Genomic DNA, 113,971 nt, shown 5'->3' with positions numbered 1-113,971 from the left:
GGGCGGCCATCCTGTTCGCGCCGACCGTCGTGGGCGGCATCTACGGCATGAACTTCGACGTCATGCCGGAGTTGCACTGGGCGTACGGCTATCCCATGGCGATCGCGCTGATGTTCATGGTGAGCGCGATCCTCTACCTCGTCTTCAAACGCCGCGGCTGGCTCTGAGGTGCCGCCCGGTCGGCCGCGGCCGACCGGGCGGAAGAGGCGAATGGGCACCGGGCCTTTCATGGTGGCGGCCGGAACGGCAGGGGCCGGCCAGGGGCGTGACGGGCGGGGCCGCCTCCTTCGAGGCCGGAGGAGAACGGGGCATCCCTCGCGGGAGGCGCGGAGGAAAGCGGGTCAGCCCTGTTCGGCGAGCCGTACCGACTGCTCGGCCGCCCACGGGCTGATGCTCCACGGCGCCTCGCGGGCCAGGGTCACGAAGGACTCCCAGTCGGCCCAGCGCCACTCCATGACCTCGGCGGGGTCGGGGTCGGGGGTGTCGTCGCTGGTCGCGAGGTAGACGGGACAGAACTCGTTCTCGACCACGCCGCTCGCGTCGGTGGCGCGGTAGGCGTAGTCGGGCAGGGCCGGGCGGAGGTCCCGCACGTCGATGCCCAGCTCCTGGCGGACCCGGCGCCGGATGGCCGTCTCCATCGGCTCACCGGGCGCCGGATGCCCACAGCAGGAGTTCGTCCACACCCCCGGCCAGGCGCGTTTGCCCAGAGCGCGTCGGGTGATGAGCAGCCGGCCGGCGGGGGAGAACACGTAGCAGGAGAACGCCAGGTGCAGGGGGGTGTGCTCGTGGTGCACGGTGGCCTTGGCCGCGCTGCCGATGGGCCTGTGGTCCGTGTCGAGCAGCACGACGAGTTCCTGACCGGTCTCCTCCGCTCCGGACGCTGGTTGCGCGGGGTGGACGCTGTGCACGTGGTCTCCGTTCTCCGTCGACGTTCCGGTGTCGGCTCGTTGGGTAGCCCAGCCTTTCAGGCGGCGTGTTTCGTCGACGGTCGTCTTCCCATGATCGGCGCCGAGGAGCGATGGTGTGTCCAAACGCCCGGCGTGGCGTCCGCGGCAAAGCGTGACACAAGAAGAAGTATCAGTAAGATGTTTAAAAAATAAGAAATATGAAATATGAATTAATGGGGCGGGCCGGCGGACGCCGGGCCCGCCTCGCCCCGCCGGTCCACACGGGACCGGAACACCCCGGGAGGGTCCATGCCAGAGGTTCGGCCAGCAGCGGTCACGCCGCGACCACGCCTCGCCCCTGACCAATCGGAGCCGGAGCGGTCCCTGGACGAGTCCGTCCCCGACGAAATCCACGCCGTTCTCACCGCCTTCCTCGACGGCCGCCGAGATCTCGCCTTCGACGCCGACGAGGGGTTCGCCCGGACCGTGGTCGACAGGTTGCGTTCCTTCATCCTCGACGGCGGGAAACGGATCCGCCCCCTCTTCGCCTGGTGGGGATGGCGGGCCGCGGGCGGAGCCAGGGGAGGTCCCCAGGCCGAGACCATGCTGCGCGCGGCCGGCGCGCTGGAACTCGTCCAGGCCTGCGCGCTCGTCCACGACGACGTGATGGACCGTTCGCCGCTGCGCCGCGGCGCCCCCGCCCTGCACGCGGCCCACGCCCGATCGCACCGGGACAACGCCTGGGAGGGTGACTCCGAGCGCTACGGTGACGCGCTGGCGATCCTCACCGGTGACCTCGCCCTGGTCTGGGCCGACGACATGCTCGACGACGCCGGGCTGAGCCCCGCCCAGCGCGCCGCCGCCCGCCCCGCCTGGCAGGCCATGCGCACCGAGATGATGGCCGGCCAGTTCCTCGACGTGCACGGACAGGCGCGCCGTGACCCCAGCGAATTCGCCGCGCTGCGCATCGCCCGGCTCAAGACCGCCGCCTACAGCGTCGAACGCCCCCTGCACTTCGGCGCCGCGATCGCCGGGGCCGCCCCCGAGGTCGTCGCGGCCCTACGCGGCTACGGCGGCGACGTCGGGACCGCCTTCCAGCTCCGCGACGACCTGCTCGGCGTCTTCGGAGACCCCGCCACCACCGGCAAACCGGCCGGTGAGGACCTGAGCGAGGGCAAACGCACCCTCCTGCTCGCGATCGGCCTGCGCCGCGCCCAAGAGCGCGGTGACACCGACGCGCTGGAGGCGCTCACCTCGGTGACCGGCACCCGGGAACCCGAGCGGATCGAGAGGGCGCGGGCCGCCCTGGACCGCCTCGGTGCGCGCGAGGCCGTCGAGGAGCGCATCGACCACCTCACCGCGCGTGGGATCTCGCGGTTGGCCGAGGCCGTGGTCGAAGACAGTGCCCGCGCCGCGCTGGGCGAGATCGCCGGCCGCATCGCGCGGCGCGGCAACTGACCGGCGGCACCGCCTGATCGACACCACCGTTCACTCCAGGGAGGGCGATTGCGCACCGTCACCGGACCAACCGACCACGTGGTCGTGATCGGGGCCGGCCTGTCCGGCCTCGCCGCGACCCTGCACCTGCTCGGGGCCGGCCGCAGGGTCACCGTCGTCGAACGCGACGACCATCCGGGCGGTCGTGCCGGGCGATTGGACCTCGACGGTTTCCGGATCGACACGGGACCGACCGTCCTGACCATGCCCGACCTGCTCGACGAAGTCCTCGGCGCGGTCGGCGAGACCGTCACCGACCGCCTCGACCTGGTCCCGCTCACCCCCGCCTACCACGCCCGGTTCGCCGACGGCTCGGCCATCGACGTGCACACCGACGCCGACGCCATGGAGGCCGAGGTGCGTCGTGTGGCGGGCCCGCGCGAGGCGGCCGGTTACCTGCGGCTCCGCTCCTGGTTGGAGGAGCTGTACCGGTTGGAGATGCGCCGCTTCATCGACGCCAACTTCGACTCCCCCTTCTCCCTGCTCTCCCCGGAGCTCGCCCGTCTCGCCGCGCTCGGCGGGTTCGGCCGGCTCGCCCCGGCGATCGGCCGCTTCGTCACCGACGAACGGCTGCGCAGGATCTTCTCCTTCCAGTCGTTGTACGCGGGGGTCGCGCCACGGCAGGCCCTGGCCGCCTACGCCGTCATCGCCTACATGGACACCGTCGCCGGCGTCCACTTCCCGCGGGGCGGCATGCGCGCGCTCGGCGAGGCGCTGGCCGGCGCCGCGGAGAAGGCCGGGGCCCAACTGCGCTACGGCGACGCCGTCACCCGGCTGGAACGCCGCGGCGACCGGGTGACCGCCGTGATCACCGAGGGCGGCGAGCGCATCGCCTGTGACGCCGTCGTCCTCACCCCCGACCTCCCGGTCGCCTACCGGCTGCTGGGGCGCACGCCGCGACGGCTGTTCCCCCTGCGGTTCTCGCCCTCGGCGGTCGTCCTGCACGCGGGCACCGACCGTACCTGGGACGAGCTGGGCCACCACACGATCTCCTTCGGGGCCGCCTGGCAGCGCACCTTCACCGAGATCATCGACCGGGGACGGGTCATGAGCGACCCCTCGTTCCTGATCACCCAACCCACCCACACCGATCCGGGGCTCGCACCGCCGGGGCGCCACCTGTTCTACGTGCTGGCGCCCTGCCCGAACCTGCGCGCCGGCCGCATCGACTGGGACCGGTTCGGGCCGAGGTACCGCGACGAGCTCGTCGCCACGCTGGAGCGGCGCGGCCTGACCGGATTCGGCTCCGCCACCGTCACCGAGCGCCTGGTCACCCCGGCCGACTGGGCCCGCACCGGTCACGCCTTCGGCACCCCCTTCGCCACCGCCCACACCTTCGCCCAGACGGGCCCCTTCCGTCCGCGCAACCTCGTCACCGGAACCGCCAACGCCGTGCTGGCCGGTTGCGGCACGACCCCCGGGGTCGGCCTGCCGACCGTGCTCGTGTCGGGAAAACTCGCAGCGGCGCGCGTCACCGGCACGCCGGTCGCCTCCGTGAGGAGGGGCTGAGGTGAGGAGCGAGCTCGACGCCGCGGGGATCGTCGACGCGCGGCTGCGCGCGGACTACGCCCTGTGCCGTGCCCTGCACGCCGACCACGGCCGCACCTACTTCCTCGCCACCCGGGTACTGCCGCCGGCGCGCAGGCCCGCCATCCACGCCCTGTACGGCTTCGCGCGCTGGGTCGACGACGTCGTCGACGACCTCGGCACCCGGACCCGGGGCGTGGAGACGGCGGCCGCGCTCGACGCCCTGGACGGCGAGCTGCGCGCCGGACTGTCCGGTGACGGCTCCACCGAACCCGTCGTTCGCGCCCTGGCGGACACCACCCGCCGCTACGGCATCCCCGCGGAGCTGTTCGCCGCCTTCATGGAGTCCATGCGCATGGACCTCACCGTCACCGACTACGCCACCTACGACGACCTGCGCCGCTACATGTACGGCTCGGCCGCGGTCATCGGACTACAGGTCCTGCCCGTCCTGGGCACCGTGGTGCCGCGCGAGCGCGCCGCCCCCCACGCCGCCGCGCTCGGAGAGGCGTTCCAGCTCACCAACTTCCTCCGCGACGTCGCAGAGGACCTCGACCGCGGCCGGATCTACCTGCCCGCCGACGTGCTGTCGGCCTACGGGGTCGATCGTGGACTGCTCACCCGCTGCCGGCGCGAGGGACGCGGCGACCCCCGCGTGCGGGCCGCGCTGGCCGAACTCGTGGCGCTCAACCGCGCCGACTACGCGCGGGCCCGTCCCGGCCTGGCCATGCTCGATCCGGTGTCGCGCCCGTGCGTCGCCACGGCCTTCACGCTCTACCAGGGCATCCTGGACGAGATCCAGGCGTCGGACTACGACGTGTGGAGCCGCCGCCACGCCGTCCCCGGCCGGCGCCGCGCGCGTGTGGCGCTGCCCGCGCTCGGCCGCGCGGTCATGGCCCGGCTCACCGCGTCCCGCGCCCCGGTACCCACCGCCTGACCACGGAGGACCGCATATGGACACCACCCCCCGCCGTATCCCGCTGCGCCGGATGCCCGCCACGACGTGGGGCGACCAGGCGCCCACCTGGCGCGGCGCCTCGCCCGGCCTGATCTCGGCCGCGCTCAAACGCGCCCAGGCCCGCCCGTCGGGCAACTGGTACGTCCTCGCCGCAAGCCACGAGGTGCGCGCCGACCGCCCCTTCGGACGGGTCGTCGCCGGCACCGAGGTGGTGGCCTGGCGGACCCCCGACGGCGCGCTGCACGCGGCCCCCGGGGCCTGCCCGCACCTGGGCGCCCCGCTGTGCCGCGGCGCCGTCGGCGAGGGGCGGCTGGTGTGCCGTTGGCACGGGCTCTCCCTGGGGCCGGAGGGATTCCCCGGCTGGGAGCCCTACCCCGTCCACGACGACGGTGTGCTGGCCTGGGTCCGTCTGGACGAGGTCGGCGGAGAGGAACCCCTGTCCGAACCCGTCCTGGCGACCCGACCCGACCCGGCCACCACCATCGCGGCCGTGGCGACCATGGCGGGACGCTGCGAACCCGAGGACGTCGTCGCCAACCGGCTCGACCCCTGGCACGGCTCCTGGTTCCACCCCTACTCCTTCGTGGGCCTGCGCGTCATCGAGGCGCCCAGCGAGCCCGACCCCGTTGAGGACCGCTTCGTCGTGGAGGTGGCCTTCAAGGTCGCCGGCCGCTGGGGCGTTCCGGTGCGCGCCGCGTTCACCTGCCCCGAACCGCGCACCGTCGTCATGCACATCGTCGAGGGGGAGGGGAAGGGCAGCGTCGTCGAGACGCACGCGACGCCGCTGGGCACCGACGGGAACGGAGTGCCCCGGACGGCGGTCATCGAGGCGACGATCGCCTCATCGGGCCGGCCGGGTTTTCGCGCGGCCCGCCGTGTCGCGCCGGCCGTGCGCCCGTTCATGCGCCTGGCCGCGCGCCGGCTGTGGCGTGACGACCTCGACTACGCCGAGCGCCGCTACACCCTGCGCACCTCGGGCCGCTGGCCGGGCTAGGTCCCGTTACCGGAAGGCGGAGCGGGCCGTCCGGCGACGCCTCCGACCGGAGCCGGTCTCCGTGCCTCGGCGGGACCCGGGCCCGGCTTCTTCCCCGGTCCCGGCACGGGCCCGTACCGAGCAACGAGGCCGTGGTCGTGAAGCCGTGACCGGCCTCGAACAGGTTCGCGGCGGCAGCACGCTGCTCGCTGGTGCGCGGACTACGCGGATTCGTGCGCATACTCCCCGGAAGCGGAACCGATTTCTCAGCCCGACTTCCGGGGAGCGGCGCAGCAGGGGGCGGGCCCTTTATGGGATCAGATCCCCGGGCCGAGCGGAACGGCCGGCTCCGTCAACGGGGCGATCTCCTCGGCCTCCAGTTCCGGAGCCGTGTCCAGCTCCGCCGGGGGCGGTCCCTGGCAGGTGAGATCGCCGGGGACCACGCCGTCGACCAGGTAGGCCTCCACCGCCTCCCGCACGCAGTCCAGGCCCCCGGGCAGGTAGAAGCCGTGCCCGCCGTCGCCGGCGACCGTGATCAGGGGGCCGTCCAGCAGCTTGGCCATGGCCACGCCCCCCTCGTAGGCGGTGTTGGCGTCGAACTCGCCGGCGATGAGCAGCGGCTCGGAGTAGCCGTCGCGCTCCAGCTCCACCAGGGGCTCGGGCCGCTCAAGGGTGTTGAAGGTGCACGGGTGGGGGAGGGACCAGTAGGCGCCGACCCCGTAGGGGTGCTCCTCGCGGTAGGCGCGCGCGTCCGCGTGGTACCGGCTGATCCGCCCGGGCCACTCGGCCTCGCACAGGACCGCCGTCTGCAGGTCCTGGGTCGTGACGCCGTAGTCCTCCTCCTCGGTCAGGGCCTGCAACTCGGACACGAACTCCGGCGGCAGGGGCTCGTCGCGGACGAAGTAGCCGAGGTACTCCGAGGCGATGTCCCAGTGCTGCTGGTCACGGGAGAGCTGGCCGACCTCGAAGTCGAAGAGGTGGTTGTCGTAGAGGATGCCGGGGAAGTCGGTGCGCGGCTCCTCTCGCAGCCGGGCCGAGGTGGCGTCGAAGGTCGCGTAGACCTCTTCCCGGGTCGAACCGAAGCCGAGGACGTCGTCGTGTTCGGCCGCCCAGGCGGTGTAACGGTCCATGTTCGCGCTGTAGGCGGGGGCCTGTCGCAGGAACACGTTGCGCCAGATGCCGTCGGGGTGCACCGGCGAGTCCAAGACGCTGCGGCCCAGCCGTTCGGGGAACAGGCTGCCGTAGACCGCGCCCAGGTAGGTGCCGTAGGAGTAACCGAGGTAGTCGATCTTCTCCTCGCCCAGCGCGGCCCGGATGACGTCCATGTCGCGGGCGGTGTTGGCGGTGGTCATGTGCGGACGGAGGTCGCCCTGGGCGTCCTCGCAGTCGCGCTGGTAGCGGATCGCGGCCCGGGTGGCATCGGAGATCTCGGCGTCGGTCGGGCGCGGATACAGGGGCGACGGCTCGGACCCGCAGTCCATGCGGGGGGAGGAAGCGCCGCTGCCGCGGGGGTCCATGCCGATGACGTCGTACACCTGGCTCACCCGGGTCCCCTCGTACATCCCGGCGAGGGAACGCCCATGGCCCCCGGGTCCTCCGGGGTTGGTGAGCAGGATGCCGCGCCGCTGGGCGGGGTCGTCGGCGCCGGAGCGGCTGATGGCCACGGTGGCGCGTTCGCCGTCGGGCTCGGAGTAGTCCAACGGGACCTGAACGTCGGCGCACTCCAGGCCCTGGAGCGTCTTCTCGGTACAGGGCGACCAGGTGATCTCCTGGTCGTGGAAGTCCGCGAGGGCGGGGTCGTCGGTGGTGGGACGGGGGTCGGCGGCGGCCGGAAGGGCCGTCGCGAGGGATGCGGCCAGGGCCGTCACGAGGACGCCCGCGGTCATGGTGCTGGCGCGTGGTCTGCGCACGGGGGGTTGCCTCCGCGTTCTGGCCCGTTCGGGGGAACGGGGTCGCTTGCGTCGGAGAAGCAACTGTATGAACCGGACGCGGGCTGACAACAATTACAAAAGTCATATTCGGACACGTGTGACCAAATGTGGTCAAGTGTCAGCGGGGGCGGTCCCGGCCCGCGGCCACCCCCGGTCCGCCACCCGGGGCCGGGCCCGCGAACTCCGCGGGCCCGGCCGAAGGCGCCATCCCGCTAGCGCAGCATCCGGGCCACAGCGCGCAGGAGACGGTTGCGCCCCTGGTTGGGCACGCTCCACACCACGTGTCCCGGCCGACCCCAGCCGCGCAGCAGCGTGTTGGCGGCCAGTACGCCGCTGGTCGCCGCCCGCTCCATCAACGCCATCGGCAGGTCCACCCGCACGTGGTCACCGGCCAGCACCAGGTGCGGGTCGGGGGTGGTGATCCGCGGCCGGTCGGGAAAGTCCCCCGGCGGGAAGAGGGGACAGTCGGCCCGCAACTCGTGCCGCTCGTCCACGACCTCCGCGTCGGCCGTCTCCGGGTAGACCTCGTGGAGCTGGGCGAGCAGCCGCGCGCGCTCCTCGCGTTCGTCACAGCCCTCCGCCAGCGCGTAGGCGTGCAGCTCCACCACTGAGCCGCCGGTGCGCGCCGCCCACGAACGCGCCTCGTCCTCGTAGCGTTCCAGGACGCTGACATTGTCCAACGTCGGATAACCGCCGGTCCCCAGGAAAGCCGGCCGCTCCGCGCGCACCGGCCGGTCCAGCCACAGCCGCGACACCAGGAACGGCGGCGCGGACGGCCGGTCGGCGATCCGCTTGCGCCACTCCACGTCCCCCAGCTGCGGGGAGGCCGCCACGATCTCCCGCAACCCGCCCACATCGGTCGCCAGGACCACGGCGTCGGCCTCCTCGACGCCATCGGACGTCCTCACCGCGAAACGGCGCCGTCGCCCGGGGCCGATCCCCGACACCGTGGCGCCGGTCCGCACCTGCGCTCCCAGCCCGCGCAGGTACGCGCCGACCGGGTTCCACAGCGCCTGCGGGAACGGGACTCTCGGAACGTCGAAGAGCAGCCCCTCCGACGAACCGAGGAAGTACAGGTGGAACATCGAGGCGAGCTCCGCCGCCGACAGCAGCCGCGGATCGGCGAAGAAGCTGCGCGAGAACACCTCGAACGCCAGGTGCCGCGCCGTGGCGGGGAAGCGGATCCGCTCCAGCAGCTCCACCGCGTCGACGTGGTCCAGCCGCTCGTAGACGCCGGGCACGTCCACGTCCAACAGGTGCAGCGCCGCCACCACGTTGACCCGGCGCAGTTCGGCCACCGGGAAGCTGGGACTGCGCGCCGCGAGCACCGCGGCGTTCCACGGCGGGGTGAGGGGCAGGCCCCGGAAGCCGTCGGCCCGACCGTCGCGGTGGAGCAGGGGGTAGTCCGGCAGCGGCACCAGCATCCCCAGCCCCGGGTCGGCCCGGCGCAACAGCGCCCGCAGGTTGTAGTACTGGCGGAAGAACGCGTGGAACCCGCGGCTCATCGTCACCGGCGTGCCATCACGCAGCGTGGTCGGCCAGCCGCCCACCCGTCCACCGAGATAGCACTCCCGCTCCAGCAGCACCGTCTCCACGCCGCGTTCGGCCAGCGCCACCCCCGCCGCGAGCCCGGCGATCCCGCCGCCCACGACCACCGCCCGCGGTGGCTCGCCCGGGGGGCGTGGACCGGGCGGGGCCGGGGGCAGGGCACGAGCCCGCCGGTCACGGCCCGGCCGCCTCATCGCCCCTCCTCCGCCGTGGTGGGGCGGCGGCCCAGGAAGGTGTGGACGATGCCGCGCTGCCACCCCGTCATCGGGGCGGTGCGCACGTCCCGGTAGCCGGCCACGGACATCCGCCGCCGCAACCGGGCCGCGCCGTCGAACTCCATGACGCTGCGCCACAGGTAGCGGTACAGGTCGGCGCGGCCGGTGAGCAGCCGGCCGGCCGGGATGATCACGGTCGCGCACACCAGCGTCCACACCGCGCGGGCCAGCGCGGAGTCGGCGACGGAGTACTCGTGCAGCGCCAGCCGGCCGGCCGGGCGCAGCAGGCCCGCGATCGTCGCCAGCACCGTGTCGGGGTCGGGGCAGTTGCGCAGCAGGTAGGCGGCCAGCGCCGCGTCGAACGGGCCGCCGAGCTCCTCGACGGTCAACTCCTCGGCGCGGGCGTGCACGAACCGCACCCCCGGTGGCCAGGGCTTGGCCCGGGCCACCGCGAGCATCCCCTCCGAGGCGTCCACCGCGGTGATCGCGGCCTCGGGGTAGACCGCCAGCAGCGCCGCGGTCGAGGCCCCGGTCCCGCAGCCCAGGTCGAGCAGGCGCAGCCCCGCCCCGTGGTCGGGAAGCCGTAGCCGCCGGGCCGACCTGCGCAGGTGGGCGTGGTAACCGGGGTTGACGGTGACGAGGCGGTCGTAGGAGAGGGCGGCGCGGTCGAACTCCTCGGTCACCCGCCGGGGTTTCATGTCCTGCACGGACTCGGGCACGTGGGCTCCTGCCTGGAGACGGAGAGAACGTGGTCGTCGGGACCGAGCGGTCCCTCAGCAGCCCGTGATGCCCACAGTGGTGAGACTCATGCCTGTGACCGGCGTGAGGCAAGGCCCGGGGCGACCTCGGGCCGGCCCGGCCACTAGAGTCCGAGCATGGTCGACGATGCCCACCGCACCGAGTCCGCGGAATCCCTCAGAGCCCAGCAGCGCCACGCCGACGCCGAGCACGCCGAGCTGGTCGCCAGGATCACCCGGGCGCTACGCCGCCGTGAGGAGATCCGGATCCCCGCCTCCGACCAGGACGACCTCGAACGCATCCGCAGGGCCGCCCGGGCGGCGGGAACCCGGGTCGGACGGCGTGTCGCGGCCCGCCGGACCGCCGAGGGCGACATCGTCCTGGGCTGAGGGACCGGCGTCCCGGCCCCGCGGGGAAGCCGGGGACATCCGGGCCGCACCGTGGCCGCGGCGTCCCGTCCCAGGGCGAACCCCGCGCTTCGCCGGTCGGGGCCGTGTGAGGCGGATCCGGACCTCGGGGAGGCGACGCGCGGCTCCCGGGGCGAAGGCCCGCGCCGGCCGCGTGCCTACCGGGCGCGCTCGCCGCGGCGGCGACCTGCCCGGACGGCGAGCGCGACGGTCACCGCCAGCGCCGCCACCAGCGACCACGTTCCCGACAGGAGGAGGGCCTCCTGCGGGGGACCGGCCGAGGCCGCCGCGCCGAACGCGCCGGCCAGCGTGACCGCCGTCTTGGTGAGGCCCGGAGCGCTGCCCGCCGCACCGGCGGGGGCGGCCTGTTGGGCGGCGACCAGGGTGAGCGCCCCGGCCAGGCCCAGCGCCGCGCCACAGCACACCAGCATCCCGGCGAGGACCACCGGACCGGGCGCGGCCGGCAGCGTCGCCACGGCCAGCCCGCCCGCCCCCGTGGCGAACAACAGAGGGGACAGGACGGGCCGGTCGCCCGCCAGCCGGCCCGCGACGGGGCCGGCCAGCGCCATCGCCACGGCCGGCACGGCGAACAGCGTCCCCGCCCAACCGGGCCCCAGCCCCCAGACGCCCTGGAGCAGGGGCGGGACCGCGAACAGCCAGCCCACCGTCGTGGCGTTGGCCGCCGCGCCGGCCAGCAACCCGAGCAGGTAGCCGCGGTCCCGCAGCAGCGCCGCCGGCACCAGCGCGACCGCCGACCGTCGCTCGGCCCGCCACAGCACCGCCGCCGAGAGCAGGGCCACCGCCGCGACCAGGGCCGTCCTCGGCGACGTCCACCCCCACGCCGCGCCGCGCTCGGCGAGCAGCATCACGGCGCCGGCCGCCCCCGCCAGCGCCGCCACCCCGACCGCTCCCGGCCGCGCCCCACCGTCGCCGCGTCCGCCCACCCGCGCGCGCAGCGCGCACAGCAGCGCCAGCGCGAGCGGCGGGGCGTTGACCAGGAACACCCAGCGCCACCCGGCCGCGTCGGCGAGCAGCCCGCCGAGCGGCGGGCCCAGCGCGGTGGCGAGCCCGGCCACGCCCAGGGCCCGCCCCGTGGCCCGGGAACGCTCCCCCTCGGGGTGGGCGAGCGCGACGAGGGCCAGCCCGCACGGCATCACCAGCGCCGCGCCCACCCCCTGGAGCGCCCGCGCGGCGACGAGCGCCCAGCCGGCCGTGCTCGCCCCGCACAGCAGCGACGCGCCGCCGAACAGGGCCAGCCCGGCCGCGAGCGCCCGCCGGTGTCCCACGGTGTCGCCGAGGCGTCCGCCCGCGACCATGAGCGAGCCGCAGGCCAGCAGGTAGACCGCGACGGTCCAGGAGAGGAGCGGGGCGGACAGGTTCAGGTCCGCGCCGATCGTGGGCAGGGCCGGATTGAGCGCGAAGGAGTCGAACTGGACGCAGAAGGCGCCCAGGGCGAACGCGAGTGAGGCGCGTCGGCCGTCACGCGGGGCGCGGCCATTCGCGGGGGTACGGGCGGTGGAGTCGGTGGGCAAAGGGGTCCCCTTCCGAAGGCGCGACGGGCGCGCGGTACCGAACGGATCGGAAGAGGGGAAGGCGTGCGCGTGGACGAGGACGCGCGAGGACTCCGGAGACGGAGGAGGGCGACGGCGATCGGGAGGCGGGACCGCGCGGTCCGCCGGGCGGGAAGGCCGCGACGCGGCGGCGCCGTCGGAGACGATTGTAGGACACGCGCGAGCGAGCGCGGCGGTCCGCGGTTGCCGCTCGGGGAGCGGGAGACCGGCCAGGTCACCGGGTCGGGGTTTCCGGGTGGGGCTTGTCCGGTCGTCCGCTGGCGTGTGGCGGCGCGCCGATGGTGGGTTCGGGGCCTTTGCCTCATCGGTGGATCCGGGGCCGCACCTGTGGGCCGGGGCGGGAGCCGCCGTGCGACGTGTTCGAGAGCCGCTGGGCCGGCCGACCGCGCCGGTCGGATGACGGGAGCCCCGACGAGGCACCCGGGCGGCCCCTCGGCCCCATCGCCGTGATCGGGACGGCGGAGCGCGGGGGAAGCGGCCGACCGGTGAGGGGAGGCCGGCCAGGAGTCCCGGACCGGAGCCTGGGCGTTCCCCCCGGGACGGGAACCGGCCGCACACCGGAGGCCGGCCGGACGCCATGTGCGCCGGGTGGCGCACGGGGCGTCGGAGCACGAGCGCGGCGGGACAGGCCCGGGCGGCTCGAGGGACGTCCGGCCGGTGCGCCACCGGCACTCCTCGCCGCCCGTCGCGTCCCCTCGTGGGACGGCCGTGTCATGCTGGGCGGCATGGTCGATGTCGACGTCGCGATCGTGGGGGCCGGCGCCGCGGGGCTGTCGCTGGCCCATCGGCTGTCCCGGGGAGGAGGACCGGGGGGACGCCCGTTGGAGACCGTGCTGTTGGAGCCCCCCGAGGGGCCGGCCAGGTCCCCGGTGCGTACCTGGTGTTTCTGGGAACGCGAGGCCGGGGAGTGGGACGCCGTCGTCTCGGCCCGCTGGGAACGGCTGTCGGTGATCGGACCCGAGGGCGAGGTGTATGAGGCCCCGGCGGCGCCGCTCGTGTACAAGATGATCCGCTCGCCCGACTACGAGCGGTTCGTGCGCACGGGCCTGGCGGAGACGGTCCGCGAGGTCACCGCGACCGTCACCGAGATCCTCGACGGTCCCCGACGGGCCGTGGTGCGGGGGGTGGACGGCGCGGGACGGGACCTGCAGGTACGCGCCACATGGGTCTTCGACTCCCGTCCACCGCGCCCGCTGCCCCGGGGCACCACCACCCTGCTCCAGCACTTTCGTGGCTGGTTCGTGCGCACCCGCTCCGACGCCTTCGTTCCCGAGGCGGCGAGCCTGATGGACCTGCGCACGCCGCAGCCGCGCAACGGGGTCTCCTTCGGTTACGTGCTGCCGGTGTCAAAGCGCGAGGCGCTGGTGGAGTACACCGAGTTCACCCGCGAGGTCCTCGACGACGCCGGGTACCGGCGCGCGCTGGAGCACTACATCGGAGAGGTCCTGGGCCTGGGGGAGGTCGAGGTGACGGCGGTCGAGCAGGGCGCGATCCCCATGACCGACGCGCGGTTTCCGCGCCGGTCGGGCCGCCGCGTCTTCCGTATCGGCACCGCCGGCGGCGCGACCCGCCCCTCGACGGGCTACACCTTCAGCGGCGTCCAACGCCAGACCGCCGCGGTCGCCCGCGCGCTGGCGAGGGGCCGCACACCGGTGCCTCCCTGTCCGCACCGGCGCCGCCACCTGGAGATGGACGCGGTCATGCTGCGCGCGCTCGACACCGGGCGCGTCGACGGGGCGGACTTCTTCGCCCGGCTGTTCCGCCGTAACCGGCTGGCCGATGTGCTGGGGTTCCTCGACGGAGGGTCGTCCCTGGGGCGGGAGCTGCGTCTGGGGGCGACGACCCCGGTCGCGCCGATGGCGGCGACCGCGGTCGAACGCCTGTGGTTCGCCCTGCGTCCTTCGCGGAGCTGAGCGCGGGGCGGGGTCAGGCGGTGCGGGGGGAGAAGGCGCCGAAGGCGCGGCGAAAGTAGAGCAAGGGGCGCTTCGACGGGTCGAGCAGGGTCTCGACGACCCGTCCCACGACCAGCCAGTGGTCGCCCACCAGCAGCCGTTCGTGGGGAACACAGAACAGGTGGGCGACCGCGCCGTCGAGCACGGGAACGCCTTCGGGGCCGGAAGACCAGCGGGTCGGTTCGGCGAAGCGGTCGGCACCCCGCGTGGCGAACCGCGTGGCGAGGTCGTGCTGGTCGTCGGCGAGCAGGGCGACGGCGAAGCCGGTGGCCCGACGCAGCCGGGGCCAGGTGGTGGAGGTCGTGGCGACGCAGAACGACACCAGCGGCGGTTCGGCGCTGACGCCGGTGAACGAGGTGGCGGTCAGCCCGATGGGAACGCCGCCCACCCGCGCGGTGATCGCCGTGACGCCGGCGGCGTGCAGGGCGAGGGCGTGGCGGAACCGTTCGACGTCGATGTGGCCGTCGTGGGGAAGGGCGGGCGGGGGAGGGGTGTCCAGGGTGGTCACGTGCGGACCTCCTCGTTACGCGGAGGGAGCGGTCCCAGGGGTGGTGTCGGGCCCTCTGGATTGTCCGGGGACGGGAGAAGGCGCGGGGCGCGGACGCCCGCGCGCACGGCCGGGGCGACCCGCGCGGCCCACGCGGTGACGATCTCCTCCAGCCGTGGCAGGTCGCCCTGTGAGACGGCCAGGCCGGGGGTGGGGACGGTGGCGCCGAGTTCGACCAGCAGGGGGCGTAGGTGGACCTCGACGGCGAGGGTGTGCGCGGGAGAGCCGGTGAGCAGCAGGGGGAGCGCGACCGTGCCGCGCAGCGCGCCGGTGTCGATCCGGTCGAGGAAGACCTTGAGCAGGCCGGTGTAGGTGGCCTTGTAGGTGGGGCTGGCGACGAGGAGGACGTCGGCGGCGAGGACGCGGTCCACGGCGTCGGCGACCACGGCGGGTGGTCGTGGCGCGAGCAGCAGCGGGGCCAGGCCGGCCAGGTCGACGACGTCGGGCTCGCCGGGGGGCAGGGCGGCCCGGATGACGGCCCGCGCCGCGGAGAGCGCCACCGCGGAGGTTCGGGAGCCCGGACGGGGATTGCCGACGAGGACGGTCAGGCTCATGGAATCATCTTCCGGTCGGGCCGGCGAACGGCGGGCGGTGGTCCCGGGGAGCGGGTCGCGACGCCGGGCCGCCCGGGATGGGGACGGTTCCAGGGTGGGACACTAAACATACTTTGTCAACCGAATTAGTGGGTTATTTGGCTCCTTTGAGGAGCGGGTAGGGAGGAGGGCGAGGCCGCGCGCCGGCGCGGACCCGGCCCCTTCGGGAGGACGCCATGCCCCCCGGCGACCGTGTCGCCCTGGTCCGCCGCCCCGGCCCCCGGCTGGAGGACGGCCTGGTCACCCACGTCCGACGCCGCCCCGTCGACGCCGCGCTCGCCGCGCGGCAGCACGCCGCCTACCGGGACGCGCTCGCCCGATCCGGCCGGCGGATCCACGAGGTCGCCCCCGACGACGCCCTACCCGACGCGGTCTTCGTCGAGGACGCGCTCGTCGTGTGCGACCGGCTCGCGATCCTGACCCGCTCGGGAGCCCCGCGCCGCCGCGCCGAGGTCGCCGGGGTGGAGCGCGCGGTCGCCGCCCTGGGGCTGGAGACCGCCCGCATCGAGGCGCCCGCCACCCTGGACGGCGGCGATGTGCTCCAGGTCGGCGCCACGGTCTACGTCGGCCTGGGCGGGCGCACCGACGGCCGTGGCGCCGCGGCGCTGCGCGCCCTGCTCGAACCGCTCGGCCGCACCGTGGTCCCGGTCCGCACCCACGGCGTCCTCCACCTGAAGTCGGCGGTCACCGCCCTGCCCGATGGGACGCTGATCGGTCGCCCCGACGCCGTGGACACCGCGGTCCTGCCCCCGGTGCGCGCCGTCGCCGAGGAAACCGGCGCCCACGTGCTCCCTCTAGGCGGCGACGAGGTGCTGATCGGCGCGTCGGCGCCGCGGACGGCCGCGGACCTGCGTGGCCTGGGCTACCGGACGCGCGTGGTCGACATCGGGGAGTTCGAGAAGCTGGAGGGGTGTGTCACCTGCCTGTCCGTGCTGGTGGGGGCGTGAGCGGGACGGACGGCGGCCCGCCGCGCGACCTCCCGGGAAACGTCACGGTCCGGTGACAGACTGGAGGGCGTCCCAGCCGAGTGAAAGGGCACCTCATGCTCACCACCGACCTCGTTCCCGGGGCGCCATGCTGGATCAGCCTGGTCGCCGAGGACCACGCCACCGCCGCACGCTTCTACGAGGCCGTGCTCGGCTGGAATCCCAGCCCGGCCGAGCCGGGGCAGACCGAGCCGGGGCTCTTCCGGCTCGGCGACGTGATCGTGGCCGAGATGGAACGCCCCCGTGGCGCGGCGGACCGTCCCGCCTGGCGGATCCACTTCGCGGTCGCCGACCTCGACGCCGCGCTGCGCGCCGTCGAGGACTCGGGCGGCTCGGTGCTGGGCGAGGCCCGGCAGACCGGTGGGAGCTTCCACACGGCCTGGGTCGGCGACCCGCAGGGGGCGGGGTTCGGTCTCCGCGAGCCCGAGGGCGCGCCGGTGCTCGGGGCCGTCGGGCTCCCGGGCACGCTGATGTGGACCGAGCTCTACACCTCCGACGCCGCGGGCGCCAAGGACTTCTACGCCGCGCTCTTCGGCTGGACCTTCTCCGATGTCTCGTTGCCGGGTGGCGGCGGTGCCTACGCGATCGTCACCCCGGCCGGCGACGACCCCGAGCGCGCCCAGGGCGGTGTCATGCAGCTCGACCCCCGCCACCTGGAGGAGACCGGTCCCTACTGGCAACCGGTCTTCCACGTCAGCGACTGCGACGCCAGCGTGGCCCGGGTCGCGGGCAACGGCGGAGGGGTGTACATGGGGCCGGAGGACGCGCCGGGAGTGGGGCGGCTCGCCGTGTGTCACGACTCCGCCGGGGCGAGCTTCGTGCTGCTCACCCCGAAGGAGGGGTGAGCGGCACGAAGCCGGCCACGGGGCGGGACCGCGCGCCGTGGCGTCCCCTCCGCGAGGGGGTCAGCGCGGCGGGACGGCCATGCGGTGGGCCTGGTACCCCAGCGCGAGGGCGACCCGGTCGGCGGCCTCGATGACCGTCCGGGCCAGTTCCGGCTCGCGGCCGGCCAGGTCGATCGCGCTGAGCGGACCCGACACCGACAGGGCCGCCACGATCTCGCCCGATCCGTCGCGGATCGGCGCGGCGATGCAGGCCCGCCCCAGGGCGAGCTCCTCGTTCTCGGTGGCGTAGCCGCGCGTGGCGACCCGTTCCAGGTCGGCGTCGAGCGCCTCGTGGTCGGTGACGGTCGAGACGGTGTAGGCGGGCAGGTCCGCGCCGAGCAGATCGCGGCGTTGCCGTGGCGATAGCGCCAGCAACAGGCACTTGCCCAGTCCGGTCGCGTGCAACGGGTTGCGTCCGCCCATCAGGACGTGCGACTTGGGCGCCAGCTCGCCTTCGAAGTTGCACAGGTAGAACAGTGTGGAATCGTCGCGCACGGCGACGTTGGCCCCCAGCCCCAGCGTCCCGGCGAGCCGCTGGGCCACCGGCCGCGCCTCGCGGTGGACCGGGTGGCCGTTGAGGACCGCCGCGGCCAGTGGGACGTGGCCCAGGCCGAGCCGGAAGAACCCGCTGTCCTCGTCCTTGGCGATCAGCCGAGCCGACTCCAGGGTGGCGAGCAGACGCGAGACGGTGGACTGGCCGATCCCGGTCAGGCGCGCGATGTCGGACACGCGTAGTTCCGTCCTTCCTTCCAGGAAGGCGTTGAGTACGCTGATCGCCCGCTCCACCGACTGGTTGCCGCTCTGTTCGACTCCCACACCGTTCCCATCGCATGAGTGATGCGCTGTGCGCATGAATGATCGAATTCTACGGGGCGTGGTGCCACGGGCACAAAACCGTCAGCCCGCATAGGCCGAAACCGGCAACCCCGCGACACCCGACCGCAGCCGGAACAACGCGCCGGCGGCCGGCTCGGTGCCGGGGGCGAGACCCAGCCGCGAAGTCGTCACGTACAGGTCGCGCAGCCCCGGACCGCCGAACGCGCACGCGCTCACCCGCGACACGGGGAGCTCCACCACGGCCTCGACCCGTCCGGAGGGGGACAGGCGGCATACCCGCCCCCCGCCCCACAGCGCCACCCACACCCCGCCCTCGGCGTCCACGGCGATCCCGTCGGGGACACCCCCCTCCTCGGGGAACTCCGCGAACGGGCGGCGCCGCCGCAACCCGTCCCGCCGCGTGTAGTCGAAGGCGTCGACCCGCCGGGTCGCGCTGTCGACGTAGTAGGCCGTCGAGCCGTCAGGGCTCCAGGCCAGGCCGTTGGAGACCGTCACCCCCTCCAGCACCGGCTCGATCCGCCCCTCGGCGTCGAGCCGGTAGAGCCGGCCGGCGCCGCGGAGCGGTCCACCGGCCAGCGTCCCGCAGTAGAAACGCCCGTCGGGGTCGCAGCCGCCGTCGTTCATCCGCATCCCCGGATCGCTCCACAGCTCGCCGAGGTCGCGCCGGCCCCCGTCCGCGTCGACGAGCAGGAAGCCCCGTTCGGTCGCCACGACCGCGCCCCCGCCGACACGGGGGCGGACGGCCGCCACCAGCCCCGCCACGTGCCTGCGGCGCACCCGACCGGAGCCGGGCTCCACCGCGAGCACGTCGCCGGCGAACATGTCCACCCAGACCAGCCCGCCCCAGGCGGGGAACCACACCGGCCCCTCGCCGTGCTCGGCGATCGGATCGGTGACCTGTTCGACGCCGTCCGACACGGCCGCCCCCTTCCTCGCGTCCCCGGCGGGCAGGCCCGCCGGGGACGTCCTCACTCGTAGATCTCCAGCTCGCGCACCCGCGCGACGTCCACCTCGGACCGCGAGGGGTCGGTGATGACCAGCTGGATCCGGTCGACCTCGGTCGCCGGCACCTCGACCACGCGGGCCTGCTCGGTGTTGTCGGCGATCGTGGCCAGGGTGACCCACGAGCCCCCGGGAAGCCGCCCGCGCACCGAGAAGTCCTTCAACACGGTCGAGGCGGGATCGGGGGTGTAGCCGCTGGCCACCCGTACCCGGGACACCTCGGCCACCCGGCCGGGATCGACCGTGATGGTGGGCCGGGTGTCGCCCTCGGCCGAGATCCAGCGGGAGGCGTCGGAGCAGTCGCCGTCCACGGCCAGTTCCCCGCCGGTGGCGGCGTCGCGGGAGGAGGAGACCGACACCCGTCCGCCCAGGGCGATGTTGCCGCCGGTGGCGGGTTCGCCGGTCAGCTCGGCGGCCAGGTCCGCCCAGGAGGCGCCCGGGGAGGCGGCGGGGCGCGGCAGCGCCAGCCGCGACACCGTCCCGGAGGAGGGGCGCGCGTAGGGGGCGCTGACGTAGAGGAGGTCGGCCCCGGTCGACGTGGTGCGCGCGGCCAGCCGCTGCGAGCGCGGCCGCTCGGTCCCCACCGCGTCGAAGCGCCACGGGCCCTCCCCGGTGCGCTCGGCCCGCACCACCCGGCTGCCCGCGCCGGTGCACGAGGCCCACTCGGCGACGAAGTAGACCCGGGTGAGGCCGCGGGCGGTGGTGACGTCGACCGCCGCCGACGTCTGCACCCCCGAAACACCGGCGGCGGCCACGATCTCGCGCTCCCAGCCCGAACCGGTCCACCGGGCGTGCCGGACGTCGAAGCCGGGGGCTCCGGTCGCCGGCTCCGCCACGCGGAACCGGTAGGCGATCCCCGCCAGCCGGCCCTCCTCGTCCAACGCGAGTTTGGCGCTCTGCAACGACGGCGCCGCGGTGGAGATGTCCTCGCCCTCGGTGTAGGGCTGGTAGACCACCGCGCCGCCGGAGGACGGCGAGGCGGGCAGGGAGACCGGGGCGCCCGCGGCGTCCTCGGCCCGGCCCGTCGCGGGGTCGTAGACGAGGTAGGAGCCCACGTGCCGGAAGGGGTCGGCGGGGAAGGGACCCCACTCCCACAGCACGTGGAGCCGCCCCTCGCCGTCGACCGCCAGGTCGTCTGGGTAGAAGGAGTGGCCCGTCGCCGAACCGACCGTCGCCTCCCGGGCCCAGACGGCGGTGTCGTCGTCCCAGTGGTAGAGGCGTCCCATCCGCCGGCCGCCGGCGTCGTCGGCGGCGCGCACCAGCACGTAGACGTCGCCGGTCGTGTCGTCGCGGGCGGTGACGGGATAGGTGTAGGCGCCGTCGGCGTCGGGCAGGTCGGCGGCCGCCTCGGTCATCGAGCCGATGTCACCGGGGGTCCGTGAGCGGTAGTAGCGCCAGGCGTCGTTGTGCATGGACACGAAGGCGTGGATGCGTCCCGTCCCGTCCACGACGATCGAGGGCTGGTTGTGCCCCAGGTCGTCGGGGTAGGTGACGCACGGCCCGCCGGCCTCGGCGCGCAGGCAGTCCGAACTCCACGCGCCCGACGCGGCGCGTTCGGCGATGTGCACCTCGTGCCGGCCGGCCGCGGAGGCGGGGGCGTTGAAGGCGAAGTAGTCCGAGCCCCCGAAGGAGTCCAGGGGGGTCCACCAGGCGGCCTGGTTGGAGTCGTCCACCGCGTAGGGCAGGACCTCCTCGGTGTCGGCGGCGAGCGCCGGGGCGGCCGGCAGCAGGGACAACGGGAGCGCGACGGCCACGGCGGTCGCGGAGGCGATGAGCGTGCGCGGCTTCGATGGCACGGGTCGTCGGATCCTTTCCAAGGGGTCAGGCGGTGGTACGGGCGGCGGGACCGGCGGTCTCGCGGATGCGCAGCACGGTCCCCAGGGAGATCGCGGCGACGAACATGATGTAGAAGGCGGGGCTGAGCGCGAACCCGGTCGTCGAGACGAGCAGGGTCGCGATGTAGGGCGCGGTCCCGCCGAACAGGGCGACGGCGATGTTGTAGGGGATGGCGATGGCGCCGTTGCGCACCCGCGGCGGGAACAGTTCGGCCATGGCGGCGTTGACCGCGCCGTCGAAGGCCGCGATGAGCACGCCCAGCAGCGCCATGGCGGCCACCGCCAGCAGCGTGCTGCCCAGCGACATCATCCAAAACGCCGGATAGGCCAGTACCAGGAAACCGCCCGCCCCGGCGATCAGCACCGGCTTGCGGCCCACCCGGTCCGACAGGTGCCCCATGAACGGCACCAGGACCGCGACGATGGCCAGGCAGACCGTGGTGACCTCGAACGACTCCAGCGCGTCGAACCCGAGGGTCTCCCGCAGATAGCTCGGCATGAAGGTCTGCAACGTCCAGTGCGCGACCGCCTTGATGACCACCATCCCGGCCAGCACCAGCATGGCGGTGCGCCCGGCCCGGAACGTCTCCTTGATGGGGGAGGAGGCGACCTCGCCCAGGCTCTCCAGGCGGCGGAACTCGGGGGTGTCCTCCAGCTTCATCCTCAGGTACAGCCCGACCAGGCCCAGCGGCAGGGCGAGCAGGAACGGCAGACGCCAGGCCCACTCGGTGATCGCGGCCTCGCCCAGCACGGCGGTCAGCAGCAGGGCCAGGCCGGAGCCGGCGACGAAGGCCAGGAAGCCGAAGGTGTCCACCCAACTGGTGAGGAAGCCGCGCCGGTGCTTTGGCGCGTACTCGAACAGCAGCGTGGTGGCGCTGGCCGACTCGCCACCGGCCGCGAACCCCTGGACCAGGCGGGCCAGCACCAGCAGCAGCGGGGCGAGCGCGCCCACCGTGGCGTAGGTCGGCAGCACGCCGATGAGGAAGGTCGCGCCGGAGGTGATGAGCACGATCAGGGCGAGGACCCTCTTGCGGCCGATCCGGTCGCCGAGCGGTCCCCAGAACAGCCCGCCCAGCGGGCGCACCACGAAGGAGACCGCGAACAGGGCGAAGGTGGACAACAGCGCCGCGGTGGGGTCGCCGGGGGCGAAGAAGTTCGCCGCGATGCTGGTGGCCAGGGTGCCGTAGATGCCCATCTCGAACCACTCCACGAAGTGGCCGATGCCGGTGGCGATGAGCACCCGCCTGGATTCGCGCGCCGTGGGCGGGGTGATCCCGGCGTCGCGCACGCCTGAGGTTCCTTCGGTCATGACTACCTCGCGTCGTCGTGTGGTTCGAGGGCAGGGACGGTGTTCACCAGCCGTTTCGGTACGGCTGTGCAGTGAGCGCCGTATCGGCGATCACATTGCATGGGACATGCAGTGTGTGCAACAGTGATTTAACAAACAGGACATGTCAAGGGTCACTTTGGGAGTTCGATGCTCATTCGTGATGTGGAGACGTTTGTGCTCAAGGTCCGCGGCCCCGCCGCCTACCTCGGAGCGCTTCCCGACGGCACCGAGCTCACCGCCGACGCCGGCTACCGGGTCCGCGAACCCTGGCGCAGCCTGTACTCGGCCTCGTTCGAGACCCTGCTGGTCCGGGTCGAGGCCGAGGACGGCACCGCCGGCTGGGGTGAGGCGCTGGCGCCGGTCGGCCCCGAGATTCCCGCCGAGATCGTCGACCGGCTCCTCGGCCCCCAGCTCATCGGCTCCGACGCCGCCGCGCCCCGGCCCGCCTGGGCCCGCCTGCGCGCCCTGATGCGCGAACGCGGCCACCTTGTCGGCCACCAGGCCGACGCACTGGCCGCCCTGGACATCGCCCTGTGGGACCTCGCCGGGAGGATCAGCGGGCTCAGCGTCGCCCGGCTACTCGGCGGCGCCCACCGCGACCGGGTCCCCGCCTACGTCTCCGGCCTGCCCCGGCCCGACGACGCCGGACGCGCCGAACTCGCCCGCGCCTGGCAGGAGAAGGGCGCCCGCACCGTCAAGCTCCACCTGGGCTACGGCGTGGACACCGACCTCGCCACCGTCGACGCCGTGCGCGCCGCGGCCCCCGACCTCGACGTCGCCGTCGACGCCCACTGGCGCTACGGCCCCGCCCAGGCGGCCCGGCTCGGCCGGGAGCTCGCCGACCGCGGCGTCGTCTTCCTGGAGGCGCCGCTCGCCCCCGAGGACGTCGACGCCCACCGCCGCCTCGCCGACCGGATCGAACTGCCGATCGCCATCGGCGAGACCCTGCGCACCCGCTACGAGTTCGCCCAGTGGCTGGCCGCCGGCGCGATCGGGCTGGCCCAGCCCGACGTCGGACGCACCGGTATCACCGAGGCCACGGCCATCGCCGAACTGTGCGCGGCCCACCACGTCCCCCTCGCCCCCCACCACTCCGTGGCCTTGGGGCCGGCGCTGGCCGCCGGGCTGCACGTCAGCGCCGCGACCGAGGACAGCCCCTTCTTCGAGTACCAGCCCACGACGGTGGAGACCGCCGCCGCCCTCGGCTTCGCGTTCGACGTCGGCCCTGACGGCTTCGGCCTGGACGAGCGTCCCGGCCTGGGCCTCGACGTCGACGAGGACCGGATCCGCGCCACCGCCACGCGCCACCACGCCTGCGCCCGGTGACCCCCGCCAGCACACGACCACGACGAAAGGCCGACATGACCCAGCTCAGCGGGCTCCTGCCCATCCTCGCCACCCCCTTCCGACCCGACGGCTCCCTCGACACCGAGGGGCTGCGCCGGCTGGTCCGCTTCCAGCTCGCCTGTGGGGTCGACGGGCTCGCGGTCTTCGGCATGGCCAGCGAAGGGTTCGCGCTGACCACGGCGGAACGCGCCGAGATCCTCGCCGTCGTCACCGAGGAGACCGCCGGCGCCGTTCCCGTCATCGCCGGGGTCAACGGCACCTCGGCCGAGATCGCCATCGAGCAGGCGCGGGCCGCCGAGGCGGGCGGCGCCGACACCCTCATGGTCCTGCCGCCCTACCTGGTCAAGCCCGGGCCGCGCCAGGTGGTCGACTTCTACGCCCGCGTCGCCGCCGCCACCGGCCTGGACGTGATGGTCCAGGACGCGCCGGGCGCCACCGGGGTCGCCATCGCCCCCGACGTCATCGCCGAGCTGGCCACCCTGCCCGGCGTCACCTCGGTCAAGGTCGAGGCCCCGCCCACCGCGGTGAAGACCGCGGCCGTGCGCGCCGCCCTGGAGGCCCACGGCGCCCAGGCGGTGCTCCTGGGCGGCCAGAACGCCTTCTTCCTGCTGGAGGAGTACGCGGCCGGCGCGGTCGGCACCATGCCGGCCTGCGAGTTCAGCGACGTGCTCGCCGGGGTCCTGCGCCTGTGGGAGGAGGGCCGGCACGCGCAGGCCCGCCGCGCCTACGATCCGCTGCTGCCGCTCATCCGTTTCGGCATGCAGCCGGGGCTGGCCTGGGCCGTGCACAAGGAGGTCCTGGTGGCGCGCGGCGTCATCGAGTCGGCGACGGTCCGCTCTCCCGCCGTCCCGCTGGGCGCGGACTCCGCCAGGGTGCTCGCCGACCTCCTCGCCGACCTCGCCCTGCCCGGCTACGACGAGGTTCTGGCCGGTGCCGCCGCCACCGTCGGGGACGGACGGTGACCGGCCGCAGGGTCCTCGTCGTCGGCGGGTCCTCGCCGATCGGGCGGGCCATCGCACGGGCCTTCGCCGAGCAGGGGGACCGTGTCGTCGGCGTCGCGCTGGAGCCCTTCGAGGATTCCGCGTTCGTCGAGACCCTCGCCGCCGACTGCGCCGACCCCGAGGGCGCGACGGAGGCGGTCGGCCGTGCCCACGGGGTGCTGGGCGGACTGGACGTGGTCGTTCCCGCGGCGGCGGTGATGCCGGTCGCGCCCGCCGCCGAGACCAGCGACGGCCAGTGGCGCGCCGCCATCGACACCACGCTCGGATCGATGTTCTACACCTGCCGCGCCGCCCTGCCCCTGCTCGGGGAGGGGGCCGCGATCACCGCGGTCAGCTCGGTCAACGGGTTCCTCGCCGCACCGGGCCTGCCCGGCTACGCCGCGGCCAAGGCGGGCGTGGACGGGCTGGTACGCCAGCTCGCCCTGGAGTACGGGCCGCGCGGGATCCGGGTGAACGCGGTCGCGCCCGGTCTCATCGGCGGCGGTGACCTTCCCGCCGCCAGCGAGGGCTACCCGCTCCGGCGCACCGGCACCCCCGAGGAGGTCGCCGCGGCGGTGGCGTTCCTATCGGGAGCGCGGGCGTCGTTCGTCACCGGCGTGGTGCTGCCGGTGGACGGCGGGCTGTCCATCGCCTCGCCGGCGGCGTTCCTCCGTCCCGATCTGCGGGCGCGTTTCCTTCCCGGGGACTGAGCCGCGAGGTCCCCGCCCCGGCCGGGGCCGGACCTGGCGGGTGTCTTCGCCCGGCGCTTCGCACGCCTCTGCCCGGACCGACGCGGCGTCGTGGGCGTGCGAGGGGTCGCCCCCGATGAGGTTCCCGCGGATGCCGGCGAGGCCGTTGTCGGAGTTGGCGATCAACGCCGTCCGCGCAACGGCGATCCGGACGGGGCCGACAACCCGGACTTCGGCGGCGACAGGCGCGGACTGTCCGGCGGCATCCGCCCCCAGGTGCTCCGATCCGTCCCCCGGTCCGCAGGTGACCCTGTGGACCGGGTGGGAGGGCGTGGGCCATCCCTGGACGATCCCCGCCGCCGAGGACGGTGTTCCGAAGTCCTACGAGCACGGCGGGTTCTGCGCCTTTGGTGCTCCCCGGTTCACGGCGCCTCAAGGGACGGACACGACCCGTCGCCGCCGGCCCGGGGAAACACATCCGTCCAGGCCGTGGCCCGTCACACGTGGGGAGACCTCGCCGGGGGATCCACCGTCTGGTGGCCTCTCGGCTCTTTCCGGCCTCCGCCTCGGGGATCCGGTGCGGACTCCAGTGGCGCGTGGATATCGGGTGCGCCCCGCCTGACCCCGATGCGATCGGAACGCGCTCTGGTGGCTCCGCGTATCCAGCCGTCGCGTGATGGAGCCCCACGTTCGTCGGGGGGAGGCCTAGCCCCGATCCCACGCGCGGCCCGCCACCGCGCCGGAAGGCGTCAGCGGACGAACGTGGTGGACTCCTCGAAGTCGAGGCGGTGGTCGCCGTCCGTGTCGGCGATCTGGACGATGCTGTTCAGGCTGGTCCTCGCTGACCCGGTCGTCCTTCTTCCGGGCCGTCGTCAACTCGTTGACGGTGATGTAGCCGTCGGCCTCGATCCGCTCGAGATCCCGCTTCTTCTCGGCGGTATCCATAGGAGGTCATCTTCCTCTTCTCGGATTATCGGAACCGTTCCGAAAACCCGCGAGTGGTGATTCTGTAACAGCGGACGGACGGGAGGGGAGCGGTAGAAACGCCGCAGGCCTTTTCCTCGCGGGTTTTCGGAGGCCGGGGGTTTCCGCGGTTTGGGCGAGTGTTCCGTTCACTGCCGGTTGTATGTCTGAAGTGGGAGAGGAGGTATTTTATGGGAGGAAAGGAATTTTTCCGTCATGGATGTGTGGGCGGCCGAGATCGGCGAGGAAAAGTGGAAATGTGCACCTCTCGCTTATAACAGGAGATTGTTGCTTTCCGCTTCGCCGTGGCCACCCGGCGTTGGAGACTGCTGCCGTGCCGCTCCCCGAGAGGTGCGCGGCTATCGTCACGATGTCGAGGAGTCATATGAGCGAGACCGCCTACTTCGAGTTCGACTATCCGCCGGCTCCGGACAAGTTCGTCTTCGAGCTCACCGATCCCGAGAAGATCACGCACGCCCGAAGCGTCCTTTCCGGCGAAGAGAAGGAACGGATCCACGTCCACGGCAGGATCAAGAAGAGCCGCAAGCCCTACAACCCGAACTGGGATTTCCATCTCGACCCCGACACCATCCAGTTCTTCGAGGTCGCCATCGAGGTCTGTGACGCGGGCATCCGCTATGTCGATGATCACCTCGACGAGGCCGGAGGAGCGTTCCTGCCCGGCGGCCACTGGTGCCCCTGGGGATCCCGACTGATCCGCGAGGTCACCGTCTGAGCCGGTCGGGTCCCGCTCCCGTCCCGCCCGTTTCCCAGGGCGGGTGGGACGGGAGCCGTCCAGCCGGTGCGCGGGGAGAGGCTCGGGGCCGCTGACGCGCATGGTGCCCTCCGAGGAGCGGGACCTCGATGGCGAGTACGGTTCGGTCCCGGCGCGCGCCTTCGTGGCCGGGTGGGAAACCGCAGGGCTGTGCGCCTTCCGGCAGCTCCTTTCCGGTGGTCACGCGGGTTCTTCGCGATCGAGGGGGTTGGTCGAGGACCGAAGCCACCGCCTTGAGCGGGCTTTTGGCGATGTGCGCGGTCAAGTCGCGGAAGCCGAGCGCGGAGGTGCCCGAGCTGTCCGTTGATCGCCTCGGTCGGCTCATTGGGGCCGGCGGGGCGGTCGAAGTCGGGCCGGCACGTCGGCCGCGCGCTTCATCGCGGGGTGCGGCCGGGCGTGATGGTCCGGGCGAGTGCTTTCGGCGCGCTCCGGCCGACCGCTTCGACGAGCCCGCCCATCTGTTCGCGGCGGCCCCGGTCGGTCTCATGGCGGGCAGCGATCATCCGCTGACAGAAGCCCAGTGCTTCGATCTCGACGTGGACGTCGGTGTCGAACAGGACGGCGGAGTCGTCCCGGCCGCTCGCCGTGGAGGAAGGGACGTTCTTGCGGCCTCGGTGGTCGAACGCCGATTGCGCGCGGTGACGGCGGCGGTCGGGCACGCCGTGTCGGCCAGACGGACCACGGTGAGCGGAGACGGGACCGTGACCGTATCTGGCGGCAACCGCGACGCCGGCACCACCGGTCGAATCCAGCATCGGGCTCGGTGACCCGGTACCACCTGATCGGGCTCGACGCACTGATCGGTGGCGACGAGATCGGGTCTGTCCGGTCGGGCCACCCCGGTCAGGTCAGGGCGATCGAATGTCGCGGCCTCCCGCGCGCAAAGCGCCGTGCCGATGGTGCGCTCAGGGGCGTCGAAACCGGTTGCGGAATCCGCGGATTCCGGCGGCGGGGTCGACCTTGTCGAGGTCCGCCATGGCCTGATCGTCCAACTGGACCGCTGCGGTGGTGACGTTCTGCTCGAGGTGATCGACCGACGTTGTGCCGGACATGATCAGGGTGTCCTCCGCCGGCAGCCAGGCCCGGCGGATGGTCAGTCCCCACCGCCACCTCCGTCGCCCCCATCGCCCCCGTCACCGCTGTATCCCGCGCCGCCGCTGCGGTCGATGCCGTGCTTGCGCCGGTACTCACGCCACTCCCGCTGCTGCCGGTTCCATACCTGCTTGCTCATTCCCTGAGGGCGCCGAGGAGTGTTCGGGTCCTCCCAGCTCATGAGGATCATGAACCCGAGCGACACGACGATCGTCACGACTATGACCACCAGGGTCGGCAGACCCTCGAAAATCGCGCTGAACGTGTCAACTATGTCGCCGACCACGTCGCCGACCACCCCCTGAGCGTCTGGATGAGTGATGGCCCCGACCAGGGCCAGGAACACGGACCCGATGGCAGCCCCCAACGCGGCCGTCAGGACCTCGCGGATGCGACTCCAGTGGCGGGCCTGGTCCAGGTAACCGGCCGCCCAGACACACGCGGCGCAGACGAGCGTCTCCACGGCCAGTAGCGCCAGGAGGACCTTCGCGCCGGTGCTCTCCGGCGGCGCGAGCGCGAGCACGAGCAGGGTCATGCACGCGCCGCCGCTGGCGGCCGGCGCCGCCACGTGCGTGAGTACGTCGTTGCGTTTCTTGAGGCGCTTCTCCTCGGAGGAACTAATCATCTTGTGGTAGAAGTCGACCAGGATCCACAGCAGCCAGGTGCACGCGAGGGCGCATCCGGCCACGATCAGCAGCACCAACGGCATAGCGGCCCTCTGCGGTGTGACGGTGGCTTGCTCTTTACCCGGCCCTGTCTCGGCCGAAGGCCAACAGCAGTGGCCGGGTCGGGACACCGGACCGCGCTCTCGTCCAGAAAAAGAGCTCGAACGCTCGGCGCGGGACTTTGCGCGCCGAGGCGGCCGCTTCGAGGCGGGAAGCCGCCGGCGCACCCCGCCCGCCAGGGCGGTCGGGGCCACGGACGTCACCGTGGGAGCCGGCTCCCAACGGCCCAACGGGACCGCGCACCCCCTCGAAACCGGTCTGGCCGGCTTCCCGGCCGAGACCATCGACCGCGAACCGCGGGGGAGACGCCGGCCGGGACGCTCCGCGGAGCCGCCGTACCCGCGCGGGCGTGCCCTGCCGCTCCCGCCGGGATGTCCCCGGCTCGACCGGTCGCCCGGGGCCGTCCGTCGCTCCGCCGGATCCACCCCCTATCGTGTCCCCATGAACCTGGACGACCCGCAAGAGGTCGGCGCGCGCTTCGCCGCGATGATCCTCGGCGGCACGCTGAGCGAGGAGCCGCCTCCCCCCGACTCGCCCCTCGGCCGGGTCCAGGCGTTCGTCGCCGAGCACGGCGAGGACGCGCTCAGGCCCGAGCACATCCAGGCCGCCCGGGAGGGACGCCCTCTTCTGCCCTGAGTGGGGAGACGCCCCTGTGGCAAGGGGAGGCGGAACCGGGTCCCGCCGTTCTCGCGCGGCTCGGTGCGGACGCGCACCGCCTCCACCGGGCTTCGCGGTCGGACGACCCTACGCGGGGGAAACGGCGGGCGGTCCCGACCAACCCGACCGGCTCCACTCGGGTCTGCGGACCGCACCTCGAGGCGGTGCCCCGGGACGGCGGCGCGGACAGGGACAAGGCGCACAGCGGATAGCAAACACGGACGGCGCAAGCCGGTGATTCCCGGCACAACGGGCGGCCGGAGCCGAGAAAGCGGACGTGAGGGGCGTAAGGTGGCCACTCGTGTTAACCGTGATAGCGCTGCTGGGCGCCGGCCTCCTCGCCGGTCTTGTCGGATCGACCGCGGGCCTGGCGTCGCTGGTCTCCTACCCCGCCCTGCTCGCCGTGGGACTTCCGCCGGTCGCCGCCAACGTCACCAACACCGTCGCCCTCGTCTTCAGCGGAGTCGGCTCGGCCGCCGGATCGCTCCCCGAGCTCACCGGTCAGAGCCATCGCGTGCGCCGCTACGCGCTGCTGGCCGGGCTGGGCGGCGCCCTCGGCGGCGCGCTGGTGCTGGTCAGCTCCCCCGACGCCTTCGCCCGCGTGGTCCCCTTCCTCGTCGGCGGCGCCGCGCTGGCCGTGCTGCTGCGCCCCCGGGTGCCCGAGCGCGGCCGGCTGAACGAGCGGGGGGTGGTCGTGGCGCTGGCGGTGTTCGCCATCGGCATCTACGGCGGCTACTTCGGGGCCGCGGCCGGGGTGCTGCTGCTCGCCCTGTTCCTGGCGCTGTTCAACGACGCGCTGGCCCGCCTCAACGCGCTGAAGAACGTCGTCCTGCTCGCCCCCAACGCGGTCGCCGCGGTCGCCTTCGCCCTGTTCGGTCCGGTCCAATGGGCCGCCGCGGCCCCGCTCGCGGTCGGCTTCCTCATCGGCGGGCGGATCGGTCCCGCGGTGGTCCGCAGGCTGCCCGCAGGACCGCTGCGGATCGCGATCGGTATCGCCGGCCTGGGCCTGGCGGTCAAACTCGGCTGGGACGCCTGGGCCTGACCGGGCCTTTCGCCGCGCCCCGAAGACGCCGCGTCCCCGGCGCGACGGGCGCGCCGGGGACGGGCGTGGGGAAGGAACCGGAAACGGGACGGATCAGTGCGAGGTGGCCTTCTCAGCGCCCGCGCCGGTCAGCGAACGGACCTCCATCTCCGCCTGCTTGGCGTCGTCACGCTCCTTGGACAGCACCGTGCCCAGCCAACCGAGGAAGAACGACAGCGGGATCGAGACCAGGCCCGGGTTCTCCAGCGGGAACCAGTGGAAGTCCACCCCCTTGATCATCGCCTTCTCACTGCCGGAGACGGCGGGGGAGAAGACGATGAGGGTGATCGTCACGATCAGACCGCCGTAGATGCTCCACAGCGCGCCCTGGGTGTTGAACCGCTTCCAAAACAGCGAGTACAGGATGGTCGGCAGGTTCGCCGAGGCCGCCACCGCGAAGGCCAGCGCCACGAGGAACGCGACGTTCTGGTCCTTGGCGAGGATGCCGCCGACGATCGAGACGGCGCCGATCACCAGGGCGGTGATCCGGGCCACCCGAACCTCGCTGTTCTTGTCCTCGATCTTGCCCTTCTTGATGACGTTGACGTAGACGTCGTGGGCGAAGGACGCCGAGGCCGTGATCGTCAGACCGGCCACCACCGCCAGGATCGTCGCGAAGGCGACCGCGGCGATGAACCCGAGCAGCACCGGCCCGCCGAGCGCCTGGGCCAGCAGCGGGGCGGCCGAGTTCGCGCCGCCGGGGGCGGCGTTGATCGCCTCCGGCCCCACCAGGGCGCCCGCGCCGTAGCCCAGCACCAGGGTGAACAGGTAGAACACGCCGATCAGCGCGATCGCCCAGACCACCGAGCGGCGCGCCTCCTTGGCGGTGGGCACGGTGTAGAAACGCATGAGCACGTGCGGCAGGCCCGCGGTGCCCAGCACCAGCGCGATGCCCAGCGACAGGAAGTTCAGCTTGGAGATCTCGTTGACGCCGTACTGGGCGCCCGGGGAGAGCAGGGCCTCGCCCTTGCCGCCCTGCATGGCGACGGCGTCGCCCAGCAGCGCCGACAGGTTGAACCCGTACAGGCCCAGCACCCACACCGTCATCGCGAACGCGCCCGCGATCAGCAGCACGGCCTTGATGATCTGCACCCAGGTGGTGCCCTTCATGCCGCCGATGAGCACGTAGATGATCATGACGGCGCCCACGGCCGCGATCACGGCGGCCTGTCCGGCCGAACTCTGGATGCCCAGCAGCAGGTTGACCAGGCCGCCCGCGCCGGCCATCTGCGCCAGCAGGTAGAAGAACGACACCGCCAGCGTGGAGATGGCCGCCGCCGCGCGCACCGGACGCTGGCGCATCCGGAAGGCCAGCACGTCGCCCATCGTGTACTTGCCGGTGTTGCGCAGCAGCTCGGCGACGAGCAGCAGGGCCACCAGCCAGGCCACCAGGAACCCGATGGAGTAGAGGAAGCCGTCGTAGCCGTTGAGCGCGATCGCGCCGCAGATGCCGAGGAAGGACGCGGCCGACAGGTAGTCGCCGGCGATCGCGACCCCGTTCTGCGGTCCGCTGAACGCCCGGCCCGCCGCGTAGTAGTCGGAGGCCGTCTTGGTGTTGCGGCTGGCGCGGAACACGATGATCAACGTGACCAGGACGAACGCGCCGAAGATCGTGAAGTTCAGGACCGGGTTGATGCCCAGTTCCTGGGACTGGGCGGCCAGAAGGGTCGTCGCGCTCATCGCCCGGCCTCCTCGATCTCGCCGCGGATCTTGTCGGCGATCGGGTCCAGGCGGCGGTTGGCGTAGCGCACGTACAGCCCGGTGATCACGAAGGTCGACACGAACTGCAACAACCCGAAGACCAGGCCGACGTTGATGTTGCCGACCAGCTTGATCGCCATGAACCCGTGCGCGTAGTCGGCCAGCAAGACGTAGAGCAGGTACCAGCCGAGGAAGAACGCGGTCATGGGGAACACGAAGACGCGCAGGCGTCTGCGCAGCTCCACGAACTCAGGACTGGCCTGAACCCTCTCCCATGTGCCGTCGGGTGGCAGCCCGTCGGCGTGGTCGTGCTCGGTATCGGTCACCACAAGCCTCCACGGCGTAGCTCTGTCGGAATGTGTTGCGCGACACATTAAAGAGCAGAGGGTGGTCTACGTCACCTTCGTTGGCTCGAACGACGGCTGCAGCGACGAACGGTGGACGAGCGGGGGCGGGGTCACGCCGAACGGTCCGGCCGGTCCTGTTCCTCGTCCAGGTGCAGCCGCAGCATCGCGGTGACAGCCCACGGTGCGGGCCGGCCGCGCAGCGAGACCACGACCATCACGGCGAACGCCAACGGCACCGACCACGGGGCCGGCTGGGTGACGAGCACCCCCGGCCACCCCTCCAGCGGGGGGCCGAACAGCGCGGCGGCGATCGCTCCCGAGGAGGCCACCAGCCCGGTGAGCACCCCGGCCATCGCGCCCGCCGCGGTCAGCCGCGGCCACCAGATGCCCAATACCAGCAGCGGGCAGAAGGTGGACGCGGCCACGGTGAACCCCCAGGTGACCAGGAGACCCGCGTCCAGATGCGCGGCGGGCAGGGCCAGCAGCACCATCAGGGCGGCCGACGCCCCCACGCCGACCCGCAGCCGACGCAGCCCGCCGCCGGGCAGCAGGTCGTGCGCGATCGCGCCGGCGATCGCCAGCAACAGCCCCAGCGACGTGGCGAGGAACGCGGCGAAGGCGCCCGTGCTCAGCAACGCGGTGACCAGGGTTCCGGACCAGCCCGTGTCGACCTGGGCCGGGAGGGCCACCACCACCGTGTCGGTCGCGCCGGACAGGTACAGCTCGGGCACCAGCACCCGGCCCAGCAGTCCGTAGACGCCCGGGAACAGGTAGAACACCCCCAGCAGTGCCACGGTGATCGCCGCGGTCCGGCGGGCGGCGCGGCCGTCGGGGCTGGTGTGGAACCGCATGAGCACGTGCGGCAGCCCCATCGTGCCCAACGCGATGGCGAACACCACCGACCACGTGGCGAGCAACGGGTGGCCGGAGTCGCCCAGGTCCAGCAGGGGACGCCGCCAGTCGCCGTCGCCCGGAGGGGAGTTCCCGCCGACCCCCGGCACCGGCACCCCTTCGGCGAAGAGCAGGGTGGTGCCGGCCGCGACGGCGTGCTCGCCGGGCCCCAGCACCCGCGTTCCCCCCGCGGGGGAGGACACCGGGGTCGGCTCGGCCACCTCCAGCACCACGTCCACCTGGAACGACACCGGGGTGTCGCGGGCGAAGTGGGTGAACTCCACCGGGTGCACGGCCTCGTGGCGCACGTCGGGGCCGACCTGGACCACCAGCCACACCGCCGGCACGATGAACAGGACCAGCTTCAGGCAGAACTGGAACGCCTGCACGTAGGTCGCGGCGCGCATCCCGCCCAGCGCCAGCGTCGCGCTGACCACCCCGCCGGCGATCACCACCCCCACCCAGTAGGGCGTGGAGCTGACCGCGCCGAGCACCAGTCCGGCGGTGCGGAACTGCGGGACCAGGTAGAGCACGCCGATCACCAGCACCACCATCGCGGTGAGCCGCCGCAACGCGGGGGAGGCCAGCCGCGCCTCGGCGAAGTCGGGCACGGTCAGCGCGCCCGAGCGGCGCATCGGCGCCGCGACGAGGATGAGCATCGCGATGTAGCCGGCGGTGAACCCCACCGGGTACCACAGCGCCCCCACCCCGTCCTTGACCACCAGCCCGGCCACGCCCAGGAACGACGCCGCCGACAGGTACTCGCCCGACACCGCGGCGGAGTTCAGCAGCGGCGACACCCGCCGGGAGGCCACCAGGAAGTCGGAGGTGGTGCGCATCGCCGTGACCCCGAGCAGGCCGACCAGCACCGTGGCCGCGGCCAGCGCGCCCAGCGCCAGCAGCGCCACCATCAGCGCCGCTCCAGGCGCTCGGCCCGGCGCAGCTGCCAGGCGGCCAGCAGCGCCATCGCCGGGTAGGGCGCCGCCGCCAGCAGCAGCCACGACAGCGGGATCCCCAGCAGGCGCACCCGGTCGAGCTCCGGCCACAGGGCGAAGGCCAGCGGCAACCCGAACAGCAGCGCCGAGGTCAGCGCCAGCGCCACCAGCCCTTGGACGCGCTGGGCGCGGTGCAGCGCGGCGGCGCGTTCGGCGTCCTTCGGCTCCAGTCGCGGCATCCGCCAGCGCCCCCGCACCCGGCCCCGCGCGTGGGCGAGTCGGGTCTGTGGGCTGGTCACCGCGATTCTGCGGGCGCGTTGCATCAGCCGGCCCCGGTGGGGCCGAGCTCGCCGCGCCGTGCCGCCTGGAGGAGTCGTTCGCGCAGCTCGCGAGAGTGGCGTCGGCTCACCGGGACGTCACCGAGGTCGGTGTGGGCCAGCAGACCGCCCACCGTGTCGCTGCGCAGTTCGCGGATGGCCGACAGCGCCACCAGGTAGCCGCGGTGGACCCGGGTGAATCCGTGGCCGGCCCAGTACTCCTCCAGCCGGGAGATCGGCATGCGCACCATGTGCGTCCCGGCGGGGGTGTGCAGTCGGACGTAGTCGCCGTTGGCCTCGACGAACTGGACGTCGTCGCGGCGCACGTAGCGGGTGCGCCCCGCGGTCTCCACCGGAAGCGCGGCCAGCGCGTCGGGCAGTGGGGAGGGGGCGGTGGGCGGCCCGCCCGCCGCGGCCATGCGCACCACCTTCGCCAACGCCGTGGACAGCCGGTCGGCGCGCACCGGTTTGAGCAGGTAGTCGATGGCGCCGATGCCGTAGGCGGTGACCGCGTGGCCCTCGTGCGCGGTCACGAACACGATGACCGGCGGCTCGCTCAGCTTGGCGAGCAGGGAGGCCAGCTCGATCCCGTCGAGACCGGGCATGGAGATGTCGAGGAAGACCGCGTCGAACCGGTCGGCCTGGATGGAGCGCAACGCGGAGATGGGATCCCCGGCCGCCACGACCTCAGCGACCTCGGGCGCCTCCTCCAGCAGGCGGCACAGTTCCTCCAGGGCCAGCGGTACGTCGTCCACGGCCAGGACGCGCAGTCCTGCGGGCATCGCGGTCACGACGGCATCACTCCCGGCTGGAATAGGGGGACCCGGACGACCACCCGGGTCCCGGCGTTCACGGCCGTCTCCACCACCAGGCCGTACCAGGGGCCGTAGACGTGGCGTAGCCGGCGATCGACGTTGGACAGGCCGACGCTGTCGGTGCGGCCCCGGCCGGACAACAGGTCGCGCGCCAGTCCCGGATCCATCCCCACCCCGTCGTCCTCGACGGTGATCACGCAGTCGTTGCCCTGGGCCTCGCCGGAGACCTGGACCAGTCCGGCGCCCGAACGCGGCTCGATCCCGTGCCGGATGGCGTTCTCCACCAGCGGCTGCACGACCAGGTAGGGGACTGCCACGCCGAGCACCTCGGGGGCGACCCGCACCTGCACGCGCAGCCGTTCGCCCAGCACCGCGCGTTGCAGGGCCAGGTAGGTCTCGATCGCGTGGAACTCGTCGGAGACGGTCGTGTAGTCGCCGCGCCGGGCCAGGCTGTAACGGGTGTAATCGGCGAAGTCGAGCATCAGCTCGCGGGCCCGGTCGGGCTCGGAGCGCACCAGCGACGCGATCACGGTCAGCGCGTTGTAGACGAAGTGCGGGGAGATCTCCGCCCGTAACGCGCGCAGCTCCGCCTGCGCGGCGCGCTCGGCCGACGCCTCCAGACGTCCGCGTTCCAGCGCGTCGGCGACCCAGGCCGCCGCCTCGTCCAGCGCGCCCCGGCCGGGGGCGTCCACGACCACCAGGACACCGGCCAGTTCGTCGCCGGCGTGCAGGGGAACGGCGCTGGACGCCGACGCCTGCGCGGGGGCCTCGGTCTGTAGAACGCGCTCCACCAGCTCCCCGACGCCCTCCGGCCGTGAGCGGCCCGACCACAGCAACGCTCCGGTCAGGTCGGCCAGCCCCAGGCCGGACGCGCCGAGCAACCGGCGCAGCCGGCGCGCCGCCGAGCGGGCTCCCGGACCGGAGATCCCCTCCTTGAGGTCGCGCACGATGGCGCGGGCGTCACCGAGCGTGTCCATCGGATCCCCGCCCGAACCGTGTCGGCGGTCCCGATCGGGAGACCGGCGGAAGAGACGGCCGGCGGGCGACTGCATGGGCGGTCCAACGTGGATGAGGGGCGGAGGTAAATACTAGAGTGCCGGAGACCGTTCGGGGAGACGCTCATTGGCCGTTCATCCCGTTTGTCCTGCCTTCCGGCGCTTCGAAGGTGCCGGTGGGCGATGCGGACGTGCCCGACACGTCTGTTTGGGCCTACGGTGGGCAGCCAAGGTATCGCGCGTCACACAGGCAGGGAGTTGACATGGGCAACGAGGTGCTGTCGAACCTGATGGGCGGGGGCGAGGTCTTTCCGCCGGACAAGGAGTTCGCGGCGCGTGCGGTGGCCGGCGCGGACCTGTACGACCAGGCCGACGCCGACCGCGAGGCGTTCTGGGCCGAACAGGCCGAGCGGCTGCACTGGGAGACCAAGTGGAGCCAGGTCCTCGACTGGTCGAACGCGCCGTTCGCCAAGTGGTTCGTGGGAGGCCGGCTCAACGTCGCCTACAACTGCGTCGACCGCCACGTCGACGACGGCCACGGCGACCAGGTCGCCATCCACTGGGTCGGCGAGCCGGGCGACAGCCGCGACATCACCTACGCCGAGTTGAAGGCCGAGGTCAGCAAGGCCGCCAACGCGCTGTCCTCCCTCGGCCTGGTGGCCGGCGACCGGGTGGCCATCCAGCTCCCCATGATCCCCGAGGCGATCGTGGCCATGCTCGCCTGCGCGCGGCTGGGCCTGACCCACAGCGTCGTGTTCGGCGGCTTCTCACCCGCCGCGCTGCGCTCCCGGGTCGACGACGCCCAGGCCAAGGTCGTCATCACCTCCGACGGCCAGTACCGCCGCGGTAAGGCCGCGCCGATGAAGGCCAACGTCGACGAGGCCCTGAAGGACGCGGCCAGCGTCGAGAAGGTCGTCGTGGTGCGCCGCACCGGTGCCGAGGTCGACTGGACCGAGGGACGCGACCTGTGGTGGCACGAGCTGGTCGACTCCCAGTCCGACGAGCACGAGCCCGAGGCCTTCGACTCCGAGCACCCGCTCTACATCCTCTACACCTCCGGCACCACCGGCCGGCCCAAGGGCATCCTGCACACCTCGGGCGGCTACCTCACCCAGGCCGCCTACACCCACCGCGTGGTCTTCGACCACCGGCCCGGCGAGGACGTCTACTGGTGCACCGCCGACATCGGCTGGGTCACCGGGCACAGCTACATCGTCTACGGCCCGCTGGCCAACCGCGTCACCCAGGTCGTCTACGAGGGCACGCCCAACACCCCGCACGAGGGCCGGCACTGGGAGATCATCCAGAAGTACAAGGTCTCGATCTACTACACCGCGCCCACCCTCATCCGCACCTTCATGAAGTGGGGCGCCGACATCCCGGCGCGCTACGACCTGTCCTCGCTGCGCGTGCTGGGCAGCGTGGGCGAGCCGATCAACCCCGAGGCGTGGCTGTGGTACCGCGAGAACATCGGCGCGGGCTCCACGCCGATCGTGGACACCTGGTGGCAGACCGAGACCGGCGCGATCATGATCTCGCCGCTGCCCGGCGTCACCGCGGCCAAGCCGGGCTCGGCGCAGCGGGCCCTGCCCGGCATCAGCGCCAAGGTCGTCAACGACTCCGGTGCCGAGGTCCCCCACGGTTCGGGCGGCTACCTGGTGTTGGACAAGCCGTGGCCGTCGATGCTGCGCGGCGTGTGGGGCGACGACGACCGCTTCCGCGACACCTACTGGTCGCGCTTTGCCGACCAGGGCTTCTACTTCGCCGGTGACGGCGCCAAGTACGACGACGACGGCGACATCTGGCTGCTGGGCCGGGTGGACGACGTCATGAACGTCTCCGGCCACCGCATCTCCACCACCGAGGTGGAGTCGGCGCTGGTGTCGCACCCGACGGTGGCCGAGGCCGCGGTCGTGGGCGCCTCCGACCCCACGACCGGCCAGGGCATCGTGGCGTTCGTGATCCTGCGCGGCAGCGCCACCGACGAGGCGTCCGGCGAGGAGGCGATCGCCGAGCTGCGCAACCACGTGGCCAAGGAGATCGGCCCGATCGCCAAGCCGCGCCAGATCATGATCGTGCCCGAGCTGCCCAAGACCCGGTCGGGCAAGATCATGCGCCGCCTGCTGCGCGACGTCGCGGAGAACCGCGAGGTCGGCGACGTCACCACGCTGGCGGACTCCTCGGTGATGGACCTGATCTCCTCGGGGCTGCGCAAGCCGGAGGGCGACTCCGAGTAACGCGACACACGGGTGCCGTGCCGGGGCCGAGGCTCCCGGCGCGGCACCCGTCGTCCTCACGCGAGGGAACCGATCGAGCGAGAGGCGTCTCACAGCACCGAATCGCCGGAAAGGGAATGAAAACCCCGGGGCTCCAGCGTTGGCGTCGGATGTCCCGGAGCGCGGCCCGGGCCCGGCGGACCGGCAGGCCCCGGAGGCGGGGCGCGGCTCCCCCCCCGCCGACCCTTCGGGAGTCCTCGTGCCCATAGCCCTGCTCGCCCTGGCCGTCGGAGCCTTCGGGATCGGGACGACGGAGTTCGTCGCCATGGGCATCCTGCCCGATGTCGCCGCCTACTACGGCGTGTCGATCCCCACCGCCGGCTACATCATCTCCGGCTACGCGCTCGGAGTGGTGCTGGGCGCCCCGCTCCTGGCCGCGGTCGGCGCCCGCGTCGACCGCAAGCACCTGCTCATCGCGCTGATGGGGCTGTTCACCCTGGGCAACCTCGCCTCGGCGCTCGCCCCGGGGTTCGGCTTCCTGCTCGTCTCGCGCTTCCTGTCCGCGCTGCCCCACGGCACCTTCTTCGGGGTCGGCGCGGTCGTCGCCGCCTCCCTGGTCCCGGCGACGAGGCGGGCCCAGGCGGTCTCGCTGATGATCGCCGGGCTGACCGTCGCCAACATCGTCGGCGTTCCCCTGGCGACACTGGCCGCCCAGCACCTCGGCTGGCGCAGTACCTACTGGATCGTCACCGTCATCGGCGTGATCACCCTCGTCGCCCTGGCCGGGCTCGTCCCCCGGCAGCGGCCGTCGGCCGACGCCTCGGTGCGCTCGGAGCTCGCGGCGCTGGGGCGGGGCCAGGTCTGGCTGGCCCTCCTGGTGGGCGCCGTCGGTTTCGGTGGCATGTTCGCCTCCTACAGCTACATCTCGCCGATGATGACCGAGATCGCCGGGTTCGCCCCGACCGCGGTCACGCTCGTCCTCGCCGTCTACGGCGTCGGCATGACCGTGGGCAACCTCGTCGGCGGGTGGGCCGCCGACCGCGCGCTGATGCCCACCATGTACGCGGGGCTGGCGGGGATCGCGGTGGTGCTGGTCCTGCTCCACCTGCTCGCCCCTTACGGGGCCATCGCCGTGGTGATGGTGTTCCTGCTCGGCTTCGCCGGCAGCGTGCTGGTGCCGTCCCTACAGATGCGGCTGATGGACGCGGCCGCCGACGCACCCTCGCTGGCCGCGGCCCTCAACCACTCCGCCCTCAACTTCGCCAACGCCATGGGGGCCTGGCTGGGTGGCCTGGTCATCGCCGCGGGCTACGGCTATACCGCCCCCAACCTGCTCGGCGCCGGACTGGCGATGATCGGCCTGGTGCTGGCGTTGGCCTCAGGGCTGCTGGAGCGGCGGACCCGCGGTGGCGGTGGCGTTCCGGAGGGGGGTTCGGCCGGGACGGCGCCGCGCGACGTGCGGACGGGCGGCCCCGCGCACTAGGGTCACGTCGGACGACCGGACGTCATCTCGACGGTCTTCGCCACGGGCGCGCCGCGCGGGGGCGGCGTCCCTCTGGGCGCTCGGCGCCCGCCGCGGACGATCCGCCGCGGGCGCCCGCCCTCGCCGTCGTCGAGTACCCGCCCCGGGCCCTGGTATCACCCCGCGGGTGTTCGCTGGGCGCGCCGCGCGGGGAGCGAACCCGTTCGGCGCGGCACGGATGTCAGCCGCGGCCGCGACCGGCGGCGACGCCCCTGCCTCGGCGGAGACCGGACCTGGGGCCGAGCCGCCGACAGACGCGACCGGTCCCGCCCGGCCGGCCAGGGCGAGGAGCACGGTGGGACCCGGCAGCGACGACCGACCGGCCACAACCCCCGAAGCCTGCGGTCAGCCGTGGAGGTCCAGGCTGTTGGGGCCGAGCGCTGCCCGGATCCGGCCGAGCCACTCCGTCCTCGGCCGGCGCCCGTCCGGGAGCCGGTCGTCTCGGTCCCAGCGCCACGTCGTGATCATCGCCGGCACGAGGATCCGGCAGGCGCGCAGCAGGTCGTGGTCGACACCCGGATAGCGCCGGCCGACTTCTTCGGGCGCGTGGGCGAGGTCGAATTCGACGGGGCCACGGCAACACGTCTCAAGGTCTATGAACAGCAGCCCGTTCCCCGTGGTGAGCACGTTACCCGGGTGCGGTTCGCCGTGCAGCGGCTGCTCGGCGCCGCCGCGCTCGCCGATCGCCCGTTTCAGGCTTTCCAACGTGCCGCCGAGCAGCTCCCGGTCCGGCTCGGAGAGCGCCGGAGTGCGCTCGTGGTCCGCCACGAGCCGTTGGGCCTGCTCGACCCGGTCCGTGAACCGCGGCGTCGGGACATCGAGCTCGCGCATGCCGGCGTGCAGCCGCTCCAACGCGTCGGCGTAGTCGGCTGGTGAGACCCCTTGGGACGGTACGGGCGGGTAGTAGACCCACAACGTGACCACGAAGCCGGCGCGCTCGTAGACCCGTGGCTCCACTCGGGGATCCAGAGCGGCCACGGGGCACCCGGACTCGGCGAGCCGCTGGGCGAGCTCGACTTCGAACCGCGCGACCTGATGAGCTACGAGCGCCACCCGGGCCAGGACGTCACAGGGCAGCAGACGCAGGGTGAGCCTGTTCGAGTCATGAAGGACGATCGCGTCGTCGACCGCCAGGCCGAGTGACGAGGCGATCGACATGGCCGCGGCCACCGCACGCGAAACCTCTGACGCCTGCATCGTCGGCCGGCCCCTCCACTCGGGCACCGCCGTGGCTCCCCGGGCGGCGCGCTCCACGCACCGTACCAAGCCGTCGGCGCAGGCCGCGGTGGCGTGGCCGAACCGGGGGCCCGCCGCTCCGGCTGCTCGGCCGGTTCCGTCGAACAACGCGGACGGCCCGGTGGTGGGCGAATTCCGGGGGCGTTGCAACACCGCTGCCGGTTGCTGTGTGTCCAGGAGCTTGGCGAGGCGCTCGGCCGAGGTTTCCCGGCCGAGCGCCTCGCGTGGCCGTGAGTTGGGTTCGGCGGCTACGGTCTCCAGGTTCTCGCGTGAGTGCACCGACAGGTCGGTGCCCTTGAGGAAGGACCGGCGCAGCAACCCGTTCGTGTTCTCGTTCGAGCCGCGCTGCCAGGGGCCCGCCGGATCGCGGAAGAACACCGGGATGGCGCTGGCCAGGGTGAACGCCGTGTGGGCGGCCATCTCCGGGTCCTGATCCCAGGGCGGCGAGCGCTTCAGTCGGGTCGGCAGCGTCTTCGCGGTGTCCACCAGGGCATCGCGCACGGCCGCGGCGCTGTGACCGGAAGGTGGACCGGTATCACGTACCGGCGGCGCGCTCGGCCAGGGGCCGATGGCCGGGCGGGAGCCGGTGCCCGCGATCAGGTCGCCCTCCCAGTGGCCGGCACCGCTGCCGCCCGTGGCCACGAAGCCGGTTCGACCGTCGAAGCGGACGAAGCGCTCATTAGCGGGGCCGGTGGCTGGTGCGGCCGGGGACCTGCGCCGCCGCGCCGGGGTGCCCTTCCGGTAGACGACGTGCGGGGCGGCCGCCGAGACGGGGCACGTGTCCGTGACCTTCTGGGCCGGATGGCGCTCTTCCCGTCATCGGCAGGTCGGGCGCCCCGCCCACGCGCCCTCCGCCCGGGCGCGGCCCCGTAGCCGACGATGCCGTCAGAACGGGGCCGAGCGGGCGGCATCCCTCGTTGCCCGTTCTTACGACTCGCCGCGGCGACCGGGGCGATCGCCGGCCGCGGGCCACCCCGCCCCCCACGGCCCCTTCCCGGTCGAGCGCCATCGCGCACCGCGCCCCGTGGGGAGGGGCGCGGTGACGCGGATCAGTGCGCCCGGCCGGTCAGCTTGTCGCGCAGTCGGTCGATCATGCCCGCGCCCGGATCGAGGATCCGGTTCGCCGGGGGCTGGTCGGGGGCCGAGGGGTGTGGCCGGGTGGGCGCGCTCTCCTTGGCTCGCAGCACCTTCTCGCCGAGGTCGCGCAGCTCCTCGGCGGAGCAGGCGCTCTGCAACCGCGGCAGCAGGTCCCTCTCCTCGTCGGCGATGTGGTGCCGGATGTCGGCCATCAGCTCGCCCAGCAGCTCGTCGAAGCGGGCGTCACCGGGGGCCAGCCCGTCCAGCTCCTTCATCACCCGTTCGGCCTCGGCGTGCTCCTGGAGTTCGTGATCGGCGATCTCGTCCCCGTCGGGCAGCGCCTTGCGCGCCGCGGGGTACATGTACTGCTCCTCGGCCACGGAGTGCCGCACCAGCTCGGTGATGACGTGCTCCACCAGCCGCTTTCGGTGCTCGGGCGAGCCCGTCCCGCTCTCCAGTTCGGTGAACACCCGCTCCACCTCGCGGTGGTCGGAGATGATCACGCTCACCAGGTCGTGTTCGCTCTGTGCGGTGGTCATCGGTTCTCCTCCACGTTCTCGTGTCCGTCCGTTGTCACCCCTCCCCTGCCCGATCCGGGCGCAAGACAACGACCGGTGTCGCGGCAACCTGGTCCGCGGCCGCTCCGGTTTGCTGCCCCGCAGCGCCGGGTAGGCGCCCGGACCAGCGCCGAGACGACCGTGGGACGACGAGGAAGGAGAGATCCGATGGCCGAGGTGAACAGGACCGACCTGGTGATCCCGGACTACGAGCACCTGCCGCTCGGCACGTTGCAGCACCGCGTCCGCTCGCTGACCCAGGAGCAGATGCGCGACCTCATCGCCTACGAGGAGGCGCATGGCGCGCGCACCCCGGTGCTGGAGATGCTCAGGCAGCGCCTGTCCTCCCTGGAGGAGGGGGCCGTTCCATCACAGGGGGACCAGCAGAACCTGCCCGAGGCCCCGCCCGCGCCCAGTGGGGGTTCGGCCGTCGGCGAGGCGAGTGACCGTCCACCGGCGGCCGCGCCGCCGCACGGCGTGCCCGCGCAGCCGGCACGTCCCAAGGGGGACCGGCGGGGCTGAGACGCACCGGGCGCACCGACGGGGGCCGGAGCGGCCGAGGCCGCTCCGGCCCCCGTCCGGTCTACGCCAGGGACGAGGCCCGGTACGGGCCCCTCTCACAGCGTGGCGAGCAGCTCCCGGCAGGCGCGCTCGCAACGTCGGCACGCCTGCGCGCACACGCGACAGTGCTCGTGGTGGGAGGCGTGCCGCTCGCACTCCTCGGCGCAGGAGGCGCACGCCTGCGCGCACGCCTCCAGCACGGCGCGGACCAGCCTGGTGTCACCGCCGGTCCGGCGGGTCAGGATGCGGCCGGTGGCCGCGCACTGGTCGGCGCAGTCCAGGTCGGTGCGGACGCACTCCCGAAGCCGGTCCAGTTCCTCCTCGCCCAGGCAGGCGTCGGCGCACGCGGTACACGCCTGCGCGCACGCCAGGCACGCCTCGACGCACTCCAGCACCCTGTCCCGGTTCGCCTCGTCCCGCTCGTCGGGGTGGCTGCGTAGCATCTGTTCCGCGACGCTCATGGCCGCTCCTCTCCTCGTTGCGAGATCCCTCCTTTTCGGCGTCGGCTATCCGGGCCGTCCGGACGCAAACCGGGCGCCCCGTCCGTTCCGGGCCGTGAGACGAGATCGGGAAAAGCCCGCGGAGGGGCGGGCCGGCGTGGCATCATCGACCGGCCGGCCAGCCGACGGAGGGAACATGGCACCACCCGGAGGGCAGAGCAGCGCCCGACGCGGGCGCCACGCGAGCGTCGTCGGCGCCCACCTGCTGCTATTCGACCGCCACGGGCGCGTCCTGCTGGTCCGCCGCCGGGCCACCGGCTACTGCGACGGGATGCTGCACGCCTCGGCGGCCGGCCATCTCGAAGCCGGGGAGACCCTGCCGGAGTGCGCCGTCCGCGAGGCCGCCGAGGAACTCGGCATCGTGGTCGATCCGCGTCACCTGGAGTTCGCCCACCTGTGCCACAGCGGAGAGGACGGCGGCCGTCTCCAGGTCTTCTTCGCCTGCCGGACCTGGCAGGGCGAACCCCGCAACGCCGAGCCCGCCAAGCACGGCGAACCGGTGTGGCTGCCGGCCCACCGCCTCCCCGGCGACGTCGTCCCCTATTGCGCCCAGGCGATCCGGGCCTACCTCGACGGACGCCCCTTCGGTCTGCACGCCTGGCCGGGCAGGGACACGCCCCCGCCGGGCACGTCCGCGGACGCGGGCGTCCTCGGCGACGCGGGCGTCCCGGGTGCTTTGGCAGCCGTTCTGGCCGATGTGGCGGCCGAGCGCCGCGCTCAGCAGCGTCTGTGGGGCGTTCAGCACGGGCTACAGGACGGTACCGGTGCCGCCGCTCCGGTGCTGGCCGCCGTGCGCGCGGTTTTTGACCGGGACCCCACCACCTGGGCGGGTCTGCTCGCCGAGGAGACGGCGGAGGCGCTCGCCGAACGCGATCCGCGCGCGCTGCGCGCCGAGCTCGTCCAGGTCGCCGCCGTCGCGGTGCAGTGGATTCAGGCCCTGGACTCTCGAACGGGCTGCCACCCGGCGCGGTGATCCGCCGGCGAGGCGCGCGGTGCCCGGTGTGCCGGGATTCCCGTGACGGTCCGCACTGCGTATCGTCGGGGCCGCGCCCAGCACGGGCGCGGGTCCGCCGCCCGGACGCGGCGGGCCGTGGGAAGGGGAGGAACCCATGGACGAACGCGCCTACGACGTGGTGGTCGTCGGAGCCGGGCCGACCGGAGAGAACGTCGCCGACCGCGTGAAACGCGGTGGGCTGAGCGTGGCCGTGGTCGAGAAGGAACTCGTCGGCGGCGAATGCTCCTACTGGGCCTGCATCCCCAGCAAGGCGCTGCTGCGCCCGGCCGCGGCCCTCGACGCCGCCCGTGGCGTCGCCGGCGCGCGTCAGGCCGTCACCGGGGTCCTCGACGCCGGGGAGGTGCTGCGCCGCCGCGACGGGTTCGTCTCGGGGCGCGTCGACACCGGGCAGGTGGACTGGCTGCGGGGCGCGGGAATCGACCTGGTGCGCGGACGGGGACGCCTGACCGGGCCGCGCAGGGTCGAGGTCGAGGACCCCACCGGAGCCCGTACCGTCCTGACCGCCCGGCACGCCGTCGCGCTGTGCACCGGATCGGTGCCGGTGCTGCCCGACATCGCCGGCCTCGCCGAGACGCGGCCCTGGACCAGCCGCGAGGCCACCGAGGCGGAGAAGGTCCCCGAGAGCCTGGTCGTCATCGGTGGAGGCGTCGTCGCCTGCGAGCTCGCCTGGGCCTGGCGCTCCCTGGGCGCGCGGGTGCGTCTGCTGGTCCGCGGCGAGCGTCTGCTGGCCCGCAACGAACCGTTCGCCGGCGAGCACGTGCGGCGCGCCATGGAGGAGGCCGGGCTCGACGTCGTCACCCGCGCCGAGGTGCGAGAGGCCGTCCGGGACGACGCCGGACAGGTCACCGTCGGCTACACCACCCCCGAGGGCGAGGCCAGCGTCACCGCGGCGCAGCTGCTCGTCGCCACGGGGCGGCGTCCCGCCACCGGCGGGGTCGGCTTGGAGACGGTCGGCCTGGATCCCTCCGCGCCCATCGAGGTCGGCGACGACTGCCGGGTGGACGGAGTGGAGGGCGGCTGGCTCTACGCCGTCGGCGACGTCAACGGCCGCGCCCTGCTCACCCACATGGGCAAGTACCAGGCGCGGGCCTGCGGTGACGCGATCGCCGCGCGCGCCCGGGGCGAGGCCGCGGACCCCGCGCCGTGGAGCCGCTGGTCGGCCACCGCCGACCATCGGGCGGTGCCCCAGGTCGTGTTCACCGAGCCCGAGGTGGCCGCGGTGGGCCTCACCGAGGAGGCCGCCCGCGCCGCCGGCATGGACGTCCGCGCCGTCGACTACGACCTCGGCTCGGTCGCCGGGGCGACGCTGTACGCCGACGGTTACCGCGGGCACGCCCGCATGGTCGTGGACGAGCGCAGGCGCGTCGTCGTCGGCTGCACGCTGGTGGGCCCGGGCGTGGGGGAGCTCATCCACGCGGCGACCGTCGCCGTCGTCGGCGAGGTTCCCTTGGAACGGCTGTGGCACGCGGTGCCGTCCTTCCCGACCGTCAGCGAGGTGTGGCTGCGCCTGCTGGAGACCTACGGGCTGTGACCCGCGGGCCCGGGTTTGGCGCGTGGAGGGCCCGGGTAGCCGAAAGCGAACGGCGTCCGCCGAAGCGGCCGGTCCAACGGCGCGCGCGGCGGGCCTGCCACAACCCGCGAAGGAGGGCGACCGTAGTGCCGACCGACCTGGCCGACCTGGTGGACTTCCTGCTACGCCGCCTGGCCGAGGACGAACGGGCCGCCCAGCAGCAGATGGTTCCCATCCCCGGTGACCACGACCTCGCCGTGCCGCCCCAGGACTGGCCCCGCGCCCCGGGACGGGGAGCCGACGTCCGCGCGCTGCGCGACGTCGAGGCCAAACGGCGCATCGTGGAGATGTACGCCGAGGCCGTCGCCGAGGAGACGGGTCTGCACGAGGCCCCCGAGGAGGAGGAGACGCTGGAGACCGTGGTGCGGCTGCTCTCCCTGACCTACGAGGACCACCCGGACTACGACCGCTCCTGGCGGCCCTGACCGGCGGGTGTCGCCCGTCCCGGGGTCCGGAGCGCCGGACCCCGGGCCCTCCGTAAACGATGCGCCGCCGCCCGGCGCGCTCGGCGGCCAGGGCGGCTCCGTTCAGCGCGGCCGTCCGCGAACCCGGACCGGTTCGTTCGGCGGTGCACCGGTTGCTCGCCTGTCCATCCGACGTCGCCGCGCGGGATGGTGACCGCGTCCATACATACGGCTCGGTCCCGATCGTCGGCCGAGCGGGGTGCTCGGCCCGCGACCGGCGCCGCGTGTCCCCGCCGTGTGCGGCGGAGCCGCGCGGGCGTGCCGGTGAGACCGTCGACCTGACGGGCCGCGCCGGGACCCGGGCGCGCCTCCTCGCCGGCGCGGCGTGGTCCCGCCCGGCCTGATGTGCCTCGGGAACAAGCGCGGCCGGCCTTTGGCGCCCCGAGCGGCTGGAGGAACCCCTCGACAGGGGGACCCTCGTCGGATCTCCTCGAACGTGCCGGCGGCAGCCCGGATCTCCCTCACGTCCGGGCGCGGCCACGGGCGGCGCACCACTCGAGGGGAGCGGGACAGGGGCCGTGCCTGGGGCCGTCACGGCCGGCCGGGCACGCCCTCGGCCGTTCTGCCGGCCGCCGGTCCCACGGGGCGGCTCCGGCGCGCCCCCTCATCGAAGCCCTGATCGAGACGGCGGCTTCCGCCGAACGCGACGTCGCGGTCTTCACCGATCGAACGGGCGCGTTTCGAGTGGCGAGAACCAGACGCCCTTCCGGCCGGTCACCCCCTCCCGGCCGGCCCCGAGGACTCCTCCCACTCCGATCGCGTCAGGGCGTATTCGACGTCGCCGTGTTCGGCACCGTCGATGGGGTCGGGCCAGTCCTCGAAGACGACGCGGACCTGCCGCAACCCCGTCTTCTCCAGCACCCGGCGGGGCCGGGTGTTGACGACCATCGTCGACGCCGTCACCCCGCGCACCCGCAAGTCGGTGAAACCCGCGCGCACCGGTGACCTGGCCCCTTCGGTGGCCAGGCCGCGTCCCCACGCCGACCTACGTAGCCGGTAGCCCAGTTCCACCACGGTCGGATCGGCGTCGTCGAGCGGATGGAACTCGAACCAGCCGAGGAACGCGCCGGTGCGCCGGTCCTCGGCGGCCCCGTAGCCCGGAAGCCCGGTACGGGGGTGGCGGCGCAACAGCCGTGGCAGAACCTCCTCGCACACCGCCGATCGGGAGGTGGGGCGTCCCCCATTGACGAAACGCATGACCTCGGGGTCGCCGTCGAGGGCGACGAGGGAGTCCACGTCGTTCTCGGTGAAGGCGCGCAGTGTCCTCCGCGGTGTGCGCAGAAGCGTCGCCATGGCGTCGTTCTCCGTCCCGCCGGGGGCGGGACGCGCGGGCGTGCCGGGAGGGAGGCATCCGGGCCGGTGTCCGCCCGGTGGCCCTCACCCGGCGGCCGTCCGCTCCGGCGTGGGAGGCCGGCCGTCGTGGCGGTAGGGGAACGTCGGTGCCCGCCGCTCCAGAAACGCCCGGACCCCCTCCGCGGCCTCACCGCTGGTGGCGGCCAGCCGCTGCCAGTGGCGTGCGCGTCCGTCAAGCCCCTCCCCGCGCCGCGCCATGTCGACGAGTTCCTTCGAGGCGGCGACGCTCAGGGCGGAGCGGCTCGCCATGGTCGCGGCGAGGGAGGCGACCCGCGCGTGGGCGTCCTCGGTGATCTCGTCGACCAGGCGCATGTGGTGGGCGCGCTCGGCGTCGAGGATCTCGCCGGAGAAGAGCAGCAGTTTGGCCGCGGACGGGCCGACGATCTCGACGAGCCGCTGGATGCTGGAAGGCGGGTAGACCAGGCCGAGCTTCGCCGGGGTGATGCCGAACCGGGCCGAGGGCGTGGCGATCCTGATGTCGCAGGCCGCGGCGAGCTGGCAGCCGCCGCCGACGCAGTGGCCCTCGATCAGCGCGATCGTGGGGAGGGGGCAGTCCAGCAGCGCGGTTTCGGCGCGTACCGGCAGATTCTGACCTGGATCGTCGGTGACGGTGGGCCCGATGGCTTGGAGGTCGGAGATGTCGGCTCCCGCGCAGAAGGTTCCGCCGGCTCCGGCGAGGACGACGACGCGGACTCGTTCGTCGGCCTCGATCGCGGTCAGCGCCTCGGGGACCTGTCGCCACATGTGGGCGTCCATGGCGTTGCGCTTGCGCGGGTTGTCGATGGTGATCCAGGCGGTGTCGCCGAGGATGTCCCACTGGATCCGCCCCTGCGCGGGACCGTCGCCCATCATCCGCCTCCGTAGTTCTGCCTCCGGACACCAGGAACGCCGACGATGGGGGGTGTTCCCCCTTCACACGCCGGCGCGGCCCAGGGGAGGGAGGATACCGCCAGGCCCCACGCCCTGGGCGTCCGGGATCGATCGATACGGCCGCCGCCCCGGGCGGGGTTCTGGAGACCACCGCGCGGATCGGGAGCCGGGAACCGCTGACCTGGGCATGGCGGGTCTCCGACGACCCGCCGGCGCGGACCGGTCTCTACGGCGGCCCGCCGATGCCCGTCGTGGTCTTCGTGGGGGACCCTCGGCCGGGATCTGTCCGAACGGCAGCGCTGAATCCGTCCCTGAGGAGGGGCCTTCGGGCCGGTCCTTCCGAGGCCCGCCGTCGGGGAAGCGGAAATCCCCGGCGCGGGGTCCACCCCGCGCCGGGGAGCACTCGTGCGTCCCGAGGTCATGGCCCCCGTCAGTGCCCGGCCGGCATCCCCTCGGTGCTGCCGGACGGCCGCCTGACCAGGAACGACGCCGCCGCGGCCACGAGGGCGAGTCCGGCGCCCCACAGGAACGCGGTGTGGATGCCCGAGGCCTGCGCCGCCACCTGATCGAGGCCGGCGGTGAGGCCGGCGGCGGTACCGGTGGTCATGATGGTGATGAACAGCGCCGTGCCGGCGGCTCCGGCGAGCTGCTGGAGCGTGTTGACGATCGCGCTGCCGTGGGAGTACAGCGACCTTTCGAGCGAGCCGAGCGCCGACGTCATCAACGGGGTCATGACGAACCCCAGACCGATGTTCAGCGACACGTGGATCGTCAGCACCAGGGCGATCGGCGAGGACTCGTCCAGGAGGGTCATCAACCCCAGCGCTCCGGCGACGACGAACGTCCCGGGGATGACGAGCGGGCGGGGACCCACCCGGTCGAACAGGCGCCCGATCACCGGGGCGATCAACCCCATGGTCAGACCGCCGGGCAGGAGCATGAGCCCGGTCTGCAACGTGGTCAGACCCAGGACGTTTTGCAGGTAGATCGGCAGCAGGACCAGGGTGCCGAAGAGGGCGCCCATCGACACCAGCAGCACGACGACACCGAGGACGAACGCCCGCGAGCGGAACGGGCGCAGATCGAGCAGGGCCGCATCGTCACGCTGGAGCCGCAGCTGCCGCAGCACGAAGAGCGCCAGCGCGGCGACGCCGACGCCGATGGGGATGAGTGGGGGGATCGGGGCGTGCCCCTGCGTGGACTCCCCGATGCTGCTCAGACCGTAGATCAGCCCGCCGAAGGCCAGCGCGGACAGCACGATGGAGAGCACGTCGAAGCGGACCCGCTTGGGGACGGTGATGTTCTTCACCAGCGCCGCGCCGAGGGCCAGGCTCAACAGCGCGATGGGCAGGACGACCAGGAAGAGCCACCGCCAGCTGAGGGCGGACAGGATGAGACCGGAGAAGGTGGGCCCCACGGCCGGGGCCACGGCGATGACGACCGTGATCAGGCCCATGGTCCGACCGCGACGCGAGGCCGGGACGAAGTTGAGGACCATGGTCGTCATCAACGGCAGCATCACGGCGGTGCCGCTCGCCTGGATGACCCGCCCCGCCAGGAGGACGCCGAAACCCGGTGCGAGCGCGGCGAGCAGGGTGCCCACGGTGAACAGGGACATCGCGGTGATGAACACCGAGCGCGTGGTGAAGCGCTGGAGGATCAACCCGGTTGTCGGGATGACGACCGCCATGGTGAGCAGGAACCCGGTGGTCAGCCACTGGGCGGTCGCGGCCGTGATCTCCAACTCGACCATCAGGCGCGGCAGGGCCACGCTCATGATGGTCTCGTTGAGGATCACGACGAAGGAGGCCACGAGGAGCAGGCCGAGGACGACCTTCACCTGACGTGGCAGCGCATCGTCGGATGCGGGCCCTCGTCCGGTCGCGGCCTGGTCCGCGGGACGTTGGTCGACGGTCATTCGACGCCTTTCCGAGGAGAACGTGGGAGGGGGCGTACGCGCGCTGGTGCGCACTGTCCCGGGGGCGTCGCACCTGGTGGCGCGTACTACAGGACATGCCGGGACACCTCCAGCAGGGTACGACATATCTGTCAGTCACTGTCAAAACAGTCGGTTGCTAACATGACCGATATGGCCAATACGAACGGGCTACGAGAGGTGTCACGGCGTGCCGTGCGATCGAAGATCGCCCAGGCCGCCGAGGAGCTCTTCGCGGTCAAGGGGTTCGACGCCACGACCGTGGACGACATCGCCGAGTCCGTCGGCATGTCGCAGCGCACCTTCTTCCGCTACTTCGCCTCGAAGGAGGACGCCGCGCTCGACAGCTTCGAGCGGCAGAGCGACGACTTCCTCGCCCGCCTCGCCGGCCGCCCCTCGGAAGAGGCGCCGTGGGATTCGCTGCGGCGCGTGTTCGACGTCGTGGTCGAACAGTGCGCGGACGCCGGCCACCGTGAACGGGTCGCGGCGGTCCACCGGTTCATCGAGGCCAGCCCGACCCTCCTGGCCGCCTATCTGCAGAAGATGGACTGTCTCCAGCAGCGTCTCCTCGAAGCGCTGGTCGCCCGCTCCTCGGCGAACGGGAGGACGGCCGACGAACCCGTGCTGCGCGCCGTGGTCGGGGCCGCCTTCGCCTGCCTGCAGGCCGCCCTCGCCCGGACCGCGGACTCGCTGGAGGGCGAGGACATCGCCACGTGCCTCGACAGGGTCATGGCCGCGTTGCGGCCCTCCTGCTGCGGTTGAGCGGTCGCGGCGCACCGCGCTGAAGCGCGCAACCGTCGGCCGCGAGCCACGGCCCCGTCACGGGCAGGGCCGCCGGGCTACCGGCCCGCTCCCCGCCGCTCAGGTCCCGATACCGGTGATGCCCACCATGATCGGCAGGAGGAGCAGGATGAGGATCCCGCCGATCACGTCGAAGGACACCCCCGAACGGATCATCCGGGTGATGGGAACCAGGCCCGAACCGTAGACGACCGCGTTCTGCGGGGTGGAGACCGGCAGCATGAACCCGAAGGAGGCCGCGAACGTCGCGGCCAACGCGGGCAGGAGCGGATCGACGCCCGCCGCCGTCGCGATCGGGATGATGATCGGCACGACGACCGCCGCCGCGGCGGTGTTGCTCGTCGTCTCGGAGATCACGATGGCCAGCACGATCGCGAACGCGGTGATCGCCATGGCGCTGCCCAGTCCCAGGGCCGCGGCGGAGGACGCGCCGATGGTGCCGGCCAGCCCGGTCGCGTCCAGCAGCGAGCCGAAGATGATGCCGGTGCCGAACAGCAGGACCGTGCCCCAGTCGATGCGCGCGGCCTCGCTCCAGGTCAGCGTGAACTCCCGGTCCCTCCACCGTACCGGGAGCAGGAACAGCAGGGAGGCGCCCAGGACGGCCACGATCCCCTCGTCCAGCCGGTCGCTGACCGTGGCGTACAGCGTGGAATCGGTGCCGAAGACCAGGGCGACCACGCCCGGCAGGATCCACAGGGTGACGGTGACCGCGAACGCCACGAGGGTGTTCTTCTCGGCCCGTGACATCGGCCCCATCGCCGCCCGCTCGGCCTGCACGTACTCCTGCACACCCTCCAGCCGTCTGATCTCGGGCCGGTTGATCAGCAGCAGGATCACCGCGAGGGCCAGGAACATCGTCAGGCAGATCGGCGCCGCGGTCGCCACCCACTGGGCGAAGGAGATGCGCTCGCCGGTGGCCTCCTCGATCAGGCCCCGCCCGATGAGGTTGGGCGGGGTGCCCACGGGCGTCAGCAGCCCGCCGACGCTCGCGCCGTAGGCCAGCATCAACATCAGCGCGGTCCCCACGCGCAGCCGCAGCGGATCGAAGTCCTCGGGCACCAGGCCGCGCGCCTGGAGGAGTTTGGCGATGACGGTGAGGATGCCCAGGGCGGTGGGCAGCAGCATCGCAACAGTGGCGGTGTTGGAGACGAACGCCGACAGCAGCGCGGTGATGACGCCGAAGGCGCACACCACCCGCGTGGTCGTCGCCCCGACGCCGGGAAGCGACAGGATGCGGAAGGCGAACCGCCTGGTCAACCCGTGTTTCATCATCGCCTGCGCGAGGATGAAGGCGCCGATGAAGGTGAACACGGTGGAGGAGCCGAAGGGGGCGAGGACGTCGTCGGCGGGGAGGACCCCGGCGATCACCACACAGGCCACGCCGATGAGCCCGCCGATGGGGATCGGCACCGGTTCGGTCACCCACAGCACGATGACGCCGAGCAGGACCGCTCCGAGGGTCTGTTGGGCGTCGGGCAGGTCCAGGGGCAGCAGCCAGAACCCGATGGCCAGGAGCGGGGCGAGAACGAGGCCGAGGGTGCGCCGGGCCTTCTCGAACCGCTCCTCGGCCGGGGTGAGGCGCTGCTCTCCCAGGCTGCGGTAGGTGGCGTGGCCGAGGAGGGCCGCCTCGACGTCGGTGCGTCCCCGGGGCGCGCTTTGCCCCACGGCGTCGTCTCCCATGGCGCGCCTCCTCCGGCTCGTCGGCATCCTCGGGCTCACCCTGCACTGCCGTCCGCGCCGCGGTCCAAGACCACTTTTCTACCGCGTTGATAGGTTCGCCCTATCGGTTCCGTCGCCCGTGAGGCGTGGCCATGGACGCCCGTCAGCTCGCCTACTTCCTCGCGATCGTCGACGAGGGCGGGTTCAACCGCGCGGCAAGGGCGCTGCACCTGGCCCAACCCTCGCTGTCGCAGGCCGTTCGGGCGCTGGAGCGCGACCTGGGCACCCCACTGTTCCACCGGGTGGGCCGCCGGGTGGTGTTGACCGAGGCCGGTCACGCCATGGTCGAACCGGCGCGCGAGGTGCTGCGCGGCCTCGCGGCGACCCGGGCGGTGGTCGAGTCGGTGCGCCGCCTGCGATCGGGGCGGGTGGAGGTGGTCTCGATGCCCTCGCCGGCGGTCGCGCCGCTCAGTTCGGCGGTCGCCGCGTTCGCGCGCCGCCACCCGGGGGTCGAGGTCGTGCTCCGGGCCGCGGACCTGCCCGGGGAGGTGGTGGAGGCGGTCCGCACCGGCGCCGCCGAGCTGGGCCTGCTCGGTGATGACGGTCCGCCCGGGGACCCGGGGTTGGCCGTACACGAGCTGGGGGCTCAGGAGTTCGTCCTCGTCGTCCCGGCCACGCACCCGCTCGCCGGCCGCGGCCGGGTCCGCCCGGCCGATCTGGCGGGCCTGTCCGTGGTCGCCGGACCTCCGGGCAGCCGCATGCGCGCGCTCGTCGACGGTTACCGCGACGCGGGAGTGGAGGTGCGGATCTCCGTCGAGGCCCACCACCGCGAGGCGATCATCCCGTTGGTCGTGGAGGGCGCGGGCGTGGCGCTGCTGGCCGAGGCGTGGGCACGGCCGGCCCGCATGGCGGGGCTCGCCGTGGTCGGCCTGGATCCACCGGCTCACCTGGGCATCTGGCTGGTGACCCGACGGGGCCGGCTCTCGCCCGGGGCCGCGGCGTTTCGCGGGGTCCTGCTCGGTGACGCCGAGGATCGATAGGCGGCGGCTATCCCCTGGATGGCGGCGGCGTGAGGGGCGCGCGTGGTGGCCGTCAGTGGTCTTCCACGCGCCTCCTGGGTCACCCCAGTCGCGAATCAGGTGATTTCACCCCGCGGGAAAGGGCCTCTCGCCTACGATCGGTGATGGAGGGGGAGGGGCCGGACGGGGGGTGAGGAGGAGTTGCGGTGTGTTCGGAAGAGACCAGGAGCGCTTTCCGTGTGGTGACGCGGTGGTGGTCGAGGTCCACGGCGAGATCGACCTCGCCACCGCAGGTGACCTGGGCGAGCGCCTTCTCGCCGCGGCCTCCCGCGAGGGATGCGCCTGCCTGGTCGTCGACCTGTCCCGGGTGCGTTTCTTCGACGCCAGCGGCGTGCGCACGCTGATGGCGGTCTATCGCATCCTGACCCGGGCCGGCCGTCACATGGTGCTGGCGGAACCCTCGGGACCGGCCCGGCGCACGCTGGACGCGCTGGCCATGGAGCAGGTGTTCGACATCTATCCCATCGTCGAGGCGGCGCTCACCCACGGCCACGACCGTCTGGGAGGTGGGTCCGGCCGGTTGGACCCGCGCCGCTGACCGGCCGGACCCGGCCGCGCTCCAGATCATGGGGGCTGCTCACCCGCGTTCCAGGAACGGGGTGAGCAGCCCCGGAACGGCGGCATCGGCGAATCCGAGCCCCTCGGTCAGGTCGACATCCGGCGCCCGGTACACCCCCTTGCCCGCGGCCGTGGTCGCGCCGATGGTGGCCAATCCCGCGGTCCGCTGCAACGGTGAGCGGGTGATCCGCCAGCCGATCACCCCGTCACGGCGCAGCGCCACCGCGCGGTGACGCAACCAGCCCGATCGCACCAGCAGGTAGGGGCCGTGCAGCGCGTGTCCGAGCCGGCGGTACAGGCCGGCCGCGTACAACAGGGCCGGTGGGAGGGCGAGCAGCACCACGGTCCAGGCGAGGTCGGGGAGCGCGGCCACAAGGGCACTGACGGCGGCGGCCACGACGGCCACCACGGCGCACGCCAGCAGCGCCCTGGACAGGCGGCGGCGCAGCGCCGCCCGGGGGTGGGCGGTCCACCGGGCCGCGGCGAGCGGTGAGCGCTCCTCCCGCAACACCGCGGCGGCCACGCGCTGGGCCTCGGCCAGGGGCAGGTCGGGGGTGAGCTGGCTCGGATCGCCCTTGTCCTGGGAACCGCTGCGGGCCAGACCGGTCGCCACCGCACGGACCCGCGCCGCGCCGGTCCAGCGCGCGGGCACGGTCGCGACCAGCTCGACGCCGCGCAGCCGCTCCTCCTCCAACGAGATCGACGTGGTGGTGAGCAGCCCGCGCCGCATCCGCAGGGTCCGGCCCCCCTCCCGGTCCAGCCGGTAACCCCACCAGCGCTCCACCGAGACGGCCAGGCCGGTGAGAACGCCGGTGGCCAGCACCGAGCCCAGGGCCACGACGGCCCCGAGCGCGGGGGCGCCGCGCAGCTCCGCCCACACCCACAGGGCGACCCCGTTCGCCACGTCGTCGCCGAACCAGCCCAGCACCGAGTACAGGCCGCCGAACACGCCCAGGCCCAACGCGGGCGTCCACGCGGCGAACGGGACGTAGCCGAACCAGCGCGGGTCCAACCGGGTGATCGCGTCGTTCGGCTCCTCGCGTCCCTCCGCGGGGTCCACACCGCGTGCCAGCAGCTCCCTGCGCAGCACCGCGGCCTCGGCCGTGGTGACCGACGCCAGACACAGCGTCTCGCCGTCCCCCTGCCCGGTGCCCACGGTCACCCGGGCCAGGCCGAGCAGCCGCGCCACCACGTCGGCGCTGACGTCGACGCTGCGGATCCGGTCGCGGGGGATCGAGCGGTGTGTCTCGCCGAACAGGCGCACCCGCCGTTCCACCCGTTCGTCGGTGACCCGGTAGCGGGTGGCGGCCACCCGCAGCCATTCGACGGCGGCGACGCCGGCGACGGTCAGGACTCCGCAGCCCGCCACGATCGCGGCGGCCACGAGCGTCCCGGTCACGGCGAGGACGGCACCGGTCACCAGGCAGGGCAGTCCGGCGAAGACCGCCAGGGCGACGGTGGTGACGGCGGCGCTGCGTGGACTGAGCCGTCGCCAGCCGGAGGCGGCGACGGCGGTGGGGACGGCGGACCGGGGGATTTCGGGGATTGGGGTGTTCACGTGGCGTCTCCGGGAGTGGCGAGGGCGGACTCGGTGAGCCGGGTGACCAGCGCGCGCGCCCGCTCGTGGTCCAGCCCGGTGATGACGAGAGGGCCCGCCGCCGAGGCCGTCGTCACGGTCACACCGGCCAGGCCGAAGAGGCGCTGCAACGGGCCCCGCGTGGTGTCCACGGTCTGGACGCGTGACATCGGCGCGACCCGCGATTCCTGCCACAGCCAGCCCGCGCGGGTGTAGACGGCGTCGTCGGTGGTCTCCCAGCGGTGCACCCGGTACCGCCACAGGGGGACGACGAGCAGGTGGGCCAGGGCGAGCGCGGCGATCAATCCCGTGGCCGGCCACAGCCAGGGCCGTACCGGTCCGGTGAGGGGGCCGGCCAGCAGCGCCGTGGCGACCGCGAGGGCGGTGACGGATCCGCCCCCCAGCAGGGAGCGCAGCGCCCACCAGCCGATCGCGCGGCGCTCGACCCGGTGGCGGGGCGGGCGCAGACGCAGGGGCGCGGTGGGCGGGGGAAGCGGGGAAGTCAGGGGTGTCATGGTGCCTCCGGGCGGTCGTCGCGGCCGTTGCCGCGGGGCGACGAAGGGGCGGGTCACCTCCGTCCGTTTTAAAAAGTGATATCACAATGCTAGTCTGAAGACATCCGATACGGACGATGAGGGAGACGACGATGAACACCGACCCCACCGCGATGGCGGTGCAGATGCCCACCCCCCAAGTACGCGAACGGGCCGCGCTCAACCTGCCCGGCATCCCGATGGTGCTGGTCGCCCTGGTGCTGGTGGTGGGAGGCGCGGCAGTGGGGGTGTGGGGGCTGACGGGCCCGGCGGTGGCCGTCGTCGCCGGCGTGGTCCTGATCCTGGCCGGCCTGCTCCTCGCCTGCGGGTTGACGATCGTCAGCCCCAACGAGGCCCGCGTGATCCAGTTCCTCGGCCGCTACACCGGGACCGTGCGCACCGACGGACTGCGCTGGGTCAACCCCGTGACCACGCGCCAGCGGGTCTCCACCCGCATCCGCAACCACGAGACCAGCGTCATGAAGGTCAACGACCTCGACGGCAGCCCGATCGAGATCGCCGCGGTCGTGGTCTGGCAGGTCGACGACACCGCCCGCGCCGTGTTCGAGGTGGACGACTTCGTCGAGTTCGTCAGCATCCAGGCCGAGACGGCCGTGCGGCACATCGCCAACAACTATCCCTACGACGCCCACGAGCCCGGCAAGCTCTCGCTGCGCGACAACGCCGACGAGATCACCGAACGGCTGTCCCGCGAGATCTCCGAGCGGGTGGAGTCGGCCGGCGTCCGCATCATCGAGTCGCGTTTCACCCACCTGGCCTACGCGTCGGAGATCGCCCAGGCCATGCTCCAGCGTCAGCAGGCCAACGCGGTCGTCGCCGCCCGCCAGCGCATCGTCGAGGGCGCGGTGGGCATGGTGGACCTGGCCTTGCAGCGGCTGGCGGAGGAGTCCGTGGTGGAATTGGACGAGGAGCGCAAGGCCGCCATGGTCAGCAACCTGCTCGTCGTCCTGTGCTCGGACCGGCCCACCAACCCGGTCGTCAACACAGGGTCGCTGTACCAGTAAACAGGCGGTTCGATCACCTTGGCCGAGCGGAAGAAGATCCTGTTACGGCTCGATCCCGCGGTCCACGACGCGCTGGCGCGCTGGGCCGGCGACGAGCTGCGCAGCACCAACGCCCAGATCGAGTTCCTGCTCCGCCGCGCCCTGTCCGACGCGGGCCGGCTGCCCCGGGACGCGGGGGCGATCCCGCGCCGGGGCCGCCCGCGCACGAGGAAGGACGACGGGACAGCGCAGGACCACGGTGAAGAGGAGAAGTGACGCCGCGGCCCCTTCCCATCGAGGGGGAAGGGGCCGCGGCGTCGAGCGTGCGGCCGTCTCAGCCGCGCGCGGGCAGGATACGGCCGGTGACCTCGCCGAACCCGATCACGCTCCCCTGGGGGCCGGGCGCCGTCGCGGTGATGCTCACCCTGTCGCCGTCGGCCAGGAACGAGCGCTCGCCCCCATCGGGGAGCCGCAACGGCTCCTCGCCGTTCCAGGCCAGCTCCAGCAGGGAGCCGCGCTGGTCGCGCTCGGGTCCGCTCACCGTCCCCGAGGCGTAGATATCGCCGGTGCGCAGCCGCGCTCCGTTGACGGTCAGGTGGGCGAGCTGCTGGGCGGGGGTCCAATACATCTGCGCGAACGGGGGGCGCGCCACGAGGTGCCCGTTGAGGCGCACCTCCAGGCGCAGGTCCAGCCCCCAGGGGTCGTCCTCGACGTCACGCAGGTAGGGCAGGGGCTCGGGGTCGCGGGCCGGCGGGGCCACGCGGGCCTCCGCCAGGGCCGCCAGCGGGACCACCCACGGCGAGACCGAGGTGGCGAACGACTTGCCCAGGAACGGGCCGAGCGGCACGTACTCCCACGCCTGTAGATCACGCGCCGACCAGTCGTTGAGCAGGAACGCCCCGAAGACGTGGTCGGCGAAGTCCGCCACCCGCACCCGCGTTCCCGGCTCGGTGGGGACCCCCACGACGAAACCCACCTCGGCCTCGATGTCCAGACGCGTCGACGGCCCGAACAGCGGCGACTGGTCGTGTGGCCCCTTACGCTGCCCCGAGGGGCGCACCACGTCGGTCCCGGAGACGACCACGGTGCCGGCCCGGCCGTGGTAGCCGATCGGCAGGTGCCTCCAGTTCGGTGTCAGCGGCGGCTGGCCCGGCCGGAAGATCCGGCCGACGTTGGCGGCGTGGTGTTCGCACGAGTAGAAGTCGACGTAGTCGGCGACCTCGAAGGGCAGGTACAGCCGCGCCGACGCCCGGTCGTGCAGGTGCGGCCGGACCCGGTCGGCCAGCGTGGCGTCGGTCAACCACGTGGTGACGGCGTCGCGCACGTCGCGCCAGGCCGCGGGCCCGGCCGCGAGGAGCGGGTTGAGCGTGGGACCCGTCAGCAGACCCTCCAGGGAGGACCCGAGGGCCCGGGCGGTCGCGGCGACGTCGAGCACGTGGTCGCCGATCGCCACGCCGACACGTGGCGCGGGCGTGCTCTCGGTGCCGAAGACCCCGTAGGGCAGGGTGGCGATGCCGAACGGGGAATCGGGGGCGATGTCGAGCCAACTGGCGGGCAAGGAATCCTCTCTTCCAATCCGTGGAACACGGCCCGGGACGGCCCCGGGCTCAGACGCGGGAGAAACGGGGGAGAAGGCCCAGGTCGGCCAGGTCCGACAGGGGCTCGGTGACGCTGCACGTGCCGTAGGAGACGAATCCGGCGCGTATCGCGCGCGCCGCGGACGTCCCCAGCGCGCCGGCCTCGGCGGCCAGGCGCCGCCCGTCGCGCACGGCCAGCACGCCGGCGATCCGCTCGGGCGGGGCGCCGTTGAGGGCGGCGTGGACGGCCAGCAGCACGTTGAGGAATCCGTGGTGCTGGAACCCCGTGTCGGCCGCGGTGTGGCGCACCGCGTGGTGCAGGCCGGCCGTGCACTTGAACGGGACGGCGAGGTCCACGGCGGCGCGCACGAACACCGCCAGCTCCTCTTCGGCGGGAAAGGCGTCGGCGCGTACGCCGCCGGTGCGGTACTTGGCCCGCAGCCCGGCCTCGGCGACGACGGCCAGTGACGCACGGGCATCACCCGCGCGTGGAACCTCGACGTAACCGGTGACACCGTCGGGCAGGTGACGCGCCAGCGCCTCGACCGTGCGCCGTGTCCCGGCCACCGGGGGGTCGCCGGGCGCCACGGCCGCCTCCACGGCCACCAGCCTGACGCCGGCCAGCGCGACGGCGGAGGAGACCGCGGGCCCGACCGCGTCGGCACCGCCGGGCACGGTCACCCCGATGCGCAACGGCTCGGCGTCGTCCTCGCCGGCCAGGACGGGCGCCAGCCGGGGCAGCGCGGTGTCGGCCACCAGGAACGGTCCCACGAACGGGGCCAGCGGTCCGTGGCGGTACCCGCGGTGGGCGGGTACCGCCACCTCCATGGGCGCCAGGCCGGGCGGGAACAGCGCGGCGTCGTCGAACAGCGCGCCCACCAGCTCCGCGACGGCGCTCACGGCCGCGGTCCCCGCCCCGACCAGGTCCAGGCGTAGCCCGGGTCCTCGGCGGTCAGCCCGCCCTCGCCCAGGTCCAGTGGGCGGAAGGTGTCCACCATGACGGCCAGTTCGTCGAAGGCCTCCACGCCGACGCTGCGCTCATAGGCGCCGGGCTGGGGCCCGTGGGAGTGCCCGCCCGGATGCAGCGAGACCGAGCCCTGGCCGATCCCCGAGCCCTTGCGCGCCTCGTAGTCGCCGCCGCAGTAGAACATGACCTCGTCGGAGTCGACGTTGGAGTGGTAGTAGGGCACCGGAATCGACAGCGGGTGGTAATCCACCTTGCGCGGCACGAAGTTGCAGATGACGAAGTTGGGGCCTTCGAACACCTGGTGGACCGGCGGCGGCTGGTGCACCCGTCCGGTGATGGGCTGGTAGTCGGCGATGTTGAAGGCGTAGGGGTACAGGCACCCGTCCCAGCCGACCACGTCGAAGGGGTGACGGGGGTAGGTGTAGCGGGTGCCGGCGATCCCGCCGGGACCGGGGCCGCGGTGCTTGACGAGCACGTCGACGTCCTCGCCCTCGGCCACCAAGGGACCGGCGGGACCCCGGAGGTCGCGCTCGCAGTAGGGGGCGTGTTCCAGGAACTGGCCGTAGCGCGATAGGTAGCGCCGGGGCGGGGCGATGTGCCCGGACGCCTCGATCGCGTAGGCGCGCAGCGGCTCGTCGCCGGAGGGGATCCAGCGGTGGGTGGTGGCGCGGGGGATGACGGCGTAGTCGCCCCGGCCCACCTCCAGCGCGCCGAACACGGTCTCCAGGGTCGCCGCCCCCGACTCGATGTAGACGCACTCGTCGCCGATCGCGTTGCGGTACAGCTCCGAGGCCGTCCCCGCGGCGACATAGGAGATGCGCACGTCGTCGTTGCCCAGCACCAGTCGGCGGCCGGTGACGGGGTCGGTGTCCTTCCAGTCGTCACCGAACAGGGTGTGCAGGCGCAGGTGGCGCGGGATCAGCGGCGAGTTGGGGGTGCGGGACTGGTCCGGGGGCTCCCAGACCCGGGCGTCGACGATCGCGGAGGGGATGTGGCGGTGGTAGAGCAGGGAGGAGTCGGAGGAGAACCCCTCCTCGCCCATCAGCTCCTCGTAGTACAGGCCCCCCTCGGGGGTGCGGTGCTGGGTGTGCCGGGTCCGCGGCACCTCGCCCACGCTGCGGTAGTAGGCCATGACGTTCTCCTCGGGTCGGCGTGTTCGTCGCTGTGCGGGCCCGGCCGGAGCCGGTTCTCATCCGGCGGTGGGGGCGGCCTCCTCCCCGCCGGCGATCCGGTGTCCGAAGGGCTCGGGGGAACGCGGCGGGACGACTCCGGGCCCGCCGCGTCCCAGCGCGGTGCGCACGGCGGTGGCGACCGCGGCCGGATCGGTGGCCTCGACCACGGCGGCGACGTGGGCGTCGGGACGCAACAGCCAGGCCTCGCCCGGCCGGGCCTCCAGCGCCCTGGTCAGCGCGCCGGTGTGGTCGATCTCGGGCAGCACCAGCGCCGACACGGGAGCCCTGGTGACCGCCCGCGCCGCGGTCAGGGCCGCGGTGGCGCCGGCGGCGTCGGTGGTCAGCAGGGTCAGTCCGAAGCGGGCCAGCGGGCGCAGCCGGGCGGGACGGTCCTGGCCGGCCAGGCGCACGGGAGCGTCGGGTACCAGGACCCCGGGGCAGGGGAGGGGGGCCTGCCCGCGCGGGGGGCGGCCGGGGAAGGGGCGTTCCGGATGCGCGGTGGTCAAGGGGGAGGCGGTGTACCAGAAGGGCTCGGACAACCGTCCCGAGTCGACCTGCTCCCGGGCCGAGGGCTCGGTCAGCGCGCGTTCCAGGACGCTCTCGCGCCATCTGCGCTCCCGTTCGCCATGGGGCACCAGGAAGCGCATCGTCGCGCTGGTGATCTCGACGTTCTCGCGCGCGGCGGCGTGACGTTCCAGGTGGTAGCTTTCCAGCAGCTCCGCACCGCCCCAGCCGTTGACGGCGAAGGCCAGTTTCCAGGCGGCGTTCTCGGCGTCGTGGACGCCGGAGTTGAGGCCGCGCGCCCCGAACGGGGCGACCAGGTGGGCGCAGTCGCCGGCCAGCAGCACCCGGCCCACCCGCATCCGGTCGGCCAGGCGCGTGTGGAAGCGGTACAACGAGCGCCACACGACCTCGTAGGGCCGCTCGCCGATGATCTGGCGGATGCGGCGGTCCAATCCTCCCGACCTCTCCTCCGCGTCCAGGTCGAAGTCGGGAGGGACCTGCCAGTCGATCCGGTAGACCGAGTCGGGGCAGGGATGGATGAGCACCTGCCGGCCGGGGTTCCAGTCGGGGTCGAAGTGGAAGCGCCGTTCCCGCTCCCAGCCGGGCAGGTCGGCGCGGATGTCGCAGATGAGGAAGCGGTCGGCGAAGCTGTGCCCGGCGAAGTCCACCCCCAGCGCCTCGCGCGCGACCCGCCCCCGGGCGCCCAGGCAGGCGATCGCGTGGGAGCCGCGCAGCCGTACCGGCCCCGCGTCGGTGTCGCACTCCACCACGACGCCGTGCTCGTTCTGGTCGATGCCGGTGACCTCGTGACCCCAGCGCACGGCGATCCCGGCGGCCGACAGCCGCTCGTCGAGGATCTCCTCGGTGCGGGCCTGGGAGATGTTGACGAATGGGGGCAAGGGGCTGGCGCCCCGGTCGCGCAGCCGGATGCCGAACAGCTCGACGTCGCGGTAGAAGGTGCGTGCCGTGTCCCAGGTCAGCCCCTCCTCGACGATGGCGCCCGCGCCCAGGGTGTCCCAGACGTCCAGGACGTCACGTTGCTGGCAGATGGCCTTGGAGCCGACGGGATCGCGGGCGGGACGGCCGTCCACGATCACCACGGGCAGGCCCCAGCGGGCCAGGAGCAGCGCGGCGGTCTGCCCCACGGGGCCGGCGCCCAGCACCAGGACCGGTTCGCGATCGTCGGGGACGTGGCTTCTACGGTCGGCCATGGCCGGCATCCCTCTCAGTCCTGGAGCAGGTCCCAGATCTCGCGGTCGCGTTCGGCCGTCCAGATGACGGGCCGTTCGATCCCCGAGAGTTCGTCCCACAGGCGTGAGACGTCGAAGGGCAGGCAGTGTTCGAAGATCGGCCAGTGGCCGTAGCGGTCGGCGAGCGCGGCGTGGGCGGCCTCGAACGCCTCCTTCAGCGTTCCCCCGCGCGCGTGCACCGCGCCGACCTCCTGGAGCATGACCCGCAGGAAGTGGCGGGTCTGCTCGATGGCGGCGTCCACCGCGGCGCGTCCGCGGGTCACCGGGCCGCGCCCGCCCACGAGCATGTCGGCGCCCAGCGCGGCGACCCGGTCCAGGGTGGGACCGGCCCAGTCGCGGTGGAAGGCGTCGCCGGTGTAGAGCGCGGCCTCGGCTTCGACGAGGTCGCCGGCGAAGAGGATCCGCTGCCGGGGCAGCCAGGCCACGATGTCGCCTTCGGTGTGGCCGCGGCCGAGGTGTTCCAGGACGAGTTCGCCACGGTCGCCGCCGAGGTCGATGGTGACCCGGTCGGCGAAGGTCTGGGTGGGCCAGGTCAGTCCCGGGACGGAGGAGGCGTCCTTGGCCAGGCGCGGCATGCGCTCGAACTCGCTCTTCCAGTCCTGTTCGCCGCGTTCGGCGATGAGGGCGCGGGTCTTCTCGTGGGCGATGACGATGTCGGCGTCGAAGGCGCTGGCGCCCAGGACGCGCACGGCGTGGTAGTGGGAGAGCACCAGGTAGCGGATGGGCTTGTCGGTGTGCTCGCGCAGCCGGGCGAGCCAGGCGCGGGCGGCGGTGGGGGTGGCCAGCGCCTCGAAGCAGATGAGGAAGTCCTCCGCCTCGATGGCGCCGATGTTGGGGTCCCCCTCGGCGGTCAGCGCGTAGACGCCGTCGGCGAGGACCTCCAGGGTCTGTTTCTTCTCGTCGAGGTCGGCGGACGAGGCGAAGGGCTTCTTGGCCATGGTCGGGCCTCCGGAGCAATGATCAAACCTTTGATTAATCGGACGCTACGTGCTCCAGGTCACGCGACCAAGGGTATCGCGCCACTTGCTTATGTGAAGTGAGTCACATGATTTGTCCGGCCTGAAAGGGCGGGCGCAACGGCCGCGTGGCAGGGCCGCCGCCAAAGAGGCGCGGTGGACTAGGGTGGGGCGGCGTGAGCCACGGAACCGACATCCCCGACGGGCTGACCTTCTGGTCCTTCGTGGACTACGCCGTGGAGCGGGTCGGGCGCGCGATGCCCTCGGTGGACCTCGACGCCATGCGACTGGTCCTCACCCTGCACCGGGTGACCAGCATGGTCGTCTACGACCTGGAGTCATCGGTGCACCGCCCCAGCGGATGGACGTGGCCGGGGTTTCGGGTCCTGTTCGTCCTCTGGCTGGCCGGCCCGATGGAGGCCAAGACCGCGGCCGAACTGTCGGGTATGAGCCGGGCGGCGGTCTCCTCCCTGGTCAACACGTTGCACCGGGACGGGCTGGTGACCCGTGAGCGCGCCGACTACGACCGTCGCGCGGTGCGCATCGGCCTGACCGGGGCCGGGCGCGACGCCATCGAACGGGGGTTCGTCGCGCACAACAGGCGCGAGAGCGCCTGGGCCACGGCGCTCACGGGCGAGGAGCGCGCCACCCTGGTCGCGCTGCTGGGCAAGCTCATGGAAGGGTCGTCCGCCGCCGAGGCCAAACGGCGGAGCTGAGGGCCGGGCCGCCCGGCCCCTCCGGCTCAGGGGCGGGCGAAGGGGGACAGGGCGGCCGCGCCGGTGGCCTCCAGGATGCCCCGCGTCTCCATCAGCGCCTCCAGCACGCGCTCGCGCAGATCGGGGGTGCAGCGCGCGGTCGGGATGGAGCAGCTCAGCGCGTCCATGGCGGGGGTGTCGTAGCGCAGCGCCACGCCCAGGCAGGTCAGCCCGACGACGTTCTCACCGTTGTCGACCGCGTACCCACGCCCGCGTATCGCGGCCAGCTCGGCGAACAGGCCCGCCCTGTCGGTCACGGTGGTCTCGGTCAGGGCCGCCAGTTCGGCGGGCAGGAGCGCGTCGACCTCCTCGTCGGAGCGCTCGGCCAGCAGGGCCTTGCCCAGGGAGGTGCTGTGCGCGGGGAGACGGCGTCCCACGCGGCTGAAGGGGCGCAGGTAGTGACGGGACTCGCGGGTGGCCAGGTAGACGACGTCGGGGCCGTCGAGCCGGGCGAAGTGCAGGGTCTCGCCCAACCGCTCGGACAGCGCGTCCAGGTGGGGACGCACGAGCGCGAGCCGGGGATCGGCGTCGATGTAGGCCGTGCCGGCGAGGAGCGCCCGGATGCCGATGGAGTAGAGCGACCCGGTGGGGTCGGTGCGCACCCATCCGCGGTGCACCAGGGTCTGGAGCAGCGCGTACAGGCTGCTGCGCGGCACCGACATGCGTTCGGACAACTCTCGCAGGGTCGCGGGCTCCCGCAGGCCGCCGAGAAGTTCGAGGAGTTCGACGGTGCGGGCCGCGGACTTGACCTCGCGCACGCCCGATGACTCGGTCACGGGACTCCTTCCGGAATGGCCGGCGCATGGACGCGGTCGCGGACGCGAAGTCCGGCGACCGGAGTCGCGTCGATGTCTGTCTAGATCCGGAGATTGTATCCAAGGGGGTGGACAGCGCCGGTCGGCGTCGGCGGAAACGCGGGACGGGGCGCCTCTGGGGGCGGGGTGACCTGCCCGGACGTGCCGGTGGCCATGCTCTCCCGCGTCATCGGGGCCGCCGGGGTGGCGCCGGCCGGGCCGAAGGCAGCGTGTCGTGGGCGCGGCGTGGCCGCGGGATCCGCTGGGGACGCGGGAGCGGCGCGCCTCGCCTGAGGTGCGGAGCGGGCGTCCGATGCCCGGTTTCCACCCTCCTGGCAGCGTTGCTCACATGTTGACGTGATGTGTCTCGCAGATTAATGTTCGTTTCCATACGAAAAAGCTGTCTACATATGGAGACAAATTGAGTGATGTGACCACGCCCCGGGATCCGGTCGATCGTCCCGCGGGCGTCCGCGAGACCGCCGAGCGGCTCGCCGAGGGCATGCGCCGTTCCGTCCTCGCCTTCCCGCTGACCGCATTCGGCCCCGACGGGGAGTTCGCCCCCGCCGAGTTCGACGCCTACCTCGACCACCAGCTCGCCGCCGACCCCGGGGCGCTCTTCGTCGCCTGCGGGACGGGGGAGTTCTTCAACCTGGGCGTCGAGGAGTACGAGCGGATCGTCACCGCCGCGGTCCGCCGCGCAGCGGGCCGCCTGCCCGTTGTCGCGGGCACCGGCTACGGCACGCCACTGGCGGTGGAGTTCGCCCGCGCCGCCCAGCGCGCCGGCGCCGACGCGCTGCTGCTCCTGCCCCCCTACCTGATCCGCTCCCCCCAAGAGGGACTGCGCGCCCACGTCGAGGCGGTCGCCGCGGCCACCGGGCTGCCGCTCATCGTCTACCAGCGCGACAACGTCACCTTCGCCCCCGAGACGCTGGCCGAGCTGGCGCGCGTGCCCACCGTCATCGGTCTCAAGGACGGGCACAGCGACCTCGACCGGGTCCAGCGCCTCGTCCGCGCCGCGCCCGAGGGGTTCCTGTTCTTCAACGGCGCGCCGACCGCCGAACTCCAGGCCCGCGCCTACGCCGCCACCGGTGTGCCCGCCTACTCCTCGGCCGTGCACGCCTTCGCCCCCGAGATCGCCGGCGCCTTCTTCCGCGCGCTCGGTGAGGGGGACGACGCGACGGTCGACGGCCTCCTCGACGGCTTCTACATCCCCTGGGTGCGGCTGCGCGACAAGGGGACGGGATACCCGGTGTCGTTGGTCAAGGCCGCGGCGCGGATCCGCGCGAAGGAGATCGGGGCCGACGTCGGCCCGGTCCGTTCCCCGCTGGCCGAACCCGCCCCCGAGCACCTTGAGGAGGCGCGCGAGCTCATCCGCACCGGTCTGAGCCTCGTCGCCCGCTGACCCCCAGGAGACCCCATGACCACACCGACGACCGGCGCGCGCGTTTCCGAGGTGCGCGTCACCCCGATCCTCATCACCGACCCGCCGCTGCTCAACCTCCAGGGGGTCCACCAGCCCCTCACCCCCCGCACCATCATCGAGGTGCACACCGCCTCCGGCCACGTCGGCCTGGGGGAGACCTACGGCGACACCGAATACCTCGACGCGATCCGCAAGGTCGCCCCCCATCTCGACGGGGTGGAGGTCGCGCGCCCGACCGCGCTGAAGGCCCTCATCGACCAGATCCTCGGGGAGGAGACCCGGGAGGCCGCCACCGCGGACGTCCCCGCCTCGGGCCTGCGTGGCAAGCGCGACCTGGCCAAGCTCAAGGCCAGCGTGTTCGCGGCCTTCGAGGTCGCGTTCCTCGACGCATGGGGGAAGGTCCTCGGTGTCCCCGTCCACGCGCTGCTCGGCGGCAAGGTGCGCGACCGCGTGGACTACAGCGCCTACCTGTTCTACAAGTGGGCCGCCCATCCCGGGCAGGACCCCGACGCCTGGGGCGCCGCGCTGGATCCCGCCGGCGTGGTCGAGCAGGCCCGGATCTTCGTCGAACGCTACGGCTTCACCTCGATCAAGCTCAAGGGCGGGGTCTTCGAGCCCGACGCCGAGATCGCCGCGGTGCGCGCGCTGCGCGAGGCGTTCCCGGACATGCCGCTGCGCCTGGACCCCAACAGCGCCTGGTCGGTGGAGACGAGCCTGTACGTGGCCCGCGAGCTCACCGGGGTCCTGGAGTACCTGGAGGACCCCACCGCGGGCGTCGAGGGTATGGCGCGGGTCCACGCCGAGACCGGCATGCCCCTGGCCACCAACATGTGCGTCACCGGCTTCGACGAGGTGCCCGAGGCGTTCGCCCGCCGCGCCGTCCAGGTGGTGCTCAGCGACCACCACTACTGGGGCGGGCTGCGCGCCACCCTCGACCTCGCGGCGATGTGCCGCTGCTACGGGGTGGGGGTCTCCATGCACTCCAACACCCATCTGGGTATCAGCCTCGCCGCGATGACCCAGGTCGCCGCGGCCGTCCCCAACCTCCACCACGCCTGCGACACCCATCGCCCCTGGCAGGAGGAGGACGTCATCACCCGCCCGCACACCTTCACCGGGGGCGCGGTCGAGGTCGGCGACGAACCCGGCCTGGGCGTCGAGCTGGACCGGGAGGCGCTGGCCGACCTGCACCGTCGCTGGGCCGACAGCGAGGTACGCGACCGCGACGACGTCGCCGCGATGCGGGTCGTCGAACCGGAGTGGAACGCTCCGCGGCTGCCCCGCTGGTAGCGGATCTCCCTGCCGGCCCCACGGACCGTGCCGCGCGGGCGCGGTCACGGCTTCCGGGTGGTGGCCGCCACCCGGAAGCCCCTCCTCGGCGTCGCCCCGCCCTCGCGGGACGGCGCCGCAACGGGCGCAGCCGGATCGAGCCGGATGCGCCCCGGATCCTGCGGAAGGCATCCACATGACCCCTCTCAACCACCCTATCCAGCCGCGACCACTGGCCGCCGAGACGGTCGAGCTGGCCTGGTCGCTGCCGGAATGGGCGCTCATCGCGACCGTCGTCGGCGGCGTGGCGCTGCTGCTCGTGCTCGTCATGGCGGCGAAGATGCACGCCTTCATCGCGCTGCTCATCGTCAGCATCGCCGTGGGGGCCGTCTCGGGCCTGCGTTTCGTCGACATCCCCGGTGTGCTCCAGGAGGGCATGGGGGCGACACTCGGCGACATCGCCATCATCGTGGCCCTCGGCGCGATGCTCGGCCGGATGATGGAGGAGTCGGGCGCGGCCCGCGTCCTCTCCGAGTACCTGCTCAAACGCTTCGGGGAACGGCGTTCCCCGCTGGCCGTCGGTGTGACCGCGCTGATCTTCGGCATCCCGGTCTTCTTCGATGTCGGCTTCATCATCATGCTGCCGCTCATCTACGCCGTCGCCAAACGGTCGGGACGTTCGCTGATCAGCATCGCCCTGCCGGCCGCGGGCGGACTGGCGATCATGCACGCGGTGCTGCCGCCGCATCCCGGCCCGGTGGCCGCGGCGGGACTGCTCGGCGCGAGCCTGGGGTGGGTCACGATCATGGGCCTCATCTGCGGCCTGCCCGCCTGGTATCTCGGCGCCTACCTGTTCGGCTCGCGCCTGGGCGACCGCGTCTTCGTCCCGGTTCCCGCCGGCCTCTCCGCCGAGGCCGAACGCCAGGCCAAGGGGGAGGACGGCGACGAGGAGGCGCGCGCCCCGGGGTTGGGCCTCACCCTGGCCATCATCACGCTGCCGGTCCTGCTCATCCTGCTCAACACCTTCTCCTCGGTGTTCCTGCCCGAGAGCGGCCTGCGCGACGCGCTGATGTTCATCGGCGACCCGATCACGGCGCTGATCATCGCGACGCTGCTGTCGTTCTGGCTGCTGGGGCTGCGCGGCGGGTTCAGCCTGGAGCGCGTCGAGAAGGCGGCGACCGCCGCGCTCGGCCCGGTCGCGCTGGTCCTGCTCGTCACCGGGGCCGGAGGGGTCTTCGGCGAGGTGCTGGAACGCACGGGAGCCGGGGAGGCGCTGGCCGACGTGCTGGGTGAGACCTCCCTGCCCGTGATCGTGCTGGCCTTCATCATCGCCACAGCGCTGCGCGTGGCCCTGGGCTCCAAGACGGTCGCCATCGTCACGACCGCCCCGATCGTGGCACCGCTCATCGCCCAGGCCGGGATGGGCCAACCGGAGATCGCGCTCGTCGTCATCGCGATCGCGGCGGGCGGGACCGTGCTGTCCCACGTCAACGACTCCGGGTTCTGGCTGATGAACCGCTACCTCGACATCGACATCAAGACCACGTTGAAGAGCTGGACGATGATGGAGACGCTCATGGGGGGCATCGCGTTCCTCATCGCCGCCGCCATCAGCGCCGGCCTCGCGTTCACCACCTGACCCATGGGGCGGGCCGCCCCGCGCTCCGCCCCACCCACGACAAGGAGAGGAAGGTTCACCATGGTCGATCAGGCCGAGGTCCTCAGCATCGATCCGCGCACGGGGAAGGTGGCGGAGGTGGTCGCCACCGAGAGCTCGCCGGAGGAGGTGGCCGCGCTGTGCGCCGCCGCCGCCCAGGCGGCACCCGAGCTGGAACGACTCGGGCGCGCCGCGCGGGTCCGCATGCTGCGGGCGATGGCGGCCGCCCTGGAGGCCGACCGCGAGACGATCGTGGGATTGGCCGACCGGGAGACCGCGTTGGGCGCCCAGCGGCTCAACGGCGAGCTGACGCGCACCCGTTACCAGTTCGAGCTGTTCGCCGACGCGGTGGAGGAGGGCTCCTACCTCGAAGCCGTGATCGACCACCCGATGGACACGCCGATGGGTCCCCGGCCGGACCTGCGGCGGATGCTGATGCCGTTGGGGCCGGTGGCGGTCTTCGGGGCGGGCAACTTCCCGCTGGCCTTCTCGGTGCCCGGGGGCGACACGGTGGCGGCGTTGGCTGCGGGCTGCCCGGTGGTGGTCAAGGCCCATCCGGGCCACCCGGCCACGTCGCAGCGCTGCTTCGAGGTGATGGCCGCCGCCGCGCTGGAGGCCGGGGCGCCGCGCGGCGTGCTGGGGCTCGTCCACGGACAGGAGGCGGGGGCACTGCTGGTCACCGACCCCCGGATCAAGGCGGTGGGGTTCACGGGGTCGCTGCGCGGCGGCCGGGCCCTGTTCGACCTGGCGGCCGGGCGACCGGATCCGATCCCCTTCTACGGCGAGCTGGGCAGTGTCAACCCCCTGGTCGTGACCCCGCGGGCCGCCGACCAGCGCGCGGGCGAGATCGCCGAGGGGATCGTCGGCTCCTTCACCATGGGCCAGGGGCAGTTCTGCACCAAGCCCGGCCTGGTGTTCCTGCCCGAGGGCGAGTCGGGGGAGGCGGTCGCCACGGCGATGGCCGAGGCGGTCTCCGGCCGTGCGGCCGGGACGCTGCTGAGTCAGGGCATCCGCGAGGGCTACCTGTCGCGTTCGGCGGCGCTGTCCGAGGCGACCCGCGTGCTGGCGGAGGGCGCGGCCCCCGGCGAGGACGGCTGGCAGGCGCCGGTGCTGCTCTTGGCGACCGAAGCGCGACGCCTGGACGCCGAGGTCGCCGAGGAGTGCTTCGGTCCTTTGACCCTGGTGGTCACCTACCAGGACGAGGAGGAGCTGATGCGGGCGCTGTCCGCCCTGCCGGGTTCGCTCACCGGCACCGTTCTCTCGGCGCGGGAGACGGAGGACGCGACGGCGCAGCGCGCGGCCGCGCGGTTGCGCGACTTCTGCGGCCGGGTCGTGTTCAACGGTTTCCCGACCGGGGTCGCGGTGAGCGCGGCGATGACGCACGGCGGGCCGTGGCCGGCGACCACCGATCCGCTGCACACCTCGGTCGGCCTCACCTCGATCCGCCGTTTCCTGCGCCCGGTCACCTGGCAGAACGCGCCGCAGGAGGTGCTGCCGGAGGAGCTGCGGGACGGTTTCACCGGGGTTCCGCGGCGTGTGGACGGTCGGTCCGGGTCGTGACGACCCGCGGTCGAGGACCAGGTGAGGTGAAAATCTGCGCCTGAGCGGGAAAACCTGAAGGAAAGAAACGGGGTAGGCGGGCCTGCCCTTCCCGGCGCGGCGCAGGCCGGGGGAGGAGGGGTGAGCGGGCCGGGGACGGCGGCCCGCTCGCCCTTCGCCTCGCTCTCCCCGCCCCAGCGGTGCTCCGTCGGACGGTTCGGCGGGCGCGGTCCACCCCTGAAGGGTCAAAGCATCACCAGACGCTTTGAAAAGGACATTCGATATATCCCTGGGGCGTAGTGCTAATTTCTCCCTATGACCGAACTGTCAGCAGGTGACCGGCCATGCCGCTGGTCTCCCTGGGATTCCCGGCCACCCCTCGCGGACGTTCCGTCCGGCGTGGCCCGAAGTCCCGGCTGACGGCAGGGCGCGAGTCGCGCCCGATCCGGGATCCCCGACCCCGAAACCCCCACGTCGTCTTGTCCTCGTCCCCGCCCCGGCCCCGGGGCGGGGTTCACGCCCGGTAACCGGAGGATGCGGATGGACAGTGGCAGGGAGTACCCGAACCCGTTCAGTCGGTGCCCCGAATGCGGACTGGTGACCGAACCGCGCAGGCTCGACTACGTGGCCGCGGCGCACGGTCGCATCGACTGGGGGCACCCGGTCGTCGTGACGTGCCTGGCCTGCGACCGCCCTCATGAACTGACGCCCCTGGACGTCCTCGAACTGGACGGATTCCACGAGTGCGACCAGTGCGGCCAGATGACGCCGTGCCCCGAGGAGGCCGCGCGGCTGCACTGTCTGCGCTGCGGTGCGCTGGCCTGCCGCCCGGTCCTGCACGACCCGGTGGCCCGGCCGGAAACGGTGGTCTGAAGCAGGGCAGCCTCCCCGCGCGTGCCCTCGTCCGTCGGAACCGGGCGAGGGCACGGTCGCGTCCGGGGCCGGCCGGCGACGGGAAGGGCGCCACCATGCCTGCGCGGAAACGGGGCGCCCTGCCCGCGGGGCGTTCACGAGTCGGCCAGGGCCGCGCGGGACTCCTCGGTGTGGGGATGGTCGGGGCCCAGCACCCGCTCGCGGCCGGCCAGCGCGAGCTCGAACTCGCTTCGCGCCTCCTCGCGCCGCCCCTGGCCCCGCAGGCACAGGGCCAGTCCGTGCCGCCTCGGGGGGATGATCGTCCATCGGACCCCTTCCCTGCCGGACCGCCGTGGAGGGGAGCGGCCCGCGAGGTCCAGCGCACCGGATCATCCGCGAGGCGGTCAAGGGGATGGCCGCGGACGGCCGAACCGTCCGCGCCCCGCCCTCAGTCGCGCGGGCGGCGCCGGGCGAAGTCCGCGGCGATCTCCTCGAAGGTGGCCCAACGCACCCCTTCGTGCCCGTTGACGTGCTCGATCAGCCGTTCGTGCATCGACAGCACGTGGGGACGGCCCGACACGTCGGGGTGAATCGTCATCGCGAAGACCGCGTAGTCGTATTCGCGGTACACCCAGTCGAACTGATCCCGCCACATCTGCTCGATGTCGCGCGGGTTGACGAAGCCGTGGCTGTTCGGACTGGACTTGATGAACATCATCGGTGGCAGGTCGTCGAGGTGCCACGACGCGGGGATCTCGATCAGGTCGGTCTCCTCGCCGCGCTCCAACGGGCGCATCCACTCCTGGGCGGGCCTGTCGTAGTCGATCGGGGTCCACGAGTCGCCCACCCGCACGTAATAGGGCTGGAAGTCGTGGTGCATCAGGGAGTGGTCGTAGCGGAACCCCCGTTCCAGCAGGAGCTCGTTGGTGATGGGGGAGAACTCCCACCACGGGGCGACGTAGCCGACGGGACGCCGCCCGGCACGCTCCTCGATGAGTTCGATGCACCGGTCCAGGACCGCGATCTCCTGGTCGCGCGACATCGCGATCGGGTTCTCGTGGCTGTAGCCGTGCACGCCGATCTCATGACCGGCCTGGGAGCAGGCCGTGAACTGTTCGGGGAACGTCTCGATGGAGTGGCCGGGCCAGAACCACGTCGTGGGGATGGCGGCGCGCCGGAACAGCTCCAGCAGGCGGGGCACCCCCACCTCGCCCGCGAACATGCCACGGGAGATGTCGCAGGGCGAGCCCGCGCCCCCGTAGGAGCCGAGCCAGCCTCCCACCGCGTCCACGTCGACGCCGTAGGCCACCAGGATCTCCTTCGCCATGACAGTCGGCTCCCTTCGTCGTGCCACTCGCAAGATCTCCCGCGGGACGTCGCAGCCCGTGGGCGGTCAGTCCTCCGCCGCGATCGCGCCCGCCGCGCGCAGCCAGGTGCGGCACCGCCAGGCGACCGCCTCGACGTCGGGGGTCTCGGGCTCGGGGGCCAGGGCCACGGCCAGCAACAGTCGGGCCTGCCAGGGGGAGAGATCACCCGCGAAGATCGCGCCGGCCTCGGCGAGGTCGGCGCCCCCGCCGGCGTACAGGCCGGTGACCGCTCCGGCCCCGGTCCGGCCGGCCACGATCACGGGCGTGCCCGTCTCCAGCGCCTGCAGGCAGGCGCGCACCGTTCCCGGGGTGGCGTTGCCCGCCCCGAACGCCGCGACGACGAGACCGCGGGCGCCGGCCTGCACCGCCCGTCCGACCTGCGAGCCGTCACAGCCCAGATACTGCGCGACCACCTCGACCCGGGGAAGGTCGACGAGGTCGGAGGTGAGCAGAGGGCCGGGCGGGGAGGCGAAATGGTGGTGGCGCACCCCCGCCTCGTCGACGTGCCCCGAGGGTCCTCGATCCGGTGCCGAGAAGGCGTCGAGCGCCAGCGCGTGGGTCTTGCGTACGCCGATCGCGGGCAGGATCGCGTCGGCGAAGGCGATCATCACCCCCGAACCGGCGGACGCGGGGGAGGCCGCCCAGCGCAGCGCGGCGGAGAGGTTGCGGGGACCGTCCGGCGCGGGGTCGTCGAAAGGGCGCTGGGCGCCGGTCACGACGACGGGGGCACGTCCCGCGTGCGCCAACGCGAGCAGGAACGCCACCTCCTCCAACGTGTCCGTGCCGTGGGTGACCACCACGCCGTCCGCCTCGTTGACGGCCGCGCGCACGGTGCGCACCAGGGCCAGCGCCCCGGGCACGTCCACGGCGAAGCCCGCGGTGGCGGAGACGTCACGGGTCTCCACCACGGTGGCGCCGAGCCCGTCCACCTCCAGGGCGCTCCGCAGCAGTTCCGCCGCCCCGACGCTGACCCGCCGGCCCTGCGCCGATGTGCGGGACGCGATGGTCCCACCGGTGGCCAGGAGAACGATGCGGCCCACGTGACCTCCGGAAACGTTCGATCGATCGGTCCCGGAGCATTCTGTGGCCCGGCAGTGGGTGAGGCAAGCGGGAAACGCGGGGAGCCCGGGAGGAATCGCCCGAGGCCGAAAGAGGGAGGCGGGACGGGCGCCGTGCGCGTCGAGCCGATCCGGTCCCGCAGGAAGGCGGGTACCGGGTGTGTGCTTTGGAGCGCGATGGGTAGCTGGGCACTCCGACGCGAACCGTTTCGTCCGAGTCGAAAAGGGGTGAAGGCGTGTACCAACTCCATCCCGATGACGCGCTGGCCGCCGCCAGAGAGGAGTTTCCGGCCTATCTGATCTGCGAATTCCACGACGGTCGAGGCGCTCCCGACTACACCGCCATCCTCCGCGAGGGCTACCGCAGTGGAATGCAGGCCCAGATGCTGCACGCGCCGAGCTTGGACGACCTGCTCGCCGAGTTACGCGCCCAGCCCCGTCCCCAGCCGGCCCGGCACGACCGTGCCGGGCGCCTCGGCCCGTCCGGCGGCGACTGACCGGCGGACGACCCCGAGAGCGCGGAAAGGAGACGTCCGGGTGTCCGGGCACCGGCTCATCCGCGCAGAGGCCGAGGACACGGTGTGCGCCCGTCCGAGGAAGGGCGGGCGCACACCGTACAACAGCTCCCCGCCCTTCGCCCGGCCGGGTGACACGGGATCCGGACGGGCGGAGGACGCCTTCTCCCCGGATGACAATGGGCCGCCCCGGTTCGACGTCGCCCTCCCGCCGGCGCCTCGCCCCACCCCCGCCGTCCGAGGTCGAACGGTCGTCGCCGCTCCGTGGAGCGGGCCCCGAGGACGCCTCAGGCGGGAACGAGCGGAGGCTCGGGCTCGCCGGCCTCGGGGTCGTCGCTTCGGGTGCGCCCCGCCGCGGCGCGGGAGGCGGCCTCGGCCACGGCGGCCTTGGCGTCGACGCGGCCGTACCCGTAGCGTTTGCTGTGGCCCCGCTCGTCGTACTCGCCGGGAGTGTCGTCGATGCGCCGGGCCGAGACGCGGATGACGTCCTTGACCTCGCTCCAGGTGAGTTCGGGCGCGGTCGCCAGAATCAGCGCGGCGACGCCGGCGGCGCCCGGGCAGGCGCTCGACGTGCCACCGAAGGAGTTGGTGTAGTCCCCTCGTTCGTCCCCCAGCGAGCTGTCCCCCGGGTTGTAGCCGTCCCGCCCCCGGCGATCGGTGGTCCAGATGCCGGGGGTGAGGGATTCGTGGCCGTCGCTGCTGGGGAAGCAGCACCAGATCGCCTCGCCGTGGTCGCTGTAGGCGCTCTGCTCCCCGCGATCGTTGCAGGCCGCCACCGCGATGACCTGTTCGTTGCTGGCGTAGCCGTCGTTGTCGACGCTCTCGGCGCCGTTGCCCGCGGCCCAGACGACGACGCAGCCGCGCCCGCCACGGCCGTTGCGCACCGCGTGGTCGATGGCCAGCCGGGTGCTGTCGGGCAGGGGCACCACCTGGTCGTGCAGCGGGTCGGAGGGATCCCACCAGCGGCCGTCCCGGGGCCCCCAACTGCACGAGATGATGTCGGCACCGTGGTCGGCGGCCCACACGAAGGCGTCGGCCTCGTCCTGGGAGCCCAGGCCGGAGACGAGCCGGATGGGCATCAGCCGCGCGGCGGGCGCCACCCCGGACGCCTCGCCGACGCCGTCGGCGCAGGCGACGCCGGCGCAGGCCGTCCCGTGGTGGTTGCCGTGCCCGGGACGGGGGTCACCGGAACGGGGAGGGCTGGCGGAACGGGGGGCGACGATCTTGCCGTCCGAGGAGAACTCCCGGTGGTCGATGTCGAAGCCGTCGTCGATGACGCAGATGGTCGTTCCCTCACCGCGGGTGGTCTGCCAGGCGGCCACCACGTTGGCGTGGGCGTCGACGCTCCGGCCGTCGACGGTGACCGGTCCCAGGTGCCATTGGTGGGGGAAGGCGGCCCGGTGGCTCGGCTCGCGGATCAGCTCGGGGTGGCACAGGTCGACGTCGTCGCGGTCCAGCAGCTCCTCGGCCAGATCGAACACGGCGGGGCCGGTGCCCTCCGGAGCGGCGACGAAGTAGGCCCCGCGGGCGTAGCCGAGCGTCCGTTTGACGGTGAGCCCGGCCCCCGCCAGGACGCGTTCGCAGTGATCGGCCGACGCGTCGTCGGCGAATTTGACGAAGACGTTCTCGGTGTAGACGACGGGCGCGCCCGAGGGGTCGCGCAGTCCACGACCGGCGAAGCGCACCTCGGGATCGGTGTGGATGATGTCGGCCAGTTCGCGCGCCGCACCGGTCGGGGCCGCGTACACGTCCACGCCGACGTCGGGCAGGCCGAACAGCGCGGACAGCCGCCCACCCGCCTCGCGACTGCGGCGTCCCAAAGGCGCGGTCTCGTGGCGGGTGCCGCGCCGTCGGGTGCGCACGACGACCAGGTCGTCGTGGTCGAGCAGCTCCAGTCGGAAGCCGTCGGTCCCCCCGAACCTGCAGGTGACCATGGTGTTCCCCCCTCGTCGTACCATGCTGTTCGCTTTGAGTATGTGATCACTCACGCATGGTGATCAAGGGGTGGTGACGTGCGAAACTGGGGATGTGGAAGCACCGGAACCGCCCGTTGGGGCTCCCGAGGAGGTCCCCTCCTCCACCGCCGTGGCCGGCCCCCGCTACCGGCTGGACCGTGAATCCGTCGCCGTGCACTCCGCGGGGGAGACGGTGTCCGTCGTCCAGGGCCCTCCCCTCCGGCTGCCCCCGGGCAGCCGTGTGGGACCGGTGTACCGCCGGACGCCCGGGGGAGAGGTCGTCGTGCCGACCGGGCGCCTGCACGTCCGCTTCGCCGAGGGGGAACGGGCCGAGGAGCAGCGCGCCGAGTTGGCCGGCATCGGAGTGGTCATCGACCGGGTACCCGCATACGCCCCGCACACCGCCTGGGTGCGCGGGGCGCGCGGGGAGATCGCCGAGTCGCTGCGGCTGGTCGAACGTCTCGCCGCCCTCGACGGCGTCCGCAACGTCGAGCCGGAGATGCTGGGCGAACGGGCGTGGCGCTAGCCGCCCGCCTTTTCGGCCTCCGGGACGGCGCCTCAGCGCTTCGGGAGTGTCCGTGCCGCCCGCTGTTCCGCGGTGGAGGGTGCCGAACGCCGCTGCGCGGGGACGGGGGTCTCGGTAAGCGCCCGGAGCGCCTCCTCGCGGGTCCGGTACACCGTCAGCGACCGGGTGAGTCCGGCCCGGGCGAGCACGCGTTCGGCCGGAGAGTCCGGCGTGGTGATGAGCGAGACCCGGATACCGCGGGCCGTGGCCCGGGTGCGTACCCGCTCCACGATCCCCGCGAGCGCCTCGTCGCACATGAGCGCCGCGCCGACGTCGATGACGAGTTCCCCGATCCGCTGGTTGGCCAGCCAGAGCAACTGCTCGCGTAGTCCGTGGCGGTGCCGGGCCTCGATGCTGTGCGGGAAGGCCGCGATGGCCCCGCGGCCCGCGTAGGAGACGTCGGCCGTCATCTGTGTCATCTGGTGCATGATCCGCCTGTCCAAGGTGTGAAGGAAACGTGTGTTCAACGACTGTGGGAGGTGGCGTCCGGCCGGTCGGAGGAGGAGACCTGGGACGCATCGGTGCCGGAGCCGGTGACCGAGTCGCTCATGAGCTCCTCGCGCAGCGTCCGCAACGTCCGCGCCAGCAGACGTGACACCTGCATCTGGGAGACGCCGATCATCGCGGCGATCTCGGTCTGGGTGTGGTCGGCGAAGAAACGGAGGTAGAGCACCCGCCGCTCCCGGGGAGGAACCCGTCGAAGGGCGACCTTGAGCGCCTCGCGGTCCACCACGTTCTCCAGCGCCCGGTCGAGGCCGCCGAGCGTCTCCCCCAGGGAGGTGTCCTCGTCCTCCTCGGCGCTCTTGCACGGGGCGTCCAGGGAGAGGGCGCTGTAGGCGGAGGAGGCGTTGATGAGTTCGACGGCGCCGTCCAGGTCGAGGTCCATCGCGGCGGCGATCTCGGAGATCGTGGGACTGCGCCCCAGGGCCTGGGTGCGTTCCAGGACCACCCGGTTGAGCTCGTTGCGCCGCTCCTGGTGACGGCGGGGGACGCGCACGGCCCAGGTGTTGTCCCGGAAGTGCCGTTTCAGCTCGCCGCTGACGACCGGGACCAGGTAGGACGGGAACGGTCTGCCGTAGTCGGGGTCGAAGCCGTCGATGGCCTTCATCAGGCCGACCATCGCGACCTGGCGCAGGTCCTCGGTGGGTTCGCCCCGGTTGCGGTAGCGGTCGGCGAGCCGCTGGACCCGTCCCGCGTACATCCGCGCGATCCTGCGGCGCACCTCGTCGCGGACGGGGGACGAGGGAGGAAGCCCGGGCAGGAGCCGGAGGAGGTGTTCGGCGTCGGCGTCGCGGGGGAGGGGCGGGCAGGACGCGCCGTCGCCACCCCCGAGCGGTTTCGAAGCTGATCGGGAGGGTGGGGCGAGTGCGCCGGTCATGACCATGTGACCCCCTGGGCGGTGATGGGTGGTGGGAGATGGGCGGGTCCGTTCTCGTCCTGGCGCGATCGGGACCGGAAGCCTCTCCGGAGCGGGGGGTCGGGTCGACATCGTCGACTATCTGCTATCCGCCGGCGGGGCGGCCGGACCGCTGAATCACGTTTTCAGACCCTTTAAAGGACTTTCCGGGCTGATTGTCATTGAAACGAGATCAAAGATGTTTTTTGTAGCTGTTTGCCCTTTTTGGGGGTGGGTTTGCCCTGGTGAGCGACATGTTCCGTCAACGGGCGGCGAGCGGCGCGCATGGCCTTCCACGGGCCGCTCCAAGGCACCTCGGAACGGAATACGGACAGCTATATGCCCAGGTCAGATGTTTATGGCCACCCGATGGCGGCTAGCGGTCGCCCCGCGGGGGACGCTCGCGCGGGTGCGCGCCGGAGCTCCGTGGTCGGCTTTGAAGGAAAGGCCGCCCCGCAGGGGACCGTCCGGCGCACGGCCGGAGGGGATCCTGCCCGCATCACACGCCGGCGCGGGCGGGGACCGGAGGTGATATCCGGCCGTCACCCGGCCGGGTCGCCCCGGCACGGACGGCCCACCGCGCCGGCGTCTCCCCGACACGCCGGCCCCAGGGGCACCACACCGGAGGGCGCAACCGTACGGGAAGCCGGGAAGCCCGCCACCGTGCCCCCGCAGCCTCCACCGGACGGGGCGGACGACGGGGTACGGTCGCGCCATGACCATGGAGGACGGCAGGACCGCGAGGCCCGAACCCGCGGTCGACAAGCACCTCGCGGGCAGCTTCGCCTGGGACGTGCGTGCCGACATGCTGTGGTGGTCGCCCGGACTCGTGCGGATCTTCGGCTACCCGCCCGGCCGGATGCGCCCCAGCATCGACGCGATCCTGGAACACGTCCACGCCGACGACCTCGGTGACGTCCACGGCCTGCTCGCCCGGATCAAGCGCGACGGCGGTCTCTTCTCCATCCAATACCGCATCATCGACGCGCAGGGGCGCGAGCGCAGTGTCTTGACGATGGGCGCGGCCGAACAGGACGAGACGGCGACCACCGTGTGGGTGGGCGGCCACGCCAGTCTCGCCCCACCGCCCTCCACGCACCCGAGCGCGGGACCGCGCGTGCGCGAACTGGAGGCGGAGAACGCCCAGCTGCGCACCGAGCTGGCCAACGCCTGGGCGGCGCACGCCTCCCTGGCCGACATCGAACAGGCCAAGGGCATGCTCATGCTCGCCTGCGACTGCGACGCGGCCCAGGCCACCGCCGCGCTCAAGCGGATCTCCCAGCACACCAACGTCAAGGTGCGCCACCTCGCCGCGGGCGTCATCGCCGCGATCACCGGTCGGCGCGACGAACTGCCCGCCTCGGTCCGTGACGCGATCCTGCGCGAACTGGGCCGGCTGCGCGCGGGGAACCACCACCCGGAGTGAACGGCGGAGCGGGGTCAGCCCCGGTCCGGTGGGGCGGCCGGCCGGGACGCCCCACCGGCCTCCTCCACGGGACCGCCGCGCTCGGAAGGGGCCCGGACCTTCCCGCCCCCTCCGGCGCCGACCTTCGGCGCGGCGGACTCCTCCTCGGCCGGCGAGCGCCGCAACAGCGCCGCGACCACGGCCGCGATCGGGGTCGACAGGAACGCTCCGGCGATCCCGCCCAGCAGCGAACCGATCGTGATGACGAGCAGGACCACGGGGGAGGGCAGGTCCAACGACCGCCCATAGACCCGGGGCGCGAAGAGGTTGCTCTCCAACTGCTGGACCAGGATGGTCACGCCCACCACGACCAGGGCGATCACCCACCCCTCGGTGACCAGCGCGGCCAGGGCCGACAGGAGACCGGCCAAAAACGCCCCGATCACCGGCAGGAACGCCCCGATGAAGGTGAGGACGATCAGCGGGATCGCGAGCTGGATGTCGATCAGGAAGATCAGGAAGATCCCGATCCCGACCGCGTCGATGAGGCCGACGATCGCGACCCCTCGCACATAGCGTCCCAGCACCTCATAGGCGGTCGTGCCGCCGGAGTAGAGGGAGGAACGGCTCGCGGCGGGGAACAGGCTGAGCAGCCACTGGACCAGCCGGTCGCCGGAGTGCAGGAAGTAGACCGTGAGGACGGCGACCAGGACGATACCGATGACCACCTGACCGGCCGCGACGGCGCTGGACCAGGCGCCGCTGACCAGCCGGCCGGAACTCTGCTGGAGCTCCTGTTGGGCACGCGACCACAGTTGTTCGAACATCGCCTGGTCGACCCCCACCCGGGCGAGCGCCGAGGGCACGCGGGCCAGCCCCTGTTGGACGCTGGCGATCAGGTCGCCCGAGCCGGCGAGGGCGGGTTGGATCATCAACGTGATCGCGCCCCCCAGCACGACCAGCGATCCGAGGACGACGATGGTGGTCGCGGGACCGCGCCCCAGCCCCTTACGGCGCAGCCACGCCGTCGGCGGGCCGAGCAGGGCGGTCAGCGCGACCGCGAGGATGATCGGGATGACGACCGTGCGCAGGCGGATCGCGATCCACACCAGGATCGCGATCGCCGCACCGACGACGAGCAGCCGCCAGGCGACTCCGGCGGCCGCCCGCAACCGTTCGTCGGCGCCGTCCCGTTGCCCTGCCCTGTCCGGGGTCATCCTGCCTCCAACTCTCCGGCCTTCGGTGGGATCGGCCGGAACCACCGGCCAGGCGGATCCGCCCGCCACGCCGCCTCCGCACCACACCTACCCTCTGAGCGAGGGTCGAACGTCCCTTTCGGCCACGACGTGGGGTGACCCGGCATACAATCCCCCTTCCAGGGCCGACAGGCTGACAAGAGCGGAAAGGCCGCATGGGCGAGAAAGACACGCGACCGGGACGGGAGACGGAGTCCGGCACGTCGCCGGAGGAGGCCGACAGCGCCCTCTTCCTGCGGGAGATCGAGCGGCACCTGCTCGTCTGCAAGTTCGCCGTGGACGAGCTGATGACGAAGCTGCGCATCCTGAGCGAGGAGTTCGACTTCGTCCGGGAACACGACCCCATCGAACACATCAGCCACCGCATCAAGCAGCCGGAGTCGATCCTGCGCAAACTCCGCCGCCGAGGGCTGTCCCCCGACGTCGTCTCGGTCCGCGAGCACCTCGACGACGTGGCCGGGGTGCGTGTGGTCTGCCCCTTCGTCTCCGACGTCTACACGGTGGCCCGGCTGCTCGGCCGGCAGAACGACGTGACGGTGATCCAGACGAAGGACTACATCGCCCAGCCCAAACCCAACGGTTACCGCAGCCTGCACCTGATCGTCGAGATCCCGGTCTTCCTCTCCGACGGGGTGGAACAGGTCAGGGCCGAGGTCCAGCTGCGCACGATCGGGATGGACTTCTGGGCCGCGCTCGAACACCAGATCTTCTACAAGTACGACCACAGCGCGCCCGAAGGGCTCCTGGAGGAGCTGACCGCCGTCGCGGAGGAGTCGGCCCGGCTCGACCTGCGGATGGAGGCGCTGCACCAGCGCATGCGCGAGGGCAGCGCGCCCGCCTGAGAGATACAGGGACGGTGCCCGGCACGGACTCCCTGACCGGTCTCAGGGCCGGGGCCCGGCCGAGGCCAGGAGGGCCGCCGTGGCCGAGTAGGCCCGCCGGGCCGCGATCCGGGCGCCAAGTCCGTCCAGGTCGTCGGAGGCCACCTCGACCCCCACCGGCGCCGTCACCCCGTGCCCGCGCAACAGCCGCAGGAAGCCGCGCACATCGGCCACGCCGTCACCGGGGAGGAGCCGGTGGTGCCGCGCCTCCTCGGCCAGATCCCCGCAGGGACGGGCGCGGCAGTCGCAGACCTGTACCGCCACGATCCGCTCGGGAGGGATGGGAGCCAGGTCCGCGGCGGTGCCGGCGGCGCGGTGCCAGTGCCAGGCGTCGACCAGCAGACCCGAATGTCGCGGGTCGCCGCCGCGGGCGAGCTCCCAGGCGCGCGGCAGCGACGGGACCGCCCCGTAGGGCATGAACTCCAGGGCCAGCCGCACCCCACGGGCCGCGGCGCGCTCGCACAGCCGGGCGTAGGCGGCCACGAGGTCGACCCCGGGGGAGAGCGGATCGGGCAGGCCCGTGTGCACTCGTTCGGCGCCGAACGTCAGGGCCATGGCGAACAGAGCGGCTTCGCGTTCGCCGGGCTCCCCGCCCGCCCAGTCCGACAGCAGCTCGACCTCGGTGACCCGCAACCCCAGTTCGTCCAGTAACGCCAGAACGTCGCGGTCGTCGTGCCCGCTGCGGCGGGCCCGGCGCAGGTCGTCGAGGCTCAGGCCCACCCCGGTGAAACCGGCCTCGGCCGCAGCCTCCAGCCGTTCCCGCAGGTCCCTCGCCCCGCGCAGGGTCAAGGAGCTGACCGTGAGGTCGTCGCCGGGTGCCGTCACGCGCATGTCCGTCCCCTCGGATACGGAAGGGGCGGGTGTCCGCCCATCGCCGCGTGGCCCCCTACCCGACGCGGTCCGTCCCACCCCGCGCCTCCTCCTCCCCGAACACGGTGTCCCACCGGCGATAACCTCGGCGGGATCACTATCGGCGCCGCCGCGCGACCGGGCCGCCTCGGCCCGGGGGTCCCGCGGCGGCCTGTCCCGACAGGAGAGGACCCGACCGTGTCCGGTTCCCCAGCCGCTCCCGCCCGCCCCAGCGTGCTGCTGCTCAACGGCCCCAACCTCAACCTGCTGGGGGAGCGCGACCCCGCCCAGTACGGGACCACCACCCTCGCCGACGTCGAGCGCAGGGTCACCGCGCTCGGTGAGGAGCTGGGGGTGACGGTGACCTGCGCCCAGAGCAACTCCGAGGGCGCCCTGGTCGACCACGTGCACGCGGCCCGCGCCCACCAGGCCATCGTCTTCAACCCGGGCGCCTACGCCCACTACAGCATCGCGCTGCGCGACGCGATCGACGCGATCCCCACGCCCTGCTTCGAGGTGCACATCTCCAACGTCCACGCCCGTGAGGAGTTCCGCCACACCTCCGTCATCGCGCCGGTCGCGGCCGGCTGCATCATCGGCTGCGGGGTCCTCGGCTACGAACTGGCGCTGCGCGCCGCCGTCGGGCACATCGGCGGCCGGGCCACCGCGTGACCACGGCGCACGCCGGCCGGCCGCGCGCCGGCCGCCGTGCGCTCTTTCCCCGTGGCGAGGGGCGTTTCCGGTGTTGGCGGGATCGCCCCGTCATGACTGACCGTATGCGGCTCTTGACGTGATACGTCCGCGCGCCCAATGATCAGCCTTCAAACGACGGAGCGCGCTCCGTCCCCGACTCGCGGTGCCCACGAAGCTCCGGAGCCTCACTGGAGGTCACGCGTTGAACCCACGACGACGTCTTGCGACGTCATCCCGCACCACCACGGTCTCCCTGCTCGCCGCCGCGGCGTTGCTGCTCCCGGCCCTCCCCGTCGCCGCGCAGGAGCCCGACGGTGACATCCTCGACCGGCTGGAGGACATCCCCGGCCTCACCGTGGTCGAGGAACAGCCCACCGAGGAGGGGTTCCGCTACTTCGTCCTCGGCTACGAGCAGCCGGTGGACCACACCAATCCGGCCAAGGGCACCTTCCAGCAGAGGCTCACCCTCCTGCACCGCGGTTTCGACCGGCCCACGGTGCTGCACACCAGCGGCTACAACGTCTCCACGCGGCCCTCGCGTTCGGAGCCCACCCGGCTGATCGACGGCAACCAGATCTCCACCGAGCAGCGGTTCTTCTCGCCCTCGCGCCCGGAACCGGCCGACTGGGACGACCTCAACATCCGCCAGGCCGCGGCCGACCACCACCGCATCGTCACCGCGCTCGACGACATCTACGCCGAGGAGTGGATCTCGACGGGAGCCTCCAAGGGCGGTATGACCTCGGTCTACCATCGTCGGTTCTACCCCGGCGACGTGGACGGCACCGTCGCCTATGTCGCCCCCAACGACGTCCGCGACCGCGAGGACAGCGCCTACCTGGAGTTCTTCGAGACGGTCGGCGACGACCCCTCCTGCCAGCGCTCGCTGGAGGGGGTGCAGCGCGAGGCGCTGGAGCGCCGCGACGAGCTGGTCGCCCACTACGAGGAGCTGGCCGCGGCCAACGGCTGGACCTTCCACCGCGCGATCGGCAGCGCCGACGCGGCCTTCGAGATGCTGGTGCTGGACACGCCCTGGGCGTTCTGGCAGTACCAGACGACGTCACGGTGCGCCGACGTGCCCGGCACCGACGCCACCACCGATGAGATCGCGGCCTTCCTCGACGAGATCGCCGGGTTCGAGTTCTACAGCGACCAGGGCACCGAGCCCTACATCCCCTACTACTACCAGGCCGCCACCCAGCTCGGCACCCCGAGCGTGCCCACCGACCACATCGACGACCTGCTGGAATACCCGGGACAGTTCACCGCGTCGACCTACCTGCCCGACGAGATGGACCTGCCCCGCTATGACCACCGCGCGATGCCCGACATCGACCGCTGGGTCCGCAACCACGGCAGCCAACTGCTGTTCGTCAACGGCGAGTACGACCCGTGGAGCGCCGAACCGTTCGAGGTCCGGCGCGGACACCGGCGGGAGGCCTTCTCCTTCACCGCGCCCGGCGCCAACCACGGCGCCAACATCGCGGCACTGACCGAGGCCGACCGCGCCGCCGCCACCTCGGCGCTGCGCCGTTGGGCGGGCGTGGCCGACGAGGTCGCTACCCTGCGCGGCGGTGACCGCATCCCCGGGCTGGACGACGTCGGCGACACCGAGCGCCGTCCGATCTGACCGGTCGATCAGGTGCCGTGGCCCCGGTGGGCGTCCCGCCCGCCGGGGCCACGGTGCTCCAGCCCCGTCTCCCCAGGGGCGCGCCCCGGCGGGAAAAGCTCATTCCCGTGGTTCGGCGTACCAGCGCCAGGAGCTCCGGCGAGGACGTCCGGGCAGCTCACCGCGTCCCGTGGCCCAGAGCAGGGTGGGCCAGGGCTCCGCCTCCGCCGGCACGTCGGGAAAGAGACGGGCCAGCACCCGCGCGCACAGGCCCGCGGGCGGTCGCCAGGCCAGGCCGAGCCCCAACGCCATGTCGTGCGTGTGCACCAGGGTCTCGACGATCCCCATCGCGGCGAACCCCGCCGGATCCGACACCCCGTGGCAGTGGTAGGCGCGCGTTTCGGCCGGGCGGACGCGCACCATCGCCGTCAGCAACGCGCCGCTCGCCTCCACCACCTGCAACAGGCCCGCCGGACCCGCGCCCCGATCGGCGTGGACGCTGTTGGCCGGACCACCGGGGCGACGGCTCTCCCACACGAAGGGCACCTCGCGCTCCAGCGGCGGGGTGCGCGGACCCAGCTGCGCCGCGTAGGCGAACAGGTCGTCGGCGAGGTGCTCGGCGGTCTCCCAGCAGCTCCAGTCCAGGCGACCGGCCGGGCCGTCCCAGGCCGCCTCGGGGGCCTGGCGGAGGGTGTCCACGGCGAGGCGCACGGCGAGGTCGACATCGTCGGCGGTGACGGGGGAGCACGCTGTCTCCACGGGTTCGGACATGGGGCGACCGTAGCGCACGCGGAAAGCGCCCGGCGCGGCCCGGCCGCCCCCAGGCAGCGGGCTCACACGCGCTCGGGCACCTCGTTGCCCGCGGCGCGGATGGCCGCGGGGATGTTCACGGCCAGCAGCGCGGCGAAACCGATGACGAAGAACAACGCCAGCGAGAGGATGGCCGTGCGGTAGTCCCCGCCTGTCACGTCCAGGGCGATCCCCAGGGTGAGCGAGCCGAGGAAGGCCGAGCCCTTGTCGCTGATCTCGTACAGGCCGAAGTACTCGGCCTCCTTGCCGCGCGGGATGAGGTGGGAGAACAGGGAACGCGACAGCGCCTGGGTGCCGCCCAGCACGATCGCGATGAAGAAGGCCAACACCACGAACTGCGGCACCGAACCCGCCTGAAGGAGCGGCGCCGCCGACACCACCACCAGCCAGACCACCAGGCTGGCCAGGATGGTGCGCTTGGTCCCCAGCCGGCGCGCGATCGCGCCGAGCAGCAGGGCTCCCCCGAACGCGACGAACTGCACCATCAGGATGGTCCCGATCTGGACCTCCTGGCCCAGCCCCAGGGCCTGATCGGCGAAGACCGCTGCGAAACCGATGACGGTCTGGATCCCGTCGTTGAAGGCGATGTAGGCCAGCAGGAAAAGGAGCGTCCGGGGGTAGGCGCGCAGGCCCTTCAGGGTCTGCCACAACTGGGCGAAACCGCCTGCCAGCACCCCGGCGCCCCGCGGGCGCGCGGCGCCGCTTTCCTCGGTCGCGGGGGGCCGGGCCGGGTTGCGCAGCCGGGCCAGCGGGATCAGGGCGAACAGCGCCCACCAGACACCGGCCGACACCATGCAGATCCGCACCGCGTGCTCGGCCGTCACCCCGAACGCGCCGTGGAACAGGTACAGCACCAGGTTCAGCGTCAGCAGCAGCGCACCGCCCAGATAGCCCATGGCCCAGCCGCGCGAGGACACCGCATCGCGCTCGGCCGGCCCGGCGATGTCGGGCAGGAAGGAGTTGTAGACGACGAAGGAGCCGCCGAAGGCGGTGTTGGCCAGCACGAACAGCGCGGCGCACACCAGGGGGCCGTCGGCGAAGTACAGGCCCATCGTCGCGAACGCGCCCAGGTAGGCGAAGACGCCCATCAGCTCGCGCTTGCGCCCGGTGTAGTCGGCCAGCGCGCCCACGACGGGCAGCAGCACGAGCTGGAGCAGGACCGACAGCGACGTCGCGTAGGGATACACCGACGTCGGGTCCACCGACCAACCGGCGAACAGCTCGATCCGTCCCTCGGGCCCCGCGGCGGCCTCGGCCATGGTGGTGAGGTAGGGGCCGAGGAAGACGGTGATGACGGTGGTGGAGAAGACCGAACCGGCCCAGTCGTACATGTACCAGGCCCGCCACTCCCGGCGTCGGGAGGGGGAGCGGGCTGGGTCACCGGAGGGGGAGGGGGGTGCCGACGCACCGGGGGGAAGGGACACGGGGCTCTCCAACGGACGGACCGGTCGGTCGGGACAGGGGGTCAGGCGGACGCGCGCGCCTCGGTGGTGGTCGGCCAGGCGCCGCGTTCGGCCAGCACACGGCGCAGGCCCACCACGTCGTCGCTGACGATGCCGTCGACGCCGGCGTCGAGGAGGCGGCCCATCACGACGGGATCGTTGATCGTCCACACGTGCACCTGCATACCGAGCCGGTGTGCCGCGGCGATGAAGTCGCGGCTGACCACGGGGAAATTTCCGGCGCGCAGCGGCACCTGGGCGCAGGAGACGCCGCGTCGGGCCAGGCCGCGCAGCAGGGGGGAGAGGCAGGACAGGCGCAGCCGCGCGACATCCCAGGGCGCCGCGGACATCGCGACCGGACGGTCCAGCGTTCGGCGGACCCGCTCCAGCCGCCGTTGGTCGAAGGAGCCCACGCACACCCGGTCCCAGGCGCGGGTCCGGCGCAACACCCGGGCCAGCGGCTCCACGGCGGAGTCGGCCTTGACGTCGATGTTGAACCGGGCCTCGGGCCAGGTCCCCAGCAGGTCTTCCAGCAGGGGGACCGATTCGACGCCGCCGACCCGGGCGCGCGCCACCCGCGCGTGGGGGAGGTCCGCGATGGCCCCCGAACCGTCGGTGGCGCGGTCCAGGGTCGCGTCGTGGAAGGCCACGAGCACGCCGTCGCGGGTGGCGTGCACGTCGGTCTCCAGGTAGCGATACCCCAGGTCGATCGCGTTCTGGAACGCGGGGACGGTGTTCTCCAGTTCGGTGCGCACCCGCCCGGAGGCGTCGGTCAGCCACCCGCCACGGTGGGCCAGCCCGATCGGCGTGGGCGTGTCGAGGTAGGTGAGGGTCACCCGAGCAGTATGGCCGCTCCTGCGTCCCGCAGGGGAGGGCAAGCGCTTTCAAAAGTGTGGCGGGAAGGCGGTCCTGGTCGGCGGTCGGAAACGGACACTGGCGTTCCCGATGGGTTTGAAGTAGCTTGGAAAGCGCTTTCTCACGAAGGTCGAGAGGTAGGGCACATGGGCATTCAGCTGCTCGGCGTCGCCATGAACGGCGTCACCGGCCGCATGGGATACCGCCAGCACCTGACACGGTCGGTTCTCGCCATCCGGGAGGCCGGTGGCGTGCCACTGCCGGACGGCGACCGGATCATCCCCGAACCGATCCTGGTGGGCCGCTCCGAAACGAAGCTGCGCGACATCGCGCGGCAGCACGGCATCGAACGCTGGAGCACCGATCTCGATACCGTTCTCTCCGACGACACCGTCCAGATCTACTTCGACGCCCAGATCACCAGCGCCCGCGAGGACGCGGTGCGCGCGGCCATCAGCGCGGGCAAGCACGTCTACACCGAAAAGCCCGTCGCCGCGACCCTGGACGCGGCCCTGGAACTGGCCAAGCTCGCCCGCGACGCGGGCGTGCGCAACGGGGTCGTGCAGGACAAGGTTTTCCTGCCGGGTCTGCTCAAGCTACGCCGGCTCGTCGACAGCGGCTTCTTCGGGCGGATCCTGTCCATCCGCGGCGAGTTCGGTTACTGGGTCTTCGAAGGGGACTGGCAGCAGGCGCAGCGCCCCAGCTGGAACTACCGGGCCGAGGACGGGGGCGGCATCGTCCTCGACATGTTCCCGCACTGGCACTACGTCCTGGAACACCTCTTCGGCCCGGTGCGGGCCGTCACCGCGCGCGCCGTCACCCACGTGCCGCGCCGCTGGGACGAGCGGGGCCGCCCCTACGCCGCCACCGCCGACGACGCGGCCTACGCGATCTTCGAACTCGACGGCGGGGTCATCGCCCAGATCAACTCCTCCTGGTCGGTCCGCGTCGACCGGGAGGAACTCGTGGAGTTTCAGGTGGACGGTACCGAGGGCAGCGCCGTCGCCGGCCTGACCGGCTGCCGCATCCAGCACCGGGCGCTCACCCCCAGGGCGGTGTGGGACCCCGACACCGCCACGTCCGACGACCACCGGGGGCGCTGGCAGCAGGTCCCCGACAACGGCGAGTTCATCAACGGTTTCCGGGCCCAGTGGGAACGGTTCCTGCGCCATGTCCACACCGGGGAGCCCTTCCCGCACGACCTCCTCTCCGGAGCGCGGGGCCTGCAACTGGCCGAGGCCGCGTTGCAGTCCTCACGCTCGGGGCGGCGGGTGGAGCTGGAGGAGGTCGAACTGGCGTGAGCTCTCCCACCGTGACGCTGCCCCGCCCCGACGGCACCCTGGCCGTCCACACCCTGCGCGACCCGATCGCCCTCCCCCCGGCCACCGGGCCGATCCGGTCCCGGACCGCCTACGCCGCGGCCCACGTGGTCGCAGACCCCCTCGCCGACAACACCCCCGGAGCGCCCGCGCGGCTCGACTGGGACGCCACCCTGGCCTTCCGCCACCACCTGTGGGATCTGGGGCTGGGCGTCGCCGACGCGATGGACACCGCCCAGCGCGGCATGGGCCTGGACTGGCCGGCCACCGCCGAGCTGATCCGCCGTTCGGGGGCCGAGGCGGCCTCCCGCGGCGCGATGTCGGCCTGCGGCGTCGGCACCGACCAGCTCCACAGCGTCCCCGCGCGTTCGGCGGAGATCGTCGCGGCCTACACCGAGCAGCTCGCCGTCGCCGAGGAGGCCGGGGTCACGCCCGTGCTCATGGCCAGCCGGCACCTGGCCGCCCTGGCCCGCAGCCCCGAGGACTACGCCGAGGTCTACGGGGAGCTGCTGCGGCAGGTCCGCCGCCCGGTGATCCTGCACTGGCTCGGCACGGCCTTCGATCCGGCGCTCGCCGGATACTGGGGGAAGGACGACCCGGCCGACGCGGTACCCGTGGTCGCCGAGCTGATCGCGACCCACGCCCCGGCCGTCGAGGGGATCAAGGTATCCCTGCTCGACGCCGAACTGGAGACACGGCTGCGGGCGTTGCTGCCCGAGGGCGTACGCCTGTACACCGGGGACGACTTCAACTACCCGTCGCTGATCCGGGGGGACGGCAGCCGCCACTCCCACGCGCTGCTCGGCGCGTTCGCCGCGATCGCGCCCGTCGCAGCCGCCGCCCTGCGCGCCCTCGACGACGGCGACGACGCGCGCTATGACGCCCTGTTCGCCCCCACCCTGCCCCTGGCCCGCCACCTGTTCGCCCCGCCCACCTACTACTACAAGACCGGCGTGGCCTTCCTGGCCTGGCTCAACGGCCACCAGCCGGGGTTCACCATGGTGGCCGGATTGCAGGCCGCGCGCTCCCCGCTGCACCTGGCCGAGGCGTTGCGACTCGCCGACGCCGCGGGGGCGCTCACCGACCCGGACCTGGCCGCCCGGCGCATGCGATGGTTCCTCGACGTGGCGGGGGTGGCCCGATGACCATGGCCCCCACCGCTGTCGACGTCCCTTCCGGCCTGCCCGCCGCCATCTCCACGCCCGCCCCCGGCGACCCGCGGCTGTCCCGGCTCTCGCTCAACCAGAAGACCGTCGACCGCTGGGGGGTGCGCGAGGTCGTCCACGGATGCCTGCGGGCCGGCATCCCCGCGGTGGGACTGTGGCGCGAGCCCGTCGCCGCGTTCGGGACGGCGCGCACCGCCCGGCTGGTGCGTGACGCCGGCCTGCGCGTCTCCTCCTACTGCCGCGCGGGTTTCCTGACGGGCCACGACTCGACCGCCGCCCTCGACGACAACCGCCGGGCCATCGACGAGGCAGCCGAGATCGGTGCCGCCTGCCTGGTGATGGTCCTGGGCGGGCTCCCCGAGGGCAGCCGGGACCTGGCCGGCGCGCGCGCACGCGCCGCCGAGGCACTGGCGCTGCTGGTGCCCCACGCGCAGGAGCGCGGTGTCCGCCTCGCCCTGGAACCCCTCCACCCCATGTTCTGCGCCGATCGCGCCGTGCTGTCCACGCTCGGTCAGGCTCTCGACCTCGCCGAACGGTTCCCGGTCGAGACCGTCGGGGTGGTCCTCGACGCCTACCACATCTGGTGGGACCCGCAGGTCGACGCGCAGATCCGCCGGGCGGGGCCACGCATCGCGCTGTTCCAGGCCTGCGACTGGGTCCTGCCCCTGCCCGCCGACGCCCTGCTGGGCCGCGGCATGGTCGGCGACGGCCACATCGACGTGCGCGCGCTGCGGGAACAGGCCGACGCCGCCGGCTACGCCGGCGACATCGAGGTGGAGGTCTTCAACGCCGACGTCTGGGCGGCCGACGGCGACGCGACCGTCGCGACCCTCCTGCGCCGCCACGTCCAGCACGTCGTCTAGCCGCCGCGTTCCCATCTCAAGGAGGCATCCATGGAGTTCGACGGCATCCTCTTCTTCCCCGTCACCCCCTTCGACGCGCGAGGCCGGCTCGACGAGGCGGCCCTGGAACGCCACCTGCGGTCCGGCCTGGAACACCGGCCCGGCGGCGTGTTCGCCGCCTGTGGCACCGGTGAGATCCACGCCCTGTCCACGGCCGAGCACGCGCGCGTGGTGCGCGCGGCCGTCACCGCCGCGGGAGGCGGGGTCCCGGTGGTCGCCGGCGCCGCGGGCGGCCTGCGCACCGCGATCGACCAGGCCGTGGCAGCGCGCGACCTCGGCGCCGACGCGGTCCTGCTCTTTCCGCCCTACCTGGTCGGCGCGCCCCAGCGCGGCCTGGTCGACTACGTCCACGCGGTCGCCGCCGAGGCGAAGACGCCCGTCATCGTCTACCAGCGCGGCACGATGGCGCTCACCCCCGAGTGCGCCGCCGAGATCGCCGGGATCCCCGGCGTCATCGGCATCAAGGACGGACTGGGCGACCTGGACCGGATGGCCCGCATCGTCATGGCGGTGCGGGAACGGCGCGGCAGCGACTTCACCTTCTTCAACGGCCTGCCGACCGCAGAACTGACCGTGCGCGCCTACACCGGTATCGGCGTCCCCCTGTACTCGTCGGCGGCCTTCGCCTTCGTGCCGGAGGTCGCCACGGCGTTCCAGTGGGCGGTGCGTGCCGGCGACCCGCTCGCCGACACCCTGCTCGAGGTGTTCTACCGTCCGCTCGGCCGGTTGCGCGACCGCACCCCCGGCTACGCCGTCGCACTGGTCAAGGCCGGCCTGGAACTGCGCGGCGGGGCGGCCGGAGGGGTGCGTCCGCCCTTCACCGACCCCACACCCGCCGAGCTCGTCGAGCTCGGCGCGATCATCGACGCCGGGCTCGCCGCGGTCAAGGAGTCCGCCGCCCCGGGGGCCTCGGAGTGCTGATCGAGGGGATCTCGGCCACGGCCCGTCGGCTGCCCCTCGCCCGTGCCTGGGACGGCGGGGTGGACGCCAACCACATCGTCGTCGTGCGCGTCGACGCCCAGGGCGGGGCGCGGGGCACCGGCTTCGCCTGGACCCCCGGCGTCGGGGCCGGGGCCGTACTGGCCCTGGTGCGCGAGGACTGCCCGGCCGCGCTTTCGGGCCGGCCCGCCGACCCGGGGCCTCGGTGGGCCGACCTGATCCGCCACCTGCGCGACGCGGGCACCGGCGGGCTGACCGCCATGGCCGTCGCGGCGATCGACATCGCCCTGTGGGACCTCCAGGCCCGCGCCGCGGGGGTCGCGCTGACCGACCTGATCGGCCGCCGCCGTGACCACGTGGCGGCCTACGGCAGCGGCGTCAACCTCGACCTCCCCCTCCCGGAGCTGGCCGAACAGGTGCGTGGCTGGCTGGACCGCGGCCACACGGCGATCAAGATCAAGGTCGGCTCACCCGATCCCGGCCGCGACGACGAGCGCGTCGCCGAGGTCCGCCACATCATCGGCCCCGACCGGCGGCTCATGCTCGACGCCAACCAACGCTGGGACCTGCCCGGCGCGGTCCGCGCGATGCGCCGTCTGCAACGGCACGACCCCTACTGGATCGAGGAGCCGCTGCCCGCCGACGACCTCGCCGCGCACGTCCGGCTGCGCTCGGCCACCGACGTGCCGTTCGCGCTCGGCGAGAACCTGCGTACCGTGCGGGAGTTCCGCGCCGCGCTGGAGGCCGGGATCTGCGACGTGGCCCAGCCCAACGTCGTGCGCGTCGGCGGCATCACCCCCTTCCTGCGTGTCGCCGAGCTCGCCGCCGACCACAGCGTGCCGGTCGCTCCCCACCTGCTGCCGGAACTGTCCGCCCAGCTCGCGCTGTGCGTGCCGATGGTCTCCATGGTGGAGGACATCGACCAGGCCTCCTTCGCCGCGCTCGGGGCGCTCACCCGGCCCAGCGGGGTGGAGGTACGCGAAGGCCGGGCCTACGTCGAGGGCGGCGCGGGGCACGGCCTGGAGTTCGCCGTCGACACGCCCGCGCCCCAGGTCCCCTGACACCACCGGTGCCGCCCGGGGCGCGCGGCACCGCGACCCACACCCCACCGGTCCGCGCAGCGACGGACCGGGCGAAGGAGGAACGGATGCGCATAGCCACCCCCGTGGCGCTCGTCACCGCCGCGGCCCTGTTGCCGTTGACCGCTCCGGCCGCGCACGCCGCCGGCCCCCTCTCCCCGCGCGTCGAGCGCGTGGCCCGCCAGACGCTCGCCCCGGACGACGGCTGGGCCGCCCACGAGGGCGGGACCACCGGAGGGTCCGCCGCGAAACCCGCCGACGTCCACGTGGTGCGCGACTGGGCGCAGCTGCGCGCCGCCCTGTCCGACCCCGATTCCACCCCCAGGATCGTCGCGGTCGACGGCACGATCCACGCCGCGGAGGGCCCCGACGGACAGGCCCCCACCTGCGCCGACTACGCCGACCCCGCCTACGACAAGGAGGCCTACCTGGCCACCTACGATCCCGCCCACTACACGGAGGCCGAGATCACCGGCCCCCTGGAGGAGGCGCGCCAGCGCTCGGCGCGCAACCAGGCCGAGAGCATCTCGGTCGACATCGGCTCCAACACCACCCTCATCGGGCTGGGCGACGACGCGCGTATCGTCGGCGCCTCCATCACCATCCGCGACGCCGACAACGTCATCGTGCGCAACCTCGCCTTCGAGAGCCCCCGCGACTGCTTCCCTCACTGGGAACCGGGGGAGTGGAACGCCGAATACGACGGGCTGACCGTACGCAACTCCACCCACGTGTGGGTGGACCACAACGAGTTCTCCGACGGCGCCCACCCCGACAGCGCCAACGAGGAGCACTGGGGGTATGAGTACCAGGTCCACGACGGCCTCCTCGACGTCGTGGACGGCTCCGACCTGGTCACCCTCTCCTACAACGTCTTCGCCGACCACGACAAGACCATGCTCATCGGCAACACCGACCGGCCCGATCGCGACCGCGGCCGGCTCCGGGTGACACTGCACCACAACCGGTTCGACAACATCCTGCAACGGGCCCCGCGGGTCCGTTACGGCCAGGTCCACGTCTACAACAACCACTACGTCGTCCCGGCAGCCCCCGAGGGGGAGAAGGAGTACGTCTACTCCTGGGGGGTCGGAGTCGAGTCGATGATCTACGCTCGCAACAACCGCTTCGACCTGGGAGAAGGCATCGAGCCCGCACAGGTCGTCCGGGCCTGGGGCGGCACCGCGATCGACGAGGCCAACACCCTGGTCAACGGCGTCTCGCGATGGCACCGGGTCGACCTGCTCGCGGCCCACAACGCCGCCCACGACCCCGACCTGGGCTCCGACGTCGGCTGGCGGCCCGAGCGGAGCGGGCGCGTCGACCCGGCCGCCAGCGTCGCCGCCAAGGTCGGCGCGCACGCCGGGACCGGGCGCATCCTGTGAGTGACGTCCGCCGCGGCACCGGGCCGTGCCGCGGCGGACGCCGGGGTCAGGCGGTCGCCGGCGGGGCGGTGCTCTCGCGCAGGACCACCTCGCCGCTGACCGCGACGGTGCGCGGGTGCGCGGGGGCGTCGCCCTCCAGCGCCAGGCGCGCGGCCTCCCGACCCATCCACTCCAGCGGCAGGCGCACCGTCGTCAGGGCCGGCGTCAGGTCGCGCAGGGTGGGGATGTCGTCGAACCCGGCGACGGACAGGTCCTCGGGCACCCGTATCCCCGCCTCGCGCAGCGCGGCCATGGCGCCGGTGGCCATGACGTCGTTGACGACGAACAGGCAGGTCGCGTCGGTCCCCCCGGCCAGCAGCCGGCGCGTCGACTCATATCCCCCATCGCGCGTGAACGCCCCGTGGACCACGTTGTGGGGGGCCAGTTCGGCACCGGCCTGCGACAGCGCCGCGTGGAAGCCGTCCAGGCGGTCGCGCGCGGTACGCAGGTCGGTGGGGCCGGCCAGGATCGCGAACCTCCGGTGTCCCTGTTGGGTGAGCCGGCGGGCCAGCTCCGCCGCGCCGGCCCGGTTGTCCGGGACGATCGTGTCGGCGGGCAGCCCCTCCTGGGACACGCAGGCCACCCGGCCGCCCTGCGCGGTGAACCTGTCCACCTCCTCGGCCAGCTGACGGGTGCTGGCCTCGTCGATCGTGCGGCTGCCGACCAGCACGACGGCGCGCGCCCGGTGCGAGCGCAGGGTGGCCAGGAGCTGGGCCTCGCGGCGTGCCGCCCGTCCGGTGGTGCCCAAGACGACGACGAGTCCCTGCTCCTCGGCGACCTCCGTCATGCCCGCCGCGATACTGGAGAAGTAGGGGTCGGCGATGTCGTGGACCACCAGGCCGACGAGCGTGCTGGTGTTGCGGGCCAGCGTCTGGGCGGAGGCGTTGGCGAGGTAGCCCAGTTCGTGGGCGCTCGCGGTGACGCGCTCCCGTAGTTTCTCCCCGACCTGTCGGGTACTGCCGTTGAGGACCCGGGAGGCCGTCGCCAGGGAGACTCCGGCGTGCCGGGCCACCTGCTCCAACGTCACATAACCGTTGCTCACGGACACCTCTCACGGGCGGGGGACGCACGGGCGGGCGCGCCTTCGGGAAAGCTCTTTCCTACCTGATCATAGGAGGCCGCGCGCCACCGGGCGAGCCGGGACGACGCTTATCTTCACGACGGCCCCCGACAGCGGCGTCGGCCATGGCACCGGTCCGGCCGTCGGCGGCCACGGGCGACCGTCCTGGGCCCGAACCGCCCGAGGTCGCCCGTGGCCGCCCGCCTGCTCCGCCGTCCCGCGCACGGGCACGGCGGGGCGATGGCACCGGGCCGCGCCCTCGCGCGTCGCGGCCCGGCTCACCGTCCCCGGTCCGCGGCGCCCAGCTCCGCGCGCCAAAGCCGCCGGGGCCGCCACCCCAGCGCCCGCGCCCGCGCGCTGGAGAAGGCCGGGGCCGTTCCGGTCAGTCGGGCGGCCAGGCCGGCCGTCCCCGGATGGAACCGCGGCAACAGCTCGGCCAGCGGCTCGGTGGCCAGCGCGTCGTCGGCCACGGCGTGCAGGACCTGCCCGGGCGCGACGGCCCCGGGCCGCTCCAGGACCAGGGCGAACAGCTCGGCCGCGTCGCGCGCGTCGACGTAGTTGAACAACGACGCGGCGGCCAGCTCGGGGCGCTCCAGCCGTTCGGCGACGGTGTGCCCCTGCTGGGTCGGGGCCCCCGCCCACTCCTCGGGCGCGATGACGTATCCGGGCCGGATCGAGGCGAACGCGCAGGCGCCCGGGTGGGCGCGCGCCAGCGTGCGCACCGCCTCCTCCACGATCACCTTGGACAGGCCGTAGGCGTGCCACGGCAGTACGGGGTGCTCCTCGGTCAGCGGCAGGTGGGCCGGCCGCCAGCCGTCGGCCCCGTATCCCAGGACGGTCGGGCTGGAGGCCGCCACGGCCGAGCGGGCGCCGTGGTCCACCGCGGCCTTCAGCACGGCCCAGGCCAGCCGGGTGTTGACGTCGAGGATGACGGTGTCGGGCCTGCTGAAGGGCACCGCGATCCCCGCGAGGTGGACCACGCCCTCGGGACGGGTCCGGGCGAACGCCTCCGCGCGGGCGTCCTCGTCGAGCAGGTCGGCGCGCAGATGCCGTACGCCGGGGACCGGCGGGCCCTCGGGGGAGAGGTCCACCGAGGTGACGTCGTGGCCGCGCTCGGCCAGGACGGCCACGACACTGCGGCCGAGCCGTCCCGCGCCGCCGGTGACAAGGACACGCATGGTCGGGTTTCCCTTCTCGTCGAGACCGCGCCGGTGGGGCGGGCGGGGTCAGGCGCCGTGGCGCTCGCGGTACTCGGCCTCGGCCTCGTCGAGCTGCCGCGCGGCGGTGTCCAGGAACTCCTGCGCGCTCATCTCGCCGAGGAGGACCTGCTGGTACAGCGGCTCCAGGTCGGTCTTGACGATGGAGTTGAACTGCGGCAGGTAGTAGGGGAGCTGGACGAGGACCGTGGCGTCGTCGTTCATGATCTCCGAGGCCCGGGCGAGCGCCTGGTTGGCGTTGACCCACTCCTCGTTCTGGACGTCGAGGTTGGCGGGGATCTGGCCGACCTGTTCGTTCCAGTAGGAGTTCATCTCGCTGGAGGCGACGAACTCGACGAACCTCCACGCCTCCTCCTGGTGCTCGCTGCTGCGAAAGACGCCCACCCCGTCGGTCGGGTTCGACACGATCGTGTGCCGCCCGGTCTCCTCGCTGGGCCACAGGGGGGTGCCGACGACCCCCTCCTCGCCCAGCGCCTCGACGTGGTTGGCGTAGGAGCCCAGGTTGTGGTGGAGCATGGCCACGTCACCGCCGGTGAACTGGGCGACCATCTTGGGGTAGTCGTTGTTGATGTCGGCGCTGGGCGTCTGCTCGTCGTACATCGCGGCGATCCGCTCCAGCGCCTCGACGTTGGCCGGGTCGTTCACGGTGGTCGTGCCGTCCTCGCGGAAGAAGGACGTGATCCCGGAGATGGCGTAGATCTCCTCCAGGACCTGGGGGATGGAGCCGGCGCCCCCGCGGATGGTGAAGCCGTAGCGGTTCTCCGCGGGGTCGGTGAGCTCCTCGGCCGCGGTGAAGAACTCCTCCCACGTCTCGGGCTCCTCGACGCCGGCCTCGGCGAACCAGTCCGGCCGGTACCAGATGATGCCGATGTTGGCGCTGGTGGGCAGGGCGTAGAGGTTGCCGTCGGCCGCCGCCGCGCGCACGTTCTCGACGAACCCGCTGTTGAGCCGGTCGGCGAGGTCGCTTTCGGCGAGCCGGTCGTCCAGTGCGACCAGGGCCTCGCGGCCGCTGAGGTTGGACAGGTAGGCGGTGGAGACGCCGCCCACGTCCGGCAGTGCCTCGCCGGCGATCGCGGTGTCGTACTTCTGCTGGACCTGGGCCGAGGGGATGCCCACGTACTCGACCTCGATACCGGGGTTGGCCTGCTCGAACTCGGCGATGATGTGCTCCCACAGCGGGGTGCGGTCGGGACCGGCGTTGTTGTCCCAGAAGGTGAGCCGGACCGTGCCGTCATCGGATCCCGAACCACAGGCGGACAACAGGAGTGCTGCCGCGGTGGCGAGCGCGGCGGCCTGGAGGGGGCGCCGGGAGCGGCGGAGGCGGTGCGAACGGGGCATGGTGGTTTCCCTTCGTGAGCCTGGTGCTGCGTGACCCCCGTGGCCGGTCGCGTGGGGCGGGCCCACGCGCTGGGTTGGAAAGCGCTTACATGGAAGAGTGGCACGGGGAGAGGGGGGAGTCAACGGTTCGGTCGGCGGCCTTGGGATGTCACGGGTAGGGGGCGGCCGATGCCGCCTCCACCCGGAAGAAGCGGAAGACGGCGTGTCCGGTGGCCCGCTCCGCGCCCGCCGGACCGAGGGCGAACAACCCCAACGTCGCCCCCACCCAACGCCCGGGGGAGGCGGTGAAGGCCGGGCCCAGCCCGGACCAGCCCGTCCCGTCGTCGACGAGGAAGCGGCACCGGGCGTCGGCGTCGATGTCGACGCGCAGCCCGACCTCGCTTTCCCCGGGCAGCGGACGCGTGACCTCCGCCGGCCCTCCAGCGACGCCCGGTCCTTCGCCCCGCACCACCTCCGGGCCCGACGGCCCACGGCGCAGGCCCACCCACCCGAAGGTGTCGCCGAGCACGGTCAGCCCGGCCACGGCCCCCAAGGCGTCCGACTCCAGGCGGACCCGGGTGGTGACGGTGCACGGGAAGGCGGGCAGCCGCTGACCCAGCACGTGCGGGACCGCGGTGAGATCCCCGCCGCCGACGTCGGGAACACAGACCAGCCCCAGCCCGTCGCACTCCACCAGCCATCCCGCCCGGGGGTTGGCCTGCCAGGTCCACCGCGGCCCCGGGCCGCCGCGGAAGTCGTCGTGGGCGGTGAGGAGCGGCGCGGCCGGGGCGGGGGAGAGGGGACGCGGGTGGACCTCCACCGGCGTCCCGCACCCCGACCCGTCGTCGAAGCCGATGACCGGCCACCCGTCGGCGCGCCATGTCATCGGCTGTAGGTGGACGACCCTGCCGAACGGGCCCCGGTCCTGGAAGTGCACGAACCAGTCGTCACCGGCCGGGGCGCTCACCCACGCGCCCTGGTGGGGGCCGTTGATCGGCCCGCCGTTGCGCGCCATGACCACACGGTGCTCGTAGGGGCCGTCGATGGAGCGGGAGCGGAAGGCCGACTGCCAGCCGTCCGTCACACCGCCCGCCGGCGCGAGGATCCAGTACCAGCCGTCGCGCCGGTAAAGCTTGGGGCCTTCCAGGGTGTGACAGCCGGGGATGAGGTCACCGTCGACGACCACGCGCCCCCGGTCCAACAGCCGGGTGCCGTCCGGGCTCATCCGGTGCAGGGTCAGGCGGTTGGCCACCCCGCTGCGGCTGCGCGCCCAGGCGTGGACCAGGTAGGCGTCCTCGCCGTCCCACAACGGGCACGGGTCGATGTAGCCGGCGCCCTCCTTGAGCGGGATCGGGCGGCTCCACGGTCCCCGTGGATCGGGGGCGGTGACGACGAACAGGCCGTGGTCGGGGTCGGGATAGAAGATCCGGAACAGCCCCGCGTGGTAGCGGATCGCCGGGGCCCACACCCCACCACCCCAACGGGGCAGCGCGTAGTGCTCCTCCGGTTCCAGGCGCGCCAGCGCGTGGCCGAGGAAGGACCAGTCGACGAGGTCGCGCGAGTGCAGGACGGGCAGCCCGGGAACGCGGTGGAAGCTGGAGGCGACGAGGTAGTAGTCGGCCCCCACCCGGATCACGTCGGGGTCGGAGAAGTCCGCGGCCAGCACCGGGTTGCGGTAGCTCGCGGCGGTCGCGGGCGCCGCCCTCACCCCGCCTCCCCGGGGTCGGCCGCGCGCTCGCGCGCGGTCGCCGCGAGCCGTTCCAGCTCGGCCGGGGAGGGATGGCCGTCGGCCACGACCGTGACGACGCGCCTGCGCAGGACCTCCTCCGCCCCTATCGAGCGTGGCCGATCCCAGGCCAGCGCGGCCCCCACGCCGGGGTACTCGCCGGCCCGCAGGAACCAGGGGTCGCGCTCCTCTCCCGGCGTGGTGAACACCAGGGTCCACCGGGCGCCGTCATCCCGGGTCCCCAGCAGCGCCAGCCACGCGGCGGTCGAGCCGTGCAGCGCCGACTCGCCCTGGACCCCGGGGCCCAGGCAGCGCGGGGGCAGGGCGGCGCGCGGCGCGCGCCAGAAGAAACCGCCGTAGCCGGCTCCGGGGCGTCCCTTCACGGCCGGGCTGGCAAGGCGCAGCTCCCCTCCGCAGACGTTGCGCAGGCCGACGTCCAGGACCAGCGCCCAGGCGCGCTCGTCCAGCGCCAGCGCCCGCGTCCGGCGCTCCTCGGCGATCACCTCCTCGCCGTCGCGGCTTTGCCAGGAGATCAGCTCGGTGTGCTCCTCCGCGTGGCGCCGTGACCAGGCGCGGTGGAGTTGCGCGCCGTGGTCGTCCAGCCAGGTGGGTCCCTGGTCGCGGACGAAGGTCCGCCCGCCCCAGAAGTTGGTCCCGCCCACGTCGGGAACGGCGACGCCCACGCCCAGGTGGTGGGGGTGGTCGGCGGGCCGCGTCTCGGTGACGACCGTTCCCGCGAGGGTGGACACCGGGTGCAGGTGCGGTCGCGGCGCCAGCCGCGGCTCCAGTCCCGTTCCGTCGTGGTGTTCGGCCACCACCCGGCCGGCCACGCGCAGCAGCGTCGGGGTCTGCCGGCCCGTGGAGGTGGGGGAGGTCGGAATCGGTCGGGTCATCGTCGCGCTCCCGTCGTCGAGGCGGCCCAGGGGACTCCCAGCTCGGAGAACAGTCGGCCGGTGTAGGCGCTGCGCGCGACCAGCCCCTCCACCCCGGTCACCACGCGCCCCACCCCGTCGGGTCCGGTGGCGACCTCCTGGGCCGTGGCCGGGATGGGGCGCGGGTCGGGGGCGGTGCGCACGGCCTCCAGCACCGTCATGAACCCCTCGGTGCGTTCGAGCGGCACCAGGAGCGGTGTTCCGTCCGCGAGGTGGTCGAGGAGGTTCTCCAGCAGGTCGGTGCGGGGGTGGGTGCTCACCCGTGGTCCGGCGCCGGGGATCTCCAGGTGGACCTCGTCGAGCGTGTAGTAGAGCCGGACGCGTCCTCGGGTGCCGTTGATGCTGACGTAGGGGTCGTGGCGGGACCGCGCGCACAGGGTCACCGCGACCGTCACCGGATATCCACCGGGAGCGCGCAGGCGCAGACAGGAGGTGTCGTCGGCGTCGATCTCGTGGGCGTGGAACAGTTCCAGTTCCACCCCGCCGGCCACCGACCGCTCGGCGCCGGCCAGGGCCAGCGCGGTCGCCACGGCGTGCGCGAACGGGTTGGTCAGCGCGCCGTCCACGACGTCCACCCCGTCCATGCGCCGTCGGCCGGCCCAGGGGGCCCGCGCGTAGTAGGCCGAGGTGCGCACCCACGCGCCGGCGGCACCCACCCCGAGTATGTCGCCGACCGCGCCGGAGGCGGCGAGCGCGCGGGCCGCCTCCGGCGCGTCGGAGCCCAGGCTCTGGAAGCCCACCTGACAGGCCAGCCCGCTTCGGGCGACCTCCGCGCGCAACAGCCGGTACTCCGCCAGGGTCGCGGTGGGGGGCTTCTCCAACAGGACGTGGGAGCCCGCGGCGAGGGCGGTGCGGGCCAGGTCCAGGTGGGTGTGGATCGGGGTGACCAGGACGGTGACGGCCGCGCCGGTACGCCGTACCAGTTCGCCCAGGTCCGTCGACTGCTCCGGCTCGCCCAGCCCGGCCAGGTCCGCCCGGGTCACCGGCACCGGGTCGCACACCCCCACGAGCCGGATCCGTCCGGCGGCGGCGAGCCTGCGGAGGTTGTCCAGGTGCCAGCGGCCGTGCCCGTGCGCGCCGGCCAGCACGACCGGGACCGGCCCGCTCATCCCTTCACCGCCCCGGCGCTCATGCCCTGCACCAGGAAGCGCTGGATGAAGGCGAACACGATCACCACCGGTACCGCGGCGACCACGCCCCCGGCGGCCAGCGCCCCGAAGTCGACGCTGAACTCGCCGATGGTGTAGCTCAGCCCGACCGGGATCGTGTACTTGTCCTGGGAGCTGATGAACATCAAGGCGAACAGGAAGTTGTTCCACGAGTCGATGAAGGCGAAGGAGCCGACGGCGATCAGGCCGGGACGCAGCATCGGCAGCACGACGGCGAAGAAGGCGCGGATCCGCGAGCAGCCGTCGACCCAGGCCGCCTCCTCCAGTTCCACCGGGATGTTGCGGACGAAGCCGCTGAGCAGGATCAGCGACAAGGGGAGCTGGAAGACGGTGTTGGCGATCACCAGGGACCACAGGCTGTCGGTCAGGTTGAGCATGCTGAACAGCTCGAACAGCGGGATCAGCATCATCGCGCCGGGGATGAACTGGGTGCCCAGCATCGCGACCATGAACAACCGCTTTCCCCGGAAGGAGAACCGCGCCAGCGCGTACCCGCCCGACAGGGCCACCACGCACGTCGCGACCAGCGCGGCGACGCCGACCTTCATGCTGTTGGCGAAGTAGGCCCCGAAGCCGATGCCGTTCCACACCGTGTCGAAGTGCTCCAGGGTGAGCGGCCAGGGCACGATGCCCGTGGTGCCGGCGGGGCGGATGGCGTAGAGCACCATCCAGTAGAACGGGATCAGGGTGAACAGCAGGTAGAGCGTGAGCGGGACGGCGATCTCCCAGCGCGGCAGCCGGGGGCGTCGCCGCGGCGGGGCGGGGGCGGGGGGACGGGTCCCGCTGGGAGCGCTCCCCTGGCCGGGGGGCTGGACGGGGGCGTGGACGGCGCGGTCGACGGTCACGCGCGGTCACCTCCGAACCTGCTCAGACGCAGGTAGACGAGGGAACAGATGAGGAGCAGCCCGAAGGACGCGGTGGTCAGCGCCGCCCCGTAGCCGAATTCGTAGGAGTCCACGGCCTGCTGGGCGACGTAGAGCGGCAGGGTGGTCGTCGCGTTCGCGGGGCCGCCGCCGGTCAGGGTGTACAGCAGGTCGACGTTGTTGAACTCCCAGATCGCGCGGAGCAGGGTGGACAGGATGATCGCGTTCTTCAGGTGCGGCAGCGTGATGTGCAGGAAGCGGCGCCGCCGGCCGGCGCCGTCCACCGACGCCGCCTCGTAGAGGTCCTTGGAGATGGTCTGGAGGTCGGCCAGCAACAGGATGGCGAAGAAGGGGACGCCCCGCCACAGTTCGGCGAGCACCGCGGCGCCGAAGACGGTGTCGGGATCGGCCAGGACCGCGGTCCCCGGCGAGCCGATGCCGAGGTCGGAGAGGAACCGCAGGAAACCGGTGGTGGGGCTGTAGAGCAGCGTCCACAGCACGGTGGTGAGGACGCCGGAGACCACCCAGGGGGCGAAGACGGTGGCCCGGGCCAGGCCGCGCCACCGGAAGGTCTCGTTGACGATCAGCGCCAGGAGCAGCCCGAACAGCAGCTGGAGGATGACCTCCCAACCGACCCATTGCGCGGTGAACCCCAGACTGCGCCAGAACAGGGGGTCCTCGAACAGCATGGTCCGGTAGTTCTCCAGCCCGGCGAAACCGTTGTTCCACGGCTCGGTCACGTTGTAGTGCTGGAGGCTGTAGTAGAACACGCTGAGGATCGGGTACAGCAGGAAGACGATCATCAGCAGCACCGAGGGTGCGATGAGCAGGTACGGAGTCCATCTGTGACGGAGGCCGCGGCGCGGAGCGGCTTGCGCGCGACGCCCTTCGGTGACGGTTGCCACGCCACCAGCTCCTTTGCTTGGTCCATTGCGGAAAGCGCTTGCCGAGAAATGTAGACAGCGCGGAAATCAATGTCAACGGCCCTGGAAACGCTCCCGTCATCGGATCGAAAAGCGACGGCGGGCCGTCCGCGGGAAAACGCGCACGTCCTTTCCGGGGATCGCCGATCCCCCGGTTCCGCGGTAAAGCCGGTATTCCACCTGGCACGGGAAGCACCGTCGTCCCTCTGAAACCATGGCGGCCCGTCCGGACCGCCGTCCCCGGCGGAGCGTTCCGGTGTCCCAGGGCCGGAACGCCGCCGCCCCTCCATGAAGAGGAGACGACGGATGTTCACCCCCGTCCCCCACGCGCACCGTCAGCCCCAGTCCCGTCCCGCCGTCCGCGCCGCCGCGTGCCCGGGTGGCGGCGCCGAACCCGGACGGGAGCGCCGGGCCAGGGAACTGTCCCAGTTCGCGTTGTGCGTCGCCGAGGTCCTCGCCGGCCACCGTGATCCGGTCCATCTGCGCGACCGCATGACCGGCCGGGCCTACCAGGCGCTGCGGCGCAGGGCGGGAGGGTATGCGACCCCGGTCCGGCCCCGGCTGGGACGGGCCCACCTCCGCTGTCCGGCGCCCGGGATCACCGAGGTGAGCGCGGTCGTGGTGTGCGGCGGCCGGCATCGCGCACTCGCGCTTCGCGTGGACTGGATGTCACGGGCGTGGTTGTGCACCCGTCTGGAGACCGACCTCGGCCGCTGACCCCGGAGACGTCGTGGTGCCGAAGCCTTCCCATGTCGCTCCCCGTGCCCGGCCTCGCCGGACGCGGGGGTCCGAGCGGGGGCGTGGGCACGCGGTGGCCTCCGCCCCGCCCGGCCTCGTCCCGCCCGGTCCACGTGGGGCGGGCGCCGCCCTTTCCGGCGACTCCGATCCTCGACCGGCCTCAGCGGGGAGTCCGCGCCGCCGGCGAGAAGCGCGGTCGGCCACGCGCGGGCGCGCCGTTCCCGTGCCGAGGCGGTCCATGGAGCACGCCGGCACCGGCCGGACGGGCCGGCGGCGAGCGCCGCCGCAGGCCGGGACCGCGGAGACGGCCGGGGACGCGGTGAACCGGTGGGACGGCGCCTGGGGGCGAGGACCGAGCGGGCACGGTGGCGGGACCGGCCCCGCCACGGACCCTCCGAGCGGAACCACGTGGGCGCCCCGGGCCGTCTCCGGGACGCCTCCCGTCCCTCCGTCGCGCCATCGCCCACCGTCGACCCTGATGGCCTCCGCCGTTCGCCCACCCCGCACCACCCCCGGGCGGCGTCCGCAGGTCGAGGGCGTGCCGCTCCGCCCACGCGCGTCGCCGGTCCGACGACGGACCTCCCTCGTCGAGCACCGGTGGGGCGGGGTCGCCTCCCCGCCCCACCGCGTTCACAACCCGCAGTCGCAGCACTCGCAGCAGCGGCAGACCTCGCAGCACTGGCAGCACTCGCAGGCGTTGCACCAGCTGTCCCGCGCTTTGCCCGACCACGGTCCCGGATGGGGGTCGCGGCAGCAGAACTGGCAGGTGCAGCACATCCACGTGAAGATCGCGCACCCGGTGATCGGTCCCCGCTGCTTGGGCGGCGAGTGCAGCTTCGGGGTTTCGCAGGTGCACCCCTCGCAGCAGCGGTCGCACCACGACCCGCGCCCCTGCGCGGGCCGCCATCCGCCGCGGCCGGCGTCCGTGGGGCCGTGCGACCCGCCGTGTCCGTGGTATCCGTCGCCGTGCGGGCGGCCGGGAGGGGGCGTGGGGTGTCCGGGATGCCCGTGGGGGTGGTGCGGGCCCCCGTAGGAGTGGCCGGCGTGCCCGAAGGTGCGCCGCACCGCCTTGGCCAGCTCGTCCTCCAGCAGCGCCCGGACGAGGCGGTCGTCGTCGAACGCCGTCTCGGCCAGCGCCAGGCGCACCCCCAGCACCGCGTCGTCGCACAGCCGGCGGATCTCGTCGATCGGCGTCTGCGTCGCGGAGATGGGGTTCCAGGCTCCGGTCGCGTCGTCGCGTTCGCGGTCCTCGACCGCGTCGAGCAGGTGGGCGATGCGTCCGAACAGCCGGCCGGCCTCGCGCAGGGGGTCGGCGTTGTGCGGCCGGCCGGCCAGCACGGCCGTGTGGGCGAAGGCCTGGCCGGTGGCCTCCTCGGTGGGGGCGGTCACCGACAGCACGTCACCACCGGGGCCGGCCGCCTCCTCGGCCTCGCGCTGGCGCTCCACGACGGTCAGGAGGGCGCCCCCGTCGAACCCGAGTTCGCCGCCGCTGCGCCGGGCGGCGCGCGCCCAGTGGCCGGCCAGCCGCCGCGCTGCGCCGCGCACCGCGCGCCGCCCGTAGAGCCCGTCGGCGTCGAGCACGTGGTCGTCGACCTTGGCCGAGGCCAGGACGAGCGACACCGCCGCCGCGAGCCTGGCCCCCTCGCCGCGGGCGACCTCGGCCCGTCGCATCCCGCGCAGCGGGCAGGGTCCCGCGGTGCGTGTCGGGGTGCCGCCCGGCGTTTGAGCCGCCACCAGCACCGAGATCACCAGGCCGTCGTAGTTGGTGGCCACCCGCGCGGCCTGGCCGTGGTCGTCGCGTAGGGCGAGGCACATGCCGCACAGGTGTCCCGTCCATTCGTCGGCCAGTCCGTCCGGCAGGGCATGCCGACATGGGCGCAAAATCCCGAACATCCCTTGAGACCTACTTATCTGTTCTGTTGTCCCGTGGACGTGATCTTCGACGTTCTGGGACGCGGCCGGGATCCCGGGAGGACAGTCGGTTTTCGGGCTTTTCCGGCGGATTTCAGTTCAGCCGCACACCGATCAGGCACGTGTCGTCGTCGGTGTCGGCGTTGCCGTGGGTGAGCAGGTGGTCGAGCTGCTCCTCCAGCCCTCCCTCCACCGGTCTGCGGGCCAGCGTGAGCAACCGGTCCAGGGAGTGCTGCAGGGAGCGGTCCCGCCGCTCGATCAGGCCGTCGGTGTACATCAACAGGGTGTCGCCGGGGCGCAGTTCCAGCTCCTCCTCGTCGTAGGAGGCGTCCGGGACCGCGCCCAGCAGGATGCCGCCGGGCAGCGGCAGGGGTTCGGCCGACTCCTCCCGGAGCAGCACCGGCGGCAGGTGCCCGGCACGTGACCAGCGCAGTACACCGGTCGGGGGATCGTAGACCCCGCACACCGCGGTCGCGGTCACCTGCTCGGTCAGGTGGAAGGCGACGGTGTTGAGCCAGCCCAGCAGCTGGGCCGGCCCGGCCCCGGTCGCGGCGAGACCGCGCAGGGCGTTGCGCAGCACGACCATGCCGGTGGCCGCCTCGATGCCGTGTCCGGCCACGTCCCCCACGGCCAGCAGCACCTGCCCGGTGGGCAGGGCGACGGCGTCGTACCAGTCGCCGCCGACCAGGTGCTCCTTCTCGGCGGGGCGGTAGCGGACCGCGACCCGCAGGCCCGACACGTCCATCGGCGGCGGCGCGGGCGGCATGATGGCCTGCTGGAGCTGCAACGCCAGCCGGTTGCGCTCGGCCGCGCGCTGTTCGGTGTCGGCCAGCCGGTCGCGGGTGGCGGCCAACGCCACCTCGGTCCAGTGCTGGGCCGAGACGTCCTGGTAGGCGCCGCGCACGGCGACCAGGTGGCCTCCCGCGTCGGTGACCGGCTCGGCGACGACGCGGATGTGGCGCACCACCCCGTCGGGACGTTGGAGCCGGAACGCGGTGGAGGCCGGGCGCCGATGGTGCAGGACGGTGCGCAGGAAGCGTCCGATGGCCACCGCGTCGTCGGGGTGGGAGTGGGACCGCAACTGCTCCAACGGGATCGGCGCCGCGGTGGGCGGCAGCCCGTACAGGGCGAACAGCTGGCTGTTCCAGGTGATCTCGCCGGTCGCGGTGTTCTCCTCGAAACCGCCGATGCGGCCCAGCCGCTGCGCGTGTTGCAACAGCGCCGCCAGCCGGGCGGCCTCGTCCTGGACCCGCCACGTCAGGAGGACGGCGTCGCCGTAGCGGCCGATGCCGACCGCGGCCACCGAGGAGATGGGGACCTGGTCGACGAGCGAGGACAAGATCATGCGCTCGCTGTGGAAGGGCTCTCCGGTGGCGTGGACGTGCTCGACCTTGTCGAACAGGCCCCCCTCCAGCGCGGCCAGGGGGTAGACCTCCAGGAGCAGGCGGCCGGTGACGTCGGCTCGGGGACGGCCGGCCAGGTCCGCGAAGTGCTCGTTGGTGTAGGCGATGAGGAAGTCGGTCACCCGCCCCTCCCCGTCCCGCCACGGGTGCAGGACGAGCGCGGGGTCCAGCAGGCTGTCGGCCAGGTCGGTGAGCGGGGAGACGGGTTCGATCTCGCCGGTCCCGACGGCCTCGCCGGCGTTGTCGTCCAGGGTGCGCGCGCACAGCTCGGCCAGCGCCTCCAGCTGGCGTTGCACCGCGGGGGGCAACGGCTCCAAGGGGCCGGGCCAGCAGATCTCCAGCACCCCCAGCAGCCGCCCGTTGGTCTCGGCGGGCAGCACGACGCGATCGCCGGTCAGGTCGCGCCCCCCGATGGAGGGTGCCGAGGACTCCACCGAGGAGGGGTCCCACAAGGGGCGGCGCAGCCGCAGCACCCGTTGGGCGAGGGTGCCCACCCCCGGCGGGACGTAGCGCCAGCGGACGGCCTCGGCCGAGGTGAACCCGGCGTGCCCGGCCAGGGTCAGCGACCCGTCGGGGGCGCACGCCCAGACGGCCAGCGCGCTCGCGCCGAGCGGCGCCAGCGCGTGGTCGAGCAGGGACGCGGCCGCGGCCTGGGTCTCACCGGCGGCGAGGATGCCCGATTCCGCGGTGCGCAGCCGGACGGCCGGCGACGGGGAGGAGGATCCCCGGGGAGGCGGAGGAGCATCACCGGAGATGGCGAAGGCGAGGGGGTCGCCCGCCGTCTGGTTGACGATGTCGGCGGCCAGCTCCAACAGCGGCAGCTGCGCCGTCGTGGCCAGCTCCCTGAGCTGCCGGGCCGCCTGGGCCGGACCGCACTGGAGGCGTTCCATCACGATGCCCTTGGCGAGCTCGATCAGGGACCTGGCGTCGGCCGCGGTCTCGGCGTCGCGGAGCTGGCGGCGCAGCCGTTCGACGGTGGCGGCCAGCCGGCCGGCCAGGGTCTCATCGTCCCGTAGGACGTCCGGCGTGTCGTCCACGCCGGGGGAGGTGGTCCTGGCCAGTTCACCGGCGTCGTTGCTCGTGGGCAGATGGGGGGACTCCACGGTCCGCCACTCCTCGATACTCTGCGGGGCCGGGCGGGCGGGACACGCCCGGATTCACGGGGTCAGCGGTTCACAGACCGAGTCGTCGTCGGATGCTCGAGATCAGCTCCTGGGCGTCGACGGGCTTGGTGATGTAGTCGTCGGCTCCGGAGGCCAGGCTCTTCTCCCGATCCCCCTGCATGGCCTTGGCGGTCACCGCGATGATCGGCAGGTGCGCGTGTTCGGGCATGGCCCGGATCGCCGCGGTCGCGGCATAACCGTCCATCTCGGGCATCATCACGTCCATCAGGATCAGGTCGATGCCCGGCGTGGCGGTCAGGGTCTCGATGCCCTTCCGCCCGTTCTCGGCGTGCAGCACCCGCATGCCGTGCAGTTCGAGGATCCCGGTGAGCGCGAAGACGTTGCGGGCGTCGTCGTCGACCACGAGCACCGTGCGCCCGGCCAGCGGCGCGTCCGCCTCCTCGGCCGGGGCGGGGGCGTCGGCCTCACCACCGTGGCGCACCAGGGGGAGCACGGCGTCGGGGCGCTCGGCGGTCAGGTGCAGGGCGATGCGTTCCCGCAGCTCGTCGAGGCTGGGAAGCAGCTCCAGCGGACGGACCTGCGCGTGCTCCTGCAACAGCTCCTCCAGGCCGGAGTCCAGGCGCCGGTTGTGGTGGGCCAGCACCGGCACCCCGCGCAGCGCGGGGTCGCCGTCCAGCGCCTTGAGGAAGCGCGGCGCGGCGCCGTCGGCCATGTCGAGTTCCAGCACGACGCAGTGGAAGGCGCCCGTGGCCAACGCGGTCGCCGCCTCCTCGGCGCCCACGGCGGTGGTGACCTGCACGGGGCCGCGCGGATCGGCCGGGCCGCGGTCGTCGGCGAGGTCGGCGACCGCGCTCTCGGCGACCAGGGACAGCAGTCCACGGGGGCGGTCCTCGATGACCAGCAGACGTCGCTGCTGCGGGGGGTCGGCCGCAGCCGTGAGGGCGGGAGCCGTCCGGGCCTCCTCGACGTCGAGGGTCCCGGCCAGGACCTCGACCTGCTCCTCGGAGTCGGGGCGGGCGATGGGCAGGTACAGGGTGAAGGTGCTGCCCTCGCCGACCCGGCTCGTCGCGTGGACGGCACCGCCGAGCAGGTAGGCGATCTCGCGGCTGATGGACAGACCCAGCCCGGTGCCGCCGTACTTGCGGCTGGTCGTGCCGTCGGCCTGCTGGAACGCGCCGAAGATCACCTCCAGCTGGTCCTCGGCGATGCCGATACCGGTGTCGGTGACGCGGAAGGCCAGCGCCGGTCCGTGGGCGCGGACCGCCGCGGGGAGCTCGGCCTCCTCGGCCGGCGAGATCCGCAGTTCGACCAGGCCGGTCTCGGTGAACTTGACCGCGTTGGACAGCAGGTTGCGCAGGACCTGGCGCAACCGGGAGTCGTCGGTGAACAGCTCGGCGGGCACCCCGGGGTCGGTGCTGATCCGAAACTCCAGTCCCTTCTGCCCGGTGAGGGGGCGGAAGGTCGCGTCGACGTAGTCGAGCAGTCGGCGCAGCGAGACCCGCTCGGGGTTGAGGTCCATCTTGCCGGCCTCGACCTTGGACAGGTCGAGGATGTCGTTGATCAGCTGGAGCAGGTCCGATCCGGCGGAGTGGATGACCCCCGCGTACTCCACCTGCTTGGGGGTGAGGTTGCGGGTGGGGTTCTGGGCCAGCAGCTGCGCCAGGATCAGCAGGCTGTTGAGGGGCGTGCGCAGCTCGTGGCTCATGTTGGCCAGGAACTCCGACTTGTACTTCGAGGCCAGCGCGAGCTCCTGCGCCCGGATCTCCAGCTCCTGGCGGGCCTGCTCGATCTCCAGGTTCTTGGTCTCGATGTCGCGGTTCTGGCTGGCCAGCAGCGCGGCCTTCTCCTCCAGCTCCGCGTTGGAGCGCTGCAACTCCTCCTGGCGGATCTGAAGCTCCTCGGAACGGGCCTGGAGTTCGGCGGCCAGCCGCTGCGACTCGTCCAGCAGCTCGTCGGTGCGGGCGTTGGCGAGGATGCTGTTGACGTTGACCCCCACCATCTCCATGAGCTGTTCGAGGAAATCACGGTGGATCTGGGTGAAGGGACGCACCGAGGCCAGCTCCAGGGCTCCCAGCACCTGTTCCTCGACCACGATCGGCAGCACGATCAGCGTGTTGGGTGGGGCCTCGCCCAGGCCGGAGGAGACCGCGACGTAGCCGGGCGGCAGGTCCTCGACCACGATGGTGCGGCGGCTGCGCGCGGCCTGGCCGACCAGGGACTCGCCGAGGCGGAAGCGCACCGGGGCCTCGCCGCGGGGACGGCCGTAGGAGCCGACCAGCCGCAGTTCGACGCCGCGCGGGGTCTCCTCGGCCAGGTAGAACGCTCCGTACTGGGCGGAGACCAACGGGGTCAGCTCGTCCATGACGAGGTCGGCGACGACGGCGAGGTCGCGGTGGCCCTGCATCAGCCCGGTGACGCGCGCCAGGTTGGACTTGAGCCAGTCCTGCTCCTGGTTGGCGCGGGTGGTCTCGCGCAGCGACCGGACCATCCAGTTGATGTTGTCCTTGAGGTCGGCGACCTCGCCCGAGGCCTCGACCGTGATGGAACGTGTCAGGTCCCCCTCGGCCACCGCGCTGGTGACCTCGGCGATCGCGCGGACCTGGCGGGTGAGGTTGCCGGCGAGCTCGTTGACGTTCTCGGTCAGCCGCTTCCAGGTGCCCGACACCCCCTCGACCTCGGCCTGGCCGCCGAGGCGGCCCTCGGTGCCGACTTCGCGGGCGACGCGGGTGACCTCGCCGGCGAAGGAGGAGAGCTGGTCGACCATCGTGTT

Annotated in this window: 102 protein-coding genes and 2 pseudogenes (1 of these 104 cut by a window edge); 45 read left to right on the top strand and 59 right to left on the bottom strand. The window is 73.0% G+C overall.

Features of this window, described 5'->3' with window-relative positions; translation table 11 throughout:
* Positions 1-167, top strand: the end of a protein-coding gene (locus B5D66_RS00775) for a magnesium and cobalt transport protein CorA (RefSeq protein WP_078759598.1). 1,000 nt of this gene lie to the left of the window's left edge; only the last 167 of its 1,167 coding nucleotides appear in the window; its start codon lies off the left edge, out of view; it ends in the stop codon at positions 165-167.
* Positions 168-341: 174 nt separating this feature from the next.
* Here the strand turns inward: B5D66_RS00775 and idi are convergent, their stop codons facing one another.
* Positions 342-908, bottom strand: coding sequence for an isopentenyl-diphosphate Delta-isomerase (gene idi / locus B5D66_RS00770; RefSeq protein WP_078759597.1), 567 nt, complete (start codon positions 906-908; stop codon positions 342-344).
* A gap of 288 nt (positions 909-1,196) precedes the next feature.
* On the opposite strand from idi, the gene B5D66_RS00765 reads away from it, so the two are divergent.
* The 4 genes from B5D66_RS00765 (at position 1,197) to B5D66_RS00750 (ending at position 5,863) form a co-directional block, all read left to right on the top strand.
* Positions 1,197-2,345 (top strand): polyprenyl synthetase family protein, encoded by a 1,149-nt coding sequence (locus B5D66_RS00765; RefSeq protein WP_078759596.1) that lies wholly within the window; start codon positions 1,197-1,199, stop codon positions 2,343-2,345.
* A 78-nt stretch (positions 2,346-2,423) separates the two neighbouring features.
* Positions 2,424-3,893 (top strand): phytoene desaturase family protein, encoded by a 1,470-nt coding sequence (gene crtI / locus B5D66_RS00760; RefSeq protein ID WP_200813491.1) that lies wholly within the window; start codon positions 2,424-2,426, stop codon positions 3,891-3,893.
* Position 3,894: 1 nt separating this feature from the next.
* The gene (locus B5D66_RS00755) at positions 3,895-4,848 is read left to right on the top strand and encodes a phytoene/squalene synthase family protein (RefSeq protein ID WP_078759594.1); all 954 of its coding nucleotides are present in this window, start codon (positions 3,895-3,897) and stop codon (positions 4,846-4,848) included.
* A 16-nt stretch (positions 4,849-4,864) separates the two neighbouring features.
* On the top strand, positions 4,865-5,863 hold the full coding sequence (locus B5D66_RS00750) for a Rieske (2Fe-2S) protein (protein WP_078759593.1): 999 nt from the start codon (positions 4,865-4,867) through the stop codon (positions 5,861-5,863).
* 296 nt (positions 5,864-6,159) lie between these two features.
* Here B5D66_RS00750 and B5D66_RS00745 read toward each other — a convergent pair whose 3' ends face one another.
* The 3 genes from B5D66_RS00745 to B5D66_RS00735 form a co-directional block, all read right to left on the bottom strand.
* Positions 6,160-7,752: an alpha/beta fold hydrolase gene (locus B5D66_RS00745; RefSeq protein ID WP_078759592.1), complete on the bottom strand. Its 1,593-nt coding sequence runs from the start codon at positions 7,750-7,752 to the stop codon at positions 6,160-6,162.
* A 233-nt stretch (positions 7,753-7,985) separates the two neighbouring features.
* Entirely contained in the window at positions 7,986-9,515 is a 1,530-nt protein-coding gene (locus B5D66_RS00740) for an FAD-dependent oxidoreductase (protein ID WP_078759591.1), read from the bottom strand.
* Positions 9,512-10,234 (bottom strand): class I SAM-dependent methyltransferase, encoded by a 723-nt coding sequence (locus B5D66_RS00735; RefSeq protein WP_078760003.1) that lies wholly within the window; start codon positions 10,232-10,234, stop codon positions 9,512-9,514. Before B5D66_RS00735 ends, B5D66_RS00740 begins: the two co-directional genes overlap by 4 nt.
* A gap of 177 nt (positions 10,235-10,411) precedes the next feature.
* On the opposite strand from B5D66_RS00735, the gene B5D66_RS00730 reads away from it, so the two are divergent.
* On the top strand, positions 10,412-10,663 hold the full coding sequence (locus tag B5D66_RS00730) for a hypothetical protein (protein ID WP_078759590.1): 252 nt from the start codon (positions 10,412-10,414) through the stop codon (positions 10,661-10,663).
* 176 nt (positions 10,664-10,839) lie between these two features.
* Here B5D66_RS00730 and B5D66_RS00725 read toward each other — a convergent pair whose 3' ends face one another.
* Positions 10,840-12,213: an MFS transporter gene (locus B5D66_RS00725; RefSeq protein WP_159457182.1), complete on the bottom strand. Its 1,374-nt coding sequence runs from the start codon at positions 12,211-12,213 to the stop codon at positions 10,840-10,842.
* A 764-nt stretch (positions 12,214-12,977) separates the two neighbouring features.
* On the opposite strand from B5D66_RS00725, the gene B5D66_RS00720 reads away from it, so the two are divergent.
* The gene (locus B5D66_RS00720) at positions 12,978-14,165 is read left to right on the top strand and encodes a lycopene cyclase family protein (RefSeq protein WP_078760002.1); all 1,188 of its coding nucleotides are present in this window, start codon (positions 12,978-12,980) and stop codon (positions 14,163-14,165) included.
* A 13-nt stretch (positions 14,166-14,178) separates the two neighbouring features.
* Here B5D66_RS00720 and B5D66_RS00715 read toward each other — a convergent pair whose 3' ends face one another.
* The gene (locus B5D66_RS00715) at positions 14,179-14,712 is read right to left on the bottom strand and encodes a flavin reductase family protein (RefSeq protein WP_394330018.1); all 534 of its coding nucleotides are present in this window, start codon (positions 14,710-14,712) and stop codon (positions 14,179-14,181) included.
* Positions 14,709-15,305 (bottom strand): NADPH-dependent FMN reductase, encoded by a 597-nt coding sequence (locus B5D66_RS00710; RefSeq protein WP_078759588.1) that lies wholly within the window; start codon positions 15,303-15,305, stop codon positions 14,709-14,711. The genes B5D66_RS00715 and B5D66_RS00710 overlap by 4 nt, the downstream gene beginning before the upstream one ends.
* Before the next feature lie 215 nt (positions 15,306-15,520).
* Here B5D66_RS00710 and ddaH point away from each other — a divergent pair, with 215 nt between their 5' ends.
* Positions 15,521-16,291, top strand: a complete 771-nt coding sequence (gene ddaH / locus B5D66_RS00705) for a dimethylargininase (RefSeq protein WP_078759587.1) — start codon at positions 15,521-15,523, stop codon at positions 16,289-16,291.
* A 95-nt stretch (positions 16,292-16,386) separates the two neighbouring features.
* Positions 16,387-17,175, top strand: coding sequence for a VOC family protein (locus tag B5D66_RS00700; protein ID WP_078759586.1), 789 nt, complete (start codon positions 16,387-16,389; stop codon positions 17,173-17,175).
* A 60-nt stretch (positions 17,176-17,235) separates the two neighbouring features.
* Here B5D66_RS00700 and B5D66_RS00695 read toward each other — a convergent pair whose 3' ends face one another.
* Genes B5D66_RS00695 through B5D66_RS00680 form a run of 4 tightly spaced genes read right to left on the bottom strand, consistent with a single transcriptional unit; the run spans position 17,236 to position 22,197 of the window.
* Entirely contained in the window at positions 17,236-18,066 is an 831-nt protein-coding gene (locus B5D66_RS00695) for an IclR family transcriptional regulator (protein WP_078759585.1), read from the bottom strand.
* Positions 18,067-18,111: 45 nt separating this feature from the next.
* A complete protein-coding gene (locus B5D66_RS00690) occupies positions 18,112-18,969 on the bottom strand; it encodes an SMP-30/gluconolactonase/LRE family protein (protein ID WP_078759584.1) in 858 nt (285 codons plus the stop codon).
* A gap of 50 nt (positions 18,970-19,019) precedes the next feature.
* Positions 19,020-20,849: a BNR-4 repeat-containing protein gene (locus B5D66_RS00685; protein WP_200813466.1), complete on the bottom strand. Its 1,830-nt coding sequence runs from the start codon at positions 20,847-20,849 to the stop codon at positions 19,020-19,022.
* 25 nt (positions 20,850-20,874) lie between these two features.
* A complete protein-coding gene (locus B5D66_RS00680; RefSeq protein WP_078759582.1) occupies positions 20,875-22,197 on the bottom strand; it encodes an MFS transporter in 1,323 nt (440 codons plus the stop codon).
* A gap of 168 nt (positions 22,198-22,365) precedes the next feature.
* On the opposite strand from B5D66_RS00680, the gene B5D66_RS00675 reads away from it, so the two are divergent.
* Genes B5D66_RS00675 through B5D66_RS00665 form a run of 3 tightly spaced genes read left to right on the top strand, consistent with a single transcriptional unit; the run spans position 22,366 to position 25,255 of the window.
* Positions 22,366-23,544 carry a mandelate racemase/muconate lactonizing enzyme family protein gene (locus B5D66_RS00675; RefSeq protein ID WP_078759581.1) on the top strand — a complete coding sequence of 393 codons (1,179 nt, stop codon included), beginning with the start codon at positions 22,366-22,368 and terminating at the stop codon, positions 23,542-23,544.
* 35 nt (positions 23,545-23,579) lie between these two features.
* Entirely contained in the window at positions 23,580-24,527 is a 948-nt protein-coding gene (locus tag B5D66_RS00670) for a dihydrodipicolinate synthase family protein (RefSeq protein WP_078759580.1), read from the top strand.
* On the top strand, positions 24,524-25,255 hold the full coding sequence (locus B5D66_RS00665; RefSeq protein WP_078759579.1) for an SDR family NAD(P)-dependent oxidoreductase: 732 nt from the start codon (positions 24,524-24,526) through the stop codon (positions 25,253-25,255). Before B5D66_RS00670 ends, B5D66_RS00665 begins: the two co-directional genes overlap by 4 nt.
* A 684-nt stretch (positions 25,256-25,939) precedes the next feature.
* Here B5D66_RS00665 and B5D66_RS24880 read toward each other — a convergent pair.
* Complete coding sequence (locus B5D66_RS24880; protein WP_144290641.1) at positions 25,940-26,179, bottom strand: hypothetical protein; 240 nt, start codon at positions 26,177-26,179, stop codon at positions 25,940-25,942.
* A 403-nt stretch (positions 26,180-26,582) separates the two neighbouring features.
* Between B5D66_RS24880 and B5D66_RS00660 the strand changes: the two genes are divergently transcribed.
* On the top strand, positions 26,583-26,933 hold the full coding sequence (locus B5D66_RS00660) for a BP74-related protein (RefSeq protein WP_078759578.1): 351 nt from the start codon (positions 26,583-26,585) through the stop codon (positions 26,931-26,933).
* A 413-nt stretch (positions 26,934-27,346) separates the two neighbouring features.
* Here B5D66_RS00660 and B5D66_RS00655 read toward each other — a convergent pair whose 3' ends face one another.
* From B5D66_RS00655 to B5D66_RS25605, 3 genes are all read right to left on the bottom strand, one after another.
* Entirely contained in the window at positions 27,347-27,631 is a 285-nt protein-coding gene (locus B5D66_RS00655; RefSeq protein ID WP_078759577.1) for a hypothetical protein, read from the bottom strand.
* Positions 27,632-27,877: 246 nt separating this feature from the next.
* Positions 27,878-28,024, bottom strand: a complete 147-nt coding sequence (locus tag B5D66_RS25340; protein ID WP_159457181.1) for a hypothetical protein — start codon at positions 28,022-28,024, stop codon at positions 27,878-27,880.
* A gap of 41 nt (positions 28,025-28,065) precedes the next feature.
* On the bottom strand, positions 28,066-28,773 hold the full coding sequence (locus tag B5D66_RS25605; protein ID WP_078759576.1) for a hypothetical protein: 708 nt from the start codon (positions 28,771-28,773) through the stop codon (positions 28,066-28,068).
* Positions 28,774-29,230: 457 nt separating this feature from the next.
* Here B5D66_RS25605 and B5D66_RS00645 point away from each other — a divergent pair, with 457 nt between their 5' ends.
* Together B5D66_RS00645 and B5D66_RS00640 are read left to right on the top strand one after the other, a co-directional pair.
* Positions 29,231-29,425 carry a hypothetical protein gene (locus B5D66_RS00645; RefSeq protein WP_078760000.1) on the top strand — a complete coding sequence of 65 codons (195 nt, stop codon included), beginning with the start codon at positions 29,231-29,233 and terminating at the stop codon, positions 29,423-29,425.
* A gap of 322 nt (positions 29,426-29,747) precedes the next feature.
* The gene (locus tag B5D66_RS00640) at positions 29,748-30,488 is read left to right on the top strand and encodes a sulfite exporter TauE/SafE family protein (protein ID WP_078759575.1); all 741 of its coding nucleotides are present in this window, start codon (positions 29,748-29,750) and stop codon (positions 30,486-30,488) included.
* Between the two features lie 93 nt (positions 30,489-30,581).
* Here B5D66_RS00640 and B5D66_RS00635 read toward each other — a convergent pair whose 3' ends face one another.
* The 6 genes from B5D66_RS00635 to B5D66_RS00610 all read right to left on the bottom strand — a co-directional run bounded on the left by B5D66_RS00635 (position 30,582) and on the right by B5D66_RS00610 (position 36,510).
* Entirely contained in the window at positions 30,582-32,207 is a 1,626-nt protein-coding gene (locus B5D66_RS00635; protein ID WP_078759574.1) for a solute symporter family protein, read from the bottom strand.
* Positions 32,204-32,554, bottom strand: coding sequence for a DUF485 domain-containing protein (locus tag B5D66_RS00630; RefSeq protein ID WP_235000594.1), 351 nt, complete (start codon positions 32,552-32,554; stop codon positions 32,204-32,206). Before B5D66_RS00630 ends, B5D66_RS00635 begins: the two co-directional genes overlap by 4 nt.
* A 131-nt stretch (positions 32,555-32,685) precedes the next feature.
* Complete coding sequence (locus tag B5D66_RS00625) at positions 32,686-34,377, bottom strand: sodium/solute symporter (RefSeq protein WP_078759572.1); 1,692 nt, start codon at positions 34,375-34,377, stop codon at positions 32,686-32,688.
* Complete coding sequence (locus tag B5D66_RS00620) at positions 34,377-34,700, bottom strand: hypothetical protein (RefSeq protein WP_235000593.1); 324 nt, start codon at positions 34,698-34,700, stop codon at positions 34,377-34,379. The genes B5D66_RS00625 and B5D66_RS00620 overlap by 1 nt, the downstream gene beginning before the upstream one ends.
* A gap of 23 nt (positions 34,701-34,723) precedes the next feature.
* Positions 34,724-35,500 (bottom strand): LytR/AlgR family response regulator transcription factor, encoded by a 777-nt coding sequence (locus B5D66_RS00615; protein ID WP_078759999.1) that lies wholly within the window; start codon positions 35,498-35,500, stop codon positions 34,724-34,726.
* 5 nt (positions 35,501-35,505) lie between these two features.
* Positions 35,506-36,510, bottom strand: coding sequence for a sensor histidine kinase (locus B5D66_RS00610; protein WP_200813465.1), 1,005 nt, complete (start codon positions 36,508-36,510; stop codon positions 35,506-35,508).
* Positions 36,511-36,791: 281 nt separating this feature from the next.
* On the opposite strand from B5D66_RS00610, the gene acs reads away from it, so the two are divergent.
* Both acs and B5D66_RS00600 read left to right on the top strand, forming a co-directional pair.
* Positions 36,792-38,765, top strand: coding sequence for an acetate--CoA ligase (acs, locus tag B5D66_RS00605; protein ID WP_078759569.1), 1,974 nt, complete (start codon positions 36,792-36,794; stop codon positions 38,763-38,765).
* Positions 38,766-39,003: 238 nt separating this feature from the next.
* A complete protein-coding gene (locus B5D66_RS00600; protein ID WP_078759568.1) occupies positions 39,004-40,227 on the top strand; it encodes an MFS transporter in 1,224 nt (407 codons plus the stop codon).
* A gap of 384 nt (positions 40,228-40,611) precedes the next feature.
* Here B5D66_RS00600 and B5D66_RS26585 read toward each other — a convergent pair.
* From B5D66_RS26585 to B5D66_RS00590, 3 genes and pseudogenes are all read right to left on the bottom strand, one after another.
* Positions 40,612-41,295 (bottom strand): annotated as a pseudogene (locus tag B5D66_RS26585) (phosphotransferase enzyme family protein); the annotation flags it as partial.
* 381 nt (positions 41,296-41,676) lie between these two features.
* Positions 41,677-42,120: pseudogene (locus tag B5D66_RS25840) on the bottom strand (IS30 family transposase); the annotation flags it as partial.
* Between the two features lie 431 nt (positions 42,121-42,551).
* Positions 42,552-43,118 carry a hemerythrin domain-containing protein gene (locus B5D66_RS00590; protein ID WP_078759567.1) on the bottom strand — a complete coding sequence of 189 codons (567 nt, stop codon included), beginning with the start codon at positions 43,116-43,118 and terminating at the stop codon, positions 42,552-42,554.
* 186 nt (positions 43,119-43,304) lie between these two features.
* Here B5D66_RS00590 and B5D66_RS00585 point away from each other — a divergent pair, with 186 nt between their 5' ends.
* Positions 43,305-43,658: a DUF8129 domain-containing protein gene (locus tag B5D66_RS00585; protein ID WP_078759566.1), complete on the top strand. Its 354-nt coding sequence runs from the start codon at positions 43,305-43,307 to the stop codon at positions 43,656-43,658.
* Positions 43,659-43,753: 95 nt separating this feature from the next.
* On the opposite strand, the gene B5D66_RS00580 is transcribed toward B5D66_RS00585, so the two are convergent.
* Complete coding sequence (locus tag B5D66_RS00580; protein WP_078759565.1) at positions 43,754-44,158, bottom strand: four-helix bundle copper-binding protein; 405 nt, start codon at positions 44,156-44,158, stop codon at positions 43,754-43,756.
* Between the two features lie 175 nt (positions 44,159-44,333).
* Between B5D66_RS00580 and B5D66_RS00575 the strand changes: the two genes are divergently transcribed.
* From B5D66_RS00575 to B5D66_RS00565, 3 genes are all read left to right on the top strand, one after another.
* Positions 44,334-45,170 carry an NUDIX hydrolase gene (locus B5D66_RS00575; RefSeq protein ID WP_078759564.1) on the top strand — a complete coding sequence of 279 codons (837 nt, stop codon included), beginning with the start codon at positions 44,334-44,336 and terminating at the stop codon, positions 45,168-45,170.
* Between the two features lie 136 nt (positions 45,171-45,306).
* On the top strand, positions 45,307-46,743 hold the full coding sequence (locus B5D66_RS00570) for a dihydrolipoyl dehydrogenase family protein (protein WP_078759563.1): 1,437 nt from the start codon (positions 45,307-45,309) through the stop codon (positions 46,741-46,743).
* A gap of 125 nt (positions 46,744-46,868) precedes the next feature.
* The gene (locus B5D66_RS00565; RefSeq protein ID WP_078759562.1) at positions 46,869-47,207 is read left to right on the top strand and encodes a DUF6221 family protein; all 339 of its coding nucleotides are present in this window, start codon (positions 46,869-46,871) and stop codon (positions 47,205-47,207) included.
* Between the two features lie 753 nt (positions 47,208-47,960).
* Here B5D66_RS00565 and B5D66_RS00560 read toward each other — a convergent pair.
* From B5D66_RS00560 to B5D66_RS00550, 3 genes are all read right to left on the bottom strand, one after another.
* Entirely contained in the window at positions 47,961-48,539 is a 579-nt protein-coding gene (locus B5D66_RS00560) for a GNAT family N-acetyltransferase (RefSeq protein ID WP_078759561.1), read from the bottom strand.
* A gap of 84 nt (positions 48,540-48,623) precedes the next feature.
* Positions 48,624-49,451 carry an enoyl-CoA hydratase/isomerase family protein gene (locus B5D66_RS00555; RefSeq protein ID WP_235000592.1) on the bottom strand — a complete coding sequence of 276 codons (828 nt, stop codon included), beginning with the start codon at positions 49,449-49,451 and terminating at the stop codon, positions 48,624-48,626.
* A gap of 448 nt (positions 49,452-49,899) precedes the next feature.
* Positions 49,900-51,387, bottom strand: a complete 1,488-nt coding sequence (locus B5D66_RS00550) for an MDR family MFS transporter (protein WP_078759560.1) — start codon at positions 51,385-51,387, stop codon at positions 49,900-49,902.
* Between the two features lie 171 nt (positions 51,388-51,558).
* On the opposite strand from B5D66_RS00550, the gene B5D66_RS00545 reads away from it, so the two are divergent.
* Positions 51,559-52,167 carry a TetR family transcriptional regulator gene (locus B5D66_RS00545; RefSeq protein WP_159457180.1) on the top strand — a complete coding sequence of 203 codons (609 nt, stop codon included), beginning with the start codon at positions 51,559-51,561 and terminating at the stop codon, positions 52,165-52,167.
* Between the two features lie 99 nt (positions 52,168-52,266).
* Here the strand turns inward: B5D66_RS00545 and B5D66_RS00540 are convergent, their stop codons facing one another.
* On the bottom strand, positions 52,267-53,886 hold the full coding sequence (locus B5D66_RS00540) for an SLC13 family permease (RefSeq protein WP_078759558.1): 1,620 nt from the start codon (positions 53,884-53,886) through the stop codon (positions 52,267-52,269).
* Positions 53,887-54,017: 131 nt separating this feature from the next.
* On the opposite strand from B5D66_RS00540, the gene B5D66_RS00535 reads away from it, so the two are divergent.
* Together B5D66_RS00535 and B5D66_RS00530 are read left to right on the top strand one after the other, a co-directional pair.
* Positions 54,018-54,905, top strand: a complete 888-nt coding sequence (locus tag B5D66_RS00535) for a LysR family transcriptional regulator (protein WP_078759557.1) — start codon at positions 54,018-54,020, stop codon at positions 54,903-54,905.
* Between the two features lie 187 nt (positions 54,906-55,092).
* Positions 55,093-55,482 (top strand): STAS domain-containing protein, encoded by a 390-nt coding sequence (locus tag B5D66_RS00530; protein ID WP_078759556.1) that lies wholly within the window; start codon positions 55,093-55,095, stop codon positions 55,480-55,482.
* A 39-nt stretch (positions 55,483-55,521) separates the two neighbouring features.
* Here B5D66_RS00530 and B5D66_RS00525 read toward each other — a convergent pair whose 3' ends face one another.
* Both B5D66_RS00525 and B5D66_RS00520 read right to left on the bottom strand, forming a co-directional pair.
* Entirely contained in the window at positions 55,522-57,060 is a 1,539-nt protein-coding gene (locus tag B5D66_RS00525) for a PH domain-containing protein (protein WP_078759555.1), read from the bottom strand.
* Positions 57,057-57,593 carry a PH domain-containing protein gene (locus tag B5D66_RS00520; RefSeq protein WP_078759554.1) on the bottom strand — a complete coding sequence of 179 codons (537 nt, stop codon included), beginning with the start codon at positions 57,591-57,593 and terminating at the stop codon, positions 57,057-57,059. The genes B5D66_RS00525 and B5D66_RS00520 overlap by 4 nt, the downstream gene beginning before the upstream one ends.
* A 116-nt stretch (positions 57,594-57,709) precedes the next feature.
* Here B5D66_RS00520 and B5D66_RS00515 point away from each other — a divergent pair, with 116 nt between their 5' ends.
* Together B5D66_RS00515 and B5D66_RS00510 are read left to right on the top strand one after the other, a co-directional pair.
* Positions 57,710-58,636, top strand: a complete 927-nt coding sequence (locus B5D66_RS00515; protein WP_394330017.1) for an SPFH domain-containing protein — start codon at positions 57,710-57,712, stop codon at positions 58,634-58,636.
* An 18-nt stretch (positions 58,637-58,654) separates the two neighbouring features.
* On the top strand, positions 58,655-58,891 hold the full coding sequence (locus B5D66_RS00510) for a type II toxin-antitoxin system antitoxin (protein WP_078759552.1): 237 nt from the start codon (positions 58,655-58,657) through the stop codon (positions 58,889-58,891).
* Positions 58,892-58,949: 58 nt separating this feature from the next.
* Here B5D66_RS00510 and fahA read toward each other — a convergent pair whose 3' ends face one another.
* The 5 genes from fahA to B5D66_RS00485 are packed head-to-tail and all read right to left on the bottom strand — an operon-like array spanning position 58,950 to position 65,023.
* Positions 58,950-60,173, bottom strand: a complete 1,224-nt coding sequence (gene fahA / locus B5D66_RS00505; RefSeq protein WP_078759551.1) for a fumarylacetoacetase — start codon at positions 60,171-60,173, stop codon at positions 58,950-58,952.
* Between the two features lie 49 nt (positions 60,174-60,222).
* Positions 60,223-61,092, bottom strand: coding sequence for a hypothetical protein (locus B5D66_RS00500; protein ID WP_078759550.1), 870 nt, complete (start codon positions 61,090-61,092; stop codon positions 60,223-60,225).
* Complete coding sequence (locus B5D66_RS00495; RefSeq protein WP_078759549.1) at positions 61,089-62,291, bottom strand: homogentisate 1,2-dioxygenase; 1,203 nt, start codon at positions 62,289-62,291, stop codon at positions 61,089-61,091. The genes B5D66_RS00500 and B5D66_RS00495 overlap by 4 nt, the downstream gene beginning before the upstream one ends.
* 57 nt (positions 62,292-62,348) lie before the next feature.
* Positions 62,349-64,046: an FAD-dependent monooxygenase gene (locus B5D66_RS00490; protein ID WP_078759996.1), complete on the bottom strand. Its 1,698-nt coding sequence runs from the start codon at positions 64,044-64,046 to the stop codon at positions 62,349-62,351.
* A 14-nt stretch (positions 64,047-64,060) separates the two neighbouring features.
* Positions 64,061-65,023, bottom strand: a complete 963-nt coding sequence (locus B5D66_RS00485) for an MBL fold metallo-hydrolase (RefSeq protein ID WP_078759548.1) — start codon at positions 65,021-65,023, stop codon at positions 64,061-64,063.
* Positions 65,024-65,217: 194 nt separating this feature from the next.
* On the opposite strand from B5D66_RS00485, the gene B5D66_RS00480 reads away from it, so the two are divergent.
* A complete protein-coding gene (locus tag B5D66_RS00480) occupies positions 65,218-65,757 on the top strand; it encodes a MarR family winged helix-turn-helix transcriptional regulator (protein WP_078759547.1) in 540 nt (179 codons plus the stop codon).
* Positions 65,758-65,783: 26 nt separating this feature from the next.
* On the opposite strand, the gene B5D66_RS00475 is transcribed toward B5D66_RS00480, so the two are convergent.
* Entirely contained in the window at positions 65,784-66,572 is a 789-nt protein-coding gene (locus tag B5D66_RS00475) for an IclR family transcriptional regulator (RefSeq protein WP_078759546.1), read from the bottom strand.
* A gap of 439 nt (positions 66,573-67,011) precedes the next feature.
* On the opposite strand from B5D66_RS00475, the gene B5D66_RS00470 reads away from it, so the two are divergent.
* From B5D66_RS00470 to B5D66_RS00450, 5 genes are all read left to right on the top strand, one after another.
* The gene (locus B5D66_RS00470; protein ID WP_078759545.1) at positions 67,012-67,995 is read left to right on the top strand and encodes a 5-dehydro-4-deoxyglucarate dehydratase; all 984 of its coding nucleotides are present in this window, start codon (positions 67,012-67,014) and stop codon (positions 67,993-67,995) included.
* Between the two features lie 15 nt (positions 67,996-68,010).
* Positions 68,011-69,306 (top strand): glucarate dehydratase family protein, encoded by a 1,296-nt coding sequence (locus tag B5D66_RS00465; protein ID WP_078759544.1) that lies wholly within the window; start codon positions 68,011-68,013, stop codon positions 69,304-69,306.
* Positions 69,307-69,481: 175 nt separating this feature from the next.
* Positions 69,482-70,924, top strand: a complete 1,443-nt coding sequence (locus tag B5D66_RS00460) for a GntP family permease (RefSeq protein ID WP_078759543.1) — start codon at positions 69,482-69,484, stop codon at positions 70,922-70,924.
* A 60-nt stretch (positions 70,925-70,984) separates the two neighbouring features.
* Positions 70,985-72,502 (top strand): aldehyde dehydrogenase (NADP(+)), encoded by a 1,518-nt coding sequence (locus tag B5D66_RS00455; protein WP_078759542.1) that lies wholly within the window; start codon positions 70,985-70,987, stop codon positions 72,500-72,502.
* 519 nt (positions 72,503-73,021) lie between these two features.
* Positions 73,022-73,354, top strand: a complete 333-nt coding sequence (locus B5D66_RS00450) for a hypothetical protein (protein WP_078759541.1) — start codon at positions 73,022-73,024, stop codon at positions 73,352-73,354.
* Between the two features lie 134 nt (positions 73,355-73,488).
* Here B5D66_RS00450 and B5D66_RS26510 read toward each other — a convergent pair whose 3' ends face one another.
* The 3 genes from B5D66_RS26510 to B5D66_RS00435 all read right to left on the bottom strand — a co-directional run bounded on the left by B5D66_RS26510 (position 73,489) and on the right by B5D66_RS00435 (position 75,740).
* On the bottom strand, positions 73,489-73,623 hold the full coding sequence (locus tag B5D66_RS26510; protein WP_394330023.1) for a tetratricopeptide repeat protein: 135 nt from the start codon (positions 73,621-73,623) through the stop codon (positions 73,489-73,491).
* Between the two features lie 158 nt (positions 73,624-73,781).
* A complete protein-coding gene (locus tag B5D66_RS00440) occupies positions 73,782-74,660 on the bottom strand; it encodes a polysaccharide deacetylase family protein (protein WP_078759540.1) in 879 nt (292 codons plus the stop codon).
* Positions 74,661-74,726: 66 nt separating this feature from the next.
* Entirely contained in the window at positions 74,727-75,740 is a 1,014-nt protein-coding gene (locus tag B5D66_RS00435; protein ID WP_078759539.1) for an asparaginase, read from the bottom strand.
* 254 nt (positions 75,741-75,994) lie between these two features.
* Here B5D66_RS00435 and B5D66_RS00430 point away from each other — a divergent pair, with 254 nt between their 5' ends.
* Positions 75,995-76,255, top strand: a complete 261-nt coding sequence (locus B5D66_RS00430; RefSeq protein WP_078759538.1) for a hypothetical protein — start codon at positions 75,995-75,997, stop codon at positions 76,253-76,255.
* A gap of 305 nt (positions 76,256-76,560) precedes the next feature.
* Here B5D66_RS00430 and B5D66_RS00425 read toward each other — a convergent pair whose 3' ends face one another.
* Positions 76,561-78,207, bottom strand: a complete 1,647-nt coding sequence (locus B5D66_RS00425) for a S8 family peptidase (RefSeq protein ID WP_078759537.1) — start codon at positions 78,205-78,207, stop codon at positions 76,561-76,563.
* Between the two features lie 94 nt (positions 78,208-78,301).
* Between B5D66_RS00425 and B5D66_RS00420 the strand changes: the two genes are divergently transcribed.
* Entirely contained in the window at positions 78,302-78,754 is a 453-nt protein-coding gene (locus B5D66_RS00420) for a hypothetical protein (RefSeq protein ID WP_144290638.1), read from the top strand.
* A 32-nt stretch (positions 78,755-78,786) separates the two neighbouring features.
* On the opposite strand, the gene B5D66_RS00415 is transcribed toward B5D66_RS00420, so the two are convergent.
* Positions 78,787-79,212: an STAS domain-containing protein gene (locus B5D66_RS00415; RefSeq protein ID WP_144290637.1), complete on the bottom strand. Its 426-nt coding sequence runs from the start codon at positions 79,210-79,212 to the stop codon at positions 78,787-78,789.
* 44 nt (positions 79,213-79,256) lie between these two features.
* Positions 79,257-80,171 carry a SigB/SigF/SigG family RNA polymerase sigma factor gene (locus B5D66_RS00410; protein WP_078759994.1) on the bottom strand — a complete coding sequence of 305 codons (915 nt, stop codon included), beginning with the start codon at positions 80,169-80,171 and terminating at the stop codon, positions 79,257-79,259.
* A gap of 733 nt (positions 80,172-80,904) precedes the next feature.
* On the opposite strand from B5D66_RS00410, the gene B5D66_RS00405 reads away from it, so the two are divergent.
* A complete protein-coding gene (locus B5D66_RS00405; protein WP_078759534.1) occupies positions 80,905-81,615 on the top strand; it encodes a PAS and ANTAR domain-containing protein in 711 nt (236 codons plus the stop codon).
* A 14-nt stretch (positions 81,616-81,629) separates the two neighbouring features.
* Here B5D66_RS00405 and B5D66_RS00400 read toward each other — a convergent pair whose 3' ends face one another.
* The gene (locus B5D66_RS00400) at positions 81,630-82,811 is read right to left on the bottom strand and encodes an AI-2E family transporter (protein ID WP_078759533.1); all 1,182 of its coding nucleotides are present in this window, start codon (positions 82,809-82,811) and stop codon (positions 81,630-81,632) included.
* Positions 82,812-83,005: 194 nt separating this feature from the next.
* Between B5D66_RS00400 and B5D66_RS00395 the strand changes: the two genes are divergently transcribed.
* Positions 83,006-83,692, top strand: coding sequence for a GTP pyrophosphokinase (locus B5D66_RS00395; RefSeq protein WP_078759532.1), 687 nt, complete (start codon positions 83,006-83,008; stop codon positions 83,690-83,692).
* 42 nt (positions 83,693-83,734) lie between these two features.
* On the opposite strand, the gene B5D66_RS00390 is transcribed toward B5D66_RS00395, so the two are convergent.
* Entirely contained in the window at positions 83,735-84,562 is an 828-nt protein-coding gene (locus tag B5D66_RS00390) for a sugar phosphate isomerase/epimerase family protein (RefSeq protein ID WP_078759531.1), read from the bottom strand.
* A gap of 216 nt (positions 84,563-84,778) precedes the next feature.
* Between B5D66_RS00390 and aroQ the strand changes: the two genes are divergently transcribed.
* Positions 84,779-85,252 carry a type II 3-dehydroquinate dehydratase gene (aroQ, locus tag B5D66_RS00385; RefSeq protein ID WP_078759530.1) on the top strand — a complete coding sequence of 158 codons (474 nt, stop codon included), beginning with the start codon at positions 84,779-84,781 and terminating at the stop codon, positions 85,250-85,252.
* A gap of 223 nt (positions 85,253-85,475) precedes the next feature.
* Positions 85,476-86,903 carry a S28 family serine protease gene (locus B5D66_RS00380; protein WP_078759529.1) on the top strand — a complete coding sequence of 476 codons (1,428 nt, stop codon included), beginning with the start codon at positions 85,476-85,478 and terminating at the stop codon, positions 86,901-86,903.
* 99 nt (positions 86,904-87,002) lie between these two features.
* Here B5D66_RS00380 and B5D66_RS00375 read toward each other — a convergent pair whose 3' ends face one another.
* From B5D66_RS00375 to B5D66_RS00365, 3 genes are all read right to left on the bottom strand, one after another.
* Entirely contained in the window at positions 87,003-87,653 is a 651-nt protein-coding gene (locus tag B5D66_RS00375; protein ID WP_078759528.1) for a hypothetical protein, read from the bottom strand.
* 62 nt (positions 87,654-87,715) lie between these two features.
* Positions 87,716-89,116: an MFS transporter gene (locus B5D66_RS00370; RefSeq protein ID WP_235000591.1), complete on the bottom strand. Its 1,401-nt coding sequence runs from the start codon at positions 89,114-89,116 to the stop codon at positions 87,716-87,718.
* A gap of 41 nt (positions 89,117-89,157) precedes the next feature.
* Complete coding sequence (locus B5D66_RS00365) at positions 89,158-89,970, bottom strand: glycerophosphodiester phosphodiesterase family protein (protein WP_078759526.1); 813 nt, start codon at positions 89,968-89,970, stop codon at positions 89,158-89,160.
* Positions 89,971-90,135: 165 nt separating this feature from the next.
* Here B5D66_RS00365 and B5D66_RS00360 point away from each other — a divergent pair, with 165 nt between their 5' ends.
* The 6 genes from B5D66_RS00360 to B5D66_RS00335 all read left to right on the top strand — a co-directional run bounded on the left by B5D66_RS00360 (position 90,136) and on the right by B5D66_RS00335 (position 96,779).
* On the top strand, positions 90,136-91,290 hold the full coding sequence (locus B5D66_RS00360) for a Gfo/Idh/MocA family protein (RefSeq protein ID WP_078759525.1): 1,155 nt from the start codon (positions 90,136-90,138) through the stop codon (positions 91,288-91,290).
* Positions 91,287-92,453, top strand: coding sequence for a dihydrodipicolinate synthase family protein (locus B5D66_RS00355; protein WP_078759524.1), 1,167 nt, complete (start codon positions 91,287-91,289; stop codon positions 92,451-92,453). The genes B5D66_RS00360 and B5D66_RS00355 overlap by 4 nt, the downstream gene beginning before the upstream one ends.
* A 2-nt stretch (positions 92,454-92,455) precedes the next feature.
* Positions 92,456-93,337, top strand: a complete 882-nt coding sequence (locus tag B5D66_RS00350) for a sugar phosphate isomerase/epimerase family protein (protein ID WP_078759523.1) — start codon at positions 92,456-92,458, stop codon at positions 93,335-93,337.
* Positions 93,338-93,367: 30 nt separating this feature from the next.
* Positions 93,368-94,297, top strand: coding sequence for a 5-dehydro-4-deoxyglucarate dehydratase (locus B5D66_RS00345; protein WP_078759522.1), 930 nt, complete (start codon positions 93,368-93,370; stop codon positions 94,295-94,297).
* Positions 94,291-95,376: a mandelate racemase/muconate lactonizing enzyme family protein gene (locus tag B5D66_RS00340; protein WP_078759521.1), complete on the top strand. Its 1,086-nt coding sequence runs from the start codon at positions 94,291-94,293 to the stop codon at positions 95,374-95,376. The genes B5D66_RS00345 and B5D66_RS00340 overlap by 7 nt, the downstream gene beginning before the upstream one ends.
* 86 nt (positions 95,377-95,462) lie before the next feature.
* The gene (locus B5D66_RS00335) at positions 95,463-96,779 is read left to right on the top strand and encodes a pectate lyase family protein (RefSeq protein WP_078759520.1); all 1,317 of its coding nucleotides are present in this window, start codon (positions 95,463-95,465) and stop codon (positions 96,777-96,779) included.
* Between the two features lie 46 nt (positions 96,780-96,825).
* Here the strand turns inward: B5D66_RS00335 and B5D66_RS00330 are convergent, their stop codons facing one another.
* The 8 genes from B5D66_RS00330 to B5D66_RS00295 form a co-directional block, all read right to left on the bottom strand.
* A complete protein-coding gene (locus B5D66_RS00330) occupies positions 96,826-97,860 on the bottom strand; it encodes a LacI family DNA-binding transcriptional regulator (protein ID WP_078759519.1) in 1,035 nt (344 codons plus the stop codon).
* 296 nt (positions 97,861-98,156) lie between these two features.
* On the bottom strand, positions 98,157-99,056 hold the full coding sequence (locus B5D66_RS00325; RefSeq protein ID WP_078759518.1) for an NAD-dependent epimerase/dehydratase family protein: 900 nt from the start codon (positions 99,054-99,056) through the stop codon (positions 98,157-98,159).
* 48 nt (positions 99,057-99,104) lie between these two features.
* Positions 99,105-100,433: an ABC transporter substrate-binding protein gene (locus tag B5D66_RS00320; RefSeq protein ID WP_078759517.1), complete on the bottom strand. Its 1,329-nt coding sequence runs from the start codon at positions 100,431-100,433 to the stop codon at positions 99,105-99,107.
* Positions 100,434-100,581: 148 nt separating this feature from the next.
* Positions 100,582-102,120, bottom strand: a complete 1,539-nt coding sequence (locus B5D66_RS00315; RefSeq protein ID WP_078759516.1) for a glycoside hydrolase family 43 protein — start codon at positions 102,118-102,120, stop codon at positions 100,582-100,584.
* Entirely contained in the window at positions 102,117-103,031 is a 915-nt protein-coding gene (locus B5D66_RS00310; protein WP_078759515.1) for a DUF6807 domain-containing protein, read from the bottom strand. The genes B5D66_RS00315 and B5D66_RS00310 overlap by 4 nt, the downstream gene beginning before the upstream one ends.
* Positions 103,028-104,179 carry a Gfo/Idh/MocA family protein gene (locus B5D66_RS00305; RefSeq protein ID WP_078759514.1) on the bottom strand — a complete coding sequence of 384 codons (1,152 nt, stop codon included), beginning with the start codon at positions 104,177-104,179 and terminating at the stop codon, positions 103,028-103,030. The genes B5D66_RS00310 and B5D66_RS00305 overlap by 4 nt, the downstream gene beginning before the upstream one ends.
* On the bottom strand, positions 104,176-105,084 hold the full coding sequence (locus B5D66_RS00300) for a carbohydrate ABC transporter permease (RefSeq protein ID WP_078759513.1): 909 nt from the start codon (positions 105,082-105,084) through the stop codon (positions 104,176-104,178). Before B5D66_RS00300 ends, B5D66_RS00305 begins: the two co-directional genes overlap by 4 nt.
* On the bottom strand, positions 105,081-105,905 hold the full coding sequence (locus B5D66_RS00295; protein ID WP_078759993.1) for a carbohydrate ABC transporter permease: 825 nt from the start codon (positions 105,903-105,905) through the stop codon (positions 105,081-105,083). Before B5D66_RS00295 ends, B5D66_RS00300 begins: the two co-directional genes overlap by 4 nt.
* A 426-nt stretch (positions 105,906-106,331) precedes the next feature.
* On the opposite strand from B5D66_RS00295, the gene B5D66_RS00290 reads away from it, so the two are divergent.
* Complete coding sequence (locus tag B5D66_RS00290) at positions 106,332-106,742, top strand: Rv3235 family protein (RefSeq protein WP_078759512.1); 411 nt, start codon at positions 106,332-106,334, stop codon at positions 106,740-106,742.
* A gap of 651 nt (positions 106,743-107,393) precedes the next feature.
* On the opposite strand, the gene B5D66_RS00285 is transcribed toward B5D66_RS00290, so the two are convergent.
* The 3 genes from B5D66_RS00285 to B5D66_RS00275 form a co-directional block, all read right to left on the bottom strand.
* Positions 107,394-108,656: a DUF5685 family protein gene (locus tag B5D66_RS00285; protein ID WP_078759511.1), complete on the bottom strand. Its 1,263-nt coding sequence runs from the start codon at positions 108,654-108,656 to the stop codon at positions 107,394-107,396.
* A 112-nt stretch (positions 108,657-108,768) separates the two neighbouring features.
* Positions 108,769-111,180: a SpoIIE family protein phosphatase gene (locus B5D66_RS00280; RefSeq protein ID WP_235000590.1), complete on the bottom strand. Its 2,412-nt coding sequence runs from the start codon at positions 111,178-111,180 to the stop codon at positions 108,769-108,771.
* A 70-nt stretch (positions 111,181-111,250) separates the two neighbouring features.
* Positions 111,251-113,971: response regulator (locus B5D66_RS00275; protein ID WP_144290670.1), on the bottom strand; the 2,721-nt coding region annotated here is incomplete at its 5' end.

It is taken from the genome of Marinactinospora thermotolerans DSM 45154, assembly GCF_900167435.1.
Lineage (GTDB): Bacteria > Actinomycetota > Actinomycetes > Streptosporangiales > Streptosporangiaceae > Marinactinospora > Marinactinospora thermotolerans.
Note: the sequence above shows the minus strand (reverse complement) of the source record. Positions and strands in the feature narration are given on the sequence as shown.

Bases quoted from the DNA above. Each gene is read 5' to 3' on its own strand.
- B5D66_RS00695 (WP_078759585.1), bottom strand. From the start codon at position 18,066: ATGCGCACAGCGCATCACTCATGCGATGGGAACGGTGTGGGAGTCGAA.
- acs (WP_078759569.1), top strand. From the start codon at position 36,792: ATGGGCAACGAGGTGCTGTCGAACCTGATGGGCGGGGGCGAGGTCTTT.
- B5D66_RS00625 (WP_078759572.1), bottom strand. From the start codon at position 34,377: ATGGTGGCGCTGCTGGCGCTGGGCGCGCTGGCCGCGGCCACGGTGCTG.
- B5D66_RS00700 (WP_078759586.1), top strand. From the start codon at position 16,387: ATGCTCACCACCGACCTCGTTCCCGGGGCGCCATGCTGGATCAGCCTG.
- B5D66_RS00610 (WP_200813465.1), bottom strand. From the start codon at position 36,510: ATGGACACGCTCGGTGACGCCCGCGCCATCGTGCGCGACCTCAAGGAG.
- B5D66_RS00410 (WP_078759994.1), bottom strand. From the start codon at position 80,171: ATGACCGGCGCACTCGCCCCACCCTCCCGATCAGCTTCGAAACCGCTC.
- B5D66_RS00290 (WP_078759512.1), top strand. From the start codon at position 106,332: ATGTTCACCCCCGTCCCCCACGCGCACCGTCAGCCCCAGTCCCGTCCC.
- B5D66_RS00660 (WP_078759578.1), top strand. From the start codon at position 26,583: ATGAGCGAGACCGCCTACTTCGAGTTCGACTATCCGCCGGCTCCGGAC.
- B5D66_RS00375 (WP_078759528.1), bottom strand. From the start codon at position 87,653: ATGTCCGAACCCGTGGAGACAGCGTGCTCCCCCGTCACCGCCGACGAT.
- B5D66_RS00645 (WP_078760000.1), top strand. From the start codon at position 29,231: ATGAACCTGGACGACCCGCAAGAGGTCGGCGCGCGCTTCGCCGCGATG.
- B5D66_RS00350 (WP_078759523.1), top strand. From the start codon at position 92,456: ATGGCCCCCACCGCTGTCGACGTCCCTTCCGGCCTGCCCGCCGCCATC.
- B5D66_RS00455 (WP_078759542.1), top strand. From the start codon at position 70,985: ATGGTCGATCAGGCCGAGGTCCTCAGCATCGATCCGCGCACGGGGAAG.
- B5D66_RS00740 (WP_078759591.1), bottom strand. From the start codon at position 9,515: ATGAGGCGGCCGGGCCGTGACCGGCGGGCTCGTGCCCTGCCCCCGGCC.
- B5D66_RS00325 (WP_078759518.1), bottom strand. From the start codon at position 99,056: ATGCGTGTCCTTGTCACCGGCGGCGCGGGACGGCTCGGCCGCAGTGTC.
- B5D66_RS00485 (WP_078759548.1), bottom strand. From the start codon at position 65,023: ATGGCCAAGAAGCCCTTCGCCTCGTCCGCCGACCTCGACGAGAAGAAA.
- B5D66_RS00425 (WP_078759537.1), bottom strand. From the start codon at position 78,207: ATGGTCACCTGCAGGTTCGGGGGGACCGACGGCTTCCGACTGGAGCTG.
- B5D66_RS00670 (WP_078759580.1), top strand. From the start codon at position 23,580: ATGACCCAGCTCAGCGGGCTCCTGCCCATCCTCGCCACCCCCTTCCGA.
- B5D66_RS00520 (WP_078759554.1), bottom strand. From the start codon at position 57,593: ATGACACCCCTGACTTCCCCGCTTCCCCCGCCCACCGCGCCCCTGCGT.
- B5D66_RS00400 (WP_078759533.1), bottom strand. From the start codon at position 82,811: ATGACCCCGGACAGGGCAGGGCAACGGGACGGCGCCGACGAACGGTTG.
- B5D66_RS00335 (WP_078759520.1), top strand. From the start codon at position 95,463: ATGCGCATAGCCACCCCCGTGGCGCTCGTCACCGCCGCGGCCCTGTTG.
- B5D66_RS00490 (WP_078759996.1), bottom strand. From the start codon at position 64,046: ATGGCCGACCGTAGAAGCCACGTCCCCGACGATCGCGAACCGGTCCTG.
- B5D66_RS00320 (WP_078759517.1), bottom strand. From the start codon at position 100,433: ATGCCCCGTTCGCACCGCCTCCGCCGCTCCCGGCGCCCCCTCCAGGCC.
- B5D66_RS00460 (WP_078759543.1), top strand. From the start codon at position 69,482: ATGACCCCTCTCAACCACCCTATCCAGCCGCGACCACTGGCCGCCGAG.
- B5D66_RS00615 (WP_078759999.1), bottom strand. From the start codon at position 35,500: ATGCCCGCAGGACTGCGCGTCCTGGCCGTGGACGACGTACCGCTGGCC.
- B5D66_RS00540 (WP_078759558.1), bottom strand. From the start codon at position 53,886: ATGGGAGACGACGCCGTGGGGCAAAGCGCGCCCCGGGGACGCACCGAC.
- B5D66_RS00395 (WP_078759532.1), top strand. From the start codon at position 83,006: ATGGGCGAGAAAGACACGCGACCGGGACGGGAGACGGAGTCCGGCACG.
- B5D66_RS00360 (WP_078759525.1), top strand. From the start codon at position 90,136: ATGGGCATTCAGCTGCTCGGCGTCGCCATGAACGGCGTCACCGGCCGC.
- B5D66_RS00465 (WP_078759544.1), top strand. From the start codon at position 68,011: ATGACCACACCGACGACCGGCGCGCGCGTTTCCGAGGTGCGCGTCACC.
- B5D66_RS00405 (WP_078759534.1), top strand. From the start codon at position 80,905: ATGACCATGGAGGACGGCAGGACCGCGAGGCCCGAACCCGCGGTCGAC.
- B5D66_RS00585 (WP_078759566.1), top strand. From the start codon at position 43,305: ATGGCCGAGGTGAACAGGACCGACCTGGTGATCCCGGACTACGAGCAC.
- B5D66_RS00750 (WP_078759593.1), top strand. From the start codon at position 4,865: ATGGACACCACCCCCCGCCGTATCCCGCTGCGCCGGATGCCCGCCACG.
- B5D66_RS00535 (WP_078759557.1), top strand. From the start codon at position 54,018: ATGGACGCCCGTCAGCTCGCCTACTTCCTCGCGATCGTCGACGAGGGC.
- B5D66_RS00545 (WP_159457180.1), top strand. From the start codon at position 51,559: ATGGCCAATACGAACGGGCTACGAGAGGTGTCACGGCGTGCCGTGCGA.
- B5D66_RS00450 (WP_078759541.1), top strand. From the start codon at position 73,022: ATGGACAGTGGCAGGGAGTACCCGAACCCGTTCAGTCGGTGCCCCGAA.
- B5D66_RS00390 (WP_078759531.1), bottom strand. From the start codon at position 84,562: ATGCGCGTGACGGCACCCGGCGACGACCTCACGGTCAGCTCCTTGACC.
- B5D66_RS00295 (WP_078759993.1), bottom strand. From the start codon at position 105,905: ATGATCGTCTTCCTGCTGTACCCGATCCTCAGCGTGTTCTACTACAGC.
- B5D66_RS00560 (WP_078759561.1), bottom strand. From the start codon at position 48,539: ATGGCGACGCTTCTGCGCACACCGCGGAGGACACTGCGCGCCTTCACC.
- B5D66_RS00590 (WP_078759567.1), bottom strand. From the start codon at position 43,118: ATGACCACCGCACAGAGCGAACACGACCTGGTGAGCGTGATCATCTCC.
- B5D66_RS00570 (WP_078759563.1), top strand. From the start codon at position 45,307: ATGGACGAACGCGCCTACGACGTGGTGGTCGTCGGAGCCGGGCCGACC.
- B5D66_RS00305 (WP_078759514.1), bottom strand. From the start codon at position 104,179: ATGAGCGGGCCGGTCCCGGTCGTGCTGGCCGGCGCGCACGGGCACGGC.
- B5D66_RS00550 (WP_078759560.1), bottom strand. From the start codon at position 51,387: ATGACCGTCGACCAACGTCCCGCGGACCAGGCCGCGACCGGACGAGGG.
- B5D66_RS00440 (WP_078759540.1), bottom strand. From the start codon at position 74,660: ATGGCGAAGGAGATCCTGGTGGCCTACGGCGTCGACGTGGACGCGGTG.
- B5D66_RS00635 (WP_078759574.1), bottom strand. From the start codon at position 32,207: ATGAGCGCGACGACCCTTCTGGCCGCCCAGTCCCAGGAACTGGGCATC.
- B5D66_RS00675 (WP_078759581.1), top strand. From the start codon at position 22,366: ATGCTCATTCGTGATGTGGAGACGTTTGTGCTCAAGGTCCGCGGCCCC.
- B5D66_RS00765 (WP_078759596.1), top strand. From the start codon at position 1,197: ATGCCAGAGGTTCGGCCAGCAGCGGTCACGCCGCGACCACGCCTCGCC.
- B5D66_RS25340 (WP_159457181.1), bottom strand. From the start codon at position 28,024: ATGTCCGGCACAACGTCGGTCGATCACCTCGAGCAGAACGTCACCACC.
- B5D66_RS00710 (WP_078759588.1), bottom strand. From the start codon at position 15,305: ATGAGCCTGACCGTCCTCGTCGGCAATCCCCGTCCGGGCTCCCGAACC.
- B5D66_RS00680 (WP_078759582.1), bottom strand. From the start codon at position 22,197: ATGACCGAAGGAACCTCAGGCGTGCGCGACGCCGGGATCACCCCGCCC.
- B5D66_RS00555 (WP_235000592.1), bottom strand. From the start codon at position 49,451: ATGATGGGCGACGGTCCCGCGCAGGGGCGGATCCAGTGGGACATCCTC.
- B5D66_RS00495 (WP_078759549.1), bottom strand. From the start codon at position 62,291: ATGGCCTACTACCGCAGCGTGGGCGAGGTGCCGCGGACCCGGCACACC.
- B5D66_RS25605 (WP_078759576.1), bottom strand. From the start codon at position 28,773: ATGCCGTTGGTGCTGCTGATCGTGGCCGGATGCGCCCTCGCGTGCACC.
- B5D66_RS00735 (WP_078760003.1), bottom strand. From the start codon at position 10,234: ATGAAACCCCGGCGGGTGACCGAGGAGTTCGACCGCGCCGCCCTCTCC.
- B5D66_RS00580 (WP_078759565.1), bottom strand. From the start codon at position 44,158: ATGAGCGTCGCGGAACAGATGCTACGCAGCCACCCCGACGAGCGGGAC.
- B5D66_RS00730 (WP_078759590.1), top strand. From the start codon at position 10,412: ATGGTCGACGATGCCCACCGCACCGAGTCCGCGGAATCCCTCAGAGCC.
- B5D66_RS00515 (WP_394330017.1), top strand. From the start codon at position 57,710: ATGAGGGAGACGACGATGAACACCGACCCCACCGCGATGGCGGTGCAG.
- B5D66_RS00575 (WP_078759564.1), top strand. From the start codon at position 44,334: ATGGCACCACCCGGAGGGCAGAGCAGCGCCCGACGCGGGCGCCACGCG.
- B5D66_RS00415 (WP_144290637.1), bottom strand. From the start codon at position 79,212: ATGACACAGATGACGGCCGACGTCTCCTACGCGGGCCGCGGGGCCATC.
- B5D66_RS00345 (WP_078759522.1), top strand. From the start codon at position 93,368: ATGGAGTTCGACGGCATCCTCTTCTTCCCCGTCACCCCCTTCGACGCG.
- B5D66_RS00285 (WP_078759511.1), bottom strand. From the start codon at position 108,656: ATGTTCGGGATTTTGCGCCCATGTCGGCATGCCCTGCCGGACGGACTG.
- ddaH (WP_078759587.1), top strand. From the start codon at position 15,521: ATGCCCCCCGGCGACCGTGTCGCCCTGGTCCGCCGCCCCGGCCCCCGG.
- B5D66_RS24880 (WP_144290641.1), bottom strand. From the start codon at position 26,179: ATGGATACCGCCGAGAAGAAGCGGGATCTCGAGCGGATCGAGGCCGAC.
- B5D66_RS00310 (WP_078759515.1), bottom strand. From the start codon at position 103,031: ATGACCCGACCGATTCCGACCTCCCCCACCTCCACGGGCCGGCAGACC.
- B5D66_RS00720 (WP_078760002.1), top strand. From the start codon at position 12,978: ATGGTCGATGTCGACGTCGCGATCGTGGGGGCCGGCGCCGCGGGGCTG.